We start from the raw sequence: 115,343 nt of genomic DNA, 5'->3' as shown, positions 1-115,343 counted from the left end.
GATCTGGCTGATTTCATTTGGATAGTTCGGAATATAGGTCATCAATTCCTTCACTAGTTGACCGTATAATTCATCTACTTCGTCATCACGGTCAGCCACTTTTTTGGCCATGGATGCATCCTCGGAATAAAAAGCCGTCAGTGCTTCTTCAAGCATTTCTTCAGCAATCGAGAGCATTCTAGGAATTTCTTCAATCGGTTTAATCAATTTTTGATTCCCTATATGCAGCGTAGACTTAGCGATATTCGTAGCCATATCCCCGATCCGTTCAATCTCTGAACAAATTCGCAGTGCAGAGATGATTTTTCGCAAGTCGGTTGCTACTGGAGATTCTTTCGCAATCAATATAATGGCAAGATTATTGATTTCATTATCATATTGGTTAATGAGATGGTCTTTTTTAATGATTTCCTCTGCTTTTTCCATGTCTTGAGTCTTTAAGGCAACCACGGACTCTTTTAAAGACGTTTTAGCAAGATCAGCCATATCAAATAGCTTGTCTTTTAACTCTTTTAAATTATTATCAAAATTTCTTCTTATCGCCATACTTATTCCCCTTTGCTAAGTAATGTTGAAGAACCTTTTTTCTTTGAGTATGCATTATCCGAATCGACCAGACACATAATCTTCCGTTCTTTTGTCTGTAGGATTAGAGAATATTTTATCCGTTTCGTCTAGTTCAATCAAGTCCCCTAGTAAGAAAAAGGCGGTTTTATCTGAAACCCTCGCTGCCTGCTGCATATTATGAGTGACGATAACGATAGTATATTGTTTCTTCAGTTCACCGATAAGCTCTTCGATTTTGACTGTAGAGATCGGATCCAAAGCAGACGTCGGTTCGTCCATCAAAAGGATATCAGGTTTGGTTGCGAGTGCCCTGGCAATGCAGAGACGCTGCTGTTGACCACCTGAAAGACCCATAGCCGGGGCATCCAATCGATCTTTTACTTCATCCCATAACGCAACACTTTTCAAAGTGGACTCGACAATTTCATCAAGCTCTTTCTTCTTTTTGACCCCATGTACTTTCGGGCCGAACGTAATGTTGTTATAGATGCTTTGAGGAAACGGATTTCCTTTTTGGAATACCATCCCTACTTTCTTCCTTAATTCAACCAAGTCAACTTTATCAGAAAGAATATTTGTCCCATCAAAATTAATTTCACCAGACATTTTGATTCCTGGTACCGAACGGTTCATCAAATTTAATGTTTTGACAAATGTTGATTTTCCACAACCCGATGGACCAATGATGGCTGTTACCTCTTTATCGTAAATAGGAAATGTAATATTTTTTAATGCATAGTTATTTCCATACCATAAATTTAAGTCGTTAACGTTAAAAGCCGTTTTTTTTGCTGTTGATACTGACACACGAAACCCCTCCAACTAAATGATCAACTGAAACGCCCTGAAATATAGTCTTCTGTTCTCTTTTCCGATGGATTTGTGAAGATTTTCTCGGTCTGGTCAAACTCCACTAAATCCCCATTATAGAAGAATGCCGTTTTATCAGAGACACGTGATGCCTGCCCCATGTTATGGGTTACGATGACAATCGTGTATTCTTTCTTTAAATCGGTGATCAATTCTTCAATCTTGGCATTTGAGATTGGATCAAGCGCCGAGCAGGGCTCATCCAATAACATGACAGTAGGCTTCATCGCAATCGTTCTTGCAATACATAAACGCTGCTGCTGCCCACCAGATAGTGACAGTGCTGAAGTATGAAGGCGGTCTTTTACTTCATCCCAAAGTGCCGCTTTTGTCAGACTTTCTTCTACCAGTTCATTCAACACACTCTTCTTTTTGATTCCAGAGAATTTCAAAGCATGAACAATGTTTTCATATATAGACTTGCTGAATGGATTCGGTTTTTGGAAAACCATCCCGATTTCTTTCCGCAGGGCAACGACATCAATGTCCTTTCCTAGAAGATTGACATCTTCATACATGATTTTCCCTTCTGCACGGGCGATCGGCACTAAATCATTCATGCGGTTGACCGTTCTTAAAAATGTTGATTTTCCGCAACCTGAAGGTCCGATCAAAGCCGTTACAGCATTTTTTTCGATTTCCATATTTATATTTTTCACTGCGTGATTATCACCGTAATAGAAGTCTAAATTCTGAACATCAATGATGGTCTCTTTTTTGATTCTATCCGCTACTCTTGAAGAGCGCTCCTGTTTCGTTTCTAATTGAACCGACATGTACTATCACACCTTCTATTATTTTGTCGCTGTCATTTTATTATGAATGTAGCTTCCGATGAACCGTGCACCCAGGTTAAAGATCAAGACAGAAAGAATCAAGACAGCTGATGCACCTGCTGCTTTTTCGTCTACATCAGGAATTAACCCTTGGGTATTGACTGCCCATATATGAACAGCCAGTGTTTCAGCCGGTCTGAACAAATTCAGCGGTGAAGTAGGCGAGAATGGATTCCAATCCATATAGTTCAATCTCGGAGTAGACAGCCCTGCTGTAAATAATAGTGCTGCTGCTTCTCCGAATACACGTCCGGATGCCAGGATCGCACCTGTCAGAATAGATGGGAATGCACCTGGAATGAGTACCGTTTTCACCGTATGCCAGTTTGTAATTCCAAGAGCAAGGCTTGCTTCTTTCAACTCACGAGGTACACCTCTGATGGCATCTTCACTCACACGTACTAATACAGGGAGGTTAAACACCGTAAGGGCCAATGCTCCACCTATAATGGTATATCCCCAACCTGTTGTATTAACAAACACCAATAATCCAAACATTCCAATGACGATAGATGGTAATGATGCCAATACTTCAATACAAGAACGGATGGTATTCGTTATTTTACCCGGCTTTGCGTATTCAGCCATATAAATACCTCCGCCAACACCAAGCGGAACCGTTATGATCATCGTAATGACCAAGATGTAGAATGAATTGAATAATTGATCTCGTACTCCTCCACCCGCACGTACTGCACTCGATGGTGTTGTCAAGAAGTCCCATGTCACATATGGGAGCCCTTTAATCAATATATAAGAAAATAGAGCAACTAACAGCGCAATGATGATCGTTGCTATCCCAATGAAAAAACCTGTGGCGATCTTGTCTGCTCTCTTACTATTCATTAGATTTTCCTCCTAGATGATAAGTAACGGATTAATAAGATAAATACGAAAGACATTATCAACAGAATAAGACCCATTGACCATAGCGTGTTGTTCTCCACACTTCCATACGTTGTATGTCCCATATTTAATGTGATGATCGTTGTTAATGTTGCTGATGCATCCACTAAACTTTGAGGAAGGTCCCTCGTATTCCCGATTACCATCTGTACCGCTAATGCTTCACCAAATGCTCTTGCCATACCTAATACAACAGCTGTCAATAAGGTTGGTAGAGCAGCTGGAACTAATACTTTTCTAATGGTTTGCCATCTTGTTGCACCTAATGCATATGACCCATCACGCAAGCTTTTTGGTAATGAACTCATGGCATCAGTGGCAATCGTCGTGATGGTAGGCAAAATCATCACGGATAAAACAATCATCCCCGCCAGAAGTGAAAACCCAATACCAGAAGTATGATTGCGAATAAAAGGTACCAATACTGTAAGCCCTATAAATCCATAAACAACGGAAGGAATTCCGACAAGGAGTTCGACAATCGGCTGCATGATTTTTCTTCCCCATGATGGTGCGATGTCTGTCATAAAAATTGCCGCGCCTATTCCTAATGGAGCTGCTATTAAGGCAGAAAGAATCGTAACAGCAAACGATCCAAATATAAACGGCAGAGCACCAAATAGTGGATTCTCACCTGTAGGATTCCAATCAGGACTGGTTAAGAACTCAATTGGACTTACACCATTCTTAATAAATGATTGTAAACCTTTTGAAGTTAAGAAAATGGTGATAGATAGTGTCGCGGCAATCATAATGATTGCACTTAGTGTCACTAAAAATCTTCCCTTAAATTCACCGTTCATCCAAGATCTATTACTTTTGACTAGCCTCTTTGAGGCAGGTAACTTGTTTTCCATATCCGTAAACACCCCTAAATACGAGATAATAGGGTAAATGCCCTTCCGCATTTACCCTATCAATTTATTTAATTACTCACCAATTATTTCTTCGTTTGCTTTCCTTCAGCGTCACGTTCTACTTCCATTTTTGTAGAAGGAATGTAACCTTGATCCTTTAGTAAACCATTTTGCACATCTTCACTCATCATGTAGTCAAGGAACGTTTTAGCTAGACCATCAGCTTCACCTTTAGTATAAGAGTGCTCATAAGCCCAGATTGGGAAGTCACCTTTTTGTACATTTTCGTCAGTTGCTTTAACACCATCGATTGCTAATGGAGTTACGCTGTCATCTGTGAAGTAAGAGAAAGCAAGGTAACCGATTGCTCCATCCGTTTCATTGATGATTTTCTTAACAGTATTTGATGAATCTTCAGTGATACCTTCAGCTGGAGTTTCTCCATCAAGACCGAATTTAACGAATGTAGCACGTGTACCAGAAGAGTCTGGACGGTTTACAAGAGTGATCTTTTGATCTTTACCACCAAGCTCTTTCCAGTTCTTGATTTCACCTGTGAATACTTTTTTAAGATCTTCTTTAGAAATGTCTTCGATACCAACATTAGGATTAACTGCAGCTGTCATACCTACAACCGCTACTTTATGGTCAACTAACTCGTCCGCTGGAATTCCTTCTTTTTCTTCAGCGAATACGTCTGAGTTACCGATTTGAACTGATCCTTCAGAAACTTGAGATAATCCTGTACCAGATCCTCCAGCGTTAACTTGGATATCTGCATCCGGATTTTCTGCCATGAATTCTTCAGCTGCTGCTGCAACAAGTGGTTGCATTGCAGAAGAACCTGAAACTACGATTGAACCTGAAGCTGTTTCTTCTGTTGTACCTTCTTCATTGTTGTCTCCAGCGTTTTCATCTGTGCTGCTTCCGTTTCCACATGCAGCAGCAAATGCTACTAGCGTTGCGATGATTAAAAGCAGACCGTATTTCTTGAAGTTCTTCATTCTTTAATTCCCCCTAGAATATTGGTTGTTTTGTCCTACGAGTAATAGATTAATAGATGAGTGTTAATTGTGTTTTAATCGATTGTAAAGGTTTTGTAAATTCGACATTTTCCTTCATGATTCCGCGGTTCATAAATGCTTAAAACCCTTATATCACTAGTATTGAACAACATTCAACGAATTATGTATTAACCATAAAAAATACACCAATTTCTTGGATTTTTCTGTTTAAACTTCCCTTTCCTTTCAAATTTCCTCCAAAAAAAAGCTGACTTATGGAACAATTTTCCCATAAATCAGCTTTTTTAATTAGTTATTCTTTTCTCTTTCCTGCTGCATCTGTTCTTCTGCTTCTTCAGCATTTTCTACTTTCTTATTAACTGAAGTCGGATCTTTCATTTCTTCAGCACGTTTCTTCTTTAACTCAAAATATTTATCCATTACCCGTCTAGAGATGTATTTATTTACATAAGGATCGGACACGCCGCTTGCTTGGATATGTGATGAAGGAACCAACGTAGCATAAGCTACTTCAGGGTTGTCAAAAGGAGCATATCCGATCAAGGTGGTGTTATAGTTCAATTCCCCATCAACATACGTCTCGGCTGTACCGGATTTCCCCGCCGCGTTATACGGAGCGTCATGAAACAAGTAACCCGTACCTTCAGGGTTGTGGTAGACGCGATAGAAGCCATTTTGAACATGTTCGATCTGTGCCTGTGTGGCATCGATTCGGTTCAGTACATTTGTTTCTTTTTCAAAAAGAATTGGACCGAGACTTTCCTTTTCATTTGTAGGTTCCCTTATTTCCTTCATAATATGAGGCTGTACACGATACCCATCATTGGCGATTGTGGAAACGTACTGTGCAAGCTGCATGGTTGTGTACGTGTCAAATTGTCCAATCGCCAAGTCCAGTAAGAAACCGGGATCTGTCTTCGTTCCTGTAAGACCCGCAGATTCACCAGGTAAATCTATTCCAGTCGGGACACCTAAACCAAATTGAGCATAGTGGTTTCTAAAAATATCGAATGCTTCGGGATTATTAACAATCGGTTCATTCGGTACATATCTGCCACCAGCAATTTTTAAAGCGACTTTCCACATATACGCGTTCGAGGATTTCTCCAGTGCATATAAATCTGTCATGGGAATTTGCTGGTATTTATTGAACCAGGAAGTTTTCGGTTTTGTCCCTTTGATTCTTAAAGGTTCATCGATCAGAACTTCCCCTGGCGTCAATTTACCGGTCATATAGCCTGTTAGTACGGTTGCACCTTTTACCACTGAACCTACTTCATAAGAAGAAGTAAACGTTCCAAGTGCTGCATCACGCATCTCATATTTACCCGTTTCAGGATTTTTCACATATTGTTTACCCGCCATAGCCAGGATTTCTCCGGTATTCGGGTCAATCATCACGACAAACGCACGATCAAGGTTGGGTGATGCCCCCCGATGGACAATCTGCTTGCTTAATTCTTCTTCGATGATTTTTTCGATTTCACGCTGCAGCTCCATATCAATGGTCAGGACAATATCCTTGCCACGCTGTCCTTGTTGCACTAGAACGGATTCAAGCACACTGCCGCCTTTTGTCACGTTTTTGATTTGTTCTTTCTGCCCTTGCAGCACGTCTTCATACTGCAGCTCAACATAGCTTTTTCCTACACGGTCATTCCTGTTATAGTCTTGAGCTAAATATGAATCTACCAGATTCTTCGGAAGTCCTTCCCTTGCAGAAGAAACATTTCCTAAGATGGTTCGTAATGTATCATCAAATACATATGAACGCTTCCAATCCGTAGTGGTATTGACACCAGGAAGTTCACTTAAGTGTTCACTGACAGCTGCAAACTCCTGTGGTGTGACTCCTTCATTCTTCACTATTTGTGGATTCAATGCATATCCACTTGAGAACTCACGATAAATTGCGATGATTTCCAGATCTTTTTCTGTGAGTGAGGCAAGCTCTTTCTCTGTGATTCGATCCAATCTCATTTGATACACTTTTTTATTTACATCATCTTCCGATAATTCTTCATTGTTTTGCAGCTTTTTGATTTCAGCATCAGACACTTTTGCATCTGCTTCATCTTTATGATTGATTAACCAATAATCCTTTTTGTCCCTCTCCGTTACATCTTCTGTATCCTTTTCGATATACTCAGAAAGCTTCGATGCAACCTCCATCATTTCCTCGATCTTTGTATTATTCGCCCGGGTATACGTGATCGCATTCAGCGGGACATTATCGACGATCACATTGCCGTACCTGTCATACATTTTCCCCCGTGGTACACCTGTATTGACCACTACATCTTCTGTTCTTTCCACTTCTTTCTTATAGCTCTCCCCATTCACAATCTGAACAAGTCCAAGTCTAAGAACAAGAAGAGAAAACAATAAGAACACGGCAAAGAACAGCAAATTCATCCGAACGGGAACATGCGTCTTTCTTTTTTTCTTATTTTTTTTCAATTCTTCCAGCCCTTCCTCTATGTAAAAATTCTTCTTATCTCTGCTCTGTTACCTTTTATGTTGTGCAATGAAGGATTTACAGAATCACGATTCTTCTCTCCTTATTTTATAGAATTTTTCAAGGATAATCTAGCCATAAGCAAAGAGAGGAAATCTTTCCCTCTCTTTGCTTAAAGTTCCTTATAAAGGCAGAACGACCTTTCGTACAAACAGATAGATCAGCGTATGTCCTGCCCCGAGAATCAACAGGAGAATGGGAATACTTTCTTCCTGGTTAAAAAAGGTCACGGCTACAATGAAGGAAAGAACAGATACAATTCTTCCGAGGTTCAAGAAAATTTCCCTTACGACAATATATTCGATTCTCATTTCAGCCGCATTCCATCCTGTCCCGATGACATCATAGGTCATAGATATATAAGGTACCAATAATATCGGATAGGCAATGGCAATGACGCCTGCATAAAGCAATAATTTCGTATAGGTTACATCAAATACAATCAGGAATATGGCCAGATAGAGTAGCACTCCACCAAGTAGGATGGCACGTTTCCTCAAGTTCTTCTTTATGACTCTGGAAGCAACATAGTACGCAATAAAAGCGATACCTGAGTTTATCAAGCCGAAGGTACCTATGGCAAATTCACTTCCCGTACTGATGAAAACAAAGACAGAAATGATAAAGATGAAGGTCCCTTCCCTGAGTCCCTGAAAAAAGTGAGCATTGGTGATGAGACGCCAGTTGTGATTATGTTTTCTTTCTTCCAGAATTCTGAGGAATAAATACCTCCCCGATGCAGGCCTTCTTTTCAAGAAAAAGCTCATTATCACCGCGATGGTAAATAATAAAAGAGAGAGTCCAAATACAATGGTATATCCCTTATAGGAAGCAAACCGTGAAATAATGAAACCGGCAAGGATCGGGCCGATCATTCCTCCGGCCGAAGTGAGAGTCCCAAGGAAGCCATTGAAGAAATCTCTCGTTTCCGGTTCGGTGATTTCAAAGGTCAACACATTGAACGCTAACCAGTAGAAGCCATAACCAATACCCAGTAACGCCCCCAATACGACAAGAAAATCCTCTGCCGATTCTCCGAATGCCAATACGGATATGTAAAAGAGAGCCAAAAAAATAACACCGAAGCGTAAAACAATCACCCGGTCCACTTTCTTTGCCCACCTTCCAGCCAATATAAACGTCAGAGGCTGAAAGATGACAACGGTTAAGTTATATATACCCAAATCAATAAATTCACCTGATTGCTTCCACAGGTAGATGTTCACAAATGTGTTCGAGAGGGCAATACTCAATGAGTACAATCCCCCGATTAACAGGAGCAAAGTCAGATCCCTCGTTAATTCAATGTCGCCTAATACCTTTTTAAAGCTACTCATGTGAAAACTCCCCTTTAACGTATCCCTATCTTTTGAAAAAGGGAAGGAACTTATACAAAAAAAAGAGAGGTTCCTTAAGGAACCTCTCTTTTGGCATAGATTTAATTATTTTGCAGCTGAGTAGCGCTTCGCTACTTCATCCCAGTTTACAACGTTCCAGAAAGCACCGATGTAATCAGGACGACGGTTTTGATAGTTCAGGTAGTAAGCATGCTCCCAAACGTCAAGACCTAAAACAGGCGTTTTCCCTTCCATTAAAGGACTGTCCTGGTTTGGTGTGCTTGTTACTTCTAATTCACCGTTGTTTACTACAAGCCAAGCCCAGCCTGAGCCAAAGCGTGTTGCAGCAGCATTCGCGAATTCTTCTTTAAATGCATCGAAGCTTCCGAATTTAGAAGAGATAGCATCTGCTAATTCTCCAGATGGCGCGCCTCCACCATTCGGTGATAATACCGTCCAGAATAGAGAGTGGTTAGCGTGACCGCCACCATTGTTACGTACTGCCGTACGAGCACCTTCAGGAACAGCATCTAAGTTAGAAACAAGATCTTCGATGGATTTGCTTAATAAATCATCGTGTCCTTGAAGTGCATCATTTACTTTTGTAACGTATGCGTTATGGTGTTTTGTGTGGTGAATGTTCATTGTTTCCTTGTCGATATGAGGTTCTAATGCATCATATGCGTAAGGTAGTTGCGGTAATTCGTAAGCCATTGTAAATTCCTCCCTATGTATAGTTTCCTGAATAGCAATATTCAGGCCGTTTCAGTATAAGATTACCAAAACAACTATAGCTGTTCAAATAATTTGCCTTCAATCTCTTACTTTTTTCTTACAAGAATAAAATACCCTATAATCTGCTGACTAGTCATTTGAAAATTTTTTTGTCATTATTCAAATTAAGAAAGGAGTGTTTGATTTGCGCTCCAGGTGCTCGCTTTCCGCGGGGCTGGCGGTGAGCCTCCTCGGGCTAAAGCCCTGTGGGGTCTCACCTGTCCAGCGTTTCCCGCAGGAGTCGAGCACCTTCCACTCCAATCAACAAAAGGTAAATGTCTTAACCCTAATCCCTAAACACAGCGGACTAAATGATCCAAAAGAAATAGATTGTCATAATGATTTGAATGACTCCTTTTGTAAATACACTTGAGATGAAGCCTACCACGGATCCTATTCCCACTTTTACGGCAGTCTTCAGGTTTGTCCGATGGACCACCCATTCTCCTATGACAGCACCCAGGAAGGGACCGATTAATATTCCTGCTACAGGTATGGCAAATGGACCAACCAGTAGTCCGATGGTACTTCCCCATATACCTGCCTTCGTTCCGCCGAATTTTTTGACTCCTATCAGGTTCGCCATATAATCGGCACCGAATAAAAGGGCAACAAAGAGGATCTGCACAGTCCAGAACAGCCCACTAAAAGGCTCAAAGCTGAAAAACACGCCATACAATAAGAAACTGCCCACTAAAAAGATGACACTTGGCAATATCGGGTACACCAAACCGACAAACGATAAAACCATGAGTATGATAATGATACTCCAGTAAACGATCTCCATGTCTCAACACCTCACTTTGAGTATAAAAAAAGCTGACCCCTTTGACAATTATCAAAGAGGTCAGTTTGACTTGCCTTATTCTACTCCCAATACTGCTTCAGCAATATTAACGGCATGATCACCAATACGCTCTAAATTACTGATGATATCCACATATACGATACCTGCTTGGCCCGAACATTTCCCTTCATTCAGACGAAGGATATGTTGTTTACGGAGCTTACGTTCCATCTTATCGATCTGATCTTCTTTTTCAGCCACTTCTCTGGCAATTTCAATATCGTTCAAATCTAATGACTTGATGGCCTTTTCAACTGTTTCAATAGTCAAATTGAACATGACTTCAAGATCAGACATGGCATCATCTGTAATTTTCACTTTATTTGATTGTTGATATTCGATTAATTCAATGATGTTTTCGAAATGGTCCCCTACCCGTTCAATATCGCGTACTGTATCCATCAGAATCGAATGACGCTCAGATTCTGATTCTGAAAGGGAGGCAGAAGATAAATCGACGAGATAGTTCGTAATCTTCTTATCCAGATTATTGATGGCACCTTCAATTTGATAAGCAGCTTCTGCATTTTTAGAGCTCTTCGACTTTAAGAATTCATTTGTTTCCTGCAAACCTTTAACCGCAAATGCTCCCATACGTAGAACTTCTTCTTTCGCTTGTCCCAATGCAATGGATGGAGATTGCTCGATAAACACAGGATCTAAATGCTTTGAATTATAGTCGACAATAGAGTCCTGACCTGGAATCAGCTTTGTTACGATGACCGCCAAGATGGCGATGAACGGAAATTGAATGATTGTATTCGTAAGGTTGAATGTTCCGTGTGCGAATGCAATCGTCATTGGTTCATTTAGATTAAATGTAGATTGTAAGAAGACTACAAACTTAGTGAAAAACGGCAATATGATTAAGAAAATAGTTGTCCCGATTAAGTTAAATAGTACATGGACCGCCGCTGCACGTCTTGCTGCTACAGATGCACCAAGGGCTGCCAGAACGGCTGTAATGGTTGTACCGATATTATCCCCGAATAAAATGGGTAATCCTGCTTGCAGGTCAACCAGGTTGGAGCTGTATAACTCCTGCAGGATACCGATTGTTGCGGAAGAACTTTGAACGATGACAGTAAATAATGTACCGACCACTACACCAAGAATTGGGTTATCACTCATACTTACGGTCAAATCATGAAATGCTTCAAGGGATCGTAAAGGTTTCATCCCTCCACCCATTAATTCAAGACCATAGAATAATGCTCCAAATCCAAAAATCATTTGACCAAAGTTATGGACTTTCTTATTTTTGAAGAAGAATAGCATGATGGTACCGACCGCAATGATCGGAAGGGCATATTCTCCAATATCAACACCAATGATAAAGGCTGTCACCGTTGTACCAATATTTGCACCCATGATGACACCGATTGCTTGTCTAAGGGTCATGAAACCGGCACTTACCAGTCCGACAACGATAACCGTCGTACCACTACTCGATTGGATCAGGACTGTAACAAAAATACCTGCCAATACACCCATGAATGGATTGGTCGTGAACTTATCCAGAATTTCCTTCAGGCGTTCACCGGCAGACTTCTGAAGTCCGTCCCCCATATACTTTATCCCAAAGAGGAAAATACCCAGTCCTCCAAAGAACTGAAACAACATTTCTTGCCAATTTAATTCCATTTTTTCAACCCCTACATATATTTTCGACATTAAACAACAAAAACCCCATATCATTTTTAATACATAATGGTTCAAACGTAAATACTTTTTACCCCAAATTTACAATAGGTTAATAAAAGTCGACTTTTATTACATTTATGTTACAAATGATATTCATTTTAAATTATTTTAGGCTGTCTATACTTGATGAAGTATAGAGACAAGCATAAAATAGAAGAGGTATGCACGAAAGGAGAAAAAAACTTAATGAATGTATTTCAGCAGTTGTATAAAAGTATCTATTCCCCAAAAGATATTGCAAAATTCCGGTTCCAGGGAATAGGAAAAACGATTCGTTTCATCTTCCTGTTAGCACTTATTTCCATCCTCCCTGTAGCAGTCCAATTTGTATCGTTTACCACAAATGCCCTCGATACACTAAGAGAGTCTGTCGAAAAAGAATTGCCATCCTTTTCTATTAAGAACGGTTCCTTATCTTCTGAATGGACAAAACCCTTTACCATGGAAAAGGATGACATCACCATCATACTTGACGATACCGGTCATGTGAATGAAGAAGATCTTGACAAGAATGAAAATACGATTGCTTTCTTACAGAAGGAATTCGTTGTCATTAATCAGGGTAACGTTCAATCTTCTTCCTATTCTATGTTCGGTGATACAGCCTTATCGAAAGAAGGTTTGCTTGATTTGCTTGATTCCTTAATCGATTTGAAATGGATACTGATCCCCGTTGCGCTATTTATCCTTTACCTGTTTACCTCGGGGATGACGTTTTTAAAGATAACCATTTTTGCTCTTATAGGCGTTACGTTCGCAAATGTCCTTAAGCGGAATTTACAATATCGACAAAGCTTCCGAATCACAGCCTATTCAGCTACTGTATCTACCTTGTTTTTTACCCTAATGGAATTATTGCAAACCAAGATTCCAGCCGCTCCCATATTGGATTGGTTTGTCATTACCATCATCCTTTATTTAGTAGTGAAAGAAATTCCTCAAAGGAAAATACGCCATTAAACAAAGTCCCCGTTCCTCTGGATGGGGACTTTGTTTTGTTAATTGAAACTATTGAATTTCAGGGTGGAACTCACCTTTTGTCCGTAAAGAAAGAAAAATAAAAAGAAAGACGTTGATGATTGAGAAACTGAAGGCAATCGCATACATCTGTGTAGGATCCACCCTCCATACCCCAAAGGCAATCGGCCCCATTGCCACACCACCGAATCTCACCGCTCCATAGAGACTTACAATAAGCCCCCTCTGTTGCTCAGGTACGCTGCCTGTAATGAATGTATTGATGACAGGCAGCATCAAACCTAATCCTCCAAAACTTAACGTGATGAAAAACATTAGAAACCCTAATGCAGAGAGCAGATTTAACAGCCCTAATGGGATGGACATCATAACCACACCGTACTTTAAATATGCCCACCCTAACTCTTCATCGGTCTTCAATCTCTTCCCGCACCAATAGGAACACATTGTCATCGCACCTAATGGGAAAATAAAAGAAAATCCTTTAAAAAATCCGTCAATATGAAAAGTATTTTCAATATGGTAGGAAAGATAGAAGAGCATGCCGAATAATAAAAATAAGCCTGCTCCCCCAATCAAATAGAGAGGTATCAATAAACGGCTCTTTGACATGAAAAGGGTAAAAAATGCTTTTTTGTCCATTTTATGACTTTCTTTTTTAGATTCCACCGTATTTCGTAAACCAAGCAAAATCAGGATCGATAATAACGGGAAGACCCAAAAGGATTGATTCCACAATACAAGTTGAGCGAGAGTGGCACCTGTAATCGGGGCAACTACTTTGCCGATACCATTAAAAACCTCCAATGAACCGAGCATCTTTGACCGTTCCTGCTCTTGATAAAGATCACCGATCAACGCCATGGCAAGAGGTGTCGTTCCCGCTGCCCCTACACCTTGTAATCCTCTACCTAGCATAAAAAGACCGACATACTCTCGACTAAAGATACAAAGGACACTTCCTAGAATCATCACCCATAGTGAAATCGTAATGATCCGTTTTCTTCCATAACGGTCTGACAATGCCCCTGCAAATGGAATGACCAGGGCTGCAGGTATCGTAAATGAACTTAAAATAAATCCGGACCAACCGCTGCTTAAATGCAAATCTGCTTCTATTCTGGGAATGATGGGAATGAGCATTGAATTTCCCAGTACCATCAATATAGGAAGTAAACCAATGATAAAGGGGAGAAGCTTATCCCTCATATTTCTTACAACTCCTTCTTGAGACCATTCAGACATCAAACTAATCGGGAGGAAATATAGATGAAAAGAATGGCTATATTCTTTGGTATTATCATTCTTCTATACAGTGTGTATTATGATTTAAATGAGGGAACGTTAAGGCTCCTGTATAAAGAAGCGACCGTCGCAACCACACAGCCCCAAGTAAATGCCAATCCACAGCAGCCTTCAGTCCCTGCTGAAAGAGAAGAAACTTCTTCCTCCCTCCCTTATGTGGAAATGGAAATCAAGCCAGGTGACACAGTATTGAGCCTAGTGGAAGACCTTCTTGATGGATCCATACCCGTTTCCATTGATCAAGTGATTAGCGACTTTGAGGAATTAAATGAGGTGTCCCCTGCAAAAATACAAATAGGAAAAACCTATAAAATACCGAATTATCAATGAACCCTTGCTCCAAAAAAACACCTATTTCTTGTCATTTCACACAAAACACTGTTACAATAGCTTCGTATTACTTATAATGAAACTTTGAGAACCTTTCTAAAGGAGCGAATTACACTTGAGTGAAATTATACATCGTTCAAAAACACGTCCGGTCAAAGTCGGAGATTTAACTATTGGCGGAAATAACGAACTTGTCATCCAAAGTATGACTACAACAAAAACGCATGACGTTGAAGCAACGGTTAAAGAGATCCATCGGCTTGAAGAAGCTGGATGTCAGGTCGTACGGGTTGCATGCCCTGATGAACGTGCTGCAAATGCCATTGCTGATATTAAGAAACAAATCAATATCCCACTTGTTGTCGATATACATTTTGATTATAAATTAGCTTTGAAAGCCATTGAAGGCGGTGCTGATAAAATCCGTATCAATCCAGGTAATATCGGTCGCCGCGAAAAGGTTGAAGCCGTCGTCAAAGCAGCGAAAGAGAAAGGTATCCCGATCCGGATCGGGGTAAACGCAGGAAGCCTGGAACGGAAAATCCTTGAGAAATACGGATACCCAACTGCTGATGGTATGGTCGAAAGCGCCCTTCATCACATTAAAATCCTCGAGGACCTTGATTTTCATGACATCATTGTATCCATGAAAGCATCTGATGTTAATTTAGCTATTGAAGCCTATACAAAAGCGGCTCAAGCATTTGACTATCCTCTTCACCTTGGTATCACAGAGTCAGGCACATTATTTGCTGGAACCGTAAAGAGTGCTTCAGGTCTAGGCGCTATCCTTAGCCTTGGAATCGGCAATACCCTTCGTATCTCCTTGAGTGCGGATCCTGTAGAAGAAGTAAAAGTCGCAAGGGAACTATTAAAATCATTTGGATTAGCGTCAAATGCCGCTACATTGATTTCCTGCCCAACATGCGGCCGGATCGAAATCGACCTGATTTCAATCGCCAATGAAGTGGAAGAATACATTTCAACCATTAAGGCACCTATCAAGGTAGCTGTTCTTGGATGTGCAGTGAATGGACCAGGTGAAGCCAGAGAGGCAGATATCGGTATAGCTGGAGCACGCGGAGAAGGACTTCTATTCCGCAAAGGAAAAACAGTCCGTAAAGTTCCTGAAGAGACGATGGTAGAGGAATTAAAGAAAGAAATTGACAAGATCGCGGAGGAATATTTCGCGAAACAGGAAGCTGAAAAGGACGAAAAGGAACTAGAAGTTTAATCGGATTAATGAAAAGAGGACTGACTTATGTCAGTCCTCTTCTTTTTAATTCTTGAAACGCTCCCAATTTCAAGAAAAACGATTGATTTTAAAAGAACGGCAGTACAAATAATCCTACGATTATTGATACGGCCCCAATTCCGATTGCCCAGGCACCAAGCATTTCTGCTCCCCTGCGCCTTGCCACAAATCCAAGTACGATTCCAGCTGCTCCCATTATGACCGGAAGAATAAACAAGGAAAGAATGGATAGTGCAAGGGCAGAGTACCCTAACACACGGCCTGACGTTGTCGTATCTTCTACGGCATCATGTTCAAAGTCGCGGCTGACATTCATTGGAGCAGCAATTTCTGCTGCTGTTTCTTCACGATAATCATCTCTATCCACATCTGTTTCCGGATTGTCGTAATACACGTCGATATCTTGAAGATTTCGATCAACGCTATTTAATTCGCGTCGTTCATCACTCATACAGCAATCCCTCACTTTCTGTGTTTGGGAGCCTTCTTATTGTGTGTCAGTTCGCCCATTTTACTATGCTAATCTTTGTCATTTTTGTTAGCGGACCCTTCCCTTTTTTCATTCATATAGGAATTTATTTTTTGAAGGTTATTTCAACGTGGGGATTGTGTTAAAATTGAAGGAGTTTTTAGACAGAGGAGCATGATAAAGAATGAAACGTTTTGGAATCGATATTGATGGGACAGTAACGTCACCAGAATCTTTACTGCCTCACATAAATGATCATTTTCAATTAAATTTAACTTTACAAGACATCACCCAGTACGAACTGACAGAGGTTTTGGACATTTCACCCCAAACTTTTGGAAAATGGTTCAAACAAGCGGAGCCTGTCATATACCAAGAATCTCCCCTTGCTCACGGTGCCAAGAAGATCCTAGACCAATGGAAAGAAAAACATGAGCTGTATTTTATCAGCGCTAGAAGAACGGACCTTATTCAAATAACGAAAGAATGGTTCGATAAACAGGACCTCATGTATCACCATATAGAATTAATCGGATCACATGATAAAATTTCCACTGCTAAAAAACATGATGTCGATATCTTCTTTGAAGATAAACATGATAATGCAGTAGCCATATCAGAAGAACTCTCCATCCCTGTTGTATTGTTCAATACACCCTACAATCAAAAAGCGATTCCCGATGGAGTCATCAGGGTAAATGATTGGCATGAAGCGGACTCCTGGGTTCAGGACTGGCTTCGAAATCAATCTTAGAAAAAAGCCTCTTTACCCAGAGGCTTTTTCTATTGCTGGTTAAAAAATGATTTAAACTGCTCCACTCGATTCCTATTTACCTTGAAATCATAATATCCAAGGCGTGAGCCTGACTTCATATGCAAAAGATTGGCGCTTTCATCAATGTAAATTTCCAAGTCATCCTTAAACTTCAACCATTTGGAAGTAAATACCGCATGCACGTAATGCGACTGTTCTTCTTCGATTTCCACATGATCGAATTGATTCAGTGCCTTATGAATTTGTTCTTTCGTATCCTCAACCCCTCCGTTGATGGGAAGAGGTGCGATACGATGATAGGATGTAAGGTCAATGGTGCTGACGCAATTTTTCTTATTCGTAGGACAGTGACTAAATGGTACAGATTCCATGGCTACATCTCCTCTTCTTTCAATACTACTATTTTTCCCCTTCTTTTTGAGTCGTTAAACACTTCGACTATAAGCAAAAAAAAAGAGACCCTAAAAGGATCTCTATTGACACTGCGGGCACTTTCCATATATCTCAAATTTATGACCTGAAATATCATACCCTGTTTCAGATAAGTTTTCTTTTAATGCTTCCATCGGACATGTGTGAATTTCTTTCGTTTTCCCACAATCCATACAGATAAAGTGATGGTGATGATGGTGACTTTCACAAGTGAATCTAAAATGTCTTTCACTGGATAGTTCTGTCTCTTCCAGTATTCCAAGTTCAACGAACAGGCTCAAATTACGATAGATGGTATCAAAACTGAGTCCGGGATAATCTGCTTTCATGTACTCCAATACGTCCCTTGCCGTTAAGTACTTATTTGAACTAGAAAACAATTCAAGTAGTTGTTCCCGTTTACCTGTATGTTTATAACCTTTCGTTTTTAATAAATCCATTGCTTCGGTTACGTTCAATTTCTACACCTCACCTTTAGAAGTATGACTGGACGAGTTGATCTTCTTTATCATAATTGTCATGAGGAGAATCAATATGGCTGTCATGACAATCGTTCCACCAGGGGCAAGATTCAGATAAAAAGCGCTGACTAATCCGACGATGACAGAAATCTCTCCGAATAATAGGGAATATCCAATTGTCTGTTTAAAGCCATTTGCAATCCTGATACTTGCAGCTACAGGCAAAGTCATTAATGATGATACTAAAAGGATTCCCACGATGCGCATGGATGCAGCAATCACTAGCGCAACCATAATCATAAAGATAAAATGGATAGCCTTAGCCGGTATCCCGGACGCCTTTGCATGATCCTCATCAAAAGATAGAAGAAACAATTCTTTATACAATAAGACAATCACGGCAATGACAAGGACACTGATACCACCAATCAGATACAAGTCTCCTCTGCTGACTGCACTGACACTCCCGAATAAATAACTGAATAAATCTGTGTTGAAACCGTCTGCCAGTGAAATGAAAATGACACCTATCCCGATTCCCCCAGATAAAATGATTGGAATGGCCAGCTCCTGATAATGCTTATATACCATTCGTAATCGTTCAATGAATAAAGACCCCATCACAGAGAACGCCATTCCAAAGTATAGAGGGTTCAACCCTGCAAATCCAGGAACCATTTTACTCAGGTACAGACTCGCTGCAATACCGGAAAGGGTAACGTGACTCAGTGCATCGGCAATGAGAGATAATCTTCTTACGACGATGAATGCCCCCAATAATGGAGCGATAATCCCTATCAGGATTCCTGTAAGAAAAGCATTTTGTAAAAATTCATATTCAAATATTGCTTGAAGCATATTAATCCCTCCGATCGATCATGAATGATGTTCATGCTCATGATTCAAGAAATGTACATCATGACCGTAAAAAGAGGAAAGCTGATTTTCCTTGAGCTTCTCAAACTCTTCTGTTTTGCCATGGAAATGTAAATGTTTATTCAAACATGCAACATGAGTCACTTTGTTTGAAATGGATCCGATATCATGGGTGACAAGCACAAGTGTAATACCCAGATCCTTATTCAACCTTTCTAACATATCGTAGAAGTTCTGGACATTCCGGGCGTCGACCCCTACCGTAGGTTCATCCAGGATCAATACGTCAGGATGACTCACCAGTGCTCTTGCAATGAATACCCTTTGCTGCTGACCTCCTGATAGTTCTCCGATATTCCGTTTGGCGAACCGGGTCATGCCGACAGATTCAATCGCTTGATACACGTCCTGCTTGTATGCAGAAGACACACGCTTGAACAATCCAGCCTTCTTGGCTAGACCACTCGCTACCACTTCATAGACAGTTGCCGGAAATCCCGTGTTGAAGCTGTTGGCCTTCTGAGATACGAAGCCAATCCGATCCCATTCTTTGAATTTAGGCTGAGGTGTACCAAACAACTCAATCTTCCCCTGTTTTACACGCAATAGACCAAGAACAAGCTTTAATAATGTTGATTTTCCTGAACCGTTTGGACCCACGATCCCAAGAAAAGCACCCTTTGGTATGCTGAGGTTTATATCTTCGAGCACTCTCTCTCGCTCGTAACCGAAATTCACATCTTCTATTTTAATCACTGGATTTGAGGTATCCATTAACATCCACTCTCTTTATAAGAATCATTACGATTTAAAAGTACATAGGGTAGTATACATGATGTGTAGTTGATTGTAAATGATTCTGTTTATTACAGAAAAGGACTACCCTACTTCTTGGGTAGTCCGGTAGCGTCTTTCAAATCGCTTTTGAACGGATCAATGGATGGCCGACTTGAATCGTGCCCCTTTTGTTTCCTGGGTGCTCATGATGGTGATGAATGCATTTGAGTCCACATCGGCAACGATGGATTTCAATTTTGTGACTTCAAGTCTTGTGACCACGACATATATGACCTCTTTATCATTATCCGTATAACCACCACGTCCCTTTAACATGGTTGTACCCCGTCCAAGCCTTTGTAAAATGGCATCCGATACTTCCAGATAATGATCGGAAACGATGATGACCGCTTTCGTTTCGTCCATACCCTGAATGACCGTATCGATCGTCTTGAAAGCGATATAATAGGTCATGACCGAATACATAGCCTCTTCGATCCCGAAGACGAACGCCGCCCATCCGAAGATGAAAATATTCATGAACATCACAAACTCTCCGACGGAAAATGGCAATTTCTTCGTTAACAGAATTCCCAGGATTTCCGTTCCGTCCAATGATCCTCCATGACGGATGACAAGCCCAACGCCCACTCCAAGAATCAATCCTCCAAAGACGGTTGCAAGGATTTCTTCTGTTACGAATGGGTCCATATGATGAAGGAGACTTTCTATGATTGCCAGAGCGACGATGGCAAACAGTGAAGATACAACAAAGGTTTTTCCGATTTGTTTATATCCTGAATACATAAAGGGAAGATTCAACAGAACCAACAGGGTGGAAAAATTAAGGAAAGGGATGGAATCGGAAACTAAATAATTTAAGATCAACGAGATACCGATGATTCCCCCATCAATGATATTATTCGGCACGAGAAACAGCTCAATTGATACAGCTGCGAGTCCAGCTCCGAGTGTAATGAAAAACAGACGGTAAATAAAATGAAGGGGACTTTCCTTCTTATGTACTCTTTGAGTCATCGTCAATTCCTATCCTTTCATCACTTATTTTTCAAATAAAAGTGTCACTTTCTTGGTGTGAGCGACATATGTATCAGTTGAGGAGTGATAAACATGAAGCTATTACAAAATGTGATCAATCACAAAATCAACCATATTACAAATGATGAATTATTCAAGTATGCCAAACAATATAACATTTCACTGACGCCAGAACAGGCGAATGCAATCGTTGCAAGCGTGAAAGGAAAAAACATCAATATCTTTGATGATAGCAAAAGAAGCCGGTTAGTTAAGAATCTGGCCAGGGTCATTGGTCCTGCGAAGGCCAAGGAAATCAACCAACTCTTTTTGCAACTCATCAGATAGTAAAGAAAGAGGAGGATTCTCAAATCTTGAGCCATGTCCTCCTCCAAATTTTACTGATTCAATATTTTTGTTAAAACCTCTTCATCAAAGGTTTGATTACGCAGCATGTCGATCTCAAACTTGTATGGAGGTTTTTTATTTTTCTTATCTTCCCCTACATACGGAGTCTCCAATATTTTAGGAACTTCCTTTAATTGTGGATGATGCACGATATAATTCAGTGCCTTAAATCCAATATGACCAAACCCTAAGTTTTCATGTCGGTCTTTAGCCGCTCCACGTTCATTCTTACTATCATTGATATGAAGGACTTTTAAGCGGTCAACGCCTACGATTTTATCGAATTCCTCCAGAACACCATCGAAATCTTCAACGATATTATACCCCGCATCATGTGTATGACATGTATCAAAGCAGACTGATAGGCGGTCGTTCAGTTCTACACCGTTGATGATTTGAGCCAGTTCTTCAAAGGATCTTCCACATTCGGAACCTTTCCCAGCCATGGTTTCCAAAGCAATTTGAACTTTATGATCTTTAGTCAATACTTCATTCAGACCTTCGATGATTTTCTCGATACCTTTATCTGCACCTGCTCCTACATGGGCACCGGGATGAAGGACGATTTGCCCTGCTCCAAGAGCTTCCGTGCGTTCAATTTCAGAACGGAGGAAATTGACACCCAACTCGAAAGTAGCAGGGTTGGTCGTATTGCCGATGTTAATGATATATGGAGCATGGACAACGATGTCCTCAATTCCATTTTCTTTCATGTGGGCAAGACCCGCTTCAATATTTAAGTCTTCAATCTTTTTTCTTCTCGTGTTTTGTGGAGCACCTGTGTAAATCATGAAGGTATTCGCTCCATAAGAAACGGCTTCTTCACTTGAAGAAAGTAACATGTTCTTTCCACTCATGGAAACATGGGATCCAATTTTAATCATACTTTTCAGCTCCTAACTCCCTTATTGTATCGAATGTAAGTACAAACACTTACTTGTTTCTATTTTTTATTCTTCTTTCCCGCTTCTTGATTTGATCCATTTTGTATTTCATTTTCTTTTTATATCCCGGTTTTACGGCTTTTGGTTTACGGACCATTGACTTCGCTTTTTCGTCAATTTCATCAACGTTTGATTTTTGACGATTCTTACGTTTATTCAGGGCAGGCAGATCAGACCATTCACCTTTTTTGATATCACGATGAGAGAAGCTAACTCCCAGCTTCATCAAGCGATTCAGGGCATCTTCATCGGATGGTGTATAGATGGTATAAGCGATACCACTGTTCCCTGCACGCGCTGTACGGCCTGAACGGTGAATATAGAAGTCAAGATCTTGAGGGAGTTCAAAGTTAATGATGTGACTTACCCCTTCGATATCGATACCCCGCGCGGCAAGATCAGTCGCCACAATATATTGATAATCCAGGTTTCTTGTTTGTTTCATCATTTTTTTACGCTCACGGGGAGATAAATCACCATGAATCCGTCCAACCTTCAATCCTTTAGCGATCAGGGCATCAGCCACTTCATCCGCCTTTTGTTTCGTATTTGTGAACACAATCCCTAAATATGGATTGATCTCCACTAAAATATTATAGAGCAGATTTATTTTATCGCGGCTTTTCAGCGGTACGATCACATGTTCAATATTCTTTGCTGATAACTGTTCAGGCTCTACATGTGCATATTGAGGATTCTCCATATATTTTTTCAAGAAAGGCTTAAGCTTCTCAGGAATAGTGGCAGAGAAAACTAACATTTGAAGTTTCTCTGGCATCTTGGCCGCGATCTGATCCACATCTTCAATGAATCCCATATCAAGCATCAGATCCGCTTCATCGATGACAAGCAAGGCTGCGGTATGGACAAATAATGCCTGATCCTTTACAAGATCATTGATACGCCCTGGAGTTCCAACTACGATATGAGGCTGGTGTTTTAATTTCTCGATCGTTCTCTGCTTATCCGTCCCACCAATATAACAACGGGATACAATCTCACTGTCTTTAGTAATCTTAAGTATTTCCTGATAAATCTGTTGTGCCAATTCACGTGTAGGTGCAGTAATAACAGCCTGTACCTGTTCAGAAGCTGCATTTACCTTTTCAATGATCGGTAGCAGGTAGGAATGTGTCTTTCCCGTCCCTGTTTGTGATTGTCCGATCGCACTCTGTCCTTTTAAAATCAGAGGGATCATTTTTTTCTGGATTTCCGTTGGTTCATAAAAGCCCAACTCTTCTACAGCTTCATTGATAAAAGTCTGAAATCCAAATTGCTGGAATAGATTCTTCTTCATTGTGTACATCTCCTTTTATCTTACTATCCTTTTATTACGCTGTCATCGGGATGGATGCCTTAAGTCGTTCGCATCATCACCACAGATCTATATAAAAGTATCGGATCACTTTTTATTGAAAGTGATTTTTATTTTCACGTAAGCAAGCGTCATATTTAAAGAACATCTAACCATTATAATCAATTTTCACGAAAACTTCTAGGTCAACCTGATATTAATTCAGGTGATATTGTCACAATACCCTTTTTTCACCTATTGCATACTCTATAATGACAACGAATTTATTCAATGAAAGGAGGCTGTCATCATGCCGCCTAGAAGAGTGAGAAATCAAGGTCAGGATATGCGAAACCCTTTCGGAATGAGGCAGCGGCGGGGCAACGGCTTTGGAATGCAGCAGCCTGGCAGAAATAATTTTGGACAGGGACAGACACAACCCCCTCCGTTTCAATTTGGAAGGCAGAAACCTAATCAGGGCTTCAATATGGGAATGAATCAAAGAGGAAAGGGCCGGGGACAAGGCAAAGGGTTGTTGTCTAAGCTCCTTAAAAAAGGTGAGAATCGCGGTGCAGATGGAGGCGGCGGACTCCTGCAACAGTTTACCAGAGGTGATACTTCTGCTAATTCTACTGGGTTTGAACGATCTCCACAGGCAGCAGGTGGAATTATACAGACCCTCCTGAATCCCGGAAATGTAAATTCCTTTTTGTCCAACACACAACAGATGCTTCAGACGGCTCAACAGCTTGGCCCAATGTTTCAACAATACGGACCCATGGTCAAAAACATTCCGTCTTTGTGGAAGCTGTATCGGGGGTTAAAAGATATGCCAGCTGAAGATGCATCTGAAGAAAACACAGACGAAATTCAAAGCACAGAGGAAACTGGCATACCAGAAGCAGAAGCCCCTGTTAAGAAGAGAAAGAAAAAAAAGCCACGTGTTGAATTAGACGATGATGAAGAAATTAAAGATCAATCAGCTGCTCAATCGAGTTCAAAGCCAAAGCTCTATATTTAATAAGCCGAATCCCTAAGGGTAATGAATCGCCTGATAGGGATTATTTTTTTAGGACTAAGACCTGATTGATTCGTCCGAAAATCTTCCCAGTATATCGTACTCTTTGTCAGATAGCCCATTCTCCTTTATAATGAAATCAAAACCTTTTCTCAGTAGGAGGATATTCATAGATGGAAATTATTAAGATTACTCCGAGGGGCTATTGTTATGGTGTAGTAGATGCAATGGTCATTGCAAGAAATGCTGCACTGGACAAATCGCTTCCTCGTCCCATTTATATTTTAGGAATGATTGTCCACAACAAGCATGTAACCGATGCATTCGAGGAAGACGGGATCATCACCCTTGATGGAAGCAATCGAAAAGAAATCATAGAACAGGTAAACGAAGGGACCGTTATTTTCACTGCTCACGGGGTTTCTCCTGAAGTAAAGGAAATTGCCAAGCAAAAAGGCCTTGTCACCCTGGACGCAACCTGTCCCGATGTCACAAAGACACACGACCTGATCAGGGCCAAAGAGGCTGAAGGGTACGACGTGATCTATATCGGTAAGAAAGGACATCCCGAACCTGAAGGGGCTGTAGGTGTAGCACCTGAAATCGTTCATCTCGTTGAAACAGCGGAGGATGTTGAAAAGTTATCCATTGACAATGAAAAGATCATCGTGACCAACCAAACGACCATGAGTCAATGGGATGTACTCGATACAATGGACAAAGTGAAAGAAATGTACCCTCACGTTGAGCTGCACAAAGAGATTTGCCTTGCAACTCAAGTACGACAGGAAGCTGTGGCCGAGCAGGCCGGAGATGCTGACGTTCTTATTGTCGTAGGTGATCCAAAGAGCAATAACTCCAATCGTCTCGCTCAAGTATCAAAGGACATCGCAGGTACACCGGCTCATCGAATTTCAGACATTAGCGAGCTCGAGATTGACTGGATCAAAGACGCCAACATCGTAGCTGTTACGGCTGGCGCCTCCACTCCTACCCCTATCGTGAAGGAAGTCATCAAATTCCTTGAAGCATTTGATCCGGAAGATGATTCCACTTGGACAAGAGAGCGCAATGTTCCATTGAATAAAATACTCCCGAAAGTACGTAAAGCAAAAATGGGAACAAAATAAACATCAAAGACCCCTTACAAAAAAGTAAGGGGTCTTTCCATGTTACATATACGTAAAGGGGTTCGTTTCTGCTTTTGATGCAAAGATATTTACAACATATCCTTTTTCCGAGCATCGTTTCGCTAAATGAGCGGCCACTCCCTCTTTCATCACCTTCTCAATATGATGTCCAGCGTCCACTACATTCAGGCCCATCATCATGGCGTCATGTGCTGTATGATAGTAGATATCTCCGGAAACGAACACATCCGCGCCCTGTCTTTTGGCTTTTCCAATGAACTTATTTCCATCGCCGCCGAGTACGGCCACTTTCTTGACAGTCGCATTTCCGTCCCCAATCATTCTGATTCCATCCATGCCAAATGTTTTCTTTACCAACAAAGCAAAGTCCCGAAGTGTCACTTCCTCTGGTAAATACCCTATTCTGCCGAGCCCCAGGGCAGGCGATTCATTCTCAAGCGAATAAATATCATAGGCCACCTCTTCGTACGGATGATGGGTGAACATCGCTTTCAGTACTTTTCTCTCCAGGGAAACAGGATAAACGGTTTCCACCTTTTCTTCGGTCACTTCCTCAACCACACCCTGTAAACCTATGTGAGGGTTTGTTCCTTCTTCAGGGAGGAATCTCCCCTGCCCTTCGGTTGAGAAGCTGCAATGAGAATAATTCCCGATATGTCCGGCTCCCGCTTTCCCTAACGCCTCTCGCAGTTGCTCAGCATTTTCTTTTGGCACATACACTGCCAATTTCCGAATATCCTCTTGATACGTAGGAACGAGTACAGATGAATCCTGTAACTTCAGCATATCAGATAGCAGATCGTTCACTCCGCCTACTGCAACATCCAAATTGGTATGTGCAGCATACACAGCGATATCATGCTTGATTAATTTTTCAATCATACGGCCTTGATATGAGTCCGTATGAAGTGCTTTCAAAGGACGAAACAAAGGGGGATGATGGGCGATGATCAATTTGACGTTATTCTTAATCGCTTCATCAACGACGTTTTCAAGAACATCTAGGGTGATCATGACATTCTCTACCTTTTCATTAAGTCTTCCGATTTGAAGTCCGATGGGATCTCCCTCTTCTGCCAAATATTTAGGGGAGAATTCCTCGAAAAGCTGTATGATCTGATGACCGTTTACCGTTTTCATGAATGGATGACCTCCTCGACCATTTTGATCTTCCCGATGAGTTCACTTTTTCGGTCTTCTAGAGCTTCGGTTTTTTCTGCCTTCTCCATATTATTCAATATATTCTTCCATTGACGAAGTTCCTGATTCCACTTCTTAAGAAAAACCGGATTCTTTTCAATCATTAAAAATGGACCAAGCAATAGCTCTTTTTCAACTTCCCTGGAATAATGATTCCTTGGATCGCCTTTTTCCGCAACTAAAATTTCATAGAGCTTATCATCTTCTTCAAGGATTTCCTCTGCAATCAAATCCCATTCATTATCCATCAACCAGGTCCGAATGGATTTCGCACTCACATTGGGCTGGAGGATCAAACGTGGTTCATTCGTCAGTTTGTGCTTTCCTTCCTCAAGAATTGAAGCAATCAATGTTCCTCCCATTCCGGCAATCGTGATGCAATCCACTTCCCCCGGGGTAATGACTTCCAACCCGTTTCCTAATCTCACTTCTACTTCCTTTGTCAATTCAGCCTCTTCTACTTGTTTTTTTGCAGAAAGGTAAGGACCTTTCACCACTTCACCAGCGACGGCTGAAGAAGCAATGCCTTTGTTCACTGCATAACATGGAAGATAAGCATGATCTGACCCGATGTCCGCAATTCGAGATTGTTTTGGTATGTATGAGACCACTGCTTCAAGTCGTTTTGATAATTGTTGAATATTCATTTCATGTGTCACCTTTACTCATTTATTGGATTCATAGTATGGTACTCATTCTAACCAACTTTCCCCTATAAAAAAAGCCCTTTGTCTAAAGACAAAGAACCTTTTTCAATCATTCATTATTTAAGTGATTTGATCCAGTCTGCCATTGCATCAAGATTTTCATCTGCTACAAGACCAGCCGGCATGATGCCACCACCATTTTTGATTCTATCTTTGATCTCATCTTTCGATAGCTTCGTTCCTTTAAGAGCAGGACCGGCACCACCTTCATAGTTACCACCGTGACAAGATACACAAGACTCCTTGTACTTCGCTTCAGGATCGAACTCCCCGCTTGAAGGCTTTTCGCCTTCTTCACCAGCCATTTCGCCATGCTTTTCTTCCTTCGCTTTTTCATCGGCATTATTAAGGCCTTCAATCGATAAGAAGAAAACAAGACCAATCCCAAGAGCCATAATAAGTACGAATGGAATGATTGGATTACGATTCATGATTTTAACCTCCCTTATGTACACATCCAAAAAATAGTGCTCATTTCAACACTTTATATTTTACTGCAAAAACTGACAAAGTAAAAGTACTATCAATTAACTTTTCCATCTTTCTCACAAATTAGACACATTTCCTGTTATTTTCCTGCAACGGGGATCGACATTCTTACTTGCACACCTTGAAAAAGGATAGAGATAGGAGCTCTATCAGCCTTCAGGGGACCAATAGAGCTCCTTCCATTACCCATATAGGAATACCCCTATTGACACCCGATCAACCTTGAAATGACCATCCTCTGAACCTCTGATGTCCCTTCTCCGATCTCAAGAAGCTTCGCATCACGTAGGTAACGCTCCACATGGTATTCTTTCATATAACCGTATCCGCCATGAATTTGAATGGCTTCGTCTGCCACTTCCATACTGATTTCAGAAGCGTATAACTTACACATGGAGGCCTCTTTAGAAAACGGTCTTCCCTGATCTTTCAGCCAGGCTGCTTTATGCACCATATTCCTGGCAAGCTCAATCTTCATAGCCATGTCAGCAAGTTTAAATTGTGTGACTTGGAATTGTGATAACGTTTTACCGAATTGTTTTCTTTCCTTAGAGTATTGGAGTGCCTTGTCAAATGCAGCCTGAGCGACACCGACAGCCATCGCCCCAATGCCGATCCTGCCCCCATCCAGGGTAACAAGGAACTGCTTGAAGCCTTCCCCTTGTTTCCCTAATAGATTTTCTTTCGGCACTTCTACGTCTTCAAGCACAAGCTCTGTTGTATTGGAAGAATGAAGTCCCATTTTTTCATAATTATCAATGACCTTAAATCCATTTGCTTTCGTAGGTACGATGATGGCACTGATCTCTTTATTTCCGTTATTTCTGCCAGTAATCGCCGTTAACGCGAGATGATTCGCATAACTTGCATTGGTAATATAGCATTTATTACCATTTATAACCCAATGATCCCCTTTATCTTCAGCAGTGGTCTGAGTTCCGCCTGCATCTGACCCGGCATTGGGTTCAGTCAGACCGAATGCACCAAATGATTCCCCAGTACATATCGGTGTCAGATAATCCCTTTTCTGCTCGTGTGTGCCAAATAAATTAATTGGGGCTCCCCCGAGTGATATATGGGCAGAGTACGTGATCCCCGTAGAAGCGCATGCTCGGCTAAGCTCTTCCGTTACGATGGCGAAACTTACCGTATCTGCACCTGCTCCACCATATTCCTCCGGAAAGGGAAGTCCCATCATTCCCAGGTCTGAAAGTTTTTTGAAAATTTCTTTAGGGAATTCCTTTGTACGGTCCCGGTCCAATGCACCAGGTGCCACTTCTTCTTCAGCGAATTCCCTGATAGTCTTTTTAATCATTGCCTGCTCTTGTGTTAAGTCGAAATTCATCCTTTATCCCCCTTGTCTAACTTTGATGACTGAAAGCCCTAGACTTCTTCGATTGAATAATAGCGCTTCCAAGCATAGCCATACATTTCTATGAATACGCTCTCATTCCTATTATAAAAGGGAATAGTGAATTTTCTCAACTTTAAAAAACTTTTTAATTTTCAGAAGTTATAGTAATATATAAATAAAAACAAACATGGCTCCTATGGATCCTGCTATGGAAAAATAGTTCAATTTCCACTTCAACCCTGCTCCGACCCAGATAAAACAGTTTAGAAACAAGGTAAAGTATAATGCCAAAGAGCTCCCATTAAATACCATACCCGATATATCTACAGATGCCAGCAAAAAGATGCAGCCGGCAACAGTGTAAAGAAGCATAGGAGATAATTGTTTCTTAGTATAATAAATTCCTACTCCGATTAATAATCCGACAAAACCTGTCAAAATCGCTGTTTGCAAAACGATTGACAATTCAGTAAAATAAATGACAAATAATGAAATTACTAACGCACAAATTGATATCAATAAGTCCTTAAACATATTTTTTCTACGGGAAATTACCGGCTTTTTTTCATCAATCTCTGTTCCACCTGTATATAATGCAAGAAGATAGTCACAATACTGTTCCGGGAGCAGTTTGGTTTGCTTCCAGAATTGAATTTCCCTGATGATCATTTCTGTCTTCGAATTCTTTATTTCTTTCACATTTGTCACACCTTTTGTAGTTCAATCCTATAGCTGTATTCGGCAAATGCTTGTAAAATCCCTTTAAATCGCACAAAAAAAACTACCCCTATTCACTATAGAGGCAGTAAAAGGAAATTCTATTCTAAAAAGTCTTTCAATCGCTTGCTTCTGCTCGGATGACGCAACTTCCTCAAGGCTTTCGCTTCGATTTGACGGATACGTTCGCGGGTAACACCAAACACCTTACCTACTTCTTCAAGTGTACGGGTTCTACCGTCATCGAGTCCAAAGCGCAACCTGAGCACATTCTCTTCACGGTCTGTAAGAGTGTCCAGGACATCTTCAAGCTGTTCTTTCAAGAGTTCATAAGCAGCATGTTCTGAAGGGGATTGAGCTTCTGCATCCTCAATGAAGTCTCCAAGGTGAGAGTCATCTTCTTCTCCAATTGGAGTCTCAAGGGAAACAGGTTCCTGAGCAATCTTAAGTATTTCACGGACTTTTTCAGGTGTCAGGTCCATTTCTTCAGCAATTTCCTCCGGTGCTGGTTCACGCCCCAGATCCTGAAGTAATTGTCTTTGTACCCGAATCAGTTTATTGATGGTTTCAACCATATGAACCGGAATACGGATCGTTCTTGCCTGATCAGCAATCGCACGGGTAATAGCTTGACGAATCCACCATGTAGCATACGTACTAAATTTGTACCCTTTACGGTAATCAAATTTCTCCACTGCTTTGATGAGACCCATATTTCCTTCTTGGATAAGATCTAAAAACAGCATACCTCGCCCAACATAGCGTTTTGCGATACTGACTACCAGACGCAGATTCGCTTCGGCAAGACGTCGTTTTGCTTCCTCATCACCATCTTCAATTCTTTTGGCAAGATTGATTTCTTCCTCTGCGGATAATAAATCGACTCTCCCGATTTCTTTCAGGTACATACGGACCGGATCATTTATTTTAACGCCGGGAGGAACGCTGAGATCATTAAGATTAAACTCTTCTTCCTCTTCTTTCTCTAACTCCGTGGCACCCGGATCATCATCTTCGTCGTTTTCATTCACGATTTCTACACCTTGTTCACCTAAGTGTTCGTAGAACTCATCCATTTGATCCGAGTCCAATTCGAACCCTGATAATTTATCGGCAATATCTTCGTAAGTGAGGACTCCTCTTTTCTTACCTTGGTTAACTAAAAATTCTTTCACCTGATCAACTGTTAATTCTGACGCTATTTGCTTGGAACGCGCTGACTTTTCAGCCATTTGTTCCCCTCCTTCCAACTTCCTTATAACACTTTATAGAGACTTACGTAGCTGTAAGATTTCCATCGCTATTTGTGCTTCTTGCCTGTAATCCTTTAATCTTTCTGCTTCTTTTCTTTCCAATTCTTTTTCCTTTATTCTCAACATCTTTTGATGTTTTAACACCTGATTTACATAATCCGCTAATTCCTGATCCGTACTTTCTTCGCTAATGGACATCATTTCGATATCCGTCACGATCCTTCTGAGCCGTTCATCAGGCAGATACCCGATAAACGCACTGGCACTTGGAGGCAGACCTTCTTCATAATATCCCAATAAATAAGTAATAATAGCCTGGTGCTCATCAATATTTAGGTTCGTACCTGCAAGCCACTCCTGGACCTTGTAAGCAATGTTCGGATCCTTCAACATGTAGGCAATCAACCTTCGTTCAGCGGTTTGGTAGGCTGGCAGCAATTTAGACTGTGTTTTCGGTTTGAAATCCCCTTGCATACCGACCTGTTTAGGGGGGTTAGACACGCGTGTTTCCGTCCCCTGAAATTCTGATAGCTGTTGTTGAAGAGCCTCTAAGGATATGTCGAACTCATCGGCTAAATACCTTAAATAATAATCCTTTTCAACCGCTTTACTTAATTGGGTAATTTCCTTAAGTATGTCTTCTATATACTTAAGCCGATCTCCTTCATCATTTAGGTTTTTATTTAGCTTATAGTACCGGAGCTTAAATGCCATGAACGTCAAGCTTGCCCCTATTACATCCTGTTGAAATTTGGCTGAACCATATTTTGAGATGTAGTCATCAGGGTCTAGCTGCTCGGGTATTGTGGCCACGCGGATGTCCAGCTGATGCTTGTGAAGAAGCTTCCCGGCCCTGAACGCGGCTTCGACTCCGGCAGAGTCACCATCATAGCAAATGACGATGGAATCCGTCAGCCGTTTTAACAGTCCGATTTGCTGTTCCGTCAAGGAGGTACCCATAGTGGCTACTCCGTTTTCCACCCCGGCTTCGCTTGCTGAAATCACGTCAGCGAATCCTTCAAATAATATCGCCTGCTGTTTTCTTCTGATCATGGACCTGGAACCGTGATAATGATAAAGGATGCTGCTTTTATTAAATATCTTTGTTTCAGGACTGTTTAAGTATTTTGGTTCGTCATCCGCGGAAATGGTCCTCCCGGAAAAAGCAACGGTATTGCCTTTCGAATCGACGATAGGAAACATGATTCTTCCCCTGAAACGATCGAGGAAGGAATCGTCCCTTTCCCTTCTTACAAGTAAGCCGGCCGCTTCCATCAGCTCAAGGGAGTAGCCCCGCTTCTCTAAAAACTTAACCGTAAAATCCCAACTAGGGAGGGACCATCCAATTTGGAATTTCGTGATGCTTTCCGTAGTAAATCCTCTTGCCAATAAATATTCCAGTGCTTCCTGGCCTTCCTTTGTATTTAGAAGAAGATGATGGTAAAATTTACTTAATAATCCATGAGCTTCCATCATTTGCTTCTCATCTTCCTGAGGAGGATGAGAGTGATCTGCTGATGGGGCTTGAATCGAAATCTCTTCGCCTACTTTTGATCCAAGCTTTTGGGCCGCTTCTTGGAAGCTGAGACCATCGACGTCCATGAGAAACGTAAACGCATTTCCTCCTGCTCCACATCCAAAGCAGTGAAAGATCTGTTTGTCGGGAGAAACAGAAAAAGATGGAGTATTCTCTCCATGAAACGGACATAAACCAAAATAATTTCGGCCCTGCTTTTTCAATTGAACATAGTCACTGACAACATCCACAATATCAGTTGACGATAAAATTTTATTTAACTTATCTTCAGGGATTCTTTCAGACATACTTTATCACCTGTTTTATTAACCCTCTTAATCCATTCTGTATTGATTACGATTTTCCTGCAATTCCCGACAAGATTTTATCAAAGGAGATACAGAATGTTTCTCTGTCTTCATTTGTAAAAGGCTTGGGACCTTTACCATAGTTGCCTTTTCTGCGTTCTTTTGCAGCAACATACCGATAATCAAGAGCCGTCACAATACTCTCTTCCCTGTAGGCTTTTCCCCTGGGAGAGATGGCATAAACTTTTTTCGGTAAGACAAGACTGGCAAGACCAATGTCCTGGGTTACCAGAACATCCATTTCCTTTACATGATTCATGATGTACAAATCGGCCGCTTCTTTCGAACTATCCACATATACCCATTCACCTTGATCTGGTGTGTTCTTTCTGTGTGCGTGGGAAGCAACAAAAATGACTCTGAATCCATATCCACTTGATATTTTTATGATTTCCTGTTTTACCGGGCATGCATCTGCATCAACATAAACGGCAGGGGTATGTTCGCTATTACTAATTATTCTACATCACTCCGTATTTTCCTTCTCTCTTTAGGAACTTTCCTAGAGATTTGATTAAAATTGTCGAATGATAATTCAGACGAGACTTGACATATCACAATAATTAGTTTATTCCTTAAGAGTTTAGTCTAAACCTATTTTAAATATTTTTATCACAATTTTTTATTATAGTATAATCGGACAAGTTTGACCACTATAAAAACTCAATTCTTTTGAGGTTTTTGGAGTTGTACTTTCATTCATTAAAAAAGATGATTCCCCATTTGCGTGCAGGAACCATCTTTTTTCTGTTTACGATACAATGCCAACTCATTAATCGTTTGTATTGTGATAGATATTCGTGATGACATTGGCTGTTTCTTCAACTGCTTTATTCGTTACGTCGATGACATGACATCCGATTCGATCTGCAATTTTCTCAAAATATTCAAGCTCATTTTCGATTCGCTTAATATTCGCGTAGCTTGCCTGATCATTCAATCCAAGAGATTTCAGTCTTTCTCGGCGAATGGTATTCAATTTCTCAGGACTGATCTTGAGACCGAAGCATTTCTTCGGCGAGACCATAAATAACTCCTCCGGAGGATCGACTTCCGGTACTAGCGGAACATTCGCCACTTTGATCCTCTTCAATGCAAGGTATTGTGACAGAGGCGTCTTCGAAGTCCTTGACACTCCCACAAGTACGATGTCCGCTCTCAGAATCCCACGGGGATCACGCCCATCGTCGTACTTGACGGCGAATTCGATGGCTTCCACCTTCTTAAAGTAATCATCATCAAGCTTCCTGACCGTCCCTGGTTCAAATAATGGTTCCTTTTGATAGGAAGATTGATATTTGTCCATTAACGGACCAATGATATCAAATGCATACAGCTCTTCCTTTTCAGATTGTTCTTTAATGTACGCACGCATATCCGGCTTGACAAGGGTATAGACAATCAATCCCTGGTTCAGTTTCGCCAGGGAAATCACTTCATCAATATGTTCCAGGTCTTCTACATACGGAAAGCGCTTGATGACCGTATTGGAACCATTGAATTGGCTTATCGCTGCTTTTGTGACTAATTCGGCAGTTTCTCCCACCGAGTCGGATACAACATAGATGATCGGTTCTTTCACGATCGTTCACCACCTTCTAATATTCATCCGCCAACGCTACAAAGGCTTTTGTAATATTGGTCTTTGTAATTCTTCCAATGACTTCTAAATCACCATTTTCCGTTTTCTTTACGACCGGGACAGAGTCAATTTGTTTATGAATCAAATCTTTCGCCACTCCGATCAGCTGGTCATCTTTTTCACACACTGTGATATTAGGCATTCTCGTCATAATGATATTCACCGGCAGAGTGCTAAGTTCCTGCTTTCCAATACTTGCTCTTAGAAGATCCTTACGGGACAGGACTCCCACTAAGTATGTATTGGCATCCACAACAAACAACGTACCCACATCTTCCAGAAACATGGTCACGATCGCATCATACACGGAAACATTTTCATTTACCACGACGGGAATCGATTGATAATCCTTCACGTATATTTTGTTTAGGTTTTCCGTCAGCAGCTGGGTTCCCGTTTTACCAGTATAGAAATATCCCACCCTCGGACGCGCATCCAAGTATCCTGCCATGGTCAAAATGGCCAGGTCTGGCCTGAGAGTCGCTCTTGTTAAGTTTAATTGATCTGCTATTTGTTCACCAGTGATAGGCCCATTGTCTTTCACTATTTGTAAAATATGTTCTTGACGCTTATTAAGTTCGATTGTAACTCACCACCTATCGGTCAAACGATTTATGTTATACTTTATATGAAATATTATATACTATTCAAGCAAAATGAAAAGAGCATATTATCATCGATTTGTGACAACCTATAGTTAAATTTCACTTAACAAAGAGTATCTTTTTTTCATCAAAACTTCAAATCTTTTCTCTTCCATCGATCAGCAGTTGTTTTTATTTCTTTATCATGATAAAATGTCTTCATCTTACAACCAATATCATGCTATGAAGGATCAATAAGTACTTGCGCACCAAAAGCGACTGGGGACAGTGAAAGCCCAGATTGCAGGGAAACGGAAATCCGGAGCTATTTACCAATGAAAAGTGGATATGCACATGCATATCAACTAGGGTGGAACCGCGAGTATTAAGCTCGTCCCTAGGCCTCATGGGCCTTGGGACGAGCTTTTTTATTTACATAAATAATGAAAAGGAGTGACTTTTATGTCAATGGAACAAATCGTCAACTTAGCAAAGCATCGGGGATTTGTCTTCCCGGGTTCTGAAATCTACGGAGGACTTGCGAACACATGGGATTACGGTCCGCTAGGTGTAGAACTGAAAAATAATATTAAAAAAGCCTGGTGGAAGAAATTCGTTCAGGAATCGCCTTATAACGTCGGTCTTGATGCAAGCATCCTGATGAATCCACAAACCTGGGTCGCTTCCGGTCACGTAGGAAACTTTAATGACCCTATGATCGACTGTAAGCAATGTAAAACACGCCACCGCGCAGACAAAATCATTGAAAATGCACTTGAGGAAAAAGGCATTGAAATGATCGTGGATGGTCTTTCTTTCGAAAAAATGGAAGAAATCATCAAGGAACATGATATTGCATGCCCTGATTGCGGCGGCCACGATTTCACTGATATCCGTCAATTCGACTTAATGTTCAAAACCCATCAAGGTGTAACGGAATCTTCTACTAACGAAATCTATTTACGTCCTGAAACCGCGCAAGGTATCTTTGTCAACTTCAAAAATGTCCAGCGCTCCATGCGTAAGAAAATGCCATTCGGTATTGCGCAAGTAGGAAAAAGCTTCCGTAATGAAATTACGCCTGGAAACTTTACATTCAGAACGCGTGAATTCGAACAGATGGAGCTGGAATTCTTCTGTAAGCCTGGTGAAGACCTGGAGTGGTTCTCTTACTGGCGTGAATTCTGTAAAAACTGGTTATTGAACCTTGGAATGAGCGAAGATAACATGAGATTACGCGATCATGATCAGGATGAATTATCCCATTACAGTAATGCCACAACGGATATCGAATACAAATTCCCGTTTGGTTGGGGTGAACTATGGGGCGTGGCAGATCGAACTGATTTTGACCTGAAGCGTCATATGGAACATTCAAACGAGGATTTCCACTACATGGATCCACAAACGAATGAAAAATATGTACCTTACTGCATCGAGCCTTCACTAGGGGCAGACCGCGTGACCCTTGCATTCCTGTGTGATGCATACGAAGAAGAAGAGCTTGAGAATGATTCACGTACAGTGTTACGCTTCCATCCGGCACTGGCTCCGTTTAAAGCGGCTGTCCTGCCACTGTCCAAAAAGCTTTCTGACGATGCGTTCAAAGTGTACGAAGAACTGTCACAGGATCTTATGATCGACTTTGACGAAACGGCATCAATCGGTAAACGCTACCGCCGTCAAGACGAAATCGGCACACCTTTCTGTATCACATTTGACTTTGACTCAGTCGAAGACGGCCAAGTAACCGTACGCGACCGCGACACGATGGATCAAGTCAGAATGCCGATCAGTGAAGTGAAGGCGTTCTTGCAGGAGAAAATTAAGTTTTAATATCTAAAGCGGAGGCGGCTCGTTTAGCCCCGACAAGCATATCTGGAAAATCCCTGAAGGCGTTTTTTGCCTTTGGGGATTTTTTAGATATGACCTCGAGGGGCTAGCCGCCGGAGCTGGAAGACACCTAAAGCGGAGGCGGCTCGTTCAGAGGCGACAAGCATAACTATAAAATCCCTGATGGAGCTATTTGCGCCTTCAGGGATTTTTTGTTAGATCTTTTTAAAAAATAAATGTTTTTAGAGTTTTTCTGAGTTATTTTTGTCCAAGGGGAATTTAAGGTCTTCTCCTGCCCTATTCTATTACCATTTACAACTTGTTTACCTACTTATGTGGGATGTAACTACATTGGCCAAGAATAATTGGGCCACTATTCACATTTATTGGGCCAGTTTAGCGATGTATTGAGCCACTTTCCACATTTATTGGGCCATCTTTATGATTTTCCGCTCCAAATTGTGAACAAGCTGAACATCCCTTTCAACCGCTTATCCAACAAATTCACATTCATGACTAACCGCTAACAAATTCAAAAAAACAGGCCCATTCACAAGTGAATGGGCCTTTCTATATCACAAGAAGCATCCGTAAACTAGAATAAGTCCTTCAGGTTATCCATCTGGTCTAGAAACCTCCTGGATTTTAACATCAGACCTGAATTTTCATCGTAATAAGTCCTGATTACCCGTTTCAATTGACGTTTTGTTTCATCTTTCACCGATATATTCCCTAACCGATTAATATCAAAATAATAAAATAACCGGAGAAGTTTTACAGTCCCCTGTGATATCGGCAGATGATGAGGATCTTCACTTAAACAACGATGACAGATGAATCCATTTTCTTTAAACGAAAAGGCGAATTCACCGTCGGTCTCACCGCAAACGGCACATCCATTTAAATGAGGATACAACCCTAATACAGGGAGCATCTTCATTTCAAAAATGTGCATAAGGATTTCCGGATCATAGTCTTCATTGAGGTAGTGAAGAGTCTTGTAAAGCAATTCAAACAGGAAGGGATTCGGTTTCCGGTCTTCAGTCGACTTATCCAGGAGGTCGACGATGTATGTGGCGTATGCCGTTTTATACAGATCCTCCCTCACATGCCTCAGCGACTCAGCCATCTCTCCCTGTTGCAGGGTACCTAGTCCACTTCCCTTGATAAAAAGGAAATAACCATATGTAAATAATTGCGAAATGGCGGATAGACGGCTATTAGGTTTCTTGGCCCCTCTAGCCATCAATCCAATCTTTCCGAATTCCCGTGTGTATATGGTAACAATTTTGTTCGACTCACCGTAATGATTTGTTCGGATGACAATCCCTTCACATTTCTGCAGCATACAGCCACCTCCCGCTTTCAATCCTCCCGGGTGATGACAAACTTATCACGTTAAAGGGAAATCTAATTCTGCCGTTTCTTCTTCAAGGCTGTAAGAATCTTCAAACGTTTCCTTCTCAAGTTCCTTAAAAAGGAGATAGGTATCTATACTTCCCGTTTGCGAAAAAAATTTCCATGTTAAGTCTAACATAAAAAACCCACCTTTCTGGATTTAAACTAGCAAGACTTCATAAGCTTTCTTGTGATTAGAATGAGCATTTTCTCTCTAAAACATGTGGCCTAAATATTGTTAATTATCAATATTCGTCGTCGCTGAAGCCAAAGTCACGAAGATTGGCAGATCGATTTCTCCAATCCTTCTGCACCTTCACCCATAATTCCAGATAAACCTTCGTTCCCAACAGATTCTCAATGTCTACACGTGAGCGTTTACCGACTTCTTTGAGCATGGAACCCTGTTTGCCGATGACAATCCCTTTTTGGGAGTCCCTTTCCACAATGATGGTGGCGATGACATCAATAAGATCCTTTTCTTGCTTTTTCTCCATCTTATCAATGACAACCGCAATACTGTGTGGAATTTCTTCCCTTGTCAGGTGAAGGACCTTTTCACGGATCAGTTCAGAAACGATAAATCGTTCCGGATGATCCGTAATCTGATCGGCAGGATAAAATTGTGGACCTTCCGGTAATTGGTCCTTCAGTAATTGAAGGAGCTGCTCCACATTGTTTCCTTCCAATGCAGAAATAGGAACGGTTGCAGCAAACGGAAACAGGTCGTTGTATTGTTGGATCATCGGTAACAGCGCATCAGGATGAATCTGGTCTATCTTATTAAGGATTAAGAAGACCGGTGTTTTTACACCTTTCAGCTTCTCTATGATGAAGTGATCACCTTTTCCAAGACCCTCTTCCACATTCACCATGAACAAGATGACGTCCACTTCTTTTAAAGTGTTCTGAGCAATCTTCATCATGAAGTCTCCGAGTTTATGTTTCGGTTTGTGAATTCCAGGAGTATCGATGAATATCATTTGAGCATCATCTGTTGTGTAAACTCCTTGAACTTTGTTTCGTGTCGTTTGGGGCTTATCGCTCATAATGGCGATCTTTTGACCGATGACCCGGTTCAGGAAAGTGGATTTCCCGACGTTAGGTCGTCCGATAATGGAAATAAACCCTGATTTGTATTCTGTATTACTGCCTATATTACTCATGTAAATCCTCCGGTGAAAAAGCTCCTGGTAACAAATCTCCAACGGTTAACTCTTGTACATCGCCTTTAAGATTCGTCAGGACGACTTTCATTTCTTTCGGACATAGCTCTGAAATGACCTGTCGACATGCTCCACAAGGCGGAACAGGTCTAGCCGTGTCTGCCACAACAGCAATCATAGAGTAGTCTGTGTCGCCATCTGAATAAGCCTTGAATAAAGCAGTCCGTTCAGCACAGTTACACATACTGTAGGCTGCGTTCTCAATATTACATCCGTGATAGACTTTACCATCCTTCGACAGAAGAGCCGCTCCCACCTTGAACTTACTATAAGGTACGTATGCTTTTTCCCTCGCTAGTTTAGCTTCTTGTATCAATTGTTCTGCATTCATTAAATTAACTCTCCTTTTAACCCTTACACATTTATTTTACTACATTTTAAATAAAAGAAAATGGGCTGTTATCATTTTGTAATAAAATAGTTAGATAATTCAAACTATTTATTGATATTGTGCTTTGCTCCACTTATTTTATACAAGTATAAGAACGTTTTCAAATGAATTAAGGGCTTCAGACAAGAAATCGACCGATTTCTTGTCTGAAGCCCTTAATTTATAGCCATTTATCCTTCTTTTTAAAGAATCATATCCAACAGTTTCGGAAGAAATATGATGATCCCTACAATCGCTGTACAAATCGCGAAGAGAAGGACGGCAGCTGATGCAAGATCTTTCGCGGCTTTTGCCAGGGGATGAAATTCTTTAACGGAAAGGTCGACTGCCTTCTCGATTGCGGTATTCATCGTTTCAAGAGCCAGGACCGTAAAGACCAAAATGATCAATATAATCCATTCCATGACGGATACAGAAAGAATGTAGGCAAGCAAGAAAACGACGATCCCTACGCAAGAATGAATCCTGAAATTCTGTTCCGTTCGCCAAACGGACTTCATTCCATCCGCTGCATAGCCAAAGGATTTAAAGAACCTGAACAGACCGAACTTAGTCTCTTTTGAGTCCATATTCATCTAGAATGTCCTTTTGTCTCTTGAACATCTTTTTTTCCTCTTCTTCCTCCATATGGTCATACCCCAGTAAGTGAAGGAATCCGTGAAGGGCAAGAAAACCAAGTTCACGGGAGACGGAATGATTGTATTCTTCAGCCTGCTCTTTCGTCCGGTCAATGGAAATGATGATATCACCAAGGATGCGGGGAATCCCTTCTCCTACAATTTCAACTTCATCTTCCCCCAACTCCTCGAGGGCGAATGAGATCACATCTGTCGCCTGATCCTTATTCCGATATTCACGGTTGATTTCCTGTATCCGATCGTTCGTCACGAACGTCACGGAAACTTCGCTTTCCTTCTCGACCCCTTCTTGATCTGCAGCAAAGTTCAGGATACTTTGAACCAGTTGTGTTTGTTCCTCTGTAAGTGTTTCTGTTTCATCAATAAAGTCGATCAATAATGTCATGCTTTACTCTCCTTTTGCTTGAAGTTCAGGATACTCAATCCTCGGATGGAAAATTCCATTCAGCGTTTCACAAAGGGACCTTTTCACGGTTTCTAATTGCTTCATTGATATATCGCATTCGTTAAACTGACCATCCTGCAGGCGGTCCTGTACAATCGAATGAACAAGCTGCTGAATTTCCGCCTGTGTGGGAGATTTTTTAGACCTTACAGCTGCTTCTACACTATCTGCGATGCTGATGACGGCAGCTTCCCGGGTCTTGGGTTTAGGACCGGGATAACGATAGTCTTCTTCCTTAACATCTTTCCCTTGTTCTTTCGCCTTATAATAGAAAAATTTCAGCAGTGTCGTTCCGTGATGCTGCTCGGCAATGTCGACGATTTCTTTTGGCAGTTTATGTTTTCGGAGCATTTCCGCGCCATCTGAAGCATGACTAATAATAACATCCCTGCTTGTTTCAGGCGAGACCCTATCATGGGGATTTTCCATGTTGAGTTGATTTTCAATAAAGAAATGCGGTCGTTTCGACTTTCCGACATCGTGATAGTAGCACCCGACACGCGCCAGTAATCCGTTTGCCCCGATGGACTCACATGCAGCTTCAGCAAGGTTCGCCACCATCACACTGTGATGATAGGTGCCAGGGGCATCGGTAAGTAGCTTCTTCAACAACGGCTGTGTAGGGCTCGACAATTCCACAAGCCTCATCGAGGACAGGATACCAAAACCCGCTTCGAAAAACGGCAGGAAACCGATCGTCAGGATGGAGGAACTAATTCCGGATACAAGGGCAAATACAAGATAATACACATATTCAGTATTTGAATAAGATGTACCGCTTAAAAGAATCAAGAATCCAAGGATTAGGATATTGACAAAAGAAACATATATTCCTGCCCTCAGGATATTCGAGCGCTGATTGCGGCTGACCAGAAATAGAATCCCGGATACTCCACTAAATAACGTATAAATGGCGATTTCAATATCGATGGACCCGGAGAATTGTTGATGAAATACAATACTGGAGCAGGCAGAAAGGATGAACACCATCATCATGGCGATCCGCTCATTCAGTAAAATTCTTAATATCATTCCCGTAAATGCTGCGGGAAGAATGAAGGCAATATCATTGATTTCCAGCTGTTCAATGAGTCCGACAATCTTCATGATCAGAAGGGAGATGACGAAAACGATACTTGTCAGAATCAAGTAATTTTGCTTTCGTTCCTCGGTCACTTCAAGTGTGTAGAAGAAATAATACAACGAACTGATTACAACAAGGACGAAGAGAGTCAGTCCGATATACGGCCTGAAGGAAAACGTATTCTCTACCATTCCCAAGGATTTCAGGATACTGTATTTTTTGGGGGTGATCAGTTCACCATCTTCCACGATGACCCCCCCTTCAATGATTTCCACTTTTTCTACGTTTGCTTCGGCGAGTTTTTTTAACTCATCCGTTTTTTCAGCATCATATAAAAGGGTCGGCTCAAGGGCGACTTTCCCCAATTTGACAGCTGCCGTGGATAAATCACCTTTGAACGAATAGTTAGTGATGCGCTGTTCCAGGTTCAATTTCGCTTCATTCAACTCTTCTTCTTTCACACCATTTTCCATGATGATTTTCATCTGTGTAGTGACGATCGTTTCAACCCTTGACAAGTCATCTTCAGACGCTGCAAGGAGCGTTTTTAATACGTCATCGCTGAGGCTGTTCGTAACATTATTTTTATCCTCTGGCAACTTAGCCTTTAAAAGCTTCAGCTGTTCATCGATATCCGGTGAAGGTGCGGGTTTTAGGTTATCTTCTCCCACCGGCAGCTGTTTCGACTCTGCCTTCACTTCTATGACACTTTCCATAAGAGAATGAAGCAATGAAACAGAGTTGTCGATTGCTCCTTGCTTTGATGTATATACATTCGCCACTTCTGCCTTTGCTTCTTCCTTCTTCTTGGCAGTGGCTTCCTCGTCGACGAATTTCTTTGGGGCCCTTATCGTTGTGGGGGCATCTTCATACAAGTTGATATCCAGCGTTTTCGGCTTCACATTCCCATATAAAACACCGAACACAATGATACCAAGTAATACAAAGAGAAGATTTGTAAACAGCCGGTAGCTTAGAAAGCTCCTTATTTTAAGTAGAAATGGGTGAGTTTGCATAAAGAACCCCCTGTTATGTAAATACAAAGCTAAACAACATTATCAAAAAGTTTTAGTAATTATGTAAAATGATAACAGTTTTTGTCTGATTTATCTATGTATAGCATCATAAAAAAAGATTGATCCTGTACATACCGCATCTTTAAAAGGGGCATGGACCTATCGGATCAATCTCTGTTATGTCTATTTTTCACTTGTTTCATATGCATCGATGATTTTCGCGACCAACGGATGACGCACCACGTCGGCCTGATCAAGGTAAATGAACGATACTCCTTTAACATCTTTTAATATTCGTTCTGAAGAAATCAATCCTGACTCGCTTCCGCGTGGCAGATCCACCTGTGAGCGGTCTCCTGTGATGATCATCTTTGAATCGAAACCAAGTCTTGTTAAGAACATTTTCATTTGCGCCTTTGTTGTATTCTGTGCTTCATCCAGAATCACAAACGCATCATCCAGTGTACGTCCCCTCATATAAGCAAGTGGGGCGATTTCAATGGTACCTCTCTCGATCAAACGGGCGGTATGTTCTGCTCCCAAAACATCATGCAGGGCATCATAAAGGGGACGAAGGTAAGGGTCCACCTTTTCCTTTAAATCTCCTGGAAGAAAGCCGAGGCTCTCACCTGCTTCTACAGCCGGCCTTGTCAGGATGATCTTCTTGACCTGTCCATTCTTCAGGGCATGAACGGCCATGACGACGGCTAAATAGGTCTTTCCTGTACCTGCGGGCCCGATTCCGAATACCATATCATGCTTCTTGATGGATTGGATATATTGGCGCTGTCCGAGGGTTTTTACCCGGATCGATTTACCTTTTGCATTCTTTGTAATTTCTTCATTGTACAACTCTGTAAAATATTCAAGCGTCCCCTGTCTGCCCATTTCGATGGCATAATGGACGTCACGTTGGCCTATATTGATCCCTTTACGGATCACTGCCACCAGCCGATCAGAAATATCAAGAGCGAGATTTACATCTTTTTCACTACCCGAAACCAGCAATTCTTCGCCTCTTGTTACGATTGAAACGTTTAATTCCTGTTCTATTAATTTAAGGTGAGAATCTGAAACACCGAACAAAGCAATAGCTTCATTAGGGTTTTCAAGTTGTAATTTCATTAAGATTTCATCTGACATTCGTTAGTCTCCTTGAATAATTGGTTGTCCTACTGCAATGTTTTCAATCACTTTGAAGTGAATGGTTACCCTAACTTTACCATTCTCAACCTTTTCTTGCAAAATTTTTTCCCCTCTGATTTCTGCATCTTCCGGGATGGAGGACTCAAGGTTACTTTTGGCAAGTTTTTTGGCAGCGTTGATGGCTTCTGATTTCGTATAGGTTCTCTCCACATCTTCTTTTTCTTTCATGCTACGGTCAATATAATAAATTGGGAGCTCCCATTTTAGAAAACGCAGGTTTTTCTTCGTTTCCTCAACTACGACATTTTTAAACTCCGTTTTCCCGAATCCCCATATCGGAATATCAAGTGAACCGAAACCCAAATAGTGTTTTCGTTTCTCATTGCCGCTGAATACGGCAAATCGTGACTTCAATGGAAGCTCAACCGACGTCTTGTACCAGGTTTCCCCGAGTATCTTCGCTTTGGCAGATACACCTTTGGGTTCTTTCTCATTCCCGATCAGACCGGATACGAGAAGCTGACCTTTATTGACGTAGTCATTGACACTCACCTGGGGGTCCCCTTCCTCAACGAACATGTCAGTGATAATGGCTTTCTTTTTTGCGACTATATGTTGAAGCCCTGTAGACTCAGGTGCTTCAGGAGCGTTTTTCTCCACTACCTGAAAGTGGAAGGTTGTCCCTTGCAATTCCACCCCAACCCATGTGATGTTATTCATCCTGAAGGATAATTCCCGCTGAATGTTCTCTACATCCGGAATCGAGAATTGCATTTTCCCCTTTGAAACCCCCATCTCCTTCAGTTCCTTGCGTATACTGTGTTCAGTTTGAGGCGACGCACCCTTGATCTGTATGTCCCACACCATATTGGAAAGAAGGAAAACGATAATGAAGAATGCCACCCCGCCAATCATGAAACCCGAATTCTTTAAAGATCTTTTAAATAGAAAAGGCACCCCCTGACCTCTTAGAAATGTCACTTTACACCCTGATGCCCGAACCGCTCTTCTGAAGTTATGTACATCTTCTAAGGATAAGTAAAAGGTGATGGTCTCCGTTCCCGCTCTCCTTACATTCCAGATTGCGATATCGGCACGGAGTAATTGGTTGATGACCCGTTCGACTAATCTACCTTCCATTTTCACGAATACTTTTCCCTTTAAAAAGGTGAACCACTGATTCTTCAAATCCTTCCCTCCTATTGTTCTAAATAGATCACTTCTACGATCTTTCCCTGAAGGAGAATTTCTTCCGGAAGAATCATCTTGATGACAAATTGTTCCCCTTTTATAAGCAGTTGTCCCTGTTTCAACAGAAGCCTCACCTCTCGATCTGTGAAGGTCAAAAGCCCCCGATGGTTCTCTATATAGATATGAATTTGTCCAATCATTGTGACGCGAGGAAGGTCCATCATGACATCTTCGGGTAAATCCATCGTCTGCGTCATCCATTTACGCATATGTTGTAAAAAGCTTTTCGCCATAAAAAAGAACCCCCTTTCATCTCATATTTATGAAATGAAAAGGGGTTTCATCACTCTTATTTTTGATGATGACGTTTTTTCGATCTCGGAGGTCCGAATACCTCTGAATAAATAAATCCTTTTACGATATCATCTTCATTTTTGAAATCAAGTGTGAGGGGACGGTGGTCCTCCCGAATCTTCCTGGCCCTGGTCTGATGGGCTTCAAGTTTCCGGGAATAACGTTCTTCTTGTTCCTTGAGGCTGGTTATTTCCGCCTCCCTCTTCCTATCTTCTAAACGGGTTTGAATGGATGATACTGCCTCTTTCATGGGCTCTCTGGTTGATCTGGGCTTACTCTGCCTCGCTCTTTCCCGTTCTCTTTCTACTCCCCTATCCCTTCTATCATGCGTGGACGGGGAAGCCGGAGAGGCTGTTTGAATCGGTTTCTGCCTCGGCTTATTGGAAGGCGGCTGTTTCACTTTATTGAATATGGATGTAACGAGTCCGATCAATATAGCAATGATCAATGGTTCCATGGAGAAAACTCCTTTCTAGACAAAGGAAGATTACTTATCGCTTTTCGGATCTTTTTTATCCCCTGTCAGTTTTCCGATCGAGTCTCTCATCTCTGTATCAGCATCAATGTTCTTCAAGTTCATATAGTCCATCACGCCGATGTTGCCTGACCTAAGGGCTTCAGCCATAGCGAGTGGTACTTCTGCTTCTGCTTCCACAACCTTCGCTCTCATCTCTTCTACCCTTGCTTTCATTTCCTGCTCATTGGCCACGGCCATTGCTCTTCGTTCTTCCGCTTTTGCCTGAGCGATGTTTTTATCTGCCTCTGCTTGCTCTGTTTGCAGTTCAGCTCCGATATTCTTACCGATATCAACGTCCGCGATATCAATCGAGAGAATTTCAAATGCAGTACCTGCATCCAGGCCTTTTGAAAGGACTGTTTGAGAAATCAAATCCGGATTTTCCAGTACCTTCTTGTGATTGTCAGATGAACCGATCGTGGATACAATTCCTTCCCCTACACGGGCAACGATCGTTTCTTCACCGGCACCCCCTACTAGGCGGTCTATATTTGCACGAACCGTAATACGCGCTTTGGCTTTCACTTCAATTCCATCCATTGCAACACCGGCAATGAATGGTGTTTCGATCACTTTTGGATTAACGCTCATTTGAACCGCTTCCAGCACGTCACGACCTGCAAGGTCAATGGCAGCACAACGTTCAAACGTCAATTCAATGTTTGCACGGTGAGCAGCGATTAACGCATTTACGACACGGTCTACATTTCCTCCGGCAAGATAGTGACTTTCAAGCTGATTGATTGTGACCGTAATTCCTGCTTTATGGGCTTTAATTAATGGATTGATCACACGGCTCGGGATAACACGTCTTAACCTCATCCCTACTAATGTGAAAATACTGATTCTTACACCTGCCGCAATCGCTGAAATCCACAGCATCACTGGTACAAATGTAAATAAAACGGCTAAAACGATAATGCCCACTACAATGGCAACGAGCAGTAAAATCGTACTTGGACCTATTACCATATTTCTTACCTCCTAAAGTATTATGAAATATCTCTTACTACAATCCTTGAACCTTCCACTTTTACAATCTTAACCTTTTCACCTGCTTTGATAAATCCACCTTCAGTAACAGCATCGATTCTTTCATCTTCCACGATCACAGTACCTGATGGTCTTAAAGGGGTTTTGGTCACGCCTTCTTTTCCGATCAAATCCAATCGATTGGCATTCGATACATACCCACTTTCTGTGCTGGTGGAATCATTTAAAATGATCTTGTTGAAGAATTTCATTTTTTTACCAAACACCTTTACAAAGATAATCACTGTCGCAACGGCAATCAATAACGCGATCAGAACCGATATACCCATTTGCATCATATCGCCCCCAGCCAACATAATACTTGCAACGATCGCCCCTAAACCGAGACCTCCCGCAATTCCACCAGGGAGAAAGAACTCCGCCACGATGAGAATGATCCCAATAACGAAAAGAAGGATGGTTTCATATCCTGCAAGCCCTGCAACCAAGTGTCCATAAAAGAATAATACAAGGGAAATCAAGCCGATAGAACCGGCAACTCCAAAACCGGGTGAATACAGCTCCACTATCAACCCTATACTCGCAAGCGACAGAAGGATCGGCACGACGACAGGGTTGGTGATGAAGCGGGCGAGGCTTTCCGCAAACGTCTCATCCACTCTATTTACAGAGGATTTCTCTACCCCTAGAGTCTCATATAATTCATCGAGGTTTCGTACGGTCCCCTCAGAATAGCCGATTTGCTTTGCTTCCTTTGAACCCAGGGTTAATAGTTCACCTTTTTCAATCCCGAGATCTTCGATGACGAGTGACTCATCAGCCATGGCTAGAGCATATTGAGGGTCTCTCCCATTTGATTCAGCAGCACTTTTCATAGCGGACAACCAGTAGCTTTGAGCCTTTTTATCAGCCGCATTTCCCGCCTGGTCTATCACGGCCGCAGCACCCATTTGTCCATTCGGTACCATATAGATTTCATCGGCATGTAAGGAAATGAATGCTCCCGCAGACAGTGCATGGTCATTCACAAACGCAATGGTCTTTGTGTCGATGTTATCCATGAGCTGCCCGATGTCCCCGGCTGCATCAACCAATCCCCCGGGTGTATCGATATCAAAAATAATCAGTTCAGCATTATGATCTTCCGCATCTTTGATCGCTCTTTCCAAAAATGCATGAAGACCCCTTTCGACCTCTTTCTGGATGGGAATCACGTATACCTTATCAGAATTCTCTGCAGAACTGACAAGAGGATGCAGAAAGGTGCACCCAAGGATTAACATCCATAAGATAAGAATACCTCTTCTCAACTTAACCCCCTCGTTTCAGATAATATTCCTTAATACTTTATGTACGGATGACCCATTAAAAAAGTTTCATCTTTTTTGAAATTCTGATGACAAAATACGCAACCACTAAAATCGGTTTAAAAAAACCGGAAAGCATTAAAGCTTTCCGGTTTCTTTAATCTTATGATAAATGTTGAAGAACAAGTTTGTTGACGAGAGCTCCATCGGCTTTCCCTTTTAATTTAGGCATGATTGCCCCCATCACTTTACCCATGTCGGCTTTAGAAGTAGCACCCACCTCAGCAACCGTTTGTTGAACGATGGCTGAGACTTCTTCTTCTGAAAGCTGTTTAGGCATATATATTTCGACGTAAGTCAGTTCTGTTTGAATTTTTTCAACGAGGTCATAGCGACCAGCGTTTTGAAATTCCTGGAGGGAGTCTTTCCGTTGCTTCACTTCTCGAGAAAGGACAGTCAACTCTTCGTCTTCAGAGAGTTCCTGTTTCCCATGTTTAATGGCTTCATTTTGAAGGGAAGCCTTGAGCATGCGGATAACGGAAAGCTTCTCTTTTTCTTTATTTTTCATCGCTTGTTTCATATCATCATTTAAACGATTGAGAAGACTCATACTTACACCCTCTCTTAGAACTTACGCTTTCTTGCAGCTTCTGATTTCTTTTTGCGTTTTACGCTTGGCTTTTCATAAAATTCGCGCTTTCTAAACTCTTGTAAAGTTCCTGTTTTAGAAACTGAGCGTTTGAAGCGACGAAGAGCATCTTCAAGCGATTCGTTTTTACGAACAACTGTTTTTGACATCTCTCTTTCCCTCCCTCCGAACACACTACACTTACATGTTCAAGTCAAGAAATGGTTTGTACCAATTTCTTAAGACGCAGAATTACCTGACGTCCCTTTACTTCACCAATAGGTTATGGCTTTGCCCTTGCTGTATTGTCACAAGGGGACAGAAAGTGTATGTCTTTCTTGGATGAATTTCTCTATGTGATAAAGAAATCCATGTACTTTGCCATTATAATATATGATATGTGTCAGGTCAACAATTTATCATAAAACACTCTTATAAATAGGCATGTCTCATTGATTCTCCCCATACATTTGTATTAATCGTACTGGTTTACAGGAGGAGTTCAATGATTATACATGGGATTGCCTTTATTTTTTTTATCTTATGTTTTTTATTCGGCATGACCTGGCTGAGATCCGGCCTATTTAATATTGCGAATCAAAAAATCAAGACATGGCTTCATTATCTTACGAGCACACCTTTAAAAGGAGCCATGACAGGAACGGTTGTCACCGCGTTTATCCATAGCAGCTCAGCCGTCATGGTTCTTACCGTTGGACTTGCTTCATCGGGACTGATTCCCTTTCGCCAAACCATCGGCATCATGCTTGGTTCGAATATCGGGACCACCTTCACTTTGGAAATGTTTACTTTGGATATGAATTATCTTATTATCCCATCCATGATCATCGGGTGCGTGTTGTATTTTTTCAAATCTCCTCATGTTAGGAGTATCGGTATGATTTTTGTAGGGTTCGGATTGATTTTTACGTCCATCCGTGCCATTCAATGGCTCGCAACGCCTTTGACGACCAACGAGTCCTTGCACTCTTATATCCTTCAAGTGAACGAGCATATGATTCTTGCTTTACTTATAGGATGCGTATTGACTGCCATCATTCAATCAAGTACCGTCGTAACCGGTGTGACGATGGGTTTTCTGGCTGCAGGTTCCATTGACATTCATGCAGGCATTACCATCATGCTAGGCGCAAATGTCGGTACGTGTATCACAGCCTTTATCGCAAGCATCGGTGGTGGGACCCAGGCAAAGCTGACCGCATACGCTCATATCTGGCTGAATGTAATTGGCGTAGCCCTATTCATCCCATTCATTCCGTTACTCAGTATGATCGTACGGATGCTCGCAGATTCTGCTGATTTGCAATTGGCCCATGCCAGTGTCATCTTTAACATCCTCTGTTCCCTGCTTGTCCTTCCTTTTGCCAGTCAATTTGCGCAGTTGATCGAAACCTTTCATCTCCAAAAAAAAAGCTGAACAGGGAATCTTATCCCCGTTCAGCTTTTTAAATTAATAATCTGAATCACTTGTTAATCCTTGTACAATTTTCACGCCTGAGCTTGCTCCTAAACGAGTAGCCCCCGCTTCGATCATCGCTTGTGCATCTTCTACCGAACGTACTCCTCCAGAAGCCTTCACACCGATATCAGGTCCAACCGTTTTTCTCATTAAAGCGATATCTTCAACAGTTGCTCCGCCAGTAGAGAAGCCAGTTGATGTTTTCACAAAGTCAGCTCCCGCTTCTACAGAAAGTTGACATGCTTTTACTTTTTCTTCTTCAGTCAGAAGACATGTTTCAATGATGACTTTAGAAAGCGCTTTTCCTTTAGAAGCAGCCACTACAGCTTCAATATCACGCTTTACTAATTCGAAGTCTCCACTTTTCAATGCACCGATATTGATGACCATGTCGACTTCAGTTGCTCCTTTTTCGATGGCATCCTTTGTTTCGAATGCTTTCGTTTCAGGTGTAGAAGCCCCAAGTGGGAACCCGATCACGGTACATACTTTCACTTCTGTACCTTTTAGTAATTCACTTGAATATTGTACCCAAGTCGGATTTACGCACACAGATGCGAATGTAAATTCTTTCGCTTCCTGACAAAGCACCTCCACTTGGTCTTTTGTTGATTCAGGTTTAAGTAAAGTATGATCAATCATACTTGCAATGTTCATAGTCATTCATTATCTCTCCTTTAGCAGTTGTCCGTACCTCTCTTATCATACCAAAACTAAGAGAAAAAGACGAGTATTTTATAGTATCTCCCAAAATAAAGAAAACCTTTTCATTATTTTGGATAGTTGTTTTCGCGAAGATTATGATTATCTTGAAAAAACTATTTTCACATACTCTGTCATTGAGAATGTGCTGGAGGGTGAAGGGAACTGCTTCATTTTCCACGGACGTTCGGCCGGGCCTCCTCAGCAAAATTCTCGCTGTAGGTGCTCGACCCCTGCGGGAAACGCTGGACAGGACGAAAAGCGGAGGCGGCTTGCTCAGACCCGACAAGCATAAGGCGAATCAACCGGAAAGGCCTTTTTTGCGTTTTGGGTTGATTCGCCTAATGACCTCGAGGGGCTAGCCGCAGTAGCTGGGTCTTAAGACCCCACAGGGCTTTAGCCCGAGGAGGCTGACCGCCAGCCCCGCGGAAAGCGAGCACCTGGAGCGCAAATCAACCACAACTCGCTACATCCAAAAACAACAGTGTTACAAAAACAACCCTATGAATAGAAACAAAACACCCCCGGTCGATTGGACCGGGGGTGTTGCTGAAAATTATTTCAATCGGTATACTCTTGCCTCGTATGGTTTGAGGGTTAGCTTGCTCAACTCATCATGGTTGTCTACTTCATAGTTGTTCAACAGAAGATTCGATGAAGATACCTTTAGTTCATCCAGGTCACACACAGCTTCCTTAGTGGAAAGGTTCGTGATGACAATCATGGTTTGATCTTCACCAGTGCGGGTATAGGCATAAATTTGCTTGTCTTTTTCAAGCAATAAATCATACACCCCGTACGTAAAGACATCCTCTTCTTTCTTAAGTGAAATCATTTTTTTGTAAAAGTTCAGGATAGACTGTTTATCTTTTTCCTGTGCTTCAACATTGATCGTCTTATAATTTGGATTCACTTTCATCCACGGCGTACCACTCGTGAATCCTCCGTTTTTCTCATCCGACCATTGCATAGGCGTTCTGCTGTTATCACGGGAAGAAGCCCAAATGATTTCCATGATATCCTGATGCGGTACACCTTCTTCACGCTTCAGACGATAAAGATTCTTTACTGCCACATCGTCATAATCTTCAATGGAAGGGAATTGCACGTTGGTCATGCCGATTTCTTGCCCCTGATAAATGAATGGAGTTCCCTGCATAAGGAAATACATGGCTGCCATCGCTGTGGCACTTTCTTTCCAATATTCTTTATCATTCCCCCAAGTGGAAACAACGCGGGGCTTATCATGATTTTCAATGAATAATGCATTCCAGCCGTTGCCTTCAAGACCTTTTTGCCACCTCGAGAGCACCTTCTTTAATTCAACGATGTCTAAGTCGGGATTTGTTTCAGCATCCCATAACCCGAGATGCTCAAATTGGAAGATCATATCCATTTTCCCTTTTTCTTTCCCAACCCACAGTTCAGCCTCATCTGCTTTTACACCGTTTGCTTCTCCAACAGACATGACATCATAGTTGGCATAAGTACGGTCTTTGAACTCTTGCAGAAATGTATGGATCCCCTTTTGGTTCATATGCATGTCAAAGGAAGAAACATATTTCTCTTTCTTTGGATTTGGCATATCAGGAAGACCTGGACGTTTCTTAATATGGCTGATGGCGTCGATTCTGAAGCCGTCAATTCCTTTATCCAGCCACCAATTGACTGTATTATAAAGAGCTTCACGCACTTCTTTATTTTCCCAGTTTAAATCAGGCTGCTTTGTTGAGAACACATGCAGGAAATATTGATCTGTTCCTTCATCATATTCCCAGGCAGATCCCCCAAAGATGCTTTCCCAGTTATTCGGTTCTTTGCCTTTTTTGCCGTCTCTCCAAATATACCAATCACGCTTTGGATGATCTTTAGAACTTTTGGACTCGATGAACCAAGGATGTTCATCACTTGTATGATTGAGTACCAGGTCAATGATCAATTTCATCTCTCTCTTGTGAACTTCTTGAAGTAATTGATCGAAATCAGCCATCGTACCAAAGTCTTCCATAATATCCTGATAATCTGAAATATCATAACCGTTATCATCATTTGGAGACTTATACATTGGACAAATCCAGATCACATCGATCCCCAATTCTTTGATATAATCCAGCCGCTGTATGACTCCCTGTAGATCCCCAATCCCGTCACCATTTGAATCCTGGAAACTCCTCGGATAGATTTGATATCCCACTGCCTCTTTGCGCCATGCCTTTTTCATCGTAACACCTCATCAACGTATTATAAGATACAAACGCTTACATTTAATGCAATCGTTTGCACTATTAGTATAAAAAAAAATCCAATTGCATGTATTTAATTAACAATAATAGTTTACAACCTTCTTCAGCACTAATCAATAGATAATTTGATTCTGAACAAAAAAGAACCGTGGTTACAAAGTATTATTGTACAAAAATAATATACAAAAGGCACCCAACCACTGTCAGGTGCCTCCAACTATTAGATTGCCGCTTTTTCTTCCGCCTCTTCAAGCACACGTACGAATTGCCCTTCGTTTAAAGGATAACCTGCTTTTGTGAGCTTCACCTTCACAAGCTTTCCTACCATGTCTTCTGTTGCCGGGAAAACGACTTTCAAGTAATTATCGGTATATCCCACGTAAAGATCATCTTGATAGATTTCTTCAGGAATGACCTCTAACACTTCATTTTCAAACTTCGAAGCATATTCTTTCGCTAATTGATTAGACAATTCTATCAAGCGGTGAACACGTTCATTCTTGGTTTCTTCATCAATCTGGTCGTCCATACGGGCTGCAGGCGTACCTGTCCGTTTTGAATAAGGGAAGACGTGGAGCTCTGAGAATTTATGTTCTTTGATGAAATTATAGGTTTCCATGAATTCTTCTTCCGTTTCACCAGGAAACCCGACGATGACATCAGACGTAACGGCAAGTCCAGGCAATGCCTTCTTCAGTTTCTCTAAACGCTCTGCAAAGAATTCCATCGTATACTTCCTTCGCATTCTCTTAAGGACCGTATTAGAGCCGGATTGAAGTGGAACATGTAAATGCCTTACGACAATATTGGATTGATCGATCACTTCAATCACTTCGTCCGTCAATTGACTTGCTTCAATGGAGGAAATTCGAATTCTCTTCAGACCTTTCACTTTCTGCTCCAAGTCTTTAAGGAGCATTGCAAGGTTATAGTCTTTCATATCTTCTCCGTATCCACCGGTATGAATCCCTGTTAGGACGATCTCTTTGTATCCGGCATCAACAAGCTGCTGTGCTTGATGAATGACTTCTTCAGGGTCTCGTGATCTCATCAGTCCACGTGCCCAGGGAATGATACAGAACGTACAGAAGTTGTTGCACCCTTCCTGGATTTTAAGAGAGGCACGCGTTCTGTCTGTGAATGCCGGAACATCCAGCTCTTCGTAGACACGGTTCTTCATGATGTTGGTCACACCATTGATTGGTTGACGCTCTTTCTTATATTCTTCAATGTACGTAAGCATTTTTCTTCGGTCTTGTGTCCCTACTACGACATCCACACCAGGTATTGCCATGATTTCAGCAGGTGATGTTTGCGCATAGCACCCGGTTACACAGATGACCCCGTCAGGATTTTTTCGGATGGCACGCCTGATGACCTGCCTGCTCTTCTTATCTCCTGTATTGGTTACCGTACATGTATTGATGACATACACGTCTGCGATAGAATCATACTCTACACGTTCATATCCTTCTTCTTTAAAAAGTTGCCAAATGGCTTCTGTTTCGTAGTGGTTCACTTTACACCCTAGAGTGTGAAACGCTACTGATGGCATTGCAATCACCTCATAAGTTCTAATTGATAGCTGATGGCTGAGAGTACATACAATGGAGCGGTCTCTGTTCTCAAAATTCTTGGGCCAAGGCCGCATGTAAGAAAGCCCTCACTCCTCAACAGCTCTATTTCTTTTTCCGATAATCCGCCTTCTGGACCGAATACGACGAGCATGCTCTGTCCAGGTTCAATAGAGGAGAGTACCTTATATAAGTTCCCCTTCTCCCCGGCTCGTGCATCTTCTTCATAAGCGACAAGTTTATAATCAAACGGTTCCTGAATCAATTGCTTGAGTGTAACGGGCGCAGATACTTCCGGGACTAGCAGTCTATGCGATTGTTCAGCCGCTTCCTTCACAATCTTCTCCCAACGCTCCGTCTTCTTCTTTGCTTTTTTATCGTCCCATTTCACAATGGAGCGATCCGCATTAAAAGGGATAAATTGAGTGGCTCCAAGCTCTGTTCCCTTTTGGAAAATCAACTCCAATTTATCCCCTTTCGGCAGTCCGCTCGCAATGGTTACTTTAATTGGTAATTCTTTCGTCGATGTTTCCCATTGTACTATTGATAGCTCGACTGCGTCACTGGAAATCGTTTCAATACGGGTGATGGCTGATGCCTGATCCTTGAAGACGACAAATACTTCATCCGATTCCTTCATTCTCATCACTCGTACAATGTGATGATAGTCGTCTCCCGTTATCATGATTGGATCATTTTCTCGATATACGTCATTAATAAAATATCGTTGCATTCAGTTTCAACTCCACCGTTTTTACTTTGTATTACTCGGGCTTACACGCGATGATCGCAACCCAGTCTTCCATGACCATAATTTCCTCGATCTTGAAACCTGCCGCCTCCAATGAATCACGCACCTCTTGCTTTTTAGGCTGGATGATCCCGGAAGTGATAAAATATCCACCCGGCTTCACAAGTTCATAGGCATCCTTAGTAAAACGCAGGATGATTTCAGCCAGGATGTTCGCTACGATCACATCTGCCTGTCCGGTCACACCATTCAGTAGATTATTGGCATCCACCGACACCGTTTGCTGGACCTTGTTCAGCTTCACATTCAATCTAGCTGAGCGGACCGCCACTTCATCCAGGTCATATGCCCTTACTTGATCAGCTGCTAACAGAGCCGATGCAATGGATAACACTCCTGAACCGGTTCCAACATCAATGACAGAATCGTGTTCCTTTACGATTCTCTCAAGAGCTTGAATACACATAACGGTTGTAGGGTGAGTTCCTGTTCCAAACGCCATGCCTGGGTCCAGCTCGATGATGAGTTCATCACTATGAACCGGTGTATAGTCTTCCCACGTGGGAACAATCGTGAACTTATCTGAAATTTTCACAGGATGGTAGTATTTCTTCCATGCCGTGGCCCATTCTTCTTCATTCACCTCTGAAATTTCCACTTTGTTTTCACCGATGTCAATATCATAGGTCACGAGATTCGTGATTCCCTGCTTGATCTCATCAACGGTTTCCCCAAGGAAACTATTCACCGGTAAATAAGCCTTTACTAAAACGCCGTCTGTCGGATAATCATCAGGATTGAGTTGGTAGATCTCACCAAACATATCTTCTCTTTCCTTAATTAACTCGGCAGGGTCTTCTATGACCACACCGCTTGCTCCTGATTCATGAAGAATGTTTGAAATCGGCTCAATGGCTTCATTCGTCGTAAGTATACTGATTTCTGACCATTTCATTGATCTACCAACTCCGATCTTTAATTATTCGCCTTTAAAGGCCTTTTTCACTTTATCAAAAAAACTTTCATGCTGCTCATCAGGAACTTGGCCGCTGATGTCCGCAAACTCTCTCAATAATTGCTTTTGTTTATCCGTCAACTTGGAAGGAGTGACCACTTTCACTTGTACATGCTGGTCTCCAGTACCATATCCACGTACATTCGGTACACCCTTGCCTTTCAGACGGAATCTTGTACTTGTCTGAGTTCCAGCAGGTACTTTCAGCTTTACTTTACCGTGCAGTGTCGGCACTTCAATTTCATCACCCAGCGCCGCTTGGGCAAATGTCACAGGCATTTCGCAATAGATATCATCTCCGTTACGCTCGAAGAAATCATGAGCGCGTACGTGGAAGACAACATACAGATCACCGGCAGGGCCACCGTTTATACCAGGTTCCCCTTGACCTGTTACACGCAGTTGCTGTCCATCGTCGATACCTGCAGGAATCTTGACAGAAATTTTACGTCGTTTTTGAACTTTCCCTGCTCCACCACATGTTGAACATTTTTCCTTGATTTGTTTACCTGTACCGTTACAGTAGTGACAAACCCTTCTGTTCACAATGCGACCAAATGGTGTGTTTTGTTCTACATTCAACTGACCCGATCCGTTACAGTGTGAACATGTATTTACCTTAGTTCCAGGCTTCGCACCGGAACCGTGACACGTATCACATTCTTCTTCTCTCGGAATCTCGATCTCTGTTTCTTTTCCGAATACCGCTTCTTCAAAAGTCAAGGACATCGTGTACTGAAGGTCGGCACCTTGTCTAGGGGCATTTGGGTCTCGCCTGCGGCCACCACCGCCGCCGAAGAATGTATTGAAGATGTCTTCAAAACCACCGAAACCGCCGCCGCCAAAGTCTGCGCCGCCTCCGAATCCTTGATTAGGGTCCGTATGACCGAAACGATCGTATTGAGCACGCTTCTGATCATCGCTCAATACTTCATAAGCTTCTGATATCTCTTTGAACTTTTCATCCGCATCCGCTTCTTTATTAATATCCGGATGATATTTTTTGGAGAGCTTGCGGTATGCTTTTTTCATTTCGTCTTTTGAGGCATCTTTCCCTACACCAAGCACCTCATAATAGTCCCGTTTACTCATTAAAACACCACTCCCGAATCCTTTGCATAAAGGTTATTTTAACATTGAGCTTTGAGTATTATCAATAAAAACTCAACATTCCTCATAATTGATTGTGTCTGTTCAATGAATGAGTCCTTTCATTCATAGAAAAAGTCAAAGCCAAGAACCGCCCTGACTTTGACTTTTTCGTTCAATCTACATTATTTCTTGTCGTCGTTTACTTCTTCGTACTCAGCATCGACTACATCGTCATCTTTCGAAGCTTCGCCTTCAGCTCCTTGAGCCGCTTGTGCTTCCGCTTGAGCCTGCTCATAAAGCTTCATCGTTAAGCTTTGAACGATTTCCTGCAATGCATCTTTCTTTTCGCGGATAAGATCCAGATCATCTTTCTCGATCGCTTCTTTCAGTTCTGCTTTCGCATCTTCCGCTTTTTTCACTTCGTCTTCTTCTACTTTGCCTTCAAGGTCTTTTAACGTTTTTTCCGTTTGGAATACAAGTTGGTCGGCTTCGTTGCGAAGTTCAACTTCCTCTTTACGTTTTTTATCAGCTTCGGCATTTTCTTCGGCTTCTTTCACCATACGTTCTACTTCGTCATCTGAAAGGCCTGTTGAAGATTTGATTGTGATGTTTTGCTCTTTACCTGTTCCAAGGTCTTTCGCACTTACATTCACGATACCGTTTTTATCAATATCGAATTTCACTTCGATTTGTGGTACTCCACGTGGTGCAGGTGGAATGTCCGCTAATTGGAAACGACCAAGCGTTTTGTTATCAGCAGCCATTGGGCGCTCACCTTGTAATACGTGAATATCAACAGCTGTTTGATTATCAGCAGCAGTTGAGAATGTTTGAGATTTAGACGTTGGGATCGTTGTGTTACGCTCGATCAGCTTCGTTGATACGCCACCCATTGTTTCGATACCAAGTGAAAGTGGTGTAACGTCAAGAAGAACAACATCTTTCACGTCTCCAGTAAGAACTCCACCTTGGATCGCTGCACCCATTGCTACAACTTCATCAGGGTTAACGCCTTTAGATGGCTCTTTACCAGTTTCTTTTCTAATTGCTTCTTGTACAGCAGGGATACGAGTTGATCCACCAACAAGAATGATTTTATCGATTTCGCTAGCAGAAAGACCAGCATCTTTCATTGCTTGACGAGTTGGCCCCATTGTACGCTCTACAAGATCAGAAGAGATTTCATCGAATTTCGCTCTTGAAAGAGTCACTTCTAAGTGAAGAGGTCCTGCTTCTCCAGCCGTGATGAATGGAAGTGAGATTTGAGTCGAAGTCACTCCAGATAAATCTTTCTTCGCTTTCTCAGCTGCGTCTTTTAGACGTTGAAGAGCCATTTTATCTTTAGAAAGATCGATTCCGTTCTCTTTCTTGAATTCAGCAACAAGGTAATCGATGATGACTTGGTCAAAGTCATCTCCACCAAGACGGTTGTCACCTGCAGTAGAGCGTACTTCGAATACACCGTCACCAAGTTCAAGGATAGATACGTCGAACGTACCGCCACCAAGGTCATATACAAGGATTGTTTGATCTTGATCCATTTTGTCAAGACCGTAAGCAAGTGCAGCGGCAGTCGGCTCATTGATGATACGCTCAACTTCTAGACCTGCAATCTTACCAGCGTCTTTTGTAGCCTGACGTTCTGCATCGTTGAAGTAAGCAGGAACAGTGATGACTGCTTTCTCCACTGTTTCACCAAGATAATCTTCCGCATATGATTTTAAGTGTTGAAGAATCATAGCTGAAATTTCTTGTGGTGTATATTCTTTTCCTTCTGCTTCAACCTTGTGATCTGTACCCATGTGACGTTTCACTGAGATGATTGTGTTAGGGTTTGTGATAGCCTGACGCTTTGCAACTTCCCCAACCTGCTTTTCACCATTTTTGAACGCAACAACCGAAGGAGTCGTGCGGTTTCCTTCTGCATTTGCGATAACTTTTGGTTCTCCACCTTCAAGTACTGATACACATGAGTTTGTTGTACCTAAGTCAATACCGATAATTTTACTCATAGTAAGAAACCTCCCTATTTTGTATATGTAATGTCTATATTATTGACTGACCTTCACCATAGAAGGACGAATTACTCTGTCTTTCAGCTTATACCCCTTTTGGAATTCCTCGACAACGACATTGCTGTCGAAATTCTCATCTTCCACTTGCATGACTGCTTGGTGCAAGTGAGGGTCAAACTCCTGACCAACCGCTTCAATTGGTTCCACTCCCTCTTTCTTAAGGGCTTCAACAAGACTTCTGTGAACCATTTCCATTCCTTGAAGCAATTGTTTCGTTTGCTCATTATCAGCTTCTATATTTAAAGCACGCTCGAAATTATCAAGTGCCGGCAATAGTTCCGTAATCAATCCTTGAGCACGATATTTTTCCTTCGCTTCATTTTCAACGTTGACACGACGGCGGAAATTATCGAAATCGGCTCTCAGACGAAGATAACGATTTTCAGATTCATTCAGCTTTTCTTCTAATTGTGAAAGCTCATCTGATTGCTGCTCTTCTGCTTCTTCAGCTTGAGGCTCTTCAGCGAACACTTCTTCCACTACTTCGCTGTTTTCCTCTTTCGCTTCCTGCTGCTCTTGTTTCGTTTCTTCAGACATAACATTCACCTCCTTAAAAATATGACCATGTCACTTCGATCTCGTTCATTTGAAGGCACGGAAAGGCCGATAAAGACCGCTTCCGAGGCCCTATTTTCCTTTATACAATATGTCCACTAATCCCCACTTTGATACAGCTTCGTCAGAACCTTGGACATATCGTTTGAAAAGAAATTAAGTAGACTGACGACCCGGGAATACTCCATGCGGGTAGGCCCGATGATCGCAATGGAACCTAATTGTTCTTTACCAATCGAATAAGTAGCGGTTATGAGACTGCAATTCTCCATAGCAAGATGATCGTTCTCCTTCCCGATCTTGATGTTCACTCCAGTCGCCGAAGGACGGATAAGGTTGTAGATGCTTTCTTCCTGTTCGATCATTTCAAGAAGCATCCGGACCTTTTGGACATCATTAAACTCGGGTTGATTCAGGATATTGGTCTTTCCTCCAAAGAACAGCTTATCCGTGACCGTTGGATTAAAGGAATCCGTTAGGGAATGGAGGATAAAATCATAATTCTGAATGTGCTCCTTGAGTAAAAGAGCAACTTCTTTAAAAATCTTATCGTTCAATTCACTGATCGGTACACCCGTCAAGCGGTCATTTAATATGTGAACAAGCTTCTCTAGCTCTGAAGCATCCATTGTCGGCGGGATATGGAACAGTTTATTTTCAACATGTCCGTTATCCGTGACGATAATGGCAATGGCCGTATCTTTGTTAAGAGGAATCAATTGAATCTTTTTCAGCCTGTTTTCCTTTAGATCAGGACCTAATACAATCGTAGTATAATTCGTGAGTTCTGAAAGGATCTTCGCCGACTTCTGAACCACTTTCTCCAATTCATACATGCGCTCAGTAAAAATGGAACGTAATGCATGAACATCATTTTTCTTTAGCTTTTGAGGAGAAAGTAAGTGATCCACATAGTATCGGTATCCCTTTTCTGACGGAACTCGCCCTGAGGATGTATGTGTTTTTTCAATAAAACCCAGTTCTTCCAAATCAGCCATTTCATTTCGAATGGTAGCTGAGCTGAACGAAATCTCATCCTTCTTGGACAAACTTCTGGAACCCACCGGCTGAGCTGAAAGGATAAAATCATCAATGATCACTTGAAGAATTAGAAGTTGTCGATCTGTTAACAACATTCATCACCCCTGTTAGCACTCTATTAAGATGAGTGCTAAATCTAATTAATAAATTATCAAATCAGAAAAGGGATGTCAATATATTAGATTGGCTCTTTTCATTGAGCCTTTTGACTGGCGTTAAAAATTAGCGAGTGCTAGTTGATTTCCGCTACAGGTGCTCGCTTTCCGCAGGGCGTGAGTTGAGCCTCCTCGGGCTAAAATAGTACTGGGCCTCAACTTGTCCAGCTCCGGCGGCTAGCCCCTCGAGGTCATAAGATAAATGGACCAAGAAGGCAAAAAACGCCTTCCTGCCCCATTCATCTTATGCTTGTCGGGGCTGGTCGAGCCACCTCCGCTTTTCGTTCTTCACGCAGGAGTCGAGCACCTTCCGCTCCAATCAACTTTCTGAGTATTTATTGCATACTACAAGACTGAATAAACACACCGACTCTAAAAGATTGGACCAATTAGATTACCCCGAGGAATGATTGAAAAACCTCATTTCCTAAAAAGCGTCCCTGTTTCGTCAGTGCCACCCGATCATCATTTACCGAGAGCAATCCTCTCTTCTCCATTTCTTCAATGGAAGCTCCAAAGACAGATTGGATGTTTGTGCCGAATTTTTTTTGGAAAATGGATTTACTTACGCCCTCTACCTTACGTAACCCGAGGAACATTTCCTCTTCCATGCTTTCAGCTTTGGTGACCTCATGCTCCTGTATGGTCGGAAGGGTACCTTCTGAAATCGGGTCCATATATTTCTTTAGCGGGCCGTAATTTGAATAACGTACTCCGTTTATATATCCGTGTGCCCCTGCGCCTAAACCATAATATTCATTATTGTCCCAATAAACAAGATTATGTTTGCTTTCGTATCCCGGTTTGGCAAAATTACTGATTTCATATTGATTGATCCCATATCTCTCCATCGTATCGATCAGGATCTCATACATAGCTGCTTCCTGGTCCTGAGAAGGCAATGACAGCTTCCCTTTTCTCATTAAATTATAGAAAACCGTTTTCGGTTCTACGATGAGTGAATACGCCGAGTAATGAGGCAGATCAAGATCAAGTGCTTTCGTTAATGTATCCTGAAAATCTTCCTCTGTTTGCCTTGGAAGACTGTAAATCAGATCAATGCTGATATTAGAAAAACCAACTTTTTGAGCCGTCTCCACTGAGGTATAAACATCCTCACTTTTATGGGTTCTGCCAATTCCTTTAAGGAGGTCGTTATTAAATGATTGAACACCGAAACTCAAACGATTGACACCATGGTCCTTTAAAACCCTGAGTTTATCCTCAGTCAAATCGCCCGGGTTCGCTTCAAACGTGAACTCTCCCTTATCAAAAGGCAAATATGTGGTGATAGATTCACATAAGACGTCCAGCTGTTTCGCATCCAAGGATGTCGGAGTTCCCCCACCGACAAAAATGGTATCGAGCTTCTCACGGGAGTCGACCCGTTTCTTCATTTCGTTCCCTAAGCTGATTAGATATTCATCAACCGGCTGCCCTTCCAGGAACACTTTATTGAAATCACAATAGTGACAGATATGCTCACAGAAAGGTATATGAATATACGCTGACTTTACCAAGCATTTCCCTCCTTTTCATCAATCATAGAGAAAAGGGGGTAAGTAGTGCTTGCATACAAGCCACTTTCCCCCTTTATCATCCCTGCTACTATTTTTTATCTGTATCGTCCATTTTCAAGACGGCCATGAAGGCTTCTTGTGGAACCTCTACGTTACCGACGGACTTCATACGTTTTTTACCTTCTTTTTGTTTATCTAGAAGCTTACGTTTACGAGAGATATCCCCACCGTAACATTTGGCCAGTACATTCTTACGGATGGCCTTGATCGTGGACCTTGCGACAATCTTCTGACCGATCGCTGCCTGGACAGGTACTTCGAATTGCTGTCTAGGGATTAGCTCTTTCAGCTTCTCAACAATCAGCTTTCCTCGTTCATAGGCGAAATCACGGTGAACGATAAAGCTCAAGGCATCAACATTTTCACTATTAAGAAGGATATCCATTTTCACAAGCTTGGACTCCTTGTATCCGATCAGCTCATAGTCGAATGAAGCATAGCCTTTTGTATTCGACTTCAACTGATCGAAAAAGTCATAGACGATTTCGGCAAGCGGAATTTCATAAATAATATTCACCCGCGTGTCATCCATATACTGCATGTCGATGAAGTTTCCGCGCTTTCCTTGGCAAAGCTCCATGACGGCACCTACGTAATCATTCGGCACCATGATGGTTGCTTTCACGTATGGTTCTTCCACATGATCCACTTTTTGAGGATCAGGCATCATGGACGGGTTATCAACTCTAACTTCTTCCCCATCCGTCAAATGCACATGATAGATAACACTTGGTGCTGTCGTAATCAGGTCGATTTTGAATTCCCGTTCGATACGCTCCTGAATGATCTCCATATGAAGAAGGCCGAGGAATCCACAGCGGAATCCAAATCCTAATGCCTGTGATGTTTCAGGCTCATATTGAAGAGCAGAATCATTCAGTTCAAGTTTCTCAAGTGCTTCCCTCAAATCGTTATAGCGATTTGAATCGATTGGGTATAAACCACAGTAAACCATCGGATTCAGTCGACGGTAGCCAGGCAGTGCTTGCTGTGCAGGATTGTTCGCTAGGGTGATGGTATCCCCGACACGGGTGTCCCCGACGTTCTTGATCGCGGCCGTCAGGTAACCAACATCCCCGACTGTTAACTCTTTCTGACCTGTGGCTTTCGGCGTGAAAACCCCGATTTCGGTTACTTCAAACTCTTTGCCCGTTGCCATCATACGGACTTTATCCCCTACTTTGACGCTTCCTTCCATCACACGGATGTAGGCAACGACTCCTCTGTAGGCGTCATACAATGAGTCAAAGATTAGGGCTTTCAATGGTGCATCAGGATCTCCCTGGGGAGCTGGCACCTTTTCAACTACCTGCTCAAGAATATCTTCAATCCCGATTCCGGCTTTAGCTGATGCAAGGACCGCTTCCGATGCATCCAGTCCGATGACGTCTTCCACTTCCTGACGAACCCTTTCAGGATCGGCAGCAGGCAGGTCAATTTTATTGATGACTGGAAGGATTTCCAAGTTATTATCCAACGCAAGATATACGTTCGCAAGCGTCTGGGCTTCGATCCCTTGAGCGGCATCCACTACAAGGACCGCTCCTTCACATGCAGCTAAACTACGGGATACTTCGTATGTAAAGTCTACGTGCCCCGGCGTATCGATTAGATGGAATATATACTCTATACCATCCTTCGCCTGATACTTTAATTGCACAGAATTTAATTTGATCGTGATTCCACGTTCTCTCTCAAGATCCATTGAATCTAGCAATTGCGCCTTCATTTCACGCGCCGTCAATGCTTTCGTCTTTTCTAGTATACGATCAGCCAGGGTAGATTTCCCATGATCGATATGAGCAATAATGGAAAAGTTCCTGATTCTCGATTGTCTCTCTAATTTCTCTTCACGGTTCATTATTCGTTCAACTCCTGTTATTTCCACACATGTACACTATTTTGAATTATAGCAGTAGACTATCGAATATTCAACGTAAACTAAATGGCCCATGAGGGATTTCATTATTTTCCCCGAAAGGGCCACTCCTTTACATATGAAAAAGAAGAAGGCTCTTCACGCCTTCTTCCTATCAAATGAACGAAGCAATCACATCTACTATTTTATTGGTGATACTTTCGATGATATTCGCTATGACCTTACCGATGGAAGAAAATACATTAAAAGCTTTCATCTCTTCTAACTTTTCTTTCTTTTCACTTAATGTTTTTGAATCTACCTCGTTCCCAAGGAAGGATGCTTCAACATTCCCTTCTCCATTCTGACTGACACCGACGGGAGATGTGAAATTTTGCTGATCATGCCCCTTCATTTCCACTATCCCCTCATTGGCATACTGCATCCCGATCAGGACCCCGATAAATAATGCGGCTATGAGAAGTGCACATTTGAAAAAGAATTTTGTCATCATTCATCCATCCTTTATTACTGACTTACAGCAGGAGTAATGGGAATATGGTTCACTTTTTCTGCCTGCCAGTAGTAATCAGCGAATACTTCGGCGAAAGCCTCCGCTGTTCTCTCAAGTTCCTCAAACGTATTATCCACTCCGCCAAATTCGATTAGCATGGCGTTCCCGGAGAGGTCCTGGTTGAACTTTCCGTTTGTACCGCTCCCTTTTTTGGCAATGACACCACGTGAAATCCCTTTATACTTTGATTCCAATCGCTTGTGAAGCTCCGTTGCCACTTGCAGATTTTTTTCATAATTTGTATGCTCTTCCCCAACAACAAAGGCAAGTTTTGCATACGTTTTGCCGTCAATCGTTCCGGTGGTCACATTCCTTCTCTGGGAGTCCCGGTGTATATCCACCATATACAGTAAATCTTTGTTACTGGTCATAGCTGCCTGCACCAGCGGCCTCGATTCCTGATAAGCCGCCCAATAATCAAGCCCCTTATCGTTTAGATTCTTTATCACATCTGTTTTATCAATGCTCGTGCCAATCCCGAGATCCTCTAGATCTTGCTTAACCATGTCCCCTACCTTCGTCACATTGATCTTGGAGTGCATGGCCGAGTCCGGATTGGACACTCCCTCCAAGTAAGGGAGATAGGATTCCCGCGTATGGGTGAAGTAAAGTAAGACCGTATCTTTATTTCCTGTCGTTAATGGCGGTGCCACATCCCCGCCCTTTTGATCTGTTTCTTTCAGCTCCCCCACATTCTTGAGTGGAGCTTCATTCCCTGATTTCAGGACTTCGGGTGGAGGAACAGATTCAATCGGCATATTGGTAAAATCCGTTCCCTCTCCGGCTACGAGTATATCCCCATCGAATACCGAGAACCCCGGAAGTTCGCGACCGAGAAAGCTTCGTGGATCTTCAAAACTCACATTGGTAGCCACCTGAAACAGGATGGAAGTCATTCCGGGGAGAGACCTCTCCTCTTCTGGTAATATTTGATAGAATGACCGGTTTTCCAGTGCCAGAATCTTATATAGGACCTCCCCTTTCACGTTGGAGGCAGCTTGATTCAAAGAGTTGGATGTAATCCTGTATTCAGGGTTCAAGGAAGTGAGGATACCAGTGATTGAAAAAATCGAGAGCAATCCCATCACGAAGATCAGCATCCCTTTCAGTATTGTTGTCATGTTAATCGCGATAACATATTGAGGGGCTTTATATGATCTCATTCTCCCACCCTTTCTATATCTTTACTCTAGTACAACTTATGAAATTGCTAGAGATAGTAGAACTATATTTAGTAGTCATTATGAGATGATTGGGAGAAAGTTAAACAGGGTGGTCTACTATTTTTTATGTGAGAGGGGGTGAGATTGCCTTTGAGAAGGGAAATTGCAGGATTGGGACGTTCATTAATCGATTTTTCTATCTCTAGGTAATGGATGTTAATGAGAGTTTAATTTTTTTGAAAAATAGGATAGTTTTTATAGAATTTCATGATAACGGCAGTTTAATGAGGGATGAAATGCTTTTTTCAGCCTTCTAATTTAGGATTTACTAGGATAGCGGGGATATATAAGGAGGATATCGGCGAAAATTTCAATTTAACGGCGATTTCCTGTTTTTATCGGCGAAATACAGATTTTATCAGCGAAATTTCAAATTTATCGGCAAAACGTCATTCCCACACACATTTCAAGAAAAACAAAAACGCCCCAAGGTCTACACTCCCCTTAAGGCGTTATCATAAACCTCCATCTATCTCGTCTGATATCCCGTATTTTCCTGATCCACCGCATCATGCAGCGCTGCATTAAGGCCGCTCGCGATGAGATTGGCCATATCCTCCATGAATACATCCACTTCTTTGGGCGTGACCATCAGATTATGTCCGATTGGCGCTAGAACCTCATGGATCAGCTTTCGTTTTTCCTGATCTGGAAGGGTCCCAACGATGCCCATGAACGTTTGGCGATGCTCTTCTTCAGGCAGGTCCTCATCAGTTAATTTCCTTCTCTCACCGAAACTCAAGCCTGCAGGAGCAAGTGATCTTGACGGACGATTTCCTTCTCTCATTTCTTTCCCAAAATGTTTTAACAGGAAATCCACCGTATCACTAACAATCGTCACGGCATCCAGCACTGTCGGAACACCGATGGCAATGACAGGAACTCCTAACGTTTCCTGGTCCAATCCTTTTCGTTTATTCCCCACTCCCGATCCTGGATGGATACCTGTGTCTGAGATCTGAATGGTTGCATTGACGCGTTCGATCGAACGGGACGCCAAGGCGTCGATGGCAATGATGAAGTCCGGCTTGGATTTCTCCACCACACCGAAGATGATATCACTCGTTTCAATTCCCGTCAGTCCCATAACACCAGGTACGAGGGCACTCACTGGCCGATACCCTTCTTCCACCGATTCAGGCTGAAGTTCAAATAAGTGCCTTGTCACGATGACATCTTCACATACACGGGGACCAAGTGAATCCGGTGTCACATTCCAGTTTCCGAGCCCGACAATTAAGCAGCTTGCATTTTTGCTGATTTTATTATTAATCAAAAATTGGCTAAGTTCATTCGCGAATACCTTTTCAACCCGTTGCTGCAGCTCTGTATTTTCTTCGCGTATACCATGAGCCTCTATGGTTAAATAGTTACCCGGTTTCTTTCCGATTTTTTCTTCCCCTTCAGGTGTTACCGTGACCAGGGAAACTTTCACTCCGTCCTCTTCTCTTTCTTTAATCATGACACCCTGAATGGACGACGTATTTTCGGCCTTCTCTGCATCCACCATTTCTTTTGCTTCTACGGCAAGATCGGTACGAATGGAATATTTACTTAAATCGATTTCTTCTTTTTTCATTTCGACTCTACCTCCAGGCTTGGGATATTTTCCAGTATTTTTTTATGTTTACCTTTTCGGCAAGTGTTCATTCACTTGTTTAATTTCACTTCATAGTATTGCAATATCACTGTCCGTTTGATAAAATATCATTTGTTCTTATTGTTTAGGAATTTAAATCGAGTCACATAGAATCTCGATCCTTTTATAGGAGGTGACAGGAATGCCAAATATCAAATCAGCTATCAAACGCGTAAAAACTAGCAACGAGCGTAACGCTCAAAACGCTGCAGTAAAATCTACAATGCGTACTGCTATCAAGAAAGCAGAAGCAGCTACGACTAACAGCGCTGATAACGCGAAAGATCTAGTAACTGAAGCGGTACGTCAATTAGACAAAGCAGCTCAAAAAGGTCTTATCCACAAAAACGCTGCAGATCGTCAAAAGTCTCGCCTAATGAAAAAAGCGAACTAATTGAAAAAAACCACCCAGCCAATTGGCCGGGTGGTTTTTTTTAGGTAAAACTTTGATCGTGAAGTTTAAATAAAAACATCTCGATCATCAGTTCTTTTTTGATTTGTCCTGTCTTGATTTCATAATCTCCCTGCGAAAGAAGATCGATGATAAGAGCAAGTTGCTTATCATTGAAATGTTTTGCCTGTCCTGCTGCGAGTTTCACCCTGAATGGATGCACTTTAAGAGTAGATGCGATCTTCTGCTGACCATATCCTCTCCTTGACAGCTCCTTTACCCCGTAGATCAGACGGAACTGCCCTGCAAGTATGGCCAGGATCTTTAGCGGTTCTTCGTTTTGCTTCAGTAGATCATAATAGATTCTCAACGCTTCATCTATTCTTCTGTGAACAACCTTGTCCACCAACGTGAAAATATTTTGTTCAAGGGATCTTGCCGTTAAACGTTCCACTACTGCCACATCAATTCTGTTGGTGTCGCTGGCGTACAAGGAGAGCTTATCCAATTCCTGAGTGAGCATCATCAGGTTAGTTCCGGCAAGAGTCAACAATAATTCGACGGCATCTTCATCAATCTGAACATTATTTCCTGCTGCACGTTCCCTTACCCAGGATTTCAATTCCTGTTCGTTCAGCTTTTTCGCTTCTACTACTTCAGCCAGTTTTTTTAATGATTTGGTGATTTTTTTACGCTCGTCCAGTTTTTCGTAATTCGCCGTGATGACCAGAATGGTATATGGTGCAGGTGATTGTATGTATTGCTCAAATCTCTTGATATTATGCTCTACCTTTTCTTTTGTTTTTTCAGCAGTCAAAAAAACGGGATTTTGGAGTATGACCACCCTTTTTTCTCCCATGAATGGAAAGGTCTCTGCATCCTCTATCGCCACCTCTATCGGCGTTTCTTCCAAATCATAGCTTGAAAAATTAAAATCCATTTCTTCTTCTGAAATGGCTCTTGAGACAATTCTTTGTTTCGTTTCATTAATAATAAATGACTCATTTCCGTAAACTAAATATATAGCGGCAAATTGAGATTTCTCTATTTTTTTCCATGTATCAATAACCAAGTCAGCACTCTCCATTAAGTCTTTTCTCTACTCTATGGTAAAAAAGCTTACTGGTTTTGGCAAGTGGTAAAGGGGACATCCCTCATATAGGACACCCCCTATATCTATATTAACGTTAACGGAGAAGACCTAGGAACCTTTTCCATCAACGGTATTTCCTTTGTATTGATTAGTGTCACCACCCGTCCGTGAACTTATGGGTGACAACTCTTGTCAGTAAAGGAAAAAGTAAAGGGAAGTATAGATTTTTCAGTAGCGTTGTTCTATACTAGAATAGAAATAGGAGGGGTAATTGTGAACCAATTTGAAAAGAATGTACAATCAAAAAGAAATGATGCAGTAGATTCTGGCGTTGGCTTCGGTGTTTCTTTTGGATTCTTTGCTATAATGTTCATTATTGCAACAGTGATCAAATTGATTGGGTCCTAATGAAAAATAGGAGGCAGGCCTGAAAGATTCCGGTTACTTCAACTTCCATATATGGTACTATCCGTATCATAACGATGATTTGAAGGCACCTGACTCTTTGTAATAGGTCTGCCCCTTTTTCATTAGCGCTTAATTTGTTTTGTTCTACATCCTATGGTAGGTGGGCAGAAAACGTTCCTTTTTTATCCCAAAAACGATAGGTAATCGCCCCGTTCTTTCCTGTCTCATAAATCGTCAGTCCCCTTCTCTTCAATCGCTCCACCACTTCAGGGTGAGGGTGACCGAAGCGATTGGATTCCCCTGCAGAAATCACCGCCATGGCAGGCTTCGTTTCATCAAGGAACTCTTCTGTCGTACTTGTTTTGCTGCCATGATGCCCAACTTTCAATACATCTACCGGCAGATCGAATGCCTTAATCAAATCCCTTTCCCCTTCTTCTTCCAGGTCTCCAGTTAACAACCATCTCTTCGATCCGATTTCACCGTATATCACGATAGAGTCATTATTTCCCTCATAAGCGTCATCAAGTGGAGAAACGATATGTAATCCATTCTCATCACCACGCCATCCGACTGGGTACATCGCTTCTTTAACCGGAATCCTTTTTCTCTGTGCCGTTTCTACAATGTTCTCGACTTCTATTTTTTCTCTGCTGCCTGGACTGATCAAGATCTCCCTCACTTCCAGTTCATCAATAACAGCTTCTGCCCCGCCAACATGATCCAAATCTCCATGAGTTAAGATCAATGAATCAATGGACGTGATTCCTTTGCTTTTTATTAAGGGTACGACAATATCATCTCCTACGGAAAATCGGTTGGTTGGTTCTTCCCATTTTTCTTTGGGAAACTGAACTTCCCCTCCTGCATCAATCAAGTAGGTTCCTCTGTTAAAGGGCAAGTCGATCAAGATTGCATCTCCTTGACCGACATCAATGAAAACAACTTCTCCATATGGATGATAATTGTTCCATAAGATATGAAGGGACGCAAAAAGAAGGAGTATACCAACCGATCTGTATTTTCTCCTTTCAATTCCAACAAACACAAAATAGATCACAATAAAATAACCAAGTAAAAGGAGAAAATGGGGTCTGCCCATCACAAGGGTGCTATATGGAAATGAAGATATAATAGAGGATAACCCTTGAATTCCATCCAATAAACCCTTATAAGGAATCATGAGCCAACCAGTTGGAACAATGAAAGAAAGAAGATAAACCATTATTGACAATGGAAGAACGAAAAAGGAAAAGAGGGGTACATAAAGGAGATTAGTCAGAAAACCGATCAAGGAGAACTCATAGAAATGATAGATCACGATGGGGATTGATGCTAATTGTGCCACCATTGTCACAATAAACATCTGTTTGAAAGAGGATACACTGTTTAAAATAGTCCGGGAAGAGATCACAAGGGAGAAACTTACCACAAACGATAGCTGGAAGCCTGCATTAAATACCGAGAATGGTTTGTATAACACAACCACCACGAATACTGCAGCTAAGCTATCGATCACACTGATATTCAGGGGTGTTTTCCTACAGAGAAGGAGGACGATCAGCATGGAGGACGCCCTGACTACAGATGGCGAACCACCTGTCAATACGATATAGGAAAGAAGGAACACAATCCCTATCCACGATGCGGCTTCCCTGGTTACACCCAACCGTAATAAAAAATAATGAAGGAATGCAAACAAAAGACCCACATGAAGACCTGAAATGGCAAGAAGATGAACCACTCCGAGTTCCCTGAATGATTTCATAGTGTCTTCCTCAATCATCCCTGTCTCCCCGAATAATAGCGCCTGTGTGACACCGACAGTTGAAGGAGGGAAGTTTTGTTCGATTCTTTTTAGCCCTTTAAATCTCAGCTTCGTAAGGAAATGTTTCCACGTACTCTGATCCTTACATCGCTTGAATGTCTGAATATCCAGGAACCAATAAACCCGTTGGTGATTCAGAAATTGTTGATAATTGAAAGAATCCGGATTTTTATTGGGATTAGGCTCATTGAACTCTCCTTCCACTTCGCATACGAACCCGGGATTCACTCCTATAAAGCTTCGTTTTTCTTCTTCTGAAGTAAAATAATAGCGAAGGAGGACTTTTTCATCGTGTATTTTTGCAAACGATACAAATGCATTCCCGTCAATGGATGGTATGTCATCTATGGTCACATGGTAGGAATGGGGTCCCGTTTGTGCAGAGAGCACCGAATGCTGCTGTGATTGGTGCCAGTGAGAATTAAAGAATGAAATGCCTACAAAGAGAAGGATAAATAAGATGGTGATCAGGGGGATTTTTCTAAGGTATTGAGAGAGCAGGAGAAGGACAAGGAGGACAGCACCCCAGTGAAACTGAAGTGCCAGTAATGCCCCTGAAAGCACACCCATAGCTGAGTAGAGATAGAAACCACTACTCATGAAAAAGCTTTATGTATTCTTGTTCATAATGGTGAATTCTTTCCTCCGAAACGCCTTGTTCCCTGAGATCTTCTATAAGCTGGATCATTAATGCTGCTTTTTCCGAATGTTTGACATCGATACTGCTTTCTTGAAAAGGGACTTTTTCAACATACACGCCTGCCTTCTCGAATAGTTCAATGGCATAAGGGTGATTTTTATAATCTTTGGCATAATAAACCGTTTTGATTCCTGCCTGTATGAGCGCCTTACAGCATTGAAGACACGGAAAGTGAGTTACATAAATGTCTGCATTCTCCGTTCCGACGCCGAACTTTGAACATTGCAAAAGGGCATTCATTTCCGCGTGAATGGTCCTCACACAGTGATTGTCAATGACATAACACCCTTCATCTATACAATGGTCCCCACCTGCAATGGAGCCATTATAACCGCCTGCAATGATTCGCTTTTCCCTGACGATGGTTGCTCCCACTGCCAGCCTCGTACACGTACTGCGGAGGGCAAGCAGTTGACTTTGAGCCATGAAATATTGATGCCATGCTATTCTTTCCATCCCCATTCTCCCTTCTGTGTTTTCGGTGAAATGTTAATACTTGTTTAAGTGTATAAAGACTACCTGGGTTTCGTCAATTCATTGTACAGAAATATGCTCTTTTAATTTCTCGAATGTTTTGTCTCCGATTCCTGAGATATTTGTAATTTCATCAATCGTACTGAACGGTCCATTCTCTTCTCGATATTGAACAAAGGATGCTGCTTTGGATGGCCCGATTCCAGGAAGGGTTTCAAAGTCCTGCTGAGAAGCTGTATTGATATTAAGGATATCATGTCCTGCTTCTGTACCCGAAACAGGCGTAACAATCTCAGGTGGCACTATTTCCATTTCACCGATTTTCGGGACGTATATCATCATCTCGTCGGTTACCTTGACGGCCAGATTCATCATTTTTTTATCAGCATCATCCGTAAAACCTCCTGCCCTGTCGATGACGAACTTCAACCGTTCTCCCTGCCTTACCTCATAAAGTCCGGGCTTCATCACTTCTCCCTTCACGTCCACGAACACATTTTCTGCATCTTTCTCGAGTTTGGGATTTTCTTTCTTTTTTACAGGGGCTGCTGTGAAGGCAACTTCTTCTTTGGGTGGATATGTTGCATTTTTCAATACATATGCAATCAGGAAAACAAAACAAATCATAACGATAACCAGGATCGTTCTATATTTTTCAATGATGGACTGCATGGAAATCACCTCGGGTGGAATATTCATTACAAGGTTTTCATAAGTTTTAGGAGAGTGTGTGATAGAAGGAGGGCTGAACATGAAAGTTGGTATCATCGGGACGGGAAACATGGGGAAAATCATTATTGAAGCTCTCATTGAATCAAATGCGATTTCTCCTTCACATCTTCATATTACGAATCGTTCATTAAAAAAAGCTGAGAACATACAAGAGAAATTCCACAAGGTAAATGTAGATCATTCTGCCGAAGAAGTGATTTCATCATCTGATTTAATTTTCATCTGCGTTAAACCACATGATGTGTATGATGTGATTCAGGAGAATAAGAAAAGCTTCTCTAAGGAAAAGTGTGTGGTTTCCATTACGAGCCCGGTAAGTGTGGGTCAGTTAGAGTCATTATTACCCTGCTCCTGTGCCCGATTTATCCCAAGCATCACTAATCGCGCATTGAGCGGCGTGTCGCTTTTAACGTATGGAAGTGGTTGTTCAGATAAATGGAGATGGGAACTAACAAAGCTCGCCAGGCACATTTCAACACCCGTCGTGATCGATGAGAATGTAACAAGGGTCGCTTCTGATATCGTCAGCTGCGGACCGGCCTTTTTCAGTTATGTTACTCAACGATTCATTAATGCTGCAGTGGAAGTGACGGAGATCGATAGCGAGACCGCAACCGTCCTGGCATCCGAAATGCTGGTTGGTCTTGGGGACTTATTAAAAAAGAATATCTATACACTTCCGACGCTTCAAGAGAAAGTTTGTGTAAAAGGAGGGGTGACCGGTATAGGGATTTCCGTCATGGAAAGGGAATTGGGGGATGTTTTCGAGAAATTATTTGAAGCTACGCAAGAAAAATTCGTGGATGATATCGAAGGAACGAAATCACAATTCGGGGTCTAGAGAGACTCCTATTTTTAATACTTCGACATAAATTGCTTTTTTCCTTCTTTTAATTACAAAAGCCGGATCGTCCTGGGACGATCCGGCTTTCTATCATTTCTTTTTACATGCAAAGAAAATTCTCTCACTCTGGTCTGTTGGAGATTCTCCCGTAAAGTCCGCAGTAATATTCAAAAGTTCGAATCCATTATTGGTGATCCACTCTTTTAACATAAGAATGGGGTAAGTGCGCTGTTTGTGCAGTTCTTCCACTCTTTCGTACTGTCCGGTTTCATCTTCCTTCACAAAAAAGGTGAGTTCATGTTCAACACTATTGGAGCATTCCCCTGGGAAACACTCCCAGATATACGAAACATCTTCATCCGTCAGGGTAAAGGTTTGGTTCATGAAAATTTGCGTCATCTTGAATATGGAATGCACATCAAAAAGAAATAATCCGTCTTTCTTTAAGTGGGAATGCACACCATTGAAGGTATTTATCACGTCACTCTCTTCTTCAAGATAATTCAAAGAATCACAAAATATCGTTACGATATCGTATTCACCAAGAGAGTCAAGCTTAGACATATCCTGTTGAAATAATCGAAGTTGTACGTTCTGTGCAGAAGCCTTCTCCCGGGCGATGGTGAGCATGTCCTGAGACAAGTCGACACCTGTCACATCATAGCCATTCCGCGCAAGCCTCAAAGATAATTCTCCTGTTCCGCAAGCGATATCCAAGACTCTTCTCCCTTGAACCGAATAGTCCGCTGCCTGTTGATTGACATACTCCAACCAGCCATCATACGGTACGTCCTGCATTAAATAATCATACACATAAGCAAAACGTTCATAACTCATTTATTGATTCTCGCCCTGTTTGACTTCAACGAAAGAAGCATCTCCCCATAAGCGCTCAAGGTTATAGTAGCCTCTTTCTTCTTTATGGAAGACGTGAGCGACCACATCACCTAAATCAACTAATATCCATCGTGCTTGATCAAAGCCTTCCAATCGTTTAACAGTGTACCCTTTTTCTTCTGCTGCATCTTTCAATTCACGGGCAATTGCCTGTACCTGCTTGTCTGAGTTACCGTGGCAGATCAGGAAATAATCCGCAATCAACGAAACACCTTTCATATCCAATACCACAATATCCTCAGCGCGTTTGTCATCAGCGGCTTTATACGCTAATTCTACTAATTGTTGTTCCATTCCTTCATCTCCTCTGATTTAACGTTAATTCATTATAAAAGCGAAATGTATCCGGATAAATCGCTTGATTTCTTTTCATTAGGAAGGTCATCGTATTTTGAAGAGCCTTCAGAAGTGCCAGATCCAGGGACTTTTCAGCAAGCTCCCTCACTTCTTCCACCCCTGGGAACTGACGATTCGGTTCAATATAGTCGGCTAAGTAGATGACCTTATCGAGAACGGTCATTCCCTCTTTTCCGGAAGTGTGGAAGCGAATCGCATTCAGGATTTCCACATCCTCAATCCCGACTTCACGCTCTACCAGTACAGCTCCTACAGGCGCATGCCACAACTCACTATTATAAAGCAATAAGTCTTGTGCAAGCCCCTCATCTTCAATGATACTCTGCATTTCCTGTTTATCACGGAACTTGGCATAGTCATGAAAGATTGCGGCAGTTTCAGCTTTCTTCTCATCTGCTCCATACCGTTTCGCAAGCTCGATACTTGTCTCCATTACACCACATGTGTGCACAAAGCGGTGCTCTGTCAAATGTTCTTTAACGATTTCCAACGCTTTGTCTCTATTCATATAACTTCTCCCCCTTAATGAATCGATACACTTCGTCTGGAACTAAATAGCGGACCGATTGTCCCTGATTTACTCTTTGACGAATATAAGAAGAAGAAAGATCAATGGCCGGGACTTCAATCAGTTGAACATCATATGAAGTCTCATGAAGATAGGATGGACGATTTACCCCAATAAACTTCACCATATTTTGAAGCTCATCGATCTTATGCCATTTAGGTAGGTACTCGATCATATCCCCACCAATGATAAATGAAAATTCGATGTTCTCTTCTCTTTCCATCAAAAGTTTGATGGTGTCATATGTGTATGAGGCTCCCTCTCTTTCCAATTCGATCTTTTCTATGGAAAATCGGGGGTTGCCCTTGATGGCTGCCTCTAGCATCAGTAGACGCTGGTTCACCGATACTCGATCATCCACCTGTTTATGTGGTGGCACATGGTTTGGAAGAAAACGGATTTCATCCAATTGAGCCTTCTCCAAAACCTGCTCTGCAATAACAAGGTGACCCATATGGGGAGGGTTGAAGGTACCTCCCAGAAGCCCAACCTTTTTCTTCATTGTACCAATCCTTATCTTGGTAGAATTATTTGCTTATTTTCTTTGGATTCTTTATAAAGGACGATGGTGTTTCCAATGATTTGGACAACATCAGCCCCTACACCTTCTGATAGCTCTTCGGCAACCTCAGACTTATCCATATCACAATTTTGAAGGATGCTGATTTTCATCAGTTCTCTTACTTCGATGGCTTCACTGACCGTTTTGATCATATTATCATTGACTCCGCCTTTTCCTACTTGAAAAACCGGATTTAAATGGTGTGCTTCTGAACGTAAAAATCTTTTTTGTTTACCTGTTAACATGTTGACCTCCTAGTTGTTGTAAAACGGTGTTTTTCATGATCGTATAGGAAGGGGTTATCCCTGTCCACATTTTGAATGAGTGCGCCCCCTGATAAACGAACATATCGAGTCCGTTTTGTGTGAGGGCACCTTTTTGTTTGGCCTGCTTTAGTAATGCCGTTTCTAAAGGATTATATATTATATCACTGACGATGCTTCCGTGCTTTAAATCACTGATTACCAACGGACTGTCTTCAATATGAGGGAACATGCCGATGGATGTGGTCTGGATGATAACATCATATTGCTGCAATGTTTTCTCAGAAGCTTCCAGAGGAAGAAAATCAGAATGCAATTCAAAAGGGCATCCTTCTATCATCTTTTCAGCTCTCCCAGGTGTCCGATTCGTTACATCGATCCTCTTAACACCGGAAGAAGCAAGTGTATAATAGATTGCCCTGGCGGCACCGCCTGCCCCTATGATCAGCATTGATTTATTTTCAAGCTGTTCACCGGCTATCTTCTTCAAGCCTTCTACAAACCCTAGACCGTCTGTATTATAACCAATCAGCTTGCCGCTTTCATTTACAATCGTATTTACAGCACCGATGGCCTCCGCCAATGGATCAATCCTGTCCAGGAGTGACATGACGTGTTCCTTATGCGGAACCGTTACATTCACCCCTCGAATTCCCAGTGCCTTGATTCCAAGAATAGCATCAGGGAGCTGCTCTTTCTGCACGTGAAATTTAACATATTCTGCGTCTATTCCCTTATCATTAAACGCACTTTTATGCATCAGGGGGGACATGGAATGAGCAATCGGATCCCCGATGACACCAAATAGAGCCATAGAATCCCTCCTAGATCAGTGATTTTCTCAAGAAGACGCTGACGCCTTTAGGAACGTGTGCTGCAATGGTGGCACCTGCATCGTTTACGGTAATCCACCCTAAACCGGAGAAAACGATATCCGTTTTAGCTTCCTTGATTCTGAACTCATGCCTTACAAGTGGAGGGAACTCGTCCATGTCGTCCTTTCGTGGCGGCTGTAACAGTTCACCGGCATGGTTTTTATAGAGCTCATCCGCCTTTTCAACCTTCGTACGATGGATGGAAAGTTCATTTGAGAAATAGCAAGTAAACGGCTGACGCTCACCGGCCATGAAATCAAAACGGGCCAGTCCTCCAAAGAACAAAGTTTGTTCGGGGTTCAACTGGAACGTCCTAGGCTTAATCTCTTTTTTAGGCGTTATGATTTTCAAATCCTGCTTATCAACAAAATGGGCCATCTGATGATGATTGATAATTCCAGGAGTATCAATTAAATATTCTTCATCATCCAATGGAATTTGAATCATATCAAGAGTCGTTCCCGGGAAGTGGGATGTGGTGATAACATCCTGCTCTCCTGAAACATGTTTGATGATGCGGTTGATGAAGGTTGATTTTCCTACGTTCGTACATCCCACCACATAGACATCTTTACCATTACGATATTCTTCGATTGCTTCAATCGCTTCGGCAATTCCCTGCCCCTTATGAGCACTCACCAATTGAACATCGATCGGTTTCAATCCCAATTGACTTGCTTCATGCTTCATCCAATGAATCAATTTGGAGTGTTTCACTGACTTAGGAAGCAAATCAACCTTGTTTCCGATCAGAAGGATCGGGTTGGATCCGACGAACCGGTGGAGTCCCGGAAGCCAGCTTCCATTAAAGTCGAAAATATCTACGACTTTGACGATCAGCCCTTCTGATTCCCCAAGCTCATTTAATATTTTCAAGAAGTCGTCATCAGTCAACGGAACATCCTGGACCTCATTATAATGCTTTAATCTGAAACAGCGTTGACAAATGATCTCTTCTTTTTGAAGAGCCGAAGGAGGGGCATATCCCATTCCTTCTTTATTTTCCGTCTGGATTTCAACGCCACAACCTATACATACAACTTGACTCACTTTTTATCCTCCCACTCAAGCATGCCTTTACGCTTGAAAAACTTCATGATTCTGCGTTCCACTTGACGATTGAACTTTGTAAAGAAGCCATCTGATTGGGCCACCGGAACAACCAGTATGGTATGAAATCCACTTCGATTTCCACCCAGTACGTCCGTTAACAGCTGGTCCCCGATAACAACCGCTTCTTCCTTCTTGACACCCATTTCCTTAATGGCTTTCTTGAAAGCACGCCCCATAGGCTTACGTGCCTGGAATATAAATGGAACTCCCAAGGGTTCAGCAAATGCTCCGACCCTGTTTTTATTATTATTCGATACAATGGTCACAAGAATCCCCTGCTCCTGCATCTCTTTAAACCACTGAATTAATTTCGGGGTGGCGTTGGGTCTATCCCATTCCACCAACGTATTATCCAGGTCGGTGATGATGGCCTTGATCCCCTTTTCCTTAAGATGACCCGGGCTGATACTAAAAATATCCTGAACCTGTTCATTGGGTAAAAATTGCTTGATCACTCGCTACACCTCAAATTTCTTAATCGATAATATGATAATTGTGTTCGATATTTTCTTGTTAGAACGTCCAATTGGTAAAAAGAAAGTGTTTCTTCCATATACCTTTAACCTATAACAGATTAATGATAACCAATTTTACATACAGATTCAAAATAAATCATATATATTCCTGGAATTTCAAGCATATTCTTAAAATAAATAAATATTTTTCGACAAATTTCCAGTTCCGCTCAAGGTTGTGGATAACCTTATTCACATTATACAGAACACAAACATCGCTTATTTACCAGTTATATACAAGTTAGTCACAACTTATCCACCATGAACTGTGGATAACGGAACGCTTGTTCTGAAAAAATAAATTTGGTAAAGTTTAATTACTACTAAAAAACGTACTTACAATAAATTTTTGAGATACAAAAAGATAATGGCTATTGGAGGTGGCATTAATGAGGAAATTATCGGACGAACTGTTGATTGATTCTTATTTCAAAGCGCTGGAGTTGAAACTCAATACAGAATTCATTCGCCTCATCGAAATGGAAATTCACCGTCGATCTCTTACTAATAAAATAAAAGCTACTTCGTAGAATACGAACATGAAACGGGACGGATTTGTTTAGAATCCGTCCTTTTTTTATTCATTAGATTCCCCGGTATTTTCCCTGCCGACTCATTTCCGGGAACTCCTTATGGTCAGTACACCGATCAATTCTACATCATTTCAAAAAAATGATTAACTTTAGCAGTTTAATAAGTATATAATAAAATATTATTATATACTATATTTAAAAGAATCTTTTTTTCAACGTATAAGGTAAGGATTATTTGTTCAAGCATTCTTAGCCATATATCATGTTCAACAGTGAACAAACTTAATTAGAAGGAGTGAGTGTTGATTGTTTCTCTCCGGTGTCATCGATCAAACGTTCAAAAAGCTTAAAGCCCAAACAGCCAACCTAATTACCCTATCCAATTTATCATTAGGTGGTATCGCCATTATTTCGATTCTTCATAACCAATTACATTTAAGTCTGATTCTCATCTTCATCGCTGCATTAACTGACCGATTCGATGGAATGGTGGCTAGGAGGTTGAACATCGAGTCAGAATTAGGCAAGCAGCTGGATTCCATGAGCGACATCATTTCCTTCGGGGTGGCCCCGGCTTTACTTATGTATACGGCTGCTCTCAACCAGTTTGACTTACCAGGCATGTTTTTCACTATTTTATATTTGGCCTGTGGTGCTTATCGACTGGCACGTTTCAATATCACAGAAAATGACGGCTACTTTACCGGTTTGCCGATTACCGCTGCCGGCTGTTTATTGACAATGTGCTACTTCGCGATCCCACATATTTCAAACGTGCTGCTTTTATGCATCGTGATCATACTATCAATCTTGATGATCAGCCCGTTTACACTAAAGAAGATGTAATGTACAAAAGAACCCGGGGCACCGGGTTCTTTTGTTTGTTTTGGGTCGGGCCAAATCAAGCCGCCTCCGCTTTTCGTTTTGTCTAGCTCCGGGGCTTAGAGGCTCGAGGTCATAAGTCAAACCTGCCAAAAAGGCAAAGAGCGCCTTTCCGACAGGTTCGCCTTATGCTTGTCGCCTCTGGGCAAAGCCCCTCCGCTTTTCTTCTTATCCAGCTCCGGGGCTTAGAGGCTCGAGGTCATAAGTCAAACCTGCCAAAAAGGCAAAGAGCGCCTTTCCGACAGGTTCGCCTTATGCTTGTCGCCTCTGGGCAAAGCCCCTCCGCTTTTCTTTGTCCAGCTCCAGCGGCTTGGCCCTCGAGGTCATAAGCTAAATCGACCAAAAAGGCAAAGAACGCCTTTCCGGTCGATTCATCTTATGCTTGTCGGGCCAGATCAAGCCGCCTCCGCTTTTCGTTTAACAGTTGGTGTAGTACCACCAGCCACCGAATAGGAAAAGTAGGATGAGTAATACGACGACGAGGGCAAAGTAGAATCCTCCACCGCCATAATAACCTGGATAGACTGGTCCGTAACACGGATATCCATAAGGCATGGCCATACCTCCTCACTCACTTTTACTATCAGTATATGTATCTAGGGAATGTGCGTATAGGCAGTTTTCCTCTTTATTACGGAAATAGCGCAATTTTCCCGATTACTTTACGTGGACATGCAAGGACAATCCATCTTTATCATAAGAATGATTATAGGCTTAAGTCCTAATGGAGGTGGAAGTATGTCTGGAGTTCTAACAGCACTGGGTTATTTCTTCAAGGAGTTAATTTTCCTCGTTTCTTACGTTAAAAATAACGCCTTTCCTCAACCACTTTCCGCTGCAGATGAACGGAAATATTTAAGGCTGATGGCAGATGGGGACGAACACGCCCGCAACATGCTCATCGAACATAATCTCAGGTTGGTTGCCCACATCGTCAAGAAATTTGAAAACACAGGCGAAGATCCAGAGGATTTGATTTCCATCGGGACCATCGGATTGATCAAAGCCATTGAAAGCTATTCAGAAGGAAAAGGCACAAAGCTAGCCACCTATGCAGCACGTTGTATCGAGAATGAAATCCTTATGCACCTGCGCGCCCTCAAGAAAACCAAGAAAGATGTTTCCCTTCATGACCCCATCGGCCAGGATAAGGAAGGAAACGAAATCAGCTTGATCGATATTTTAAAGTCGGAAAGCGATGATGTCATTGATACCATTCAATTAAGCATGGAACTCGAAAAGGTCAGAAAATATATCTGTGTTCTGGATGAAAGGGAAAAGGAAGTCATTGTCGGACGATTCGGATTGGACTTAAAAGAAGAAAAGACCCAAAGAGAAATAGCAAAGGAACTAGGGATCTCAAGAAGCTATGTCTCACGGATCGAAAAACGGGCGCTCATGAAGATGTTTCACGAATTCTATCGTGAGGAAAAAGAAAAACGGAATAAATCCTAATAAAGAAAAGCGGTCCAAGGACCGCTTTTCTTTTCATTTTCACTACTCTACACTGACTTCTGCAGAAATGATCAAACCAATCACAGATGTCATAATAAGACCCATGATCATTGAGAACATCGTCATCCCTCTCCCTCAGTAATATGCACTTCTTACTATTAATGTATCACGAATTAACCAATTCTCCCCTTCCATTCGTGAACAACTCTTTACTAAAGATTGACAGATGTGTGACCAGTCTGTATAAAAAGAGGAGAATACCCACTAACGGGTATCCTCCTCCATCTACACATTCATTCTGCGCTTCTTCTTTTTATGGAAGAAAGCGGACCAAATGACAATATTCAAAAACATCTCTCCACCACCCTCTTTCGTTAGGCAGTATCCTTCTCTACCCATAGCGCATTCAACATTTTCTCCTGTAAATAAATCATCTTTATTCTCCTCTCCATATTTTGATCTTAAGAATTAAAACAATTGAGACATAAAGTGTTGCTTCGCTTTCGTTTCTTCAAAGTTTTTTGAAACCGTTTCGTTGTGAGAAGCTTCTTCAAACGTTGCTTGTTTCTTATTAAAGGTTACAGTTATAAATAAAAGATTCAGTGTCATACATATCACCCCTTTCAACGTGCCTGCAAAAGTGCAGGGCAAAATAAAAAGCCACAAAGAGACCGATCCTTGTGGCACAAAAAAGCCATAGGAATCTACATTCTCCCTGTGGCTATCATTTAATGAAATTAAAATTAAGCAAAGAACATCCCACAAGTGGTCGAATGATGAAAACGATATGAAGTTGTGTGTTTATTTCCAATAAGCACGAACATTTCCTTCGACCTCCCATTAGTGTTTTTTTCTTACATTGGTTAGTATATCCAATTTCCATCGTAATGTAAACTCTTTTCTTGCATTTATTTTCTACAATTTTCCACATTTACTCATACAAAAAAACGGGTCCTCCACGAGGACCCGTTTTTGTTATTTATTCATCTGCTGACTGCAGATCTTTCTTATACTTGATCGCTTTAATGAAAAAGAATAGTGACAGCCCGAGTAAAACAACGGTCCCTGTCATAAGAGGGATCATTTTGCCGGGTGTAACCGTTACTGTTGGAATGATGACGCCTAAATACATGAAGACACTCAGTGCAAGTAACGTAAAACCAAATCGTTTGAAGTCGATGACCTTATGCTGAATAGTCTTTTTGCTTGTATTTTTCATATGCATTCACCTACTTTAGAACTAGTAAACTCTTATTCTATCGTAACATATGAATGGAAGCAGGCGGGCATGTAATTGATACCAGCTCTGCCACACGTATCCCTACTTGGAAAGGGCAGTTTCTATATCTTCAATCAGATCTTCCACATCTTCAAGTCCTACAGAGATCCGAACGAGGCCGTCTGTGATTCCGAGTTCGTTCCGACGCTCACTCGGGATGGATGCATGGGTCATGCGGGCTGGAACAGAAATCAAGCTTTCTACCGCCCCCAGACTTTCAGCCAATGTGAAGAATTTTGTATTCGTTAAAAGGCGGTCTGCATTTTCCTCACTGCCTACATCAAAGGAAACCATGCCACCAAATCCTGTTGCCTGCTTCTTGGCGATGGAGTGATTGGGGTGAGTTTCTAGACCTGGGTAGTATACCTTCGATACTTTCGGATGAGAAGTAAGGAACTCGACAATTTTTCTTGTGTTTTCTTCATGCTCTTCCATTCTAAGTCCCAGTGTTTTAATTCCTCGAATGAGCAACCACGAATCCTGCGGGCCAAGAACCCCACCTGTGGAATTCTGAACGAAGAATAACTCTTCTGCAAGTTCTTCTGAATTCACCACAACCAGACCTGCGACTACATCACTGTGTCCTCCGATATATTTCGTCGCACTATGAAGGACGATGTCTGCACCAAGGCTGATCGGATTCTGCCAATACGGGGTGCTGAACGTATTATCTACGATTGTCAGCAAATTGTGTTTCTTGGCTAAAGAAGCTGCCGCCTCGATATCGGTGATTTTCAGTAATGGATTGGTTGGTGTTTCAATGTATACAGCCTTTGTATTCGGTTGAATGGCCTTCTCGATATTGCTGACATCACTTGTGTCTACGAATGTAGATTCAATGCCAATGCGGTTTAACACCTTAGTCATGACGCGGTAGGTACCTCCATAAACGTCATCTGTCATCACAATATGATCGCCGCTGTTGAACATCATCATGACCGCCGTGATGGCCGCCATTCCTGATCCAAAAGCAAACCCTTTTTCTCCGCCTTCCAAATCCTTGATCAGCTCTTCCAGAGCGTGGCGGGTCGGATTTCCTGAACGTGAGTATTCAAAGCCTTTATGCTTTCCTACTTCATCCTGCTTATACGTGCTAACCTGATATATCGGAGTGGAGACAGCACCTGTTTGAGGATCTGTCGGGATACCACCGTGAATTAATTGTGTTTTCTTTTTCATGATTAGATTCCTCCTTGATAAATTTTCTTACTTAAATATCGTTCGCTTGAATCCGGAAAAATCGTGACGATATGACTTCCCGGTTCAGCCTTTTCTGCCTCGAGTAAGGCTGCATGGAGGGCGGCTCCAGAAGAACTCCCTACCAAAAGCCCTTCCAATGATGCAAGTTCCTTCACCCTTTTGAAAGCATCATCGTCTGTGATGGTGTGGATACTGTTGAAGTAATCTGAATCCATATATTCAGGCAGGAACTCCATACCAATGCCTTCCGTTTTATGAGGTCCTGATTCTCCTCCATTGAGGATGGATCCTTCTGGTTCGACAATCACTGTTTTAATCGTATCACTCATTTCTTTAAGAAAGCGTGCCGTCCCCATAAAGGTACCGCCTGTGCCAGCACCAGCGACGAAGGTATGGATTTGACCATCCATCTGCCTCCACAGCTCCGGACCCAGCGTTTTGTAATACGTATTCGGATTGGCTTCATTTCCAAATTGCTGGGGGGAATAGGAATTTGGCGTTTCATTGACCAATTCTGCCGCTTTTTCAATGGCTCCCTTCATTCCCTTTTCCGTAGGCGTATGAACGATTTCTGCTCCAAGCGCCTTCATCAGCTCCTGTTTTTCCATGCTGAATTTCTCCGGTATACAGAATACCACTTTGTACCCTGAATTCACGGCGGCTAAAGCCAAACCAATCCCCGTATTGCCTGCCGTCGGTTCAATGAAGGTTCCCCCGGGCTGTATTTTTCCAGTTTCAATCGCGTCTTCTAACAGCTCCAGCCCCAGGCGGTCCTTCACGCTTCCTCCAGGGTTAAAAAACTCCAGTTTAGCAAAAAGGCGGACGCCATTCTTCAAAGGGAAATGTGTGAGTTCCACAATGGGTGTGTTTCCTATCAGTTCATGTACCCCTTTATACACGTCCATACCTATAATCCCCCTTTAAACAAAACTGACCCACGTACCCACCATTCTCATAAATGATGAATGGACTGCTTGTTGAACATGTCCTATCTCAATTGATGAGTGGTGAAGGTGCCTGGGTCAGCTGTATTTTCAATGTATTAAACAGATTTTACAATGCTCATGACCATTTTCGCAGAATGCAGTGCCGCTTTTTCTAAATATTGATCAAAGGAAACATCTGATTCCTTGCCTGCAATGTCGGATAGTGATCGAATGATAACAAATGGAACCTGGAATTGATGTGCCACTTGAGCAATGGCGGCCGCTTCCATCTCCACTGCCTGTAAGCCAGTGAATTTATCACGAATCGCATCCACACGCTTCGGATCATTCATGAACGAATCGCCAGTAGCGATCAATCCGGATACCACCTGTGCGTCTCCGAGTTCCTTTACACTATTGATAGCGGTTTGCTTCAATTTCTCGTCTGCAGTAAAGGCTGCCGGCAGCTGTGGTACCTGACCATATTCATATCCGAATGCTGTTACATCCACATCATGATGTCTTACTTCAGTTGAAATGACAACATCCCCAACATTTAGAGAAGGATCGAATCCTCCTGCTGACCCTGTGTTGATGATGCAGTCCGGCTTGAAGTGCTGCAATAGAACAGCCGTTGACATCGCTGCATTCACTTTTCCGATACCTGAACGAAGTAAAATCACTTCTTTGTCATGCATAGTACCACTTGTATATTCACATCCTGCGATCGTTTCCACTGCAGGATTTGAAATATTCTCTCTTAATAGGGCTACTTCTTCTTCCATTGCTCCGATGATGGCGATTTTCATTATTTAAACCTCTTTCTACTGTTTAGTCGCCTCCATGATCCACACAAACGTATTCACTTGCTTAAAACGGACCGAAAACCCATTCTCATGTAATAACTCTCTCAATACATCCAGAGTGGTGTAATATTCACGTTTTAAATCTTCAGCAAGGTTATCATACTCTTTCTTCATTGCCAGGGATATGGCGGCTTGATAATGCTGCTCCGTTTCAAACATCGTATCAGCAAATACTATTTTACCACCTTGTACTAGAAGCTTTCCATAGATGCCGAAAGCTTTTCCCTTTTCTTCATCGGTTAAGTGATGAAACGCATATGAACTTACAATGGAATCGGCTCCTCCTTCTATAGAAAAATCCAGAAAGTCTCCGTCTCTGAAGGTAACCTGTTCCCCAAGCTTTTGCATTCCAATCGCTCTCATTTCCGGGGAAGGTTCGAAGGGGATGACCTCAAGTCCAGCTTCCAATAATTTCTTGGTAAGATTTCCTGTACCGGGTCCAAACTCCACGACTCTTCCCTTCGAATGGGATGCGACTTCCTCAAGAATCGATTCATAATGTTCGAAAACCGCTTGATATTCCACGTCTTTCCCAGTCACTGTATCATCATAAGAATCCGCCCAGTCTTCGAACAGATCCAAAAACTCTCTACCCATGGTTCAGCACCTCAGTTGCATTAAGTTTATAATTCCTATAAACATACTATGAATTAAAATTAAAACTGTTATTAAATTATCATATTCTCCTGACTAATTCAACAAATATTATTTGTAAAAAAAGGAGATGGGCACTAAAATAAAGATGGTCAACCCATCTGGATCAACGTTATGAAGGAGGTTTCCCCCATGAATATTTCATTTGATTTAATTGAAGATAAAGTAGAATTTTTCGAAGCGGACAGTATGCGGACGCTGGAGAAGAAGGTAGACGAGCAAATTCAGCATAACAAAGCCATCATGCTCTCCGTCCACCATGTGGATCATGCCGTTTCCATCGATGAGAATGGCAGAAGATTGTACAGTGCGGCGGTTCATTTTAAAGTGAAGAAGTAACCATGGGTAAAGGCCCTTCCTTATCGGCAGGGCCTTATTTTTATGTTTTCATAGATAGCAACGGATTTCCTATGTATCAGTAGGATGATGCCGGTTATTTTTGACCAACATTCAGTTAGGACGAGGTAAATCCAGCCGAAATGGAACTTAATCCAGCCATTTTACATTAATTTTTTAAAAACAAAACATCAATCTAACCACTACACAAAAAAAAGAGAGCCCTTAGGACCCTCTTCTCCAAACTTCACATTAAGAAGCTTTATCATTTTCCTTTAATTCCTGAACTTTCGTCGGCTGCCAACCTTTGCCGTCTACCCACTGCAGATATACGCGATAAGGTGTCTTTGTATCCTTTGCTGTCACGGTGGCCATGGACTTCTGAGGACCGCCATTCCCTTCGACCCACCAAACGGTCATATTGGATTCCTGAATGCCGGTTGCATATGAAACAGCCTTAATTTTTTCCTGCCAGTCGACAGTGCCTTGATCATAAGAAGAGACGTGTTCACCTGTCTGCTCAGTCCCAATAGGCTTCCAGTCAGGATGCACCATCGTTTTCGCCACATTAGGTTCGTCACTTTCCTCTACTTGCATCTTGCTGTCATCTTCTCCATCTAATGCGACATTTTCTTTACTGTCATCAGAAGATTCGTCTTGCTTTTGCTCATCTTCTTTATCATTTTCTTCGTCAGCTTTATCCTCTGAATCACTGTTTTCTTCCATTGAAACAGATTTATCGCTATCTTTATCTTCTTTTGCGCTTTTATCGCTAGTAGCATCTTTTGTCTCTGAATTCTTAGGAGCGTCTGTTGTTGCTTTTTCGTCTCCTCCACCAAATACAATGGTGCCTCCGACAACGACAATCAATAGAAGTACAACTGCAATCATGATGTTTAGAATTTTATTTGTATTTCTCTTGGTTCGTTTATCTAATCGAGATTGGTATTTCGCCATTGTGTTCCCTCCCTATTATCCTAAACATTTTAACATGATAAGAGGAAAAGAATAAAGCGAAACATTATCCAGCCTGCCTACAAAGGGAAAATGGTCACAGGAAGGAGGTATTGCCTATCATTGATTTTCAAGTCGATAGATGGCATCGACGCCATCTTTGAAGATGGGGTAGATTCCCCCTTCGTTAATGGTCACGTCCATGTTGACGGCAACAAGGGCGTATTTGGGATTTTCGAAAGGGAAGTAGCCGGCGAACCATTTATTATATAATTCATTTGCCTTCACTTTTTCTCCCCGGTAATTTCCGGTCTGTGCGGTTCCGGTCTTTCCAGCGATGGTGTAGGCGGCCGTTTGCAAATAGGTTGCCGTTCCTTCCGACGAGTTCACCACGCCCCTTAAATATTGTTGAAGCTTCATGGCCGTATAGGGGGTGATGGTCTCGCCCTCGATCTTCTGTTTAGGGAAGGAAAACATATTGGACCCATTTTGATACTGTACGGACGATACGGCACTCACTTGAAACTTCTCTCCACCCCTGGCAATGGTAGCCATCATATTCGCGATACCGAGCGGTGTGACCCGGACTTCTCGTTGTCCTATTCCTGTCTGGGAAACATAGTTCGAATCTTTTCTTTCATCGTTGGATACAAAAATCCTTCCATCGCTCACCTGCAGCTGTGGAAAATCTTCGTAATGAAAAACGTCTCCTTTCCAAGAGATATCACCGATTAACCCAATCTTCTCTGCGTATTCATCCAGGAGATGATCATCCTTTTCCGTCAGCTCTTTCGCAAGGTCCGCAAACGTCCGGTTACAGCTAACTGCGATGCTGCTCTTAATATTGATGTTCCCGTGAGGCTTTTCCGCTGCTCCACCACGGATATCTTCATCACACGGAAAAAGCCGTGTCTCATCAACTAATCCTTCATCCATGGCTGCAGCCGCCACGACGGTCTTGAACACAGATCCCGGGATCAGTGCTTTCAGCATGTAATTCGTCGCCCCCCCACTAAAAGGATCACGGCTTTTCATGGCAGGTCTTGAAACACTGGCGAGTATTTCACTTTTTTCAATATCAAGAAGAAGCAGTCCCCCCTTCTGAATGTGATACGTATCTGCCACTTCTTCCAAGGCAAGCTGCATATCGGCATCAATGGTCGTTTTAACATTCAAAGGGTAGAATGGATTGGCCGGTGCCAGGTACTTAACATCTACTCCGAATAATGGTCCACCTCTTGCATCGACATGATAAATCAGCTTTGCTTCCTCTTCCGCGACCAGCCACTCATCAAAATTCTCTTGAAGCCCTGAGACCCCGATTTTCTGATTGGCACCCTTCACTCTGTCTGGGTACCTTTCGTGAAATTCATTTGTGTTTTCACCCGTTACCCCAATCAGCTGCGAAGCAGGAACATCACTGCTTTTAAACTTTTTCGTTAGAGCAAATACCCCCTGGATTTCAAGTGAATTAATTTCTTTCATCTGCTCTTCCGAAAGCCTAAAGGGCTCTTTCCCGCCGAAAATGATAGGGCCATTCGCTTCCTTCACTTTTGATTGAATCGTTGATGCAGGGACATGAAGGATATCTGCTACTTTCTCCACTGGCCATTCCATTTGGTCAAGGAAAGGAAATAGAACCAGGACGTTTTTTTCAGTAAACGTAAGGGGGACGCCGTTTCGGTCTAGGAATTCTCCCCTGCCTTCATCGATCACCAATTGCTGCGTCCGTTGTGTGACACTTTCTTCAAGGAGATTGATTTTATGATCAGAATAAGATTCGGTTTGAAATAATTGCAGCTGCATCAATCTCCCAGATAGAGCACAGAAAGCAAGTAATAGGACGATACTAAACAGCCTGATTCGTTTCCGTTTCATTTTGTCACCTCGTCCACATTGTTGACGAGAATCATATGAAATAATCTTCTTGAGGCATAAAAAAAGAAGGGACTCACATTGTGAGTCCCTTCTAAACAAAATCAGCTTACTTCTACAATCTTAACGCTCATTTCCCCGCCTGGAGTCTGAACATTCACTTCTGCGCCTACTTTATGACCAAGAAGGCTTTTCGCGATTGGTGAATCATTCGAAATCTTTCCTTCGAATGGATCAGCTTCTGCACTACCAACGATGGTGTAGGTTTCTTTATCACCGTCTGGTAATTCGACGAATGTCACTTTTTTACCTAATTGTACTGTATCTGAATTCATGTCATCTTCTTGAATGATTTTCGCGTTGCGAATCATGTTTTCTAATGTAGAAATACGACCTTCGACGAATGCTTGTTCATCTTTCGCTGCGTCGTACTCGGAGTTCTCGGATAAATCTCCAAAGCTGCGAGCGATCTTGATGCGCTCAACCACTTCTTTACGTTTAACCGTTTTCAAATTCTCTAGTTCTTTTTCTAACTTTTCTTTACCTTCTGCTGTCATAGGAAATACTTTTTCTGTACTCATGACCCTCTTCACTCCTTTTCTCTCTAAGAGCTTTCCCGTACTCTATATGTAAATGTGCTACGTATGTAAAGGGAGGGAATGGAGGGAGAATCTCTTCTCACTCCATTCCCTGCTTCTTTACAATGTGGGAAAATGTAAAATCTAGCCTATATGTCTTTATCTATGCTATCGTATTACAAAAATGACTTTTGTTCAAGAATTGTTTGAATTTTTGTTACCATTAAATCGATCGCCACGTGATTATGGCCGCCTTCAGGGATGATCACATCGGCATATCGCTTTGTCGGTTCAATGAATTGATTGTGCATCGGACGAACGACTGTAATGTATTGATCGATGACGGAATCGATGGAACGGCCGCGCTCTTTAATATCACGAAGCATTCTTCTGATGATGCGAAGATCAGCGTCCGTATCTACATATAACTTGATATCCATTAAGTTACGCAATCTTTCATCTTCTAATACTAAAATTCCTTCTAAAATAATGACATCCTTCGGTTCAACAAGAATCGTCTCCTCAGAACGGGTATGCATTTTATAATCATAGACCGGTTTATTAACGGACTGATGATCTAAAAGGCCGTGCAAATGCTGAATCAACAGATCATTATCAAAGGCTAGCGGATGATCGTAATTCGTTTTCAAACGTTCCTCGAATGGTAGATTGGACTGATCTTTATAATAATAATCCTGTTGCAGCATTAAAATCGAATGACCTTGAAATTGCTCATAAATGGCTTTGGTGACACTTGTTTTACCAGAGCCTGATCCTCCTGCTACACCGATCACAACGGGTTTCTGCTTCATAAGTATTAGATGTTCTCCTTTCGCATCATGTTATCAGGATATACTCTCTGATAAACCTTGAATTTCACAATTTGTAACGGGTGACGGGCTACTTCGATTTCATTACCCCGCTCATCCCACAATTTCTCTATTACCTGAGTAAAGTTGGAGATTTCAGGACCGAAAAATTCTACTTCCTGTCCGGTCTTAAAATGGTTCCGTTGCTGCAGTGTGACGATTTGAGTTTCTTCATCGTAGTCCAACACAAGACCGACAAATTCATAATTTGTGTTCTTCTTGTTATGGACCCCGAACATCTGCTCCTTGAATCCAGGTACGCCTTCAAAAAATGCCGGAGCAGTGTCACGATTCGCACATTTCTCCAGCTCCTCGAGCCATTCTTGTTGAATGACGAAGTTGTCTGGATCTTTACAATATTCATCAATCACTTTGCGGTACACACTAACGACAGTGGCCACATAGTGAATGGACTTCATGCGTCCCTCAATCTTCAAACTGTCAATTCCCAATTCGATCATTCCCGGAATGGATTCAACGAGCTTCAAATCTTTCGGGCTCATGGCAAAAGGAGCATCATTTTCATTATAAAGAGGATTCTCTTCTCTGCCGTTCAATTCATATAAATCATAATCCCAGCGGCATGACTGACAGCAGCCTCCGCGGTTAGAATCCCTGGCCGTCATGTGGTTACTTAGCGTGCAGCGTCCTGAATAAGCAATACACATGGCTCCATGAATGAAGGTTTCAATCTCAATATCCACCTTTTCTTTCATTTCCTGGATTTCTCTTCCACTGGCTTCACGGGCAAGTACTACGCGATCAAGCCCTTCTTCTTTCCAAAACTGAACAGCTTTCCAGTTAGAAAGGGACTGCTGCGTGCTTAAGTGCACCTCCACTTTCGGAGCCACTCTTCTGCAAGTCTCAATGATCAGAGGATCAGCTACAATGATTCCAGCCACTCCAGCTTCCTCTAATCCACGGAGATATTCTTCCAGTCCATCCATGTTTTCATTATGGGCATAGATATTTGTTGTCACATAAATCTTTGCACCATATTTCTTTGCAAACTCCACGCCTTCTTTCATATCATCAAGGGTGAAATTACCGGCATTTGAGCGCAGACCATATTCCTGTCCACCGATATAGACTGCATCTGCCCCATAATGGACAGCAATCTTCAATTTCTCCAGATTTCCGGCAGGAGCCAGTAGTTCAGGTTTCTTCACAATGACACGCTTTCCGTCCACCTGTTTCGATATGGGCTTTTTTACAACCGTGGTCATCATTACGCCTCCGTTCTGACATCTTCATCGTGTACTTAATACACGGTTTCTTTAAAGAAAAATCCTGTATCCAACGGACGATTTTCAGGTTGCAGTCTTTTCGCTTCTTCTAAAAACCCGTCTTTCTGATCATCATATTGATCTTCATCATCCGCACACAAATCTATTGCCTTACGATATAGTTTTGTTATCTCAAGAATATATTGAGAGGATTTCATCACCCCATCAATCTTGAAGGAATCGACACCTGCTTCCATCATTTCACCAAGTTCATCAATAATGCACATATCGTTCGGGCTCATGATATGCGTGCCGTTTTCGTCCTCGAAGATTGGGTACTTATTATGGCGCTCTTCATCGTGTAAGAACATATTGCGCTGCTCTTTTCGATTCTCGATTCCCATCGCTTTTCCTCGATATTCAAAATAGTTACCGAGCAGTGAACGTTTTGATTGGAACATACAGGTCATACCGTGGACCTGTACCTCGATTTCGACCTCTGCATTCTCTTTCATCTCAACGATAGTCTCCATACTCAATTCACGTGCCAAGACAGCACGTTTAGCGCCTTTTCGTCCCCAGTAATTGCAGGTGTACCAGTTTGTGGCCGTCGTTTCCGTATTCCAATGAAGCTTCATCTGAGGAGCTACTTCTCGTGCAGCCATCAATACAGCAGGATCACCGAACACGATGGCGTCAGCCCCTGCTTCATCAAGAGCAGCGATATAATGATCCAGTTCTGAGATTTTATCATTATGAAATAGGGCATTCATCGCCACATACACTTTCTTGTTGTGTTTGTGAGCCAATGTTATCGCTTCACAAACGGCTTCCAGTGAAAACTCTCCGGCAAGTCTTAATCCATACTTCTGTTCACCTATCATGAAGGCATCGGCACCTGCAGCCGCCAACGGTTCAATATCGGATACACTTGTAGGGGTTACGAGTAATTCCGGCTTTTTCACCATTGATCACCTCTTTTCTTACTGATGGCGATACCGTCACCGACAGGTAAAATAGATGTATCGAATTGTTCATGATTCATCAGCCAGGTATTATAATTCTGCAGCTTCTTCACCATGTTCCGTATTCTTTTCTGCTCAACCTGTACCTCGGCAACCAGACCTTTGAATAAGACGTTATCCGAGTAGACGACTCCGTTCTCTGTAAGCATGGCTGAATATAGGTCAAAGAACTTTAGGTACTGACCCTTGGCAGCATCTATAAAGATGGCATCAAACGGACCATGCTTTTTCACTACTTCAGAGAGCTCTAGCGCATCACCGAAAATCGTGACAATTCTATTGCCATCTTTGGATCGGGAGAGAAAACGTTGCGCAGCCTCGAACCTTTCTTCATCCCGTTCAAGTGTGACAACTGTCGTCTCAGGGAGTGCTTCAGCCATCCGAAGGGCTGAATATCCTATAGCAGTTCCGATTTCAAGGATCCGCTTTGGCTGTTGGATCCGTAACATTCCCAAGAGCGCTTCGATTCCGACCAGCTCCATGATGGGAACGCCATGAACTTCTGCATAGTGTTCCATCTCAGAAATTAAGGCAGGACGTTCTTTCACAATTGATTCTATATAGCCAATCACTCGTTCATTCATATATAAGCCTCACGATCATGATCATAAATGATATCGGTAGCGCTTCTTTCTTAGACAACATGAAAAGAAGAAAGCTACGATCAGCTTTCTACTTTTCACGCCTATCAAGATAACGCCCGTATATAAAAATAACTTGTACTATTTTACCACACAGAGAAGAGGAAAGCGAATGTTTCTTTCCTCTTCTCATGGGGCTATTCCTCTTTGTTGGTGATATATTTTGCTTTTTTCTCGTTATGCTCATCCAGTGTTTCAGAATAATACACCGACCCATTGGAAGCTGCCAGGAAATAATAATACTCTGTATCCTCTGGCTTCAGAGCTGCTTCAATCGATGAAATCCCCGCATTTGCAATCGGACCAGGCGGCAATCCCTTCACTTGGTACGTGTTATACGGTGATTCGACTTCAAGATCTTTGTACACGGTTTTTTCCTTATGTTTCCCTAGGGCATATAATACCGTTGGATCTGTCTGAAGTGGCATTCCTTCCTCCATCCGATTATAAAATACGCTTGAAATCTTCCCTCTGTCTGCTTTCTCCGTCGCTTCTTCTTCAATAAGGGAAGAAAGGGTGAGAAGCTTGTGAGGAGTATAATCGTTTGCTGCCATGGCTTCCTGATATTGAGCCAGTACTTCATTCGTTTGAGCAATCATCTTCTTCAGGATGGCATCTAAAGAAGGCTTTTTCTCATAAAAAGGATACGTCGCAGGATAAAGATATCCTTCCAACGGCCGCTTAATATCTTTGTTCAGTATTTCATCTGTAATCAGTTCCGGATATTCCTCTTTTAATTGCTCGAGCCATTTCTTATCATTTAGTTTCTTTTCTATTTCTTCTTTTTTATATGGAGACTTTTCAGCAATGATCTCTGCTATCTGATCTAATTGAAGTCCCTCTGGAATGGTAATCTTAAACTCTGCTTTTCTCATGACCTTACCAGTCTTTAAGCTATTCACAATTTCATTCAGGGTCATGGAAGGTGTCAGATCATAAGATCCTGCCTGAAACCCTGCTTCATTGTTGAATTTCACATAATATTTAAAGACCGTAGAATTCTTTACGATCCCTTTTTCCTCAAGGATTTTCCCGATGCTGGTCACACCGGAGCCTATAGGTATGTCCACTTTTACTGGTTTTGTATTATCCGGGTCTACGGGCTTAAGGGCAGAATTTACATAAAGGTATCCACCAATCGCCGTTCCCCCTATAACAATGACTAGACAAAGAATGACAAGTCCTACTATTTTTCTAATGACCTTTGCCTCCTCTTGTCTCTCAAGCAGTTTCTTCATAAGTGTTTCTTTTACCTTTTTCTTTTCTTCCAAAGCGTTCATTTCCCCCTTTCGAGCAAAAAAGCGGGCTATCCGTTATGCGAAATTCGACATCATCTCCACTATTATACAATATTTCGCACAAAGTGAAACAGGGACCTGCAAAAAGGGTGAATTTTTTGTCCCTTTTTGCGGTCCCTGTTTCGTATCCTTATAACGACGACTTATTCTGCGTCTTCTTCTTCGTCCAGGAAAGTGTTTAACATTTCTTCAATCATGTCCCACTCTTCTTCTGTTTCAATCGGCTTTAATTCGCCTTCCTGTCCTTCGTCACCAGGCATGAATGCAGAAGCATGAATTTCAATTTCTTCTTCGTCATTCTCATCTGCTCCAAGTGGATAGTAAAGAACATAAGACTTTCCGAATTTATCTGATTCAAACGTGAAAAGAACCTCGCATAACTGCTCATTTCCTTGTTCGTCAACTACTGTAATTTGTTTTTCTCCGTGTTCCATGAACATTCACCTCATCATTTTTGGCTGTCAAGGTATCCTTGAAGGATCATCATCGCAGCCATTTTGTCGATTACTTTCTTACGTTTCTTTCTGCTTACATCGGCTTCTAAAAGCACTCTCTCAGCAGCCATCGTGCTTAGTCTTTCATCCCAATATTTTATGGGAAGGGACAACTCCTGATGAATCAACTCTCCATAAGCTTTAGACGCTTCCCCACGTGGGCCGATTGTGTTATTCATGTTTTTAGGCAATCCAACGACAACGGTGTCCACCTGGTATTCATCGGCAAGTTCCTTTATTCGATCCACCCGGAACACGCCCTGGTCTTCGTCAATCTTAATGGTTTCAATTCCTTGAGCTGTCCAGCCAAGCTCATCGCTGATCGCGACTCCGACTGTTTTAGAACCAACGTCTAAACCCATTACACGCATGTATTATCCCTCTTTGTGCTGTTTCAAATACGATTTGACTAATTCTTCGATGATCTCATCACGTTCCAAGCGGCGGATGATATTTCTGGCATCTTGATGTCTGGGAATGTAAGCCGGATCTCCAGATAATAAGTATCCTACGATTTGATTGATTGGATTGTACCCTTTTTCCTGCAAAGCATCATGAACCTGCAAGAGCACTTCCTTCACATCATGTTCGAACGGCTCCTCTGAGAAATCAAACCGCATCGTTTTGTCAAAAGAACTCATTTTTAGCACCTCTCTTTAGGCTTGTCTTTTTGACAACCGAATTGTTAATCGTTACCTACATTGTACACCACTTTCACACGGAGTTAAACGGATTTGACCCATTCTTCTACAAATTGCAGGGCTTCCTCCACTTTTTCAGGGTTTTTCCCTCCAGCCTGGGCCATGTCCGGACGGCCTCCACCGCCTCCACCACAGCGTGAAGCGACTTCTTTAACCAATTTTCCTGCATGATATCCTTTTTCGACTAAATCAGCCGTAACTCCTGCAATGATGGTCACTTTGTCGTCACCAGTTGTTGCCAGTACGATCACCCCGGATCCAAGCTTCTGTTTAAGGTCGTCCATCATCGAACGAAGCCCGTTGCTGTCACCGGCAGCCACTTTTGCCGAAAGGACATTCACACCATCAATGACCTTCACTTGGTCCGTTAAGCTTCCTGCTTCTATGTTAGACAACTTTGCGGATAATGATTCATTCTCTCGTTGAAGCTCCTTCATCTCACTTAATAAAGAATCCACACGATTAACAACTTCCTTAGGATTCGCTTTCAGTTTAGCCGCAACATCCTTCAGTTGAGAAACTTGATCATTCAATACTTTGTATGCATTTTCGGCTGTTACAGCTTCAATCCTTCTGGTACCGGCACCGATCCCGCTTTCAGATAGGACCTTGAATAATCCGATCTCTGACGTATTGGAAACGTGACACCCTCCACAAAGCTCCAAGCTATAATCTCCGATTGAGACCACACGCACTTCTGAACCATATTTTTCACCGAACAGAGCCATGGCTCCCATCGCTTTTGCCTCGGATAGTGATTTAAGGGCTGTGTTGACCGAAATCGCTTTCCACACCTTCTCGTTGACGATGGTTTCGATACGTTCAATTTCTTCCTGTGAAACAGATCCGAAATGAGAGAAGTCAAAACGAAGACGATCCGGTTCTACTAATGAACCTGCTTGGTTGACATGATCTCCAAGGACATCTTTCAGTGCTTGATGAAGGATGTGAGTAGCTGTGTGGTTTTTCTCGACCTTGCTTCTCGATTCACGGGAAACCTTGGCCAATACCTCTGCACCTTGCTGGAGCGTCCCCTCTTCTACGACTGCCGTATGAAGATTTTGTCCATTAGGGGCTTTCTTCACATTCGTTACAGAAACTTTCACGCCTTCAGCTTCAATATACCCTTTATCTCCGATTTGTCCGCCGCTTTCAGCGTAGAATGGAGTCTCATCAAGGATGAACTGACATTCCTGACCTTTATTTACTTTCGGCTGGCGCTCATTATCCACCAATAATTCAAGGACTGTCGATTTGCTCTCAAGTGTGTCATACCCCACAAACCGGCTTTCCACCGTAATATCACTCAGGATTCCACCCTGCACCTGCATGCTTCCTACATCCTGACGAGCAGCTCTCGCTCTTTCGCGCTGACCTTCCATCTCTCTTTCAAAGCCTTCGTGGTCAACAGTCAAACCTTCTTCTTCAGCGTATTCTTCCGTTAATTCAACAGGGAATCCATACGTATCATAAAGACGGAAAACATCTTCACCAGGGATAACCTTGCTTCCTGCTGATTTTTGAGCTTTGATGATGGATGAAAGAATGGATAAACCTTCATTCAGCGTTTCGTGGAAGCGGTCTTCTTCATTTTTCACAACTTTTTGGATGAATTCAGCTTTTTGCTTCACTTCCGGATAAAAATCCACCATGATTTCAGATACAACGGGAACCAATTCATACATGAACGGGCGGTTGATTTCGATTTGTTTAGCAAAACGGACCGCACGTCGAAGCAGTCTGCGTAATACATACCCGCGACCTTCATTGGATGGAAGGGCACCGTCACCGATAGCAAATGAAACCGTTCTGATATGGTCGGCAATGACTTTGAACGCTACATCGGTGTCATTGTCTTTGCCATAAGACTTCCCTGAAATTTCTTCCGTTGCCTCGATGATCGGCATAAATAAATCTGTATCAAAATTCGTAGGCACTTCCTGAACTACACACGCCATACGCTCTAGACCCATACCTGTATCGATGTTCTTCTTAGGAAGCGGAGTATACGTTCCATCAGGGTTATGGTTAAACTGTGAGAACACAAGATTCCACACCTCAAGATAACGGTCGTTTTCCCCACCAGGATATAATTCAGGATCTTCGGGGTTGTCACCGTATTCAGGTCCACGATCATAGAAGATTTCTGTATTCGGACCACTTGGACCTTCCCCGATATCCCAGAAGTTCCCTTCGATTCGGATGATCCGTTCAGCAGGTACTCCTACTTTTTTGTTCCAGATATCAAACGCTTCATGATCTTCAGGGTGAATCGTAACGGAAAGCTTTTCAGGATCAAAACCAACCCATTTTTCATCCGTCAAGAACTCCCATGCCCATTCGATTGCTTCTACTTTAAAATAGTCGCCGATCGAGAAATTCCCGAGCATTTCGAAGAACGTATGATGACGAGCCGTTTTCCCTACGTTCTCGATGTCATTGGTACGGATCGATTTCTGCGCATTCACGATTCTTGGATTTTGAGGGATCACACGCCCATCAAAGTATTTCTTTAATGTCGCTACCCCACTATTGATCCATAATAGAGACGGATCTTCATGTGGAACCAATGATGCACTCGGTTCAACACCATGCCCTTTTTCCTGAAAGAAATCTAAAAACTTTTGACGAATTTCTGCGCCTGTTAATTTGTTCATGTCAAGCTTCCTCCTTTATATGTATGGGTAAAAAAGAATACAAAAAAGCCCTCATCCCTAAAACAGGGACGAGAGCTGTTTCTCGCGGTACCACCCTGGTTATGAATAAACATTCGTTCATTCATCCCTCAATACACCTTAACGCGGCTGGACGGCAGGCTTTACCTGCACTCAGGATTAGCATTCGGTTATCCTTCATCTGAAATCCCTTGCAGCCAAAGGGGATTTCTCTCTGTCAGATGGACTATAACGTACTGGGTCCTTCATGGATTTCATGTTATGCGAATACTTGTATATGTTGGATTATAGAAATATTCATTGTATTTGTCAATGATCATTCCCATTTTTCAGCTCTTCTTCGTTTTTCATATAAAGAAAATGGGTGCGTCCGTGTAAAATTGCCACCTTTATGACGGCAAGAAAGGGCACTGCCACGATCATTCCGATCACCCCACCCACTTCGCCGCCGATGATCAGTGCCCCCATGATGAAGAGGGGGTGCATATGAAGACTCTTCCCGACGATGAGCGGCGATAAGATATTCCCCTCCAGAAACTGAAGGATCACGACCAGAATGACAACGTAGATCACCATATTAACCGAAATGGTACTGGCGACAAGGGCTGCAGGAACTGCCCCAATGATAGGACCAAAATACGGTATCACATTTGTGACCCCAATGATCAAACCAAGGATCAGAGGATATTTCATCCCGATCAACCACAACGTGACGGCTGAAATGCTCCCAATGATCAAACAAACGAGTAGTTGCCCTCGAATATAACCACCTAAAGATTCATCCACATCTCTGGAAAATGAAATGGCACTTTGCCTCCATTTCTTTGGAGTGAGCTGCCACAGAAAGGCTTTTACCTTTGTAATGTCTTTCAATAAATAAAAAGATACGAAGGGGATGATGGCAACGATAAGTAAGCTGTTCATGAACTTCAAGAGTGTCGCGAGTACCAAAGCCACCAGTCCCGTCACCCATGCTTCAAGCCCGTCGATTCTCTCTTCCAATTGCGACTGGATCCCGTCCGGCCATGTCGAGGTCTCACTTTGAATCACATGAAGCCACCCCTGATACTGTTTAGTGAAAATGGGGGCATTCTCCGATAAATCTCTCAGTTGATGGATGACAGCAGGAGTCCCTTTATAAATAGCATATCCCACTCCCCCAAAGAAGAGGAGATAGATGAGCAAGATCGCGATCCCCCTATGAATACCGGCTTCATGCAGCTTCTCCACGACCGGATGAAGAAGGTACGCAATGAACCCGCCTATGACGAAAGGGAGCAGGGAGAAAAATAAGACCTCTAATACGGGATGCCAAACAGGCTTTAATAAAAAGAGAATATAAAGAAATAGTGCAAGAATGAGGGCTATCGAAAGCCTGTATAACCATTTTACATAGGTATTCTTTTCTATCGTGATCACCTCCATCCCTTCTTCTCTATTGTTAGGAAATATGAGGTAGTTTTATTCATGGGGTTTAGTTACCCTGAATGAATTGATTTTATAGATGGATTTTGGATTTCACTTAAAAAGGGTGAATCATATGGTAAAAGAGATGGATCCTCCCCTCTAATAAGGCTAAAAGGATGGCCAGTTCGTCGTTCTGGAATTTATTGCGTTAAAACAGGCAGTGATTGCGTCATTATTTTATTATTTGCGTCAAAATCAATCATGATTGCGTCATTTTTTTCATTTTATGCGTCATTTTCCATTTACAACCAATTCTATCAAGTCACGCATAAAAAGAGACTGACCCTCAATGAGCCAGTCTCTTTCAGCTGTTAAAAAAGTTTCTTTACTTGTTTACGGATTCGTTTCATTTGTCTCTGACTCATCATATTGGATCTTTGAGAATAGATGGAAGCAGCGATCCCTGCTCCAAAACCAACGATGGATGCAAATGTTTTATTCAAGAAAGACACCTCTTCCTAGCTTAGTCGGCGTTCTTCCTCATCAAATAAGTCATCTAAGGAGCTCAGCGATCCATCCTCTTCTACCTGGTGAGTATGAATGACACCCTTAGACAAGGAAAGCTCGATATAGCATCCCCAACAGTAATACTGGTTGATGCCGATCTTTCCAATATCTTTGCTCTGACAATTTGGACATTTCATCGGTTTGTTCACCTCGGGTCACACCAGAATATGGTGATTATTCCCTACCATCATGACCAACCAGAGCCGATTTTATACTTATTTAATGAGTTAGACGCACAAACGTTGCTGAAACAACAACGTTCTTATATAGTGTGAGATAATTTCCTGATTTCATGAGGAGTAACCTTTTCCATAGCATCCAATGAATTTTTTTATGAGATCGTAACGGATTCTCCACTTTCTTCATTCACATAATCGATTTCAAATCCTAAATCTTCAAGCATTTGATGATCCGCTGTTCCTTCCTGACCTGCTGTCGTCAAGTAATCACCGACAAAAATGGAGTTTGCCGGATAAAGACCTAATGGCTGGAGACTGCGCAGGTTCACTTCACGCCCACCTGAAATCCTGATTTCTTTTGTCGGATTAATGAAGCGCATTAAACAAAGGACCTTCAAGCAATATCGAGGGTCAAGTTCATCGGTTCCTTCAAGAGGAGTACCGTCGATGGCATGAAGAAAATTGACCGGGATGGAGTCCGCATCGAGTACTTTCAAGCTGTTAGCCATATCTACTACATCTTGAAGTGTTTCTTTCATACCGACGATAATCCCCGAGCACGGTGATATCCCCTGTGCTTTTGCCTGTTCAACTGTATTGATTCTGTCTTCATATGTATGGGAAGTGGTGATATTTTCATGATGGTTACTGGAAGTATTGATGTTATGGTTGTAACGGTCCACCCCTGCCTCTTTTAAGCGATTTGCTTGATCACCCTTTAATAATCCGAGACATGCACAAACCTTTAAATTATATTGTTCTTTGATTTCTTTCACCGCTGAAACCACGTGATCCACTTCCCGATTGCTCGGGCCACGTCCACTGGCAACGATGCAATAGGTGCCGACATTCAGTTTGTGTGCATTTTCGGCTCCCTTTAATATCGTTTCTTTATCTACCATGCGGTACTTCTCGATCGGCGCATCAGACACGCTCGACTGTGAGCAGTACCCGCAATTCTCAGGGCAGAGACCTGATTTTGTATTGATGATCATATTTAATTTCACTTTGTTTCCGTAATAATGTTTTCGAATCAGATAAGCGCCATGTAGTAATTCCAAGAGCTCATCATCCGGGCTTCGCAAAATCGATAATGCTTCTTCATTGGTTAGTTCAGCTCCCCCGATGACCTCTTCGGCAAGTTCCTTCCACGTTTTCATATCGTTTCCTCCCCCATTATGCTGCTCGATTCAAGTTTCTGAATGTGCTTTTGGAAAGCACCGACTTCTCTAAACGATGAGCCATCACTCCTGCACAGACAGCTAAGATGATGTCTTTCGGCAATGGAACGACCATCCATGCCCATGCCATCTTATAAGTGAATCCTTCTGGAGCCGCAGCCCAAAACTTGTAAGCAGCATACATCCAGTTCGTGCCGACCACATAGTTTACGATCATGCCGACCAGTGCAGCGAAGATGTAAACCTTCACGCTCTTATGTTTTTCTACCAATTTACCGGTGATATAGGCTGTAAAAATAAATGAAACGATAAATCCGAAGGTCGGGCTTATAATTGTTGACAATCCCGCTCCAAAACGTGCAAATACGGGTACTCCAACCAACCCAACTAAGGCATAGACCGTCATGGAAATCGCACCGATCCTGCTTCCGAGTATCGCACCTGCTAAAATGGCAAAAAAGGTCTGTAACGTAATGGGAACTCCCCCCACTACCATGAATGGTACGAATGTTGTAATATTTGCCCCGATTGCCATCAGAGCGACAAACATCCCTGCAAGTGTAAGATCGATCGTTCTCAATTTTCTGTTCATCTGTCTTCCCCCATCTGTCGTTTATCTACAAGATAAGGATATCGCCTTCACTGAATATATGTCAACTTAATTTTATAAACAGTTAACAAAAAGCACACAAAAAAGGTTGATGAATGAACCATTCCAAAAGTAGAAATGGTCATTCGTCAACCTATGCTTTCATAAAATCGTACGGAGTAATGCCTTCCATACCAATCATCGGATCCTCATTCATCAGGAATTCCTCGATGGGGATATCTTTAGAAGAGGATTCATGCTCTTCATTTGCTTCATGACCCTGCAGGCTTCTCAGTTTCTCACTCAAGGTCGTCTTTCTGAGAAAATCATCTTCTCTCTCCACACCCAGCCTGAATGCATCCAGTTCCCCGCAAAGAATGAGAAACTGCTTGCTTCTGGTTATGGCCGTATACAGGAGGTTCCTTCGTAACATTCGGTAATAACTTTTCACCACGGGCAGAATCACAATGGGAAACTCACTTCCCTGGGACTTATGGATCGAGCAGCAGTACGCATGGGTGATTTGCATGAGGTCCTGTCGTGTATAGGTGACCTCATTTCCTTCGTATGACACAATGATCATATCCTGTTTCTCGGTGTTTTCCTTCGCATAGAAAATTGAAACGATTTCACCGATATCTCCATTGAAGACATTGTTTTCAGGCTGATTGACAAGCTGAAGAACCTTATCCCCAATGCGGTATTTCACATCCCCGAAGGCAAGTTCCTTTCTTGTCCCATCGTTACTGTTGAATATTTCCTGCAGAAGTTCATTCAAGCGATCGATTCCAGCCGGTCCCCGGTACATGGGGGCAAGCACCTGAATATCTTTTGGTGTATAGCCTTTTTTCTTGGCATTCTCCACCACTTTTTGAACGACTTCTGAAATTTGATTGGTTCTGCAGGGGAAGAACGAACGATCCTTTTGCTGTTTTGTCAGATCAGCAGGTACTTGTCCCCTTTTCATGCAGTGAGCGAGTTCGATAATCGAAGAACCCTCCTCCTGCCTGTAAATATCCGTCAATCTGACTGTCGGGACTACTTCCGAATTCAATAAATCCTTCAGAACCTGACCTGGACCGACAGAAGGCAATTGATCTTCATCCCCGACAAATATCACTTGAATATCCTCAGGGAGAGCCTTCATCAGTTGATGGGCAAGCCAGGTATCGACCATGGACACTTCATCAACGATCAGCAGTTTACCTTCGATGGCCCTTTCTTCATCGTTTTGGAATCCTTCCTGACCATTCCACCCAAGAAGTCTGTGGATTGTCATGGCGGGAAGACCTGTCGATTCAGTCATCCGTTTCGCTGCACGTCCTGTAGGGGCCGTCAGCAAAACGGGGAACGGCTCATCTTTATAGTCCTTCGGATCCAGCGAACAGCCGTGCAAATCAGCGAACAGTTCGACGATACCCTTGATGACGGTCGTCTTACCGGTACCCGGCCCTCCTGTCAACAGGAGCATCGGGGACATCAAGGCCGTTTCGATGGCTTCCTTCTGTGAAGGTGCATATTGCACGCCCAGCCGGTCCTCGAGGGCACCGAGTGACAACAGAAATTCCGATTGGGGGAATTGATCTTTATACTGTGTTTGAGACAAGATTTTTTCAATATTTGTTACGATCCCTTTTTCAGAAAAATAGAGAGATGGGACATAGACCTTCGTCCCTTCCCCTATGACCTTGCTTTCTTCCTCAAGGGACACTAGCTGACTCGAGATATCCGTATAGTCGATGGTTTCCGGCTGACTTTTTTCAAGCAGCTCCTTCACCGTTACGATCAGTTCTTCCGCTTCCAAATACACATGGCCCTGCTTGACGCACGTTTGCTCCAATGTATATAAGCAGCCTGCTTTGATACGGTCCGGATGGCTGCCCGTAAGGCCAATCTTCGATCCCAATTCGTCTGCCCGGGTAAACCCGATTCCTTCGATATCCTCCACAAGCTTATAAGGATTTTTTTGAATGATTTCAAGGGCCTGTTCTTTATAAGCCTGGTAGACCTTCATGGAGATCTGTGGGCCGAATCCGAGGTCATTCAGCATGATCATGACCCGTTCAAGACCCTGATGCTCGGTAAGCGTATCATAAATGCTCTTCGCTTTTTCTTTTGGAAGTTTCGGTATTTCATCCAGGAGGTTCGGGTTTTCGAGTATTTTACTGATGGCATTTTCCCCGATGTGCTCCACAATCTTCTCAGCTGTTTTCTTGCCGATCCCTTTAAATAGGTCACTTGATAAATAATGGACGACACCTTGTGTGGTTTGGGGGATTTCCTTCTTGAAATGTTTCGCATGAAACTGCATGCCAAATCTCGGGTGCTCCTGGAAACGTCCGTAAAATACATAGGTCTCGTCTTCATGGATTTTAGGGAAATTTCCGGTTACGACCGCTTCTTTATCCTCATAAGAATCATTCGTTTCGTCCACCCGGATTCTGACTACCGTATAGAGATTTTCCTCGTTATGAAAAATAGTGACAAGGTGCCTTCCTTTAACAAAGATTTCTTCTTCGCCAAACAGCTTTAAAGAGTCTTGCTGGCTCAAGGTATTGAACCCCCTAACTATTCGCTCTGTTCATTTTTAAGCTTTTCGATCATTTTGATGCCATATCCCGCCAACATATGATCCGGTTGAACTTCAACAGCTTTATTGAAATACGTCAATGCCGTATCTGCATCATCTTTATGGCCTGCATAGGCAACACCTAAGTTATAGTAAGCATCGGCGTGCTCGGGATCTGCTTCTACCACTTGGGTTAATTGAGCGATCGCTTCTTCATATGCTTCCACTTTGGCAAGACAAAGTCCCAATTGGAAGCGAGCCTCTACGTCTTCTTCATTCATTTCAACACTTCGTTGTAAGTACGGAAGAGCCAGTCTCGGCTGCTCTAACTGGAACAGACTGATTCCAAGCATAAAGAAAACGTCTGCATTCTCCATTCCTTTTGAGATCGCCTTTTCAAATTGATCCTTCGCTTCGTCAAAGTGATTTTCATTAAAGTACAGGTTCCCAAGGGAGTAATAGGCAGCCCCTGCATTGTCGTCAATGGAGATCGCCCGTTCAAAGAACTTTTTCGCCTTTTCGTTGTCGCCCACCGTCATCAATACATTCCCGAAGTTAATATACCCTACCGGATCCTTTGGACTTTCTTCAATGGCTTCTGTAAATAGCTTTACAGCCTCTTCCACTTTCCCTTCTTGCAATAACTCAATACCTTTTAAATTTTTATCCAATGTAAACACCTCTATATAGTCTATTATTTATGTATGTATCCCTGCTTATCGATACTAGTATAACATAAGGGACACCCTACAATGGAATTCATCCATGATGAAAAAAAGGACTGAGAGATCAGAGATCGTACATCTCCTTTTCTCAGTCCTTTTTGAATTGATATTATCCGACGTATGTCAGTTTTTTCTCATCCTTGAAGATCGTATCAATCGTTCCTCCACCCAGACATTCATCTCCATTGTAGAAAACAACTGCCTGTCCTGGAGTTACGGCACGGATGGGCTCATCAAAGATGACCTTCACCTTTCCGTCTTCCATCGGTACCACCGTGACTTTGTTATCATCCTGGCGATAACGGAATTTAGCCGTACACGTGAATTCAGAAGGTTTATCCCCATTCGATGTCCAGTGAACATCCGTCGCAAGGATGGAATCTGAATATAAGGCAGGATGCTCGAAGCTTTGACCTACATACAGGACGTTTCTTTTAAGGTCCTTACCGATGGCAAACCAGGGTTCACCCGCTCCACCGATACCGAGTCCGTGACGCTGACCTATGGTATAATACATCAATCCATCATGTTTGCCCATCACTTCCCCATCAAGCGTTTCCATCTTACCAGGCTGCGCCGGGAGGTAGTTACTTAAGAAATCTTTGAAGTTCCGCTCTCCAATGAAGCATATCCCCGTACTGTCTTTCTTCGTTGCCGTGGCAAGTCCTGCTTCCTTGGCAATTTCACGGACCTTTTTCTTATCGATTCCACCAAGTGGGAACATTACTTTCTCAAGCTGCTCCTGCCCCAGCTGATTGAGGAAGTACGTTTGGTCCTTATTGTTATCGACGCCGCGCAGCATTTTGTACTCGCCGTCACGGTACTCAACCTGGGCATAGTGACCCGTTGCCAGGTAATCTGCACCTAACTTTAATGCATGCTCAAGGAACGCCTTGAATTTGATCTCTTTATTGCACATCACATCCGGGTTCGGTGTTCTTCCTGCTTTATATTCATCCAGGAAATACGTAAACACTTTATCCCAGTATTGTTTCTCAAAATTCACAGCGTAGTAAGGAATCCCAATTTGGTTACAGACACGAATGACATCGTTGTAATCTTCGGTTGCCGTACACACTCCGTTCTCATCGGTATCATCCCAGTTCTTCATGAAAATCCCGATGACTTCATAGCCCTGTTGCTTTAATAACAACGCGGCCACCGAAGAGTCTACGCCCCCGGACATCCCAACGACCACTCTTGTATCCTTTGGTTCTTTCTTCACTTACGCCACCTCCTTTTTTCCGTTCATGCGCCCTAATCGGACGACCATCTTATGTGGTTAATCTCTTCACAATCTTTGCGACTTCATGGGCAGTCCTGACAATCTGCTCCTCCGTATTCCCTAGACCAAAGCTGAAGCGGATGGAATTCCTTGATTTCTCAGACTGCTTCCCATACATGGCCACAAGTACATGTGAAGGCTCTATAGATCCAGCCGTACAAGCGGAACCGCTTGAAACAGCAATACCTGACATATCTAAATTCACCAGCATGGATTCTACATCCGTGCCAGGAAAGCTTAAGTTTAGCACATGGGGTAATCCATGCTCAAGGGATCCGTTCTCTTCAAATTCAATCCCCTCACCAGCTAAGGTTTCTTTTAATAATTTCTTCAGATCAGAGAGCATGCTATGCTTTTCTTCAACAGAGTGCTGGGCAAGTTCCACTGCCTTCCCAAGCCCTGCAATTGCCGGGACGTTTTCTGTGCCCGCACGGCGCTTTCGTTCCTGCTCACCGCCGTATAACCCCGGCTGAAGGTCCACACGTTTATGGGAATAAAGAAAACCGATTCCTTTAGGCCCATTGATCTTATGCCCTGAAACGGAAAGCAGATCGACCCCCAGCTCCTGCACATCCATGGCAGTCAATCCGAAAGCCTGTACAGCATCTGAATGAAAATATGCCTGATGATTCTTTAACAAATCCCCAATCTCTTTGATGGGCTGAAGTGTTCCTACTTCGTTATTCCCAAACATGATGGTCACAAGGATGGTATCACCACGGAGTTCATTTTGCAGGTCCTCCATTGAGATCCTTCCTGAACGATCCACAGGCAAGTAGGTGACCTCAAACCCTTTGGATTCAAGAAATGTACAAGCATGCAAAACCGCATGATGCTCGGTTTGTGTTGTAATGATGTGCTTTCCTTTATCCTTATTAGCCTCGGCGGTTCCGATGATCGCTAAATTGTCTGCTTCCGTTCCGCCACTTGTAAAAATGATATCATTGTAGTCTGCATGAATGCTTGATGCAATGACGGTCCGGGCATGATCCACCAGATGTCGTGATGCACGCCCAAATGAATGAATGCTTGATGGGTTCCCAAAGGACTCCTTCATCACCGCTGTCATTTCATCAATTACTTCAGGATGCATGGGCGACGTTGCAGCATGATCCAGATACACTCTTTCCATTGATTGTTACCTCCTAGATATAGAACATGTACGCATCAGATTCCCCGTCATCAGAATGACTTGCCAAATCTTCTATCGTTGTATTATCGAGTACTTCCTTGACTGCGTCCCGAATACGGATCCACAATTCGCGTTTAGCAGGTTCTTCATCTTCGATACCTTCTACAGGACTGATCGGCCCTTCCAGGATTCGGATAATATCCCCCGCTGTGATTTCTGATGGCTCATGACCCAATACATACCCTCCGTATGCTCCGCGAATGCTTCTAACAAGACCGCCGTTTCGCAGTGGAGCGACCAGCTGCTCAAGATAATGTTCAGACAGTTCATGCTGCTGTGCGATGGTTTTCAGTGAGGTAGGTCCCTCACCATGTCGTTTTGCAAGTTCTATCATAATCGTTAGACCATATCGGCCTTTAGTTGATATCTTCATGTTCCAGCACCTCTACTATATTTAATAACGTCACGTTCAGACGTATATTTCTTATGCATTGACTTTGTTATTATAGCATATACGCCCTTCTACTGTGAAAGGGACGACATCATCTTCTCTTATCCACATTATTTCCCTTCATGACATCTCCTGTGATAAAGTGATGGTAATTAGAACGTCAGTTTGGAGAGATGTTTCATGTCGATAAAACCACTTGCCTTCAAGATGAGACCACGTACCATTGAAGAAATCATCGGGCAGCAGCATTTAGTCGGAGAAGGGAAAATCATCGACAGGATGGTAAAGGCGAAACAGCTTTCATCCATGATCCTGTACGGACCACCAGGCATTGGAAAAACATCCATTGCAAGCGCCATTGCCGGAAGCACCAAGTACCGGTTCAAAACCCTGAACGCCGTCACGAATAATAAAAAGGATATTCAGATCGTGGCAGAGGAAGCAAAAATGTCAGGTAAAGTGATCCTTCTATTGGATGAAGTCCATCGCTTGGATAAAGGAAAGCAGGATTTCCTGCTTCCTTATCTTGAGAATGGGATGATTACATTGATCGGCGCTACAACGAGCAATCCTTATCATGCCATAAACCCTGCGATACGAAGCAGATGCCAGATATTCGAATTGAAGCCTCTGTCGATCGAGGAAATGAAAATCGCATTGACCCGTGCGATTCAGGACGACGAACGTGGATTGGGAGGATATTCACTGGAAGTATCGAACGAAGCTATCGAACATTTTGCAAGCAGCAGCTTCGGAGATGTGAGGAGTTCATTGAATGCCTTGGAATTGGCTGTGCTGTCCACTTCACCGGATGACGACGGTGTAATCCATATCGATGTCACGATTGCGGAAGAATGCCTTCAGAAGAAAAGCTTTTCACATGATAAAGACGGCGACGCTCATTATGATGTTGTGAGTGCCTTTCAGAAATCGATTCGCGGAAGCGATGTGAATGCAGCACTTCACTATCTTGGAAGACTTGTTGAAGCAGGAGACCTTCCAAGCATCGCACGCAGGCTACTCGTGATTGCCTATGAAGATATCGGCCTCGCGAATCCCCAGGCGGGTCCAAGAACTCTCGCGGCAGTCGAAACCGCCGAGAAAATTGGTTTCCCAGAAGCTAGAATTCCGTTAGCCAATGCGATCATCGAACTTTGCCTCTCACCTAAATCGAACTCGGCCATTACGGCCATCGACCTGGCCCTTGCAGATATCCAAAAAGGGAAGAGCGGCGATGTGCCAGACCATTTGAAAGACGCCCATTATCAAGGTGCAAAGGAACTAGGCAGAGGCCTGGAATACAAATATCCACACGACTATGAATCAGGATGGGTGCCGCAGACGTACCTGCCTGAAAAATTGGGCAAAGCCAAATATTACAGTCCTAAATCGACCGGGAAATTTGAACAGGCGATCGCCCAGGTGTATGAGAAGATTAATAAGCAGATGAAATAACTATTGTGAAGACGGATTGAGTGAAAAACACCTACTTATGACTCGAGTAGGTGTTTTTTTGACCTGTTATGTTGAAAAAAACGTTGATCGATCAACCTAATGAAGTTGTCATTCTGATAGAGTGCAATACTTTCTGCTGATGCGGGTCCACTTAATGGGTTATCGGGCCACTTTGGGACTTTATTGGGCCACTTAAGCAGTTTATTGGGCCACTTTCTACCTCTATTGGGCCAGAATCAGAGTTTAATGGGCCAAATGGTGAACCTTCAAATCACAATACCTGTGCCCACATTTTTTATAATGTTGATACCATATTCCATCTCCTCATCATACATTAGTAAAAAAGCCCGGAGGTGTATGGATTGATCATCATTGAAAATGAAACATCACCTAAGGATTTACCGAACCTGACTCCTGTTGAAAAAAACATATTCACTACGTTAAAAGAAAGCCCAACCGACTACCGATATACAAACCTTTCAGAACTCAAATACGAGTTGAAAGTAAGAGAAAGAATAATCGCCAATGCGAAAGCGATGAATGATGGAGACGCCACTTTTTCAGCCTTCGAACATTCCAAGTTCAACCCGATCTACTGGACCAAGACCCCTTACGGCTATCAGCTCAATGACTCGAAGCTTCCATCAGATGCCATCGAGGATATTTTCACGAACAGTTCTGCCTACAGCTTTGAATGTGTCACAAGCATTGTTGTGCTTTACTATAAATCCATTCTCGATACGATCAGGACCCCTTATTTCAACCGGCTATATTCATCACTTCTTGTGTGGGGGCACAACTATGATGACGACCTTCCAATGGTCACGTATGAAGGGCTTGATTATATCCCTGGAGATGTTTATTACTTCTTTAATCCCGACTTCGAAGATCCGATCTGGATGGGTGAGAACTCAGTCTTTATTACAGAAGATCAGTACTTCGGTCACGGTGTGGGACTCATGACTCACGATGAAATGATTGAAGCATTGAACACTCTCCGGAAAAAGGAGGCAACGAAATCCGCTTACTTACTTGAGCAGGTCACACGCCTGAATTTTTCTGATTTGTATCGATACACATAAAAAGTGACGGACTATGATGAGTCCGTCACTTTTTGGTGTTCTTTCTTATTTGTAAATCGGGGTCACAAAAAGGCAAAGTATGTTATGCTTGACGGTCCAGTTAGAGCCGCCGTGGCTTATTTCTATGCCGCTACATCCCTCTTATTGAATACCAAGAATGCAAGCACTTGGAAAATGATGAAATAGATAACGAGCATGGTAATCGAGAAGCCCATCGTCATCCCGTCCACCAATGGAGGAGTGAAGCCTGTATATTGAGTCAGGTCTGTGTTGGCGAACAGACTGTATTTCGCCCAGTCGAATTTCAGGGCAAGCAGGCTTGTTGCATTGCCCCCTACGAATAAGAGGAATAATGAAATTCCAATTGCCAGTGAGCTGCTTCTGAACACTGCGGAAATCATGAAGGCCATCGTAGCCATCATGACAATGTTGATGGTTTGTAATAAGTACGTTTTGATCAGGTAACCCACAATATTCTGCTCGACAACCTTCCCGTCCACGAAAGCCAGATGAGTGGACTGATCTGTTCCGCCGAACAAGATAAGGCCCAGAAGTAGGGAAACAACGAATAATAATAACAGCATGCTCATGCCGTATAATATGACAGTAACGTATTTGGAGAGCAGGATTTTAGTTCGCGAAATAGGACGGATGAGCAACAGCTTGATGGTCCCCCAGCTGAATTCACTCGCGACGATGCCCGCTGCCACGATGATGGAGAAGAGCCCCACAACGAGAACGATATTGGCATTCGTTTCAACGAATGTCCAAGTTGTTTCCTGTACTTTTGGTTCGATATCGTTTTCTATTCGATATTCGTTAATCGCGATTCTTCGTTCGGTGTCTTTTTTTATAAATTTATTCAATTCGGGATTTTCAGCCAACATCTGCTTATCCGATTCCACCTGTGCTGATAGCTCTTGTTTCCAGTTACCCATTTCTTTCGCTTTCATGTCACTATACTTGGTGAAGGCACCTGTCACACCAATAATCAGAATCAACAAGCCAAGCATGACATACGTCCCGACCCGCTTGAAGATTTTGATCCATTCATTTCTAATAAGACTAAGCATGAACGACCTCTCCTTTGTCATTTGTAATTTCCAGGAATCTATCTTCCAATGTTTTGGCTACAGGCATTACGCTGTATATTTGCACACCGGATTCTACCAGTGACCGAATGACCTCAGGTACTTGTTCTTTTGTCAGGGCCACTTGCACCTGTTTTCCTTGAGCTTCGAATTTGATTCCGGATTCGAATGCATTAAGAACGGCCTTCATTTTATCCACTTCATCGATTTCGAAGTGATATACCTGTTCGGAACCTT

General features: G+C 42.3%; 120 protein-coding genes and 1 other annotated feature (2 of these 121 cut by a window edge). Of the genes, 18 read left to right on the top strand and 102 right to left on the bottom strand.

Features of this window, described 5'->3' with window-relative positions; translation table 11 throughout:
* The 11 genes from phoU to LCL96_RS03825 form a co-directional block, all read right to left on the bottom strand.
* Window positions 1-546, bottom strand: partial view of a phosphate signaling complex protein PhoU gene (gene phoU / locus LCL96_RS03875; RefSeq protein WP_224940130.1) — the 5' portion only. Its footprint begins 114 nt before the window's first position; the window shows 546 of its 660 coding nt (coding positions 1-546); its start codon is at window positions 544-546; its stop codon lies off the left edge, out of view.
* A 54-nt stretch (window positions 547-600) separates the two neighbouring features.
* Window positions 601-1,374 carry a phosphate ABC transporter ATP-binding protein PstB gene (gene pstB / locus LCL96_RS03870; protein ID WP_224940129.1) on the bottom strand — a complete coding sequence of 258 codons (774 nt, stop codon included), beginning with the start codon at window positions 1,372-1,374 and terminating at the stop codon, window positions 601-603.
* 23 nt (window positions 1,375-1,397) lie between these two features.
* On the bottom strand, window positions 1,398-2,213 hold the full coding sequence (gene pstB / locus LCL96_RS03865; protein WP_224940128.1) for a phosphate ABC transporter ATP-binding protein PstB: 816 nt from the start codon (window positions 2,211-2,213) through the stop codon (window positions 1,398-1,400).
* A gap of 18 nt (window positions 2,214-2,231) precedes the next feature.
* Window positions 2,232-3,119: a phosphate ABC transporter permease PstA gene (pstA, locus tag LCL96_RS03860; RefSeq protein ID WP_224940127.1), complete on the bottom strand. Its 888-nt coding sequence runs from the start codon at window positions 3,117-3,119 to the stop codon at window positions 2,232-2,234.
* On the bottom strand, window positions 3,119-4,036 hold the full coding sequence (pstC, locus tag LCL96_RS03855; RefSeq protein WP_263628052.1) for a phosphate ABC transporter permease subunit PstC: 918 nt from the start codon (window positions 4,034-4,036) through the stop codon (window positions 3,119-3,121). Before pstC ends, pstA begins: the two co-directional genes overlap by 1 nt.
* 83 nt (window positions 4,037-4,119) lie before the next feature.
* Window positions 4,120-5,040, bottom strand: a complete 921-nt coding sequence (locus LCL96_RS03850) for a phosphate ABC transporter substrate-binding protein (RefSeq protein WP_224940126.1) — start codon at window positions 5,038-5,040, stop codon at window positions 4,120-4,122.
* Window positions 5,041-5,349: 309 nt separating this feature from the next.
* Window positions 5,350-7,542 (bottom strand): peptidoglycan D,D-transpeptidase FtsI family protein, encoded by a 2,193-nt coding sequence (locus tag LCL96_RS03845; RefSeq protein ID WP_397549660.1) that lies wholly within the window; start codon window positions 7,540-7,542, stop codon window positions 5,350-5,352.
* 159 nt (window positions 7,543-7,701) lie between these two features.
* Complete coding sequence (locus tag LCL96_RS03840; RefSeq protein WP_224940125.1) at window positions 7,702-8,916, bottom strand: MFS transporter; 1,215 nt, start codon at window positions 8,914-8,916, stop codon at window positions 7,702-7,704.
* 105 nt (window positions 8,917-9,021) lie between these two features.
* Window positions 9,022-9,630 carry a superoxide dismutase gene (locus LCL96_RS03835; RefSeq protein ID WP_224940124.1) on the bottom strand — a complete coding sequence of 203 codons (609 nt, stop codon included), beginning with the start codon at window positions 9,628-9,630 and terminating at the stop codon, window positions 9,022-9,024.
* A 367-nt stretch (window positions 9,631-9,997) separates the two neighbouring features.
* Window positions 9,998-10,477, bottom strand: a complete 480-nt coding sequence (locus LCL96_RS03830; protein ID WP_224940123.1) for a DUF456 domain-containing protein — start codon at window positions 10,475-10,477, stop codon at window positions 9,998-10,000.
* 75 nt (window positions 10,478-10,552) lie between these two features.
* A complete protein-coding gene (locus LCL96_RS03825; RefSeq protein ID WP_224940122.1) occupies window positions 10,553-12,181 on the bottom strand; it encodes a Na/Pi cotransporter family protein in 1,629 nt (542 codons plus the stop codon).
* A gap of 246 nt (window positions 12,182-12,427) precedes the next feature.
* Here LCL96_RS03825 and LCL96_RS03820 point away from each other — a divergent pair, with 246 nt between their 5' ends.
* Window positions 12,428-13,201 carry a DUF1189 domain-containing protein gene (locus LCL96_RS03820; protein ID WP_224940121.1) on the top strand — a complete coding sequence of 258 codons (774 nt, stop codon included), beginning with the start codon at window positions 12,428-12,430 and terminating at the stop codon, window positions 13,199-13,201.
* A 48-nt stretch (window positions 13,202-13,249) separates the two neighbouring features.
* On the opposite strand, the gene LCL96_RS03815 is transcribed toward LCL96_RS03820, so the two are convergent.
* Complete coding sequence (locus LCL96_RS03815) at window positions 13,250-14,428, bottom strand: MFS transporter (protein ID WP_224940120.1); 1,179 nt, start codon at window positions 14,426-14,428, stop codon at window positions 13,250-13,252.
* 60 nt (window positions 14,429-14,488) lie between these two features.
* Here LCL96_RS03815 and LCL96_RS03810 point away from each other — a divergent pair, with 60 nt between their 5' ends.
* The gene (locus LCL96_RS03810) at window positions 14,489-14,854 is read left to right on the top strand and encodes a hypothetical protein (protein ID WP_224940119.1); all 366 of its coding nucleotides are present in this window, start codon (window positions 14,489-14,491) and stop codon (window positions 14,852-14,854) included.
* Window positions 14,855-14,978: 124 nt separating this feature from the next.
* A complete protein-coding gene (ispG, locus tag LCL96_RS03805) occupies window positions 14,979-16,088 on the top strand; it encodes a flavodoxin-dependent (E)-4-hydroxy-3-methylbut-2-enyl-diphosphate synthase (RefSeq protein ID WP_224941284.1) in 1,110 nt (369 codons plus the stop codon).
* 88 nt (window positions 16,089-16,176) lie between these two features.
* Here ispG and LCL96_RS03800 read toward each other — a convergent pair whose 3' ends face one another.
* The gene (locus LCL96_RS03800; RefSeq protein WP_206849957.1) at window positions 16,177-16,560 is read right to left on the bottom strand and encodes a DUF4190 domain-containing protein; all 384 of its coding nucleotides are present in this window, start codon (window positions 16,558-16,560) and stop codon (window positions 16,177-16,179) included.
* Between the two features lie 202 nt (window positions 16,561-16,762).
* Between LCL96_RS03800 and LCL96_RS03795 the strand changes: the two genes are divergently transcribed.
* Window positions 16,763-17,332, top strand: a complete 570-nt coding sequence (locus LCL96_RS03795) for a hypothetical protein (protein ID WP_224940118.1) — start codon at window positions 16,763-16,765, stop codon at window positions 17,330-17,332.
* Window positions 17,333-17,361: 29 nt separating this feature from the next.
* On the opposite strand, the gene LCL96_RS03790 is transcribed toward LCL96_RS03795, so the two are convergent.
* From LCL96_RS03790 to LCL96_RS03770, 5 genes are all read right to left on the bottom strand, one after another.
* Complete coding sequence (locus LCL96_RS03790) at window positions 17,362-17,724, bottom strand: DUF1499 domain-containing protein (RefSeq protein ID WP_224940117.1); 363 nt, start codon at window positions 17,722-17,724, stop codon at window positions 17,362-17,364.
* A 102-nt stretch (window positions 17,725-17,826) separates the two neighbouring features.
* Window positions 17,827-18,243: a Fur family transcriptional regulator gene (locus LCL96_RS03785; RefSeq protein WP_224940116.1), complete on the bottom strand. Its 417-nt coding sequence runs from the start codon at window positions 18,241-18,243 to the stop codon at window positions 17,827-17,829.
* 3 nt (window positions 18,244-18,246) lie between these two features.
* On the bottom strand, window positions 18,247-19,104 hold the full coding sequence (locus LCL96_RS03780; RefSeq protein WP_224940115.1) for a metal ABC transporter permease: 858 nt from the start codon (window positions 19,102-19,104) through the stop codon (window positions 18,247-18,249).
* Between the two features lie 18 nt (window positions 19,105-19,122).
* Window positions 19,123-19,896, bottom strand: a complete 774-nt coding sequence (locus tag LCL96_RS03775; protein WP_224940114.1) for a metal ABC transporter ATP-binding protein — start codon at window positions 19,894-19,896, stop codon at window positions 19,123-19,125.
* A 159-nt stretch (window positions 19,897-20,055) separates the two neighbouring features.
* Window positions 20,056-20,937 (bottom strand): YitT family protein, encoded by an 882-nt coding sequence (locus LCL96_RS03770; RefSeq protein ID WP_224940113.1) that lies wholly within the window; start codon window positions 20,935-20,937, stop codon window positions 20,056-20,058.
* 93 nt (window positions 20,938-21,030) lie between these two features.
* Here LCL96_RS03770 and LCL96_RS03765 point away from each other — a divergent pair, with 93 nt between their 5' ends.
* Window positions 21,031-21,285 (top strand): DUF2624 domain-containing protein, encoded by a 255-nt coding sequence (locus tag LCL96_RS03765; RefSeq protein WP_224940112.1) that lies wholly within the window; start codon window positions 21,031-21,033, stop codon window positions 21,283-21,285.
* Between the two features lie 50 nt (window positions 21,286-21,335).
* Here LCL96_RS03765 and LCL96_RS03760 read toward each other — a convergent pair whose 3' ends face one another.
* Both LCL96_RS03760 and LCL96_RS03755 read right to left on the bottom strand, forming a co-directional pair.
* Window positions 21,336-22,229, bottom strand: coding sequence for a deoxyribonuclease IV (locus tag LCL96_RS03760; RefSeq protein WP_224940111.1), 894 nt, complete (start codon window positions 22,227-22,229; stop codon window positions 21,336-21,338).
* Window positions 22,230-22,278: 49 nt separating this feature from the next.
* Window positions 22,279-23,586: a DEAD/DEAH box helicase gene (locus LCL96_RS03755; RefSeq protein ID WP_224940110.1), complete on the bottom strand. Its 1,308-nt coding sequence runs from the start codon at window positions 23,584-23,586 to the stop codon at window positions 22,279-22,281.
* 307 nt (window positions 23,587-23,893) lie between these two features.
* Here LCL96_RS03755 and LCL96_RS03750 point away from each other — a divergent pair, with 307 nt between their 5' ends.
* Both LCL96_RS03750 and LCL96_RS03745 read left to right on the top strand, forming a co-directional pair.
* A complete protein-coding gene (locus tag LCL96_RS03750) occupies window positions 23,894-24,604 on the top strand; it encodes a YqfQ family protein (protein WP_224940109.1) in 711 nt (236 codons plus the stop codon).
* A gap of 170 nt (window positions 24,605-24,774) precedes the next feature.
* The gene (locus LCL96_RS03745) at window positions 24,775-25,731 is read left to right on the top strand and encodes a 4-hydroxy-3-methylbut-2-enyl diphosphate reductase (protein ID WP_224940108.1); all 957 of its coding nucleotides are present in this window, start codon (window positions 24,775-24,777) and stop codon (window positions 25,729-25,731) included.
* A gap of 42 nt (window positions 25,732-25,773) precedes the next feature.
* On the opposite strand, the gene LCL96_RS03740 is transcribed toward LCL96_RS03745, so the two are convergent.
* The 10 genes from LCL96_RS03740 to LCL96_RS03695 all read right to left on the bottom strand — a co-directional run bounded on the left by LCL96_RS03740 (window position 25,774) and on the right by LCL96_RS03695 (window position 35,581).
* Window positions 25,774-26,892 (bottom strand): Nif3-like dinuclear metal center hexameric protein, encoded by a 1,119-nt coding sequence (locus tag LCL96_RS03740; RefSeq protein ID WP_224940107.1) that lies wholly within the window; start codon window positions 26,890-26,892, stop codon window positions 25,774-25,776.
* On the bottom strand, window positions 26,889-27,599 hold the full coding sequence (locus LCL96_RS03735; protein ID WP_224940106.1) for a tRNA (adenine(22)-N(1))-methyltransferase: 711 nt from the start codon (window positions 27,597-27,599) through the stop codon (window positions 26,889-26,891). Before LCL96_RS03735 ends, LCL96_RS03740 begins: the two co-directional genes overlap by 4 nt.
* 116 nt (window positions 27,600-27,715) lie before the next feature.
* Window positions 27,716-28,090, bottom strand: a complete 375-nt coding sequence (gene cccA / locus LCL96_RS03730) for a cytochrome c550 (RefSeq protein WP_224940105.1) — start codon at window positions 28,088-28,090, stop codon at window positions 27,716-27,718.
* Window positions 28,091-28,350: 260 nt separating this feature from the next.
* Window positions 28,351-29,493: an acyl-CoA dehydrogenase gene (locus LCL96_RS03725; protein ID WP_224940104.1), complete on the bottom strand. Its 1,143-nt coding sequence runs from the start codon at window positions 29,491-29,493 to the stop codon at window positions 28,351-28,353.
* A 168-nt stretch (window positions 29,494-29,661) separates the two neighbouring features.
* Entirely contained in the window at window positions 29,662-30,201 is a 540-nt protein-coding gene (locus LCL96_RS03720; RefSeq protein ID WP_224940103.1) for a hypothetical protein, read from the bottom strand.
* A 119-nt stretch (window positions 30,202-30,320) separates the two neighbouring features.
* Window positions 30,321-31,451 carry an RNA polymerase sigma factor RpoD gene (gene rpoD, locus LCL96_RS03715; protein ID WP_219169630.1) on the bottom strand — a complete coding sequence of 377 codons (1,131 nt, stop codon included), beginning with the start codon at window positions 31,449-31,451 and terminating at the stop codon, window positions 30,321-30,323.
* A 33-nt stretch (window positions 31,452-31,484) separates the two neighbouring features.
* Window positions 31,485-33,296 (bottom strand): DNA primase, encoded by a 1,812-nt coding sequence (gene dnaG / locus LCL96_RS03710; RefSeq protein ID WP_224940102.1) that lies wholly within the window; start codon window positions 33,294-33,296, stop codon window positions 31,485-31,487.
* Between the two features lie 46 nt (window positions 33,297-33,342).
* A complete protein-coding gene (locus LCL96_RS03705; protein ID WP_412103555.1) occupies window positions 33,343-33,813 on the bottom strand; it encodes a YaiI/YqxD family protein in 471 nt (156 codons plus the stop codon).
* Window positions 33,814-34,128: 315 nt separating this feature from the next.
* On the bottom strand, window positions 34,129-34,941 hold the full coding sequence (locus tag LCL96_RS03700) for a pyruvate, water dikinase regulatory protein (RefSeq protein ID WP_224941282.1): 813 nt from the start codon (window positions 34,939-34,941) through the stop codon (window positions 34,129-34,131).
* 13 nt (window positions 34,942-34,954) lie between these two features.
* Window positions 34,955-35,581, bottom strand: a complete 627-nt coding sequence (locus LCL96_RS03695) for a helix-turn-helix transcriptional regulator (RefSeq protein ID WP_224941281.1) — start codon at window positions 35,579-35,581, stop codon at window positions 34,955-34,957.
* Window positions 35,582-36,044: 463 nt separating this feature from the next.
* Here LCL96_RS03695 and LCL96_RS03690 point away from each other — a divergent pair, with 463 nt between their 5' ends.
* Entirely contained in the window at window positions 36,045-37,418 is a 1,374-nt protein-coding gene (locus tag LCL96_RS03690) for a glycine--tRNA ligase (protein ID WP_224940101.1), read from the top strand.
* Between the two features lie 592 nt (window positions 37,419-38,010).
* Here LCL96_RS03690 and recO read toward each other — a convergent pair.
* The 15 genes from recO to rpsU form a co-directional block, all read right to left on the bottom strand.
* A complete protein-coding gene (gene recO, locus LCL96_RS03685) occupies window positions 38,011-38,763 on the bottom strand; it encodes a DNA repair protein RecO (RefSeq protein WP_224940100.1) in 753 nt (250 codons plus the stop codon).
* 45 nt (window positions 38,764-38,808) lie between these two features.
* Window positions 38,809-38,952, bottom strand: a complete 144-nt coding sequence (locus LCL96_RS03680) for a YqzL family protein (RefSeq protein WP_224940099.1) — start codon at window positions 38,950-38,952, stop codon at window positions 38,809-38,811.
* A 106-nt stretch (window positions 38,953-39,058) separates the two neighbouring features.
* Window positions 39,059-39,979 carry a GTPase Era gene (gene era, locus LCL96_RS03675; protein WP_224940098.1) on the bottom strand — a complete coding sequence of 307 codons (921 nt, stop codon included), beginning with the start codon at window positions 39,977-39,979 and terminating at the stop codon, window positions 39,059-39,061.
* Window positions 39,972-40,370 (bottom strand): cytidine deaminase, encoded by a 399-nt coding sequence (locus LCL96_RS03670; RefSeq protein WP_224940097.1) that lies wholly within the window; start codon window positions 40,368-40,370, stop codon window positions 39,972-39,974. Before LCL96_RS03670 ends, era begins: the two co-directional genes overlap by 8 nt.
* Window positions 40,371-40,612: 242 nt before the next feature.
* Window positions 40,613-41,005: a diacylglycerol kinase gene (locus LCL96_RS03665; protein WP_224940096.1), complete on the bottom strand. Its 393-nt coding sequence runs from the start codon at window positions 41,003-41,005 to the stop codon at window positions 40,613-40,615.
* Entirely contained in the window at window positions 40,980-41,453 is a 474-nt protein-coding gene (gene ybeY, locus LCL96_RS03660) for an rRNA maturation RNase YbeY (RefSeq protein ID WP_224940095.1), read from the bottom strand. The genes LCL96_RS03665 and ybeY overlap by 26 nt, the downstream gene beginning before the upstream one ends.
* 3 nt (window positions 41,454-41,456) lie before the next feature.
* Complete coding sequence (locus LCL96_RS03655) at window positions 41,457-43,613, bottom strand: HD family phosphohydrolase (protein ID WP_224940094.1); 2,157 nt, start codon at window positions 43,611-43,613, stop codon at window positions 41,457-41,459.
* Window positions 43,614-43,796: 183 nt separating this feature from the next.
* Window positions 43,797-44,756 (bottom strand): PhoH family protein, encoded by a 960-nt coding sequence (locus LCL96_RS03650; protein WP_224940093.1) that lies wholly within the window; start codon window positions 44,754-44,756, stop codon window positions 43,797-43,799.
* A gap of 3 nt (window positions 44,757-44,759) precedes the next feature.
* A complete protein-coding gene (gene yqfD, locus LCL96_RS03645; RefSeq protein WP_224940092.1) occupies window positions 44,760-45,947 on the bottom strand; it encodes a sporulation protein YqfD in 1,188 nt (395 codons plus the stop codon).
* Window positions 45,948-45,958: 11 nt separating this feature from the next.
* Complete coding sequence (gene yqfC / locus LCL96_RS03640; RefSeq protein WP_224940091.1) at window positions 45,959-46,243, bottom strand: sporulation protein YqfC; 285 nt, start codon at window positions 46,241-46,243, stop codon at window positions 45,959-45,961.
* A gap of 56 nt (window positions 46,244-46,299) precedes the next feature.
* Window positions 46,300-46,761 carry a hypothetical protein gene (locus LCL96_RS03635; protein ID WP_224940090.1) on the bottom strand — a complete coding sequence of 154 codons (462 nt, stop codon included), beginning with the start codon at window positions 46,759-46,761 and terminating at the stop codon, window positions 46,300-46,302.
* 30 nt (window positions 46,762-46,791) lie between these two features.
* Window positions 46,792-47,787, bottom strand: coding sequence for a flotillin-like protein FloA (gene floA / locus LCL96_RS03630; RefSeq protein ID WP_201713706.1), 996 nt, complete (start codon window positions 47,785-47,787; stop codon window positions 46,792-46,794).
* Window positions 47,788-47,813: 26 nt separating this feature from the next.
* The gene (locus LCL96_RS03625; protein WP_224940089.1) at window positions 47,814-49,124 is read right to left on the bottom strand and encodes an NfeD family protein; all 1,311 of its coding nucleotides are present in this window, start codon (window positions 49,122-49,124) and stop codon (window positions 47,814-47,816) included.
* Window positions 49,125-49,284: 160 nt separating this feature from the next.
* On the bottom strand, window positions 49,285-49,731 hold the full coding sequence (locus LCL96_RS03620; protein WP_224940088.1) for a GatB/YqeY domain-containing protein: 447 nt from the start codon (window positions 49,729-49,731) through the stop codon (window positions 49,285-49,287).
* Window positions 49,732-49,745: 14 nt separating this feature from the next.
* Window positions 49,746-49,919 carry a 30S ribosomal protein S21 gene (gene rpsU / locus LCL96_RS03615; RefSeq protein ID WP_032087602.1) on the bottom strand — a complete coding sequence of 58 codons (174 nt, stop codon included), beginning with the start codon at window positions 49,917-49,919 and terminating at the stop codon, window positions 49,746-49,748.
* Between the two features lie 335 nt (window positions 49,920-50,254).
* On the opposite strand from rpsU, the gene LCL96_RS03610 reads away from it, so the two are divergent.
* Complete coding sequence (locus tag LCL96_RS03610) at window positions 50,255-51,187, top strand: Na/Pi symporter (protein WP_224940087.1); 933 nt, start codon at window positions 50,255-50,257, stop codon at window positions 51,185-51,187.
* A gap of 33 nt (window positions 51,188-51,220) precedes the next feature.
* Here LCL96_RS03610 and deoC read toward each other — a convergent pair whose 3' ends face one another.
* From deoC to gpr, 14 genes are all read right to left on the bottom strand, one after another.
* Complete coding sequence (deoC, locus tag LCL96_RS03605) at window positions 51,221-51,892, bottom strand: deoxyribose-phosphate aldolase (RefSeq protein WP_224940086.1); 672 nt, start codon at window positions 51,890-51,892, stop codon at window positions 51,221-51,223.
* Between the two features lie 595 nt (window positions 51,893-52,487).
* On the bottom strand, window positions 52,488-54,152 hold the full coding sequence (locus LCL96_RS03600) for a glycoside hydrolase family 13 protein (RefSeq protein ID WP_224940085.1): 1,665 nt from the start codon (window positions 54,150-54,152) through the stop codon (window positions 52,488-52,490).
* Window positions 54,153-54,394: 242 nt separating this feature from the next.
* On the bottom strand, window positions 54,395-55,729 hold the full coding sequence (gene mtaB / locus LCL96_RS03595; RefSeq protein WP_224940084.1) for a tRNA (N(6)-L-threonylcarbamoyladenosine(37)-C(2))-methylthiotransferase MtaB: 1,335 nt from the start codon (window positions 55,727-55,729) through the stop codon (window positions 54,395-54,397).
* Window positions 55,730-55,734: 5 nt separating this feature from the next.
* Entirely contained in the window at window positions 55,735-56,481 is a 747-nt protein-coding gene (locus LCL96_RS03590; RefSeq protein WP_224940083.1) for a 16S rRNA (uracil(1498)-N(3))-methyltransferase, read from the bottom strand.
* Between the two features lie 31 nt (window positions 56,482-56,512).
* Window positions 56,513-57,454: a 50S ribosomal protein L11 methyltransferase gene (gene prmA, locus LCL96_RS03585; protein WP_224940082.1), complete on the bottom strand. Its 942-nt coding sequence runs from the start codon at window positions 57,452-57,454 to the stop codon at window positions 56,513-56,515.
* 24 nt (window positions 57,455-57,478) lie between these two features.
* Window positions 57,479-58,606, bottom strand: coding sequence for a molecular chaperone DnaJ (gene dnaJ / locus LCL96_RS03580; RefSeq protein WP_224940081.1), 1,128 nt, complete (start codon window positions 58,604-58,606; stop codon window positions 57,479-57,481).
* 182 nt (window positions 58,607-58,788) lie between these two features.
* Window positions 58,789-60,618: a molecular chaperone DnaK gene (gene dnaK / locus LCL96_RS03575; protein ID WP_079531748.1), complete on the bottom strand. Its 1,830-nt coding sequence runs from the start codon at window positions 60,616-60,618 to the stop codon at window positions 58,789-58,791.
* A gap of 39 nt (window positions 60,619-60,657) precedes the next feature.
* Window positions 60,658-61,218, bottom strand: a complete 561-nt coding sequence (gene grpE, locus LCL96_RS03570) for a nucleotide exchange factor GrpE (RefSeq protein WP_224940080.1) — start codon at window positions 61,216-61,218, stop codon at window positions 60,658-60,660.
* Window positions 61,219-61,334: 116 nt separating this feature from the next.
* Window positions 61,335-62,369 carry a heat-inducible transcriptional repressor HrcA gene (hrcA, locus tag LCL96_RS03565; RefSeq protein WP_224941280.1) on the bottom strand — a complete coding sequence of 345 codons (1,035 nt, stop codon included), beginning with the start codon at window positions 62,367-62,369 and terminating at the stop codon, window positions 61,335-61,337.
* A 452-nt stretch (window positions 62,370-62,821) separates the two neighbouring features.
* A complete protein-coding gene (hemW, locus tag LCL96_RS03560) occupies window positions 62,822-63,952 on the bottom strand; it encodes a radical SAM family heme chaperone HemW (protein ID WP_224940079.1) in 1,131 nt (376 codons plus the stop codon).
* Window positions 63,953-64,040: 88 nt separating this feature from the next.
* Window positions 64,041-65,873: a translation elongation factor 4 gene (gene lepA, locus LCL96_RS03555; RefSeq protein WP_263628049.1), complete on the bottom strand. Its 1,833-nt coding sequence runs from the start codon at window positions 65,871-65,873 to the stop codon at window positions 64,041-64,043.
* 172 nt (window positions 65,874-66,045) lie between these two features.
* Window positions 66,046-66,384, bottom strand: a complete 339-nt coding sequence (locus LCL96_RS03550; protein WP_224940078.1) for a DUF3679 domain-containing protein — start codon at window positions 66,382-66,384, stop codon at window positions 66,046-66,048.
* Window positions 66,385-66,398: 14 nt separating this feature from the next.
* The gene (gene spoIIP / locus LCL96_RS03545; RefSeq protein ID WP_224940077.1) at window positions 66,399-67,607 is read right to left on the bottom strand and encodes a stage II sporulation protein P; all 1,209 of its coding nucleotides are present in this window, start codon (window positions 67,605-67,607) and stop codon (window positions 66,399-66,401) included.
* Between the two features lie 529 nt (window positions 67,608-68,136).
* Complete coding sequence (gene gpr, locus LCL96_RS03540; RefSeq protein ID WP_224940076.1) at window positions 68,137-69,246, bottom strand: GPR endopeptidase; 1,110 nt, start codon at window positions 69,244-69,246, stop codon at window positions 68,137-68,139.
* A 202-nt stretch (window positions 69,247-69,448) separates the two neighbouring features.
* Here gpr and rpsT point away from each other — a divergent pair, with 202 nt between their 5' ends.
* Entirely contained in the window at window positions 69,449-69,700 is a 252-nt protein-coding gene (gene rpsT / locus LCL96_RS03535) for a 30S ribosomal protein S20 (RefSeq protein ID WP_098353137.1), read from the top strand.
* Between the two features lie 40 nt (window positions 69,701-69,740).
* On the opposite strand, the gene holA is transcribed toward rpsT, so the two are convergent.
* Window positions 69,741-70,769, bottom strand: a complete 1,029-nt coding sequence (holA, locus tag LCL96_RS03530; protein ID WP_224940075.1) for a DNA polymerase III subunit delta — start codon at window positions 70,767-70,769, stop codon at window positions 69,741-69,743.
* A 294-nt stretch (window positions 70,770-71,063) separates the two neighbouring features.
* Here holA and LCL96_RS03525 point away from each other — a divergent pair, with 294 nt between their 5' ends.
* A complete protein-coding gene (locus LCL96_RS03525; RefSeq protein WP_224941278.1) occupies window positions 71,064-71,198 on the top strand; it encodes a YqzM family protein in 135 nt (44 codons plus the stop codon).
* Between the two features lie 151 nt (window positions 71,199-71,349).
* Here the strand turns inward: LCL96_RS03525 and LCL96_RS03520 are convergent, their stop codons facing one another.
* From LCL96_RS03520 to LCL96_RS03510, 3 genes are all read right to left on the bottom strand, one after another.
* Complete coding sequence (locus LCL96_RS03520) at window positions 71,350-73,626, bottom strand: DNA internalization-related competence protein ComEC/Rec2 (protein ID WP_224940074.1); 2,277 nt, start codon at window positions 73,624-73,626, stop codon at window positions 71,350-71,352.
* Entirely contained in the window at window positions 73,619-74,182 is a 564-nt protein-coding gene (locus LCL96_RS03515) for a ComE operon protein 2 (RefSeq protein ID WP_224940073.1), read from the bottom strand. The genes LCL96_RS03520 and LCL96_RS03515 overlap by 8 nt, the downstream gene beginning before the upstream one ends.
* Before the next feature lie 78 nt (window positions 74,183-74,260).
* Window positions 74,261-74,899 carry a helix-hairpin-helix domain-containing protein gene (locus LCL96_RS03510; protein ID WP_224940072.1) on the bottom strand — a complete coding sequence of 213 codons (639 nt, stop codon included), beginning with the start codon at window positions 74,897-74,899 and terminating at the stop codon, window positions 74,261-74,263.
* Between the two features lie 52 nt (window positions 74,900-74,951).
* Between LCL96_RS03510 and comER the strand changes: the two genes are divergently transcribed.
* Window positions 74,952-75,773 carry a late competence protein ComER gene (gene comER / locus LCL96_RS03505; protein WP_224940071.1) on the top strand — a complete coding sequence of 274 codons (822 nt, stop codon included), beginning with the start codon at window positions 74,952-74,954 and terminating at the stop codon, window positions 75,771-75,773.
* Window positions 75,774-75,866: 93 nt separating this feature from the next.
* Here comER and LCL96_RS03500 read toward each other — a convergent pair whose 3' ends face one another.
* The 8 genes from LCL96_RS03500 to LCL96_RS03465 are packed head-to-tail and all read right to left on the bottom strand — an operon-like array spanning window position 75,867 to window position 80,866.
* Entirely contained in the window at window positions 75,867-76,613 is a 747-nt protein-coding gene (locus LCL96_RS03500) for a class I SAM-dependent DNA methyltransferase (protein WP_224940070.1), read from the bottom strand.
* Window positions 76,614-76,967, bottom strand: coding sequence for a ribosome silencing factor (rsfS, locus tag LCL96_RS03495; protein WP_224940069.1), 354 nt, complete (start codon window positions 76,965-76,967; stop codon window positions 76,614-76,616).
* Window positions 76,968-76,971: 4 nt separating this feature from the next.
* Window positions 76,972-77,538, bottom strand: coding sequence for a bis(5'-nucleosyl)-tetraphosphatase (symmetrical) YqeK (gene yqeK, locus LCL96_RS03490; RefSeq protein ID WP_224940068.1), 567 nt, complete (start codon window positions 77,536-77,538; stop codon window positions 76,972-76,974).
* On the bottom strand, window positions 77,531-78,100 hold the full coding sequence (locus tag LCL96_RS03485; protein ID WP_224940067.1) for a nicotinate-nucleotide adenylyltransferase: 570 nt from the start codon (window positions 78,098-78,100) through the stop codon (window positions 77,531-77,533). Before LCL96_RS03485 ends, yqeK begins: the two co-directional genes overlap by 8 nt.
* 11 nt (window positions 78,101-78,111) lie before the next feature.
* Complete coding sequence (gene yhbY, locus LCL96_RS03480; RefSeq protein ID WP_224940066.1) at window positions 78,112-78,405, bottom strand: ribosome assembly RNA-binding protein YhbY; 294 nt, start codon at window positions 78,403-78,405, stop codon at window positions 78,112-78,114.
* Window positions 78,392-79,237, bottom strand: coding sequence for a shikimate dehydrogenase (gene aroE / locus LCL96_RS03475; RefSeq protein ID WP_224940065.1), 846 nt, complete (start codon window positions 79,235-79,237; stop codon window positions 78,392-78,394). The genes yhbY and aroE overlap by 14 nt, the downstream gene beginning before the upstream one ends.
* 10 nt (window positions 79,238-79,247) lie before the next feature.
* Complete coding sequence (yqeH, locus tag LCL96_RS03470) at window positions 79,248-80,348, bottom strand: ribosome biogenesis GTPase YqeH (protein ID WP_224940064.1); 1,101 nt, start codon at window positions 80,346-80,348, stop codon at window positions 79,248-79,250.
* Entirely contained in the window at window positions 80,345-80,866 is a 522-nt protein-coding gene (locus tag LCL96_RS03465; RefSeq protein WP_224940063.1) for a YqeG family HAD IIIA-type phosphatase, read from the bottom strand. The genes yqeH and LCL96_RS03465 overlap by 4 nt, the downstream gene beginning before the upstream one ends.
* Before the next feature lie 449 nt (window positions 80,867-81,315).
* On the opposite strand from LCL96_RS03465, the gene LCL96_RS03460 reads away from it, so the two are divergent.
* The gene (locus tag LCL96_RS03460; RefSeq protein ID WP_044339579.1) at window positions 81,316-81,456 is read left to right on the top strand and encodes a sporulation histidine kinase inhibitor Sda; all 141 of its coding nucleotides are present in this window, start codon (window positions 81,316-81,318) and stop codon (window positions 81,454-81,456) included.
* Window positions 81,457-81,765: 309 nt separating this feature from the next.
* The gene (gene pssA / locus LCL96_RS03455) at window positions 81,766-82,305 is read left to right on the top strand and encodes a CDP-diacylglycerol--serine O-phosphatidyltransferase (protein WP_224940062.1); all 540 of its coding nucleotides are present in this window, start codon (window positions 81,766-81,768) and stop codon (window positions 82,303-82,305) included.
* A gap of 453 nt (window positions 82,306-82,758) precedes the next feature.
* Here pssA and LCL96_RS03450 read toward each other — a convergent pair whose 3' ends face one another.
* Window positions 82,759-82,896: a hypothetical protein gene (locus LCL96_RS03450; protein ID WP_224940061.1), complete on the bottom strand. Its 138-nt coding sequence runs from the start codon at window positions 82,894-82,896 to the stop codon at window positions 82,759-82,761.
* A gap of 183 nt (window positions 82,897-83,079) precedes the next feature.
* Here LCL96_RS03450 and sigK point away from each other — a divergent pair, with 183 nt between their 5' ends.
* Window positions 83,080-83,796 (top strand): RNA polymerase sporulation sigma factor SigK, encoded by a 717-nt coding sequence (gene sigK, locus LCL96_RS03445; RefSeq protein WP_224940060.1) that lies wholly within the window; start codon window positions 83,080-83,082, stop codon window positions 83,794-83,796.
* Window positions 83,797-84,264: 468 nt separating this feature from the next.
* Here sigK and LCL96_RS03440 read toward each other — a convergent pair whose 3' ends face one another.
* The 6 genes from LCL96_RS03440 to LCL96_RS03415 form a co-directional block, all read right to left on the bottom strand.
* The gene (locus LCL96_RS03440) at window positions 84,265-84,405 is read right to left on the bottom strand and encodes a YrzI family small protein (protein WP_224940059.1); all 141 of its coding nucleotides are present in this window, start codon (window positions 84,403-84,405) and stop codon (window positions 84,265-84,267) included.
* Window positions 84,406-84,775: 370 nt separating this feature from the next.
* Window positions 84,776-85,015: a YrhC family protein gene (locus tag LCL96_RS03435; RefSeq protein WP_224940058.1), complete on the bottom strand. Its 240-nt coding sequence runs from the start codon at window positions 85,013-85,015 to the stop codon at window positions 84,776-84,778.
* A gap of 102 nt (window positions 85,016-85,117) precedes the next feature.
* The gene (locus tag LCL96_RS03430) at window positions 85,118-86,254 is read right to left on the bottom strand and encodes a bifunctional cystathionine gamma-lyase/homocysteine desulfhydrase (RefSeq protein WP_224940057.1); all 1,137 of its coding nucleotides are present in this window, start codon (window positions 86,252-86,254) and stop codon (window positions 85,118-85,120) included.
* Window positions 86,255-86,256: 2 nt separating this feature from the next.
* A complete protein-coding gene (locus tag LCL96_RS03425) occupies window positions 86,257-87,180 on the bottom strand; it encodes a PLP-dependent cysteine synthase family protein (RefSeq protein WP_224940056.1) in 924 nt (307 codons plus the stop codon).
* 137 nt (window positions 87,181-87,317) lie between these two features.
* The gene (mtnN, locus tag LCL96_RS03420; protein WP_224940055.1) at window positions 87,318-88,010 is read right to left on the bottom strand and encodes a 5'-methylthioadenosine/S-adenosylhomocysteine nucleosidase; all 693 of its coding nucleotides are present in this window, start codon (window positions 88,008-88,010) and stop codon (window positions 87,318-87,320) included.
* Between the two features lie 15 nt (window positions 88,011-88,025).
* Window positions 88,026-88,664: a class I SAM-dependent DNA methyltransferase gene (locus LCL96_RS03415; protein WP_224940054.1), complete on the bottom strand. Its 639-nt coding sequence runs from the start codon at window positions 88,662-88,664 to the stop codon at window positions 88,026-88,028.
* Window positions 88,665-88,853: 189 nt separating this feature from the next.
* On the opposite strand from LCL96_RS03415, the gene LCL96_RS03410 reads away from it, so the two are divergent.
* The gene (locus LCL96_RS03410; protein WP_224940053.1) at window positions 88,854-89,060 is read left to right on the top strand and encodes a DUF2536 family protein; all 207 of its coding nucleotides are present in this window, start codon (window positions 88,854-88,856) and stop codon (window positions 89,058-89,060) included.
* Window positions 89,061-89,309: 249 nt separating this feature from the next.
* Here the strand turns inward: LCL96_RS03410 and LCL96_RS03405 are convergent, their stop codons facing one another.
* The 22 genes from LCL96_RS03405 to cymR form a co-directional block, all read right to left on the bottom strand.
* On the bottom strand, window positions 89,310-90,014 hold the full coding sequence (locus tag LCL96_RS03405) for a YrrS family protein (RefSeq protein WP_224940052.1): 705 nt from the start codon (window positions 90,012-90,014) through the stop codon (window positions 89,310-89,312).
* Between the two features lie 117 nt (window positions 90,015-90,131).
* Window positions 90,132-91,889, bottom strand: a complete 1,758-nt coding sequence (locus LCL96_RS03400; RefSeq protein ID WP_224940051.1) for a peptidoglycan D,D-transpeptidase FtsI family protein — start codon at window positions 91,887-91,889, stop codon at window positions 90,132-90,134.
* A 101-nt stretch (window positions 91,890-91,990) separates the two neighbouring features.
* On the bottom strand, window positions 91,991-92,467 hold the full coding sequence (gene greA / locus LCL96_RS03395; RefSeq protein ID WP_034760526.1) for a transcription elongation factor GreA: 477 nt from the start codon (window positions 92,465-92,467) through the stop codon (window positions 91,991-91,993).
* Window positions 92,468-92,640: 173 nt separating this feature from the next.
* Window positions 92,641-93,276, bottom strand: coding sequence for a uridine kinase (gene udk / locus LCL96_RS03390; RefSeq protein ID WP_224940050.1), 636 nt, complete (start codon window positions 93,274-93,276; stop codon window positions 92,641-92,643).
* Window positions 93,277-93,281: 5 nt separating this feature from the next.
* Window positions 93,282-94,559, bottom strand: coding sequence for a peptidase U32 family protein (locus LCL96_RS03385; RefSeq protein WP_224941277.1), 1,278 nt, complete (start codon window positions 94,557-94,559; stop codon window positions 93,282-93,284).
* Between the two features lie 35 nt (window positions 94,560-94,594).
* Window positions 94,595-95,524 (bottom strand): peptidase U32 family protein, encoded by a 930-nt coding sequence (locus LCL96_RS03380; protein ID WP_224941276.1) that lies wholly within the window; start codon window positions 95,522-95,524, stop codon window positions 94,595-94,597.
* Window positions 95,521-96,168, bottom strand: coding sequence for an O-methyltransferase (locus tag LCL96_RS03375; RefSeq protein WP_224940049.1), 648 nt, complete (start codon window positions 96,166-96,168; stop codon window positions 95,521-95,523). The genes LCL96_RS03380 and LCL96_RS03375 overlap by 4 nt, the downstream gene beginning before the upstream one ends.
* 194 nt (window positions 96,169-96,362) lie before the next feature.
* Complete coding sequence (mltG, locus tag LCL96_RS03370) at window positions 96,363-97,505, bottom strand: endolytic transglycosylase MltG (protein ID WP_224940048.1); 1,143 nt, start codon at window positions 97,503-97,505, stop codon at window positions 96,363-96,365.
* A 161-nt stretch (window positions 97,506-97,666) separates the two neighbouring features.
* Complete coding sequence (locus LCL96_RS03365; RefSeq protein WP_201713580.1) at window positions 97,667-97,957, bottom strand: DUF1292 domain-containing protein; 291 nt, start codon at window positions 97,955-97,957, stop codon at window positions 97,667-97,669.
* 14 nt (window positions 97,958-97,971) lie between these two features.
* Window positions 97,972-98,388, bottom strand: a complete 417-nt coding sequence (ruvX, locus tag LCL96_RS03360) for a Holliday junction resolvase RuvX (RefSeq protein WP_224940047.1) — start codon at window positions 98,386-98,388, stop codon at window positions 97,972-97,974.
* Between the two features lie 3 nt (window positions 98,389-98,391).
* On the bottom strand, window positions 98,392-98,658 hold the full coding sequence (locus tag LCL96_RS03355) for an IreB family regulatory phosphoprotein (RefSeq protein WP_034757362.1): 267 nt from the start codon (window positions 98,656-98,658) through the stop codon (window positions 98,392-98,394).
* An 83-nt stretch (window positions 98,659-98,741) separates the two neighbouring features.
* Window positions 98,742-101,375, bottom strand: a complete 2,634-nt coding sequence (alaS, locus tag LCL96_RS03350; RefSeq protein WP_224940046.1) for an alanine--tRNA ligase — start codon at window positions 101,373-101,375, stop codon at window positions 98,742-98,744.
* Between the two features lie 61 nt (window positions 101,376-101,436).
* Window positions 101,437-101,651 (bottom strand) — a binding site (T-box leader).
* 51 nt (window positions 101,652-101,702) lie between these two features.
* Window positions 101,703-102,803, bottom strand: coding sequence for an AI-2E family transporter (locus tag LCL96_RS03345; RefSeq protein WP_224941275.1), 1,101 nt, complete (start codon window positions 102,801-102,803; stop codon window positions 101,703-101,705).
* A gap of 368 nt (window positions 102,804-103,171) precedes the next feature.
* Window positions 103,172-103,312: a YrzQ family protein gene (locus tag LCL96_RS03340; protein ID WP_224940045.1), complete on the bottom strand. Its 141-nt coding sequence runs from the start codon at window positions 103,310-103,312 to the stop codon at window positions 103,172-103,174.
* A gap of 6 nt (window positions 103,313-103,318) precedes the next feature.
* Window positions 103,319-103,504 (bottom strand): hypothetical protein, encoded by a 186-nt coding sequence (locus tag LCL96_RS03335; RefSeq protein WP_034757353.1) that lies wholly within the window; start codon window positions 103,502-103,504, stop codon window positions 103,319-103,321.
* A 194-nt stretch (window positions 103,505-103,698) separates the two neighbouring features.
* Window positions 103,699-104,706 (bottom strand): biotin synthase BioB, encoded by a 1,008-nt coding sequence (bioB, locus tag LCL96_RS03330; RefSeq protein ID WP_224940044.1) that lies wholly within the window; start codon window positions 104,704-104,706, stop codon window positions 103,699-103,701.
* Window positions 104,707-104,722: 16 nt separating this feature from the next.
* Window positions 104,723-105,319, bottom strand: coding sequence for a biotin transporter BioY (locus tag LCL96_RS03325; protein WP_224940043.1), 597 nt, complete (start codon window positions 105,317-105,319; stop codon window positions 104,723-104,725).
* 151 nt (window positions 105,320-105,470) lie between these two features.
* Window positions 105,471-107,867: an ATP-dependent RecD-like DNA helicase gene (locus LCL96_RS03320; protein WP_224940042.1), complete on the bottom strand. Its 2,397-nt coding sequence runs from the start codon at window positions 107,865-107,867 to the stop codon at window positions 105,471-105,473.
* A 17-nt stretch (window positions 107,868-107,884) separates the two neighbouring features.
* The gene (locus LCL96_RS03315; RefSeq protein WP_224940041.1) at window positions 107,885-108,556 is read right to left on the bottom strand and encodes a tetratricopeptide repeat protein; all 672 of its coding nucleotides are present in this window, start codon (window positions 108,554-108,556) and stop codon (window positions 107,885-107,887) included.
* 163 nt (window positions 108,557-108,719) lie between these two features.
* Window positions 108,720-109,835, bottom strand: coding sequence for a tRNA 2-thiouridine(34) synthase MnmA (gene mnmA, locus LCL96_RS03310; RefSeq protein ID WP_224940040.1), 1,116 nt, complete (start codon window positions 109,833-109,835; stop codon window positions 108,720-108,722).
* Window positions 109,836-109,884: 49 nt separating this feature from the next.
* A complete protein-coding gene (locus LCL96_RS03305) occupies window positions 109,885-111,027 on the bottom strand; it encodes a cysteine desulfurase family protein (RefSeq protein ID WP_224940039.1) in 1,143 nt (380 codons plus the stop codon).
* 13 nt (window positions 111,028-111,040) lie between these two features.
* Window positions 111,041-111,460, bottom strand: coding sequence for a cysteine metabolism transcriptional regulator CymR (gene cymR / locus LCL96_RS03300; protein WP_044339554.1), 420 nt, complete (start codon window positions 111,458-111,460; stop codon window positions 111,041-111,043).
* A 198-nt stretch (window positions 111,461-111,658) separates the two neighbouring features.
* Here cymR and LCL96_RS03295 point away from each other — a divergent pair, with 198 nt between their 5' ends.
* Window positions 111,659-112,933 carry a replication-associated recombination protein A gene (locus LCL96_RS03295; protein WP_224940038.1) on the top strand — a complete coding sequence of 425 codons (1,275 nt, stop codon included), beginning with the start codon at window positions 111,659-111,661 and terminating at the stop codon, window positions 112,931-112,933.
* A 362-nt stretch (window positions 112,934-113,295) separates the two neighbouring features.
* Window positions 113,296-114,015 (top strand): protein-glutamine gamma-glutamyltransferase, encoded by a 720-nt coding sequence (locus LCL96_RS03290; RefSeq protein ID WP_224940037.1) that lies wholly within the window; start codon window positions 113,296-113,298, stop codon window positions 114,013-114,015.
* A gap of 122 nt (window positions 114,016-114,137) precedes the next feature.
* Here LCL96_RS03290 and LCL96_RS03285 read toward each other — a convergent pair whose 3' ends face one another.
* Complete coding sequence (locus tag LCL96_RS03285; protein ID WP_224940036.1) at window positions 114,138-115,088, bottom strand: ABC transporter permease; 951 nt, start codon at window positions 115,086-115,088, stop codon at window positions 114,138-114,140.
* Window positions 115,081-115,343, bottom strand: partial view of an ABC transporter ATP-binding protein gene (locus LCL96_RS03280; RefSeq protein WP_224940035.1) — the final stretch only. 664 nt of this gene lie beyond the right edge of the window; only the last 263 of its 927 coding nucleotides appear in the window; its start codon lies off the right edge, out of view — the gene reads right to left on this strand; it ends in the stop codon at window positions 115,081-115,083. The genes LCL96_RS03285 and LCL96_RS03280 overlap by 8 nt, the downstream gene beginning before the upstream one ends.

The sequence above is a fragment of the Rossellomorea aquimaris genome, from assembly GCF_020172085.1.
GTDB lineage: Bacteria > Bacillota > Bacilli > Bacillales > Bacillaceae_B > Rossellomorea > Rossellomorea aquimaris_E.
Note: the sequence above shows the minus strand (reverse complement) of the source record. Positions and strands in the feature narration are given on the sequence as shown.

Excerpts from the sequence above, each read along its gene's own strand:
- pstB (WP_224940128.1), bottom strand. The coding sequence starts at position 2,213 with ATGTCGGTTCAATTAGAAACGAAACAGGAGCGCTCTTCAAGAGTAGCG.
- pstA (WP_224940127.1), bottom strand. The coding sequence starts at position 3,119 with ATGAATAGTAAGAGAGCAGACAAGATCGCCACAGGTTTTTTCATTGGG.
- pstC (WP_263628052.1), bottom strand. The coding sequence starts at position 4,036 with ATGGAAAACAAGTTACCTGCCTCAAAGAGGCTAGTCAAAAGTAATAGA.
- LCL96_RS03850 (WP_224940126.1), bottom strand. The coding sequence starts at position 5,040 with ATGAAGAACTTCAAGAAATACGGTCTGCTTTTAATCATCGCAACGCTA.
- LCL96_RS03840 (WP_224940125.1), bottom strand. The coding sequence starts at position 8,916 with ATGAGTAGCTTTAAAAAGGTATTAGGCGACATTGAATTAACGAGGGAT.
- LCL96_RS03835 (WP_224940124.1), bottom strand. The coding sequence starts at position 9,630 with ATGGCTTACGAATTACCGCAACTACCTTACGCATATGATGCATTAGAA.
- LCL96_RS03830 (WP_224940123.1), bottom strand. The coding sequence starts at position 10,477 with ATGGAGATCGTTTACTGGAGTATCATTATCATACTCATGGTTTTATCG.
- LCL96_RS03825 (WP_224940122.1), bottom strand. The coding sequence starts at position 12,181 with ATGGAATTAAATTGGCAAGAAATGTTGTTTCAGTTCTTTGGAGGACTG.
- LCL96_RS03820 (WP_224940121.1), top strand. The coding sequence starts at position 12,428 with ATGAATGTATTTCAGCAGTTGTATAAAAGTATCTATTCCCCAAAAGAT.
- LCL96_RS03815 (WP_224940120.1), bottom strand. The coding sequence starts at position 14,428 with ATGAGGGATAAGCTTCTCCCCTTTATCATTGGTTTACTTCCTATATTG.
- LCL96_RS03810 (WP_224940119.1), top strand. The coding sequence starts at position 14,489 with ATGAAAAGAATGGCTATATTCTTTGGTATTATCATTCTTCTATACAGT.
- LCL96_RS03800 (WP_206849957.1), bottom strand. The coding sequence starts at position 16,560 with ATGAGTGATGAACGACGCGAATTAAATAGCGTTGATCGAAATCTTCAA.
- LCL96_RS03795 (WP_224940118.1), top strand. The coding sequence starts at position 16,763 with ATGAAACGTTTTGGAATCGATATTGATGGGACAGTAACGTCACCAGAA.
- LCL96_RS03790 (WP_224940117.1), bottom strand. The coding sequence starts at position 17,724 with ATGGAATCTGTACCATTTAGTCACTGTCCTACGAATAAGAAAAATTGC.
- LCL96_RS03780 (WP_224940115.1), bottom strand. The coding sequence starts at position 19,104 with ATGCTTCAAGCAATATTTGAATATGAATTTTTACAAAATGCTTTTCTT.
- LCL96_RS03775 (WP_224940114.1), bottom strand. The coding sequence starts at position 19,896 with ATGGATACCTCAAATCCAGTGATTAAAATAGAAGATGTGAATTTCGGT.
- LCL96_RS03770 (WP_224940113.1), bottom strand. The coding sequence starts at position 20,937 with ATGACTCAAAGAGTACATAAGAAGGAAAGTCCCCTTCATTTTATTTAC.
- LCL96_RS03765 (WP_224940112.1), top strand. The coding sequence starts at position 21,031 with ATGAAGCTATTACAAAATGTGATCAATCACAAAATCAACCATATTACA.
- LCL96_RS03760 (WP_224940111.1), bottom strand. The coding sequence starts at position 22,229 with ATGATTAAAATTGGATCCCATGTTTCCATGAGTGGAAAGAACATGTTA.
- LCL96_RS03755 (WP_224940110.1), bottom strand. The coding sequence starts at position 23,586 with ATGAAGAAGAATCTATTCCAGCAATTTGGATTTCAGACTTTTATCAAT.
- LCL96_RS03750 (WP_224940109.1), top strand. The coding sequence starts at position 23,894 with ATGCCGCCTAGAAGAGTGAGAAATCAAGGTCAGGATATGCGAAACCCT.
- LCL96_RS03745 (WP_224940108.1), top strand. The coding sequence starts at position 24,775 with ATGGAAATTATTAAGATTACTCCGAGGGGCTATTGTTATGGTGTAGTA.
- LCL96_RS03740 (WP_224940107.1), bottom strand. The coding sequence starts at position 26,892 with ATGAAAACGGTAAACGGTCATCAGATCATACAGCTTTTCGAGGAATTC.
- LCL96_RS03735 (WP_224940106.1), bottom strand. The coding sequence starts at position 27,599 with ATGAATATTCAACAATTATCAAAACGACTTGAAGCAGTGGTCTCATAC.
- cccA (WP_224940105.1), bottom strand. The coding sequence starts at position 28,090 with ATGAATCGTAATCCAATCATTCCATTCGTACTTATTATGGCTCTTGGG.
- LCL96_RS03725 (WP_224940104.1), bottom strand. The coding sequence starts at position 29,493 with ATGAATTTCGACTTAACACAAGAGCAGGCAATGATTAAAAAGACTATC.
- rpoD (WP_219169630.1), bottom strand. The coding sequence starts at position 31,451 with ATGGCTGAAAAGTCAGCGCGTTCCAAGCAAATAGCGTCAGAATTAACA.
- dnaG (WP_224940102.1), bottom strand. The coding sequence starts at position 33,296 with ATGTCTGAAAGAATCCCTGAAGATAAGTTAAATAAAATTTTATCGTCA.
- LCL96_RS03690 (WP_224940101.1), top strand. The coding sequence starts at position 36,045 with ATGTCAATGGAACAAATCGTCAACTTAGCAAAGCATCGGGGATTTGTC.
- recO (WP_224940100.1), bottom strand. The coding sequence starts at position 38,763 with ATGCTGCAGAAATGTGAAGGGATTGTCATCCGAACAAATCATTACGGT.
- LCL96_RS03680 (WP_224940099.1), bottom strand. The coding sequence starts at position 38,952 with ATGTTAGACTTAACATGGAAATTTTTTTCGCAAACGGGAAGTATAGAT.
- era (WP_224940098.1), bottom strand. The coding sequence starts at position 39,979 with ATGAGTAATATAGGCAGTAATACAGAATACAAATCAGGGTTTATTTCC.
- LCL96_RS03670 (WP_224940097.1), bottom strand. The coding sequence starts at position 40,370 with ATGAATGCAGAACAATTGATACAAGAAGCTAAACTAGCGAGGGAAAAA.
- LCL96_RS03665 (WP_224940096.1), bottom strand. The coding sequence starts at position 41,005 with ATGAATATGGACTCAAAAGAGACTAAGTTCGGTCTGTTCAGGTTCTTT.
- ybeY (WP_224940095.1), bottom strand. The coding sequence starts at position 41,453 with ATGACATTATTGATCGACTTTATTGATGAAACAGAAACACTTACAGAG.
- LCL96_RS03655 (WP_224940094.1), bottom strand. The coding sequence starts at position 43,613 with ATGCAAACTCACCCATTTCTACTTAAAATAAGGAGCTTTCTAAGCTAC.
- LCL96_RS03650 (WP_224940093.1), bottom strand. The coding sequence starts at position 44,756 with ATGTCAGATGAAATCTTAATGAAATTACAACTTGAAAACCCTAATGAA.
- yqfC (WP_224940091.1), bottom strand. The coding sequence starts at position 46,243 with ATGGCGAAAAGCTTTTTACAACATATGCGTAAATGGATGACGCAGACG.
- LCL96_RS03635 (WP_224940090.1), bottom strand. The coding sequence starts at position 46,761 with ATGGAACCATTGATCATTGCTATATTGATCGGACTCGTTACATCCATA.
- LCL96_RS03620 (WP_224940088.1), bottom strand. The coding sequence starts at position 49,731 with ATGAGTCTTCTCAATCGTTTAAATGATGATATGAAACAAGCGATGAAA.
- rpsU (WP_032087602.1), bottom strand. The coding sequence starts at position 49,919 with ATGTCAAAAACAGTTGTTCGTAAAAACGAATCGCTTGAAGATGCTCTT.
- LCL96_RS03610 (WP_224940087.1), top strand. The coding sequence starts at position 50,255 with ATGATTATACATGGGATTGCCTTTATTTTTTTTATCTTATGTTTTTTA.
- deoC (WP_224940086.1), bottom strand. The coding sequence starts at position 51,892 with ATGACTATGAACATTGCAAGTATGATTGATCATACTTTACTTAAACCT.
- LCL96_RS03600 (WP_224940085.1), bottom strand. The coding sequence starts at position 54,152 with ATGAAAAAGGCATGGCGCAAAGAGGCAGTGGGATATCAAATCTATCCG.
- mtaB (WP_224940084.1), bottom strand. The coding sequence starts at position 55,729 with ATGCCATCAGTAGCGTTTCACACTCTAGGGTGTAAAGTGAACCACTAC.
- LCL96_RS03590 (WP_224940083.1), bottom strand. The coding sequence starts at position 56,481 with ATGCAACGATATTTTATTAATGACGTATATCGAGAAAATGATCCAATC.
- prmA (WP_224940082.1), bottom strand. The coding sequence starts at position 57,454 with ATGAAATGGTCAGAAATCAGTATACTTACGACGAATGAAGCCATTGAG.
- dnaJ (WP_224940081.1), bottom strand. The coding sequence starts at position 58,606 with ATGAGTAAACGGGACTATTATGAGGTGCTTGGTGTAGGGAAAGATGCC.
- dnaK (WP_079531748.1), bottom strand. The coding sequence starts at position 60,618 with ATGAGTAAAATTATCGGTATTGACTTAGGTACAACAAACTCATGTGTA.
- grpE (WP_224940080.1), bottom strand. The coding sequence starts at position 61,218 with ATGTCTGAAGAAACGAAACAAGAGCAGCAGGAAGCGAAAGAGGAAAAC.
- lepA (WP_263628049.1), bottom strand. The coding sequence starts at position 65,873 with ATGAACCGTGAAGAGAAATTAGAGAGACAATCGAGAATCAGGAACTTT.
- LCL96_RS03550 (WP_224940078.1), bottom strand. The coding sequence starts at position 66,384 with ATGATGACAAAATTCTTTTTCAAATGTGCACTTCTCATAGCCGCATTA.
- spoIIP (WP_224940077.1), bottom strand. The coding sequence starts at position 67,607 with ATGAGATCATATAAAGCCCCTCAATATGTTATCGCGATTAACATGACA.
- gpr (WP_224940076.1), bottom strand. The coding sequence starts at position 69,246 with ATGAAAAAAGAAGAAATCGATTTAAGTAAATATTCCATTCGTACCGAT.
- rpsT (WP_098353137.1), top strand. The coding sequence starts at position 69,449 with ATGCCAAATATCAAATCAGCTATCAAACGCGTAAAAACTAGCAACGAG.
- LCL96_RS03520 (WP_224940074.1), bottom strand. The coding sequence starts at position 73,626 with ATGAGTAGTGGTTTCTATCTCTACTCAGCTATGGGTGTGCTTTCAGGG.
- LCL96_RS03515 (WP_224940073.1), bottom strand. The coding sequence starts at position 74,182 with ATGGAAAGAATAGCATGGCATCAATATTTCATGGCTCAAAGTCAACTG.
- LCL96_RS03510 (WP_224940072.1), bottom strand. The coding sequence starts at position 74,899 with ATGAATATTCCACCCGAGGTGATTTCCATGCAGTCCATCATTGAAAAA.
- comER (WP_224940071.1), top strand. The coding sequence starts at position 74,952 with ATGAAAGTTGGTATCATCGGGACGGGAAACATGGGGAAAATCATTATT.
- LCL96_RS03500 (WP_224940070.1), bottom strand. The coding sequence starts at position 76,613 with ATGAGTTATGAACGTTTTGCTTATGTGTATGATTATTTAATGCAGGAC.
- rsfS (WP_224940069.1), bottom strand. The coding sequence starts at position 76,967 with ATGGAACAACAATTAGTAGAATTAGCGTATAAAGCCGCTGATGACAAA.
- yqeK (WP_224940068.1), bottom strand. The coding sequence starts at position 77,538 with ATGAATAGAGACAAAGCGTTGGAAATCGTTAAAGAACATTTGACAGAG.
- LCL96_RS03485 (WP_224940067.1), bottom strand. The coding sequence starts at position 78,100 with ATGAAGAAAAAGGTTGGGCTTCTGGGAGGTACCTTCAACCCTCCCCAT.
- yhbY (WP_224940066.1), bottom strand. The coding sequence starts at position 78,405 with ATGTTAACAGGTAAACAAAAAAGATTTTTACGTTCAGAAGCACACCAT.
- aroE (WP_224940065.1), bottom strand. The coding sequence starts at position 79,237 with ATGGCTCTATTTGGTGTCATCGGGGATCCGATTGCTCATTCCATGTCC.
- LCL96_RS03460 (WP_044339579.1), top strand. The coding sequence starts at position 81,316 with ATGAGGAAATTATCGGACGAACTGTTGATTGATTCTTATTTCAAAGCG.
- LCL96_RS03450 (WP_224940061.1), bottom strand. The coding sequence starts at position 82,896 with ATGCCTTATGGATATCCGTGTTACGGACCAGTCTATCCAGGTTATTAT.
- sigK (WP_224940060.1), top strand. The coding sequence starts at position 83,080 with ATGTCTGGAGTTCTAACAGCACTGGGTTATTTCTTCAAGGAGTTAATT.
- LCL96_RS03440 (WP_224940059.1), bottom strand. The coding sequence starts at position 84,405 with ATGACACTGAATCTTTTATTTATAACTGTAACCTTTAATAAGAAACAA.
- LCL96_RS03435 (WP_224940058.1), bottom strand. The coding sequence starts at position 85,015 with ATGAAAAATACAAGCAAAAAGACTATTCAGCATAAGGTCATCGACTTC.
- LCL96_RS03430 (WP_224940057.1), bottom strand. The coding sequence starts at position 86,254 with ATGAAAAAGAAAACACAATTAATTCACGGTGGTATCCCGACAGATCCT.
- LCL96_RS03425 (WP_224940056.1), bottom strand. The coding sequence starts at position 87,180 with ATGGACGTGTATAAAGGGGTACATGAACTGATAGGAAACACACCCATT.
- mtnN (WP_224940055.1), bottom strand. The coding sequence starts at position 88,010 with ATGAAAATCGCCATCATCGGAGCAATGGAAGAAGAAGTAGCCCTATTA.
- LCL96_RS03415 (WP_224940054.1), bottom strand. The coding sequence starts at position 88,664 with ATGGGTAGAGAGTTTTTGGATCTGTTCGAAGACTGGGCGGATTCTTAT.
- LCL96_RS03410 (WP_224940053.1), top strand. The coding sequence starts at position 88,854 with ATGAATATTTCATTTGATTTAATTGAAGATAAAGTAGAATTTTTCGAA.
- LCL96_RS03405 (WP_224940052.1), bottom strand. The coding sequence starts at position 90,014 with ATGGCGAAATACCAATCTCGATTAGATAAACGAACCAAGAGAAATACA.
- LCL96_RS03400 (WP_224940051.1), bottom strand. The coding sequence starts at position 91,889 with ATGAAACGGAAACGAATCAGGCTGTTTAGTATCGTCCTATTACTTGCT.
- greA (WP_034760526.1), bottom strand. The coding sequence starts at position 92,467 with ATGAGTACAGAAAAAGTATTTCCTATGACAGCAGAAGGTAAAGAAAAG.
- udk (WP_224940050.1), bottom strand. The coding sequence starts at position 93,276 with ATGAAGCAGAAACCCGTTGTGATCGGTGTAGCAGGAGGATCAGGCTCT.
- LCL96_RS03385 (WP_224941277.1), bottom strand. The coding sequence starts at position 94,559 with ATGACCACGGTTGTAAAAAAGCCCATATCGAAACAGGTGGACGGAAAG.
- LCL96_RS03375 (WP_224940049.1), bottom strand. The coding sequence starts at position 96,168 with ATGAATGAACGAGTGATTGGCTATATAGAATCAATTGTGAAAGAACGT.
- mltG (WP_224940048.1), bottom strand. The coding sequence starts at position 97,505 with ATGAACGCTTTGGAAGAAAAGAAAAAGGTAAAAGAAACACTTATGAAG.
- LCL96_RS03365 (WP_201713580.1), bottom strand. The coding sequence starts at position 97,957 with ATGGAACACGGAGAAAAACAAATTACAGTAGTTGACGAACAAGGAAAT.
- ruvX (WP_224940047.1), bottom strand. The coding sequence starts at position 98,388 with ATGCGTGTAATGGGTTTAGACGTTGGTTCTAAAACAGTCGGAGTCGCG.
- LCL96_RS03355 (WP_034757362.1), bottom strand. The coding sequence starts at position 98,658 with ATGAGTTCTTTTGACAAAACGATGCGGTTTGATTTCTCAGAGGAGCCG.
- alaS (WP_224940046.1), bottom strand. The coding sequence starts at position 101,375 with ATGAACAAATTAACAGGCGCAGAAATTCGTCAAAAGTTTTTAGATTTC.
- LCL96_RS03335 (WP_034757353.1), bottom strand. The coding sequence starts at position 103,504 with ATGAAATGTCCAAATTGTCAGAGCAAAGATATTGGAAAGATCGGCATC.
- bioB (WP_224940044.1), bottom strand. The coding sequence starts at position 104,706 with ATGAAAACGTGGAAGGAACTTGCCGAAGAGGTCATCGGGGGAGCTGAA.
- LCL96_RS03325 (WP_224940043.1), bottom strand. The coding sequence starts at position 105,319 with ATGAACAGAAAATTGAGAACGATCGATCTTACACTTGCAGGGATGTTT.
- LCL96_RS03305 (WP_224940039.1), bottom strand. The coding sequence starts at position 111,027 with ATGGAAAGAGTGTATCTGGATCATGCTGCAACGTCGCCCATGCATCCT.
- cymR (WP_044339554.1), bottom strand. The coding sequence starts at position 111,460 with ATGAAGATATCAACTAAAGGCCGATATGGTCTAACGATTATGATAGAA.
- LCL96_RS03295 (WP_224940038.1), top strand. The coding sequence starts at position 111,659 with ATGTCGATAAAACCACTTGCCTTCAAGATGAGACCACGTACCATTGAA.
- LCL96_RS03285 (WP_224940036.1), bottom strand. The coding sequence starts at position 115,088 with ATGCTTAGTCTTATTAGAAATGAATGGATCAAAATCTTCAAGCGGGTC.